The sequence below is a fragment of the Paraburkholderia sp. Cy-641 genome, from assembly GCF_011752945.1.
Taxonomy (GTDB): domain Bacteria; phylum Pseudomonadota; class Gammaproteobacteria; order Burkholderiales; family Burkholderiaceae; genus Paraburkholderia.
Genome location: NZ_VWWM01000013.1, coordinates 1 through 115343, shown reverse-complemented (window position 1 = coordinate 115343; position 115343 = coordinate 1). Strand labels below are relative to the sequence as shown.

Annotated in this window: 98 protein-coding genes and 2 pseudogenes; 63 read left to right on the top strand and 37 right to left on the bottom strand. The window is 63.5% G+C overall.

What is annotated here, in order from left to right:
• Nucleotides 1-85: 85 nt before the first annotated feature.
• Nucleotides 86-1048 (top strand): response regulator, encoded by a 963-nt coding sequence (locus F3J20_RS08885; RefSeq protein ID WP_167043659.1) that lies wholly within the window; start codon nt 86-88, stop codon nt 1046-1048.
• 106 nt (nt 1049-1154) lie between these two features.
• On the opposite strand, the gene F3J20_RS08880 is transcribed toward F3J20_RS08885, so the two are convergent.
• A complete protein-coding gene (locus F3J20_RS08880; protein WP_167283174.1) occupies nt 1155-1661 on the bottom strand; it encodes a thioesterase family protein in 507 nt (168 codons plus the stop codon).
• Between the two features lie 255 nt (nt 1662-1916).
• Here F3J20_RS08880 and F3J20_RS08875 point away from each other — a divergent pair, with 255 nt between their 5' ends.
• Complete coding sequence (locus tag F3J20_RS08875; protein WP_167043663.1) at nt 1917-2261, top strand: DUF4148 domain-containing protein; 345 nt, start codon at nt 1917-1919, stop codon at nt 2259-2261.
• Between the two features lie 68 nt (nt 2262-2329).
• On the opposite strand, the gene phnE is transcribed toward F3J20_RS08875, so the two are convergent.
• The 3 genes from phnE to phnC all read right to left on the bottom strand — a co-directional run bounded on the left by phnE (nt 2330) and on the right by phnC (nt 5108).
• Nucleotides 2330-3178 (bottom strand): phosphonate ABC transporter, permease protein PhnE, encoded by an 849-nt coding sequence (gene phnE, locus F3J20_RS08870; protein WP_167043665.1) that lies wholly within the window; start codon nt 3176-3178, stop codon nt 2330-2332.
• On the bottom strand, nt 3175-4149 hold the full coding sequence (gene phnD, locus F3J20_RS08865; protein WP_167043667.1) for a phosphonate ABC transporter substrate-binding protein: 975 nt from the start codon (nt 4147-4149) through the stop codon (nt 3175-3177). The genes phnE and phnD overlap by 4 nt, the downstream gene beginning before the upstream one ends.
• Before the next feature lie 71 nt (nt 4150-4220).
• Nucleotides 4221-5108 carry a phosphonate ABC transporter ATP-binding protein gene (gene phnC, locus F3J20_RS08860; RefSeq protein WP_167283173.1) on the bottom strand — a complete coding sequence of 296 codons (888 nt, stop codon included), beginning with the start codon at nt 5106-5108 and terminating at the stop codon, nt 4221-4223.
• A gap of 328 nt (nt 5109-5436) precedes the next feature.
• Here phnC and F3J20_RS08855 point away from each other — a divergent pair, with 328 nt between their 5' ends.
• The 4 genes from F3J20_RS08855 (at nt 5437) to F3J20_RS08840 (ending at nt 13500) form a co-directional block, all read left to right on the top strand.
• Nucleotides 5437-6474 (top strand): M14 family zinc carboxypeptidase, encoded by a 1038-nt coding sequence (locus F3J20_RS08855; protein ID WP_167043670.1) that lies wholly within the window; start codon nt 5437-5439, stop codon nt 6472-6474.
• A complete protein-coding gene (locus tag F3J20_RS08850; RefSeq protein ID WP_167283171.1) occupies nt 6471-7286 on the top strand; it encodes an alpha/beta hydrolase in 816 nt (271 codons plus the stop codon). Before F3J20_RS08855 ends, F3J20_RS08850 begins: the two co-directional genes overlap by 4 nt.
• Nucleotides 7287-7530: 244 nt before the next feature.
• Entirely contained in the window at nt 7531-12372 is a 4842-nt protein-coding gene (locus F3J20_RS08845) for an NAD-glutamate dehydrogenase (protein ID WP_167283169.1), read from the top strand.
• Nucleotides 12373-12591: 219 nt separating this feature from the next.
• Nucleotides 12592-13500 (top strand): cation diffusion facilitator family transporter, encoded by a 909-nt coding sequence (locus tag F3J20_RS08840; RefSeq protein ID WP_167043676.1) that lies wholly within the window; start codon nt 12592-12594, stop codon nt 13498-13500.
• A 215-nt stretch (nt 13501-13715) separates the two neighbouring features.
• Here the strand turns inward: F3J20_RS08840 and F3J20_RS08835 are convergent, their stop codons facing one another.
• Both F3J20_RS08835 and F3J20_RS08830 read right to left on the bottom strand, forming a co-directional pair.
• A complete protein-coding gene (locus F3J20_RS08835; RefSeq protein ID WP_167043678.1) occupies nt 13716-14021 on the bottom strand; it encodes a DUF4148 domain-containing protein in 306 nt (101 codons plus the stop codon).
• A 288-nt stretch (nt 14022-14309) separates the two neighbouring features.
• Nucleotides 14310-15314 (bottom strand): LysR family transcriptional regulator, encoded by a 1005-nt coding sequence (locus F3J20_RS08830; RefSeq protein ID WP_167283168.1) that lies wholly within the window; start codon nt 15312-15314, stop codon nt 14310-14312.
• A gap of 171 nt (nt 15315-15485) precedes the next feature.
• Here F3J20_RS08830 and F3J20_RS08825 point away from each other — a divergent pair, with 171 nt between their 5' ends.
• The 6 genes from F3J20_RS08825 to F3J20_RS08800 all read left to right on the top strand — a co-directional run bounded on the left by F3J20_RS08825 (nt 15486) and on the right by F3J20_RS08800 (nt 25340).
• On the top strand, nt 15486-16340 hold the full coding sequence (locus F3J20_RS08825) for an alpha/beta hydrolase (RefSeq protein WP_167283166.1): 855 nt from the start codon (nt 15486-15488) through the stop codon (nt 16338-16340).
• A 33-nt stretch (nt 16341-16373) separates the two neighbouring features.
• Nucleotides 16374-17612: an efflux RND transporter periplasmic adaptor subunit gene (locus F3J20_RS08820; protein WP_167283164.1), complete on the top strand. Its 1239-nt coding sequence runs from the start codon at nt 16374-16376 to the stop codon at nt 17610-17612.
• Nucleotides 17613-17655: 43 nt separating this feature from the next.
• Nucleotides 17656-20841 carry an efflux RND transporter permease subunit gene (locus F3J20_RS08815; RefSeq protein ID WP_167283162.1) on the top strand — a complete coding sequence of 1062 codons (3186 nt, stop codon included), beginning with the start codon at nt 17656-17658 and terminating at the stop codon, nt 20839-20841.
• Nucleotides 20842-20854: 13 nt separating this feature from the next.
• Nucleotides 20855-22543, top strand: coding sequence for an efflux transporter outer membrane subunit (locus F3J20_RS08810; RefSeq protein WP_167283160.1), 1689 nt, complete (start codon nt 20855-20857; stop codon nt 22541-22543).
• A 230-nt stretch (nt 22544-22773) separates the two neighbouring features.
• Nucleotides 22774-23952 carry an acyl-CoA dehydrogenase family protein gene (locus F3J20_RS08805; protein WP_345889853.1) on the top strand — a complete coding sequence of 393 codons (1179 nt, stop codon included), beginning with the start codon at nt 22774-22776 and terminating at the stop codon, nt 23950-23952.
• 59 nt (nt 23953-24011) lie between these two features.
• Entirely contained in the window at nt 24012-25340 is a 1329-nt protein-coding gene (locus F3J20_RS08800) for an Nramp family divalent metal transporter (RefSeq protein WP_167043692.1), read from the top strand.
• A gap of 169 nt (nt 25341-25509) precedes the next feature.
• Here the strand turns inward: F3J20_RS08800 and flhC are convergent, their stop codons facing one another.
• The 6 genes from flhC to F3J20_RS08770 form a co-directional block, all read right to left on the bottom strand.
• Nucleotides 25510-26079, bottom strand: coding sequence for a flagellar transcriptional regulator FlhC (gene flhC / locus F3J20_RS08795; protein WP_167043694.1), 570 nt, complete (start codon nt 26077-26079; stop codon nt 25510-25512).
• Nucleotides 26080-26093: 14 nt separating this feature from the next.
• On the bottom strand, nt 26094-26414 hold the full coding sequence (gene flhD / locus F3J20_RS08790; RefSeq protein WP_167043696.1) for a flagellar transcriptional regulator FlhD: 321 nt from the start codon (nt 26412-26414) through the stop codon (nt 26094-26096).
• Between the two features lie 595 nt (nt 26415-27009).
• On the bottom strand, nt 27010-27150 hold the full coding sequence (locus tag F3J20_RS08785; protein WP_167283156.1) for a hypothetical protein: 141 nt from the start codon (nt 27148-27150) through the stop codon (nt 27010-27012).
• Nucleotides 27151-27158: 8 nt separating this feature from the next.
• Complete coding sequence (locus F3J20_RS08780; protein ID WP_167043700.1) at nt 27159-28034, bottom strand: helix-turn-helix transcriptional regulator; 876 nt, start codon at nt 28032-28034, stop codon at nt 27159-27161.
• A gap of 190 nt (nt 28035-28224) precedes the next feature.
• Nucleotides 28225-28527: an addiction module antidote protein gene (locus F3J20_RS08775; RefSeq protein ID WP_167043701.1), complete on the bottom strand. Its 303-nt coding sequence runs from the start codon at nt 28525-28527 to the stop codon at nt 28225-28227.
• Nucleotides 28524-28895, bottom strand: coding sequence for a type II toxin-antitoxin system RelE/ParE family toxin (locus F3J20_RS08770; protein ID WP_167043703.1), 372 nt, complete (start codon nt 28893-28895; stop codon nt 28524-28526). The genes F3J20_RS08775 and F3J20_RS08770 overlap by 4 nt, the downstream gene beginning before the upstream one ends.
• A gap of 290 nt (nt 28896-29185) precedes the next feature.
• Between F3J20_RS08770 and F3J20_RS08765 the strand changes: the two genes are divergently transcribed.
• From F3J20_RS08765 to F3J20_RS08745, 5 genes are all read left to right on the top strand, one after another.
• Nucleotides 29186-29554, top strand: coding sequence for a nuclear transport factor 2 family protein (locus tag F3J20_RS08765; RefSeq protein WP_167283154.1), 369 nt, complete (start codon nt 29186-29188; stop codon nt 29552-29554).
• 48 nt (nt 29555-29602) lie between these two features.
• Nucleotides 29603-29896 carry a hypothetical protein gene (locus F3J20_RS08760; RefSeq protein WP_167283152.1) on the top strand — a complete coding sequence of 98 codons (294 nt, stop codon included), beginning with the start codon at nt 29603-29605 and terminating at the stop codon, nt 29894-29896.
• A gap of 172 nt (nt 29897-30068) precedes the next feature.
• Complete coding sequence (locus tag F3J20_RS08755; RefSeq protein WP_167043709.1) at nt 30069-30530, top strand: RbsD/FucU domain-containing protein; 462 nt, start codon at nt 30069-30071, stop codon at nt 30528-30530.
• Nucleotides 30531-30713: 183 nt separating this feature from the next.
• On the top strand, nt 30714-31148 hold the full coding sequence (locus F3J20_RS08750) for a DoxX family protein (RefSeq protein WP_167043711.1): 435 nt from the start codon (nt 30714-30716) through the stop codon (nt 31146-31148).
• 92 nt (nt 31149-31240) lie between these two features.
• Complete coding sequence (locus tag F3J20_RS08745; RefSeq protein WP_167043713.1) at nt 31241-31513, top strand: hypothetical protein; 273 nt, start codon at nt 31241-31243, stop codon at nt 31511-31513.
• A 159-nt stretch (nt 31514-31672) separates the two neighbouring features.
• On the opposite strand, the gene F3J20_RS08740 is transcribed toward F3J20_RS08745, so the two are convergent.
• Nucleotides 31673-33160: an MFS transporter gene (locus F3J20_RS08740; RefSeq protein ID WP_167283151.1), complete on the bottom strand. Its 1488-nt coding sequence runs from the start codon at nt 33158-33160 to the stop codon at nt 31673-31675.
• A 297-nt stretch (nt 33161-33457) separates the two neighbouring features.
• Here F3J20_RS08740 and F3J20_RS08735 point away from each other — a divergent pair, with 297 nt between their 5' ends.
• The 3 genes from F3J20_RS08735 to F3J20_RS08725 all read left to right on the top strand — a co-directional run bounded on the left by F3J20_RS08735 (nt 33458) and on the right by F3J20_RS08725 (nt 35688).
• Entirely contained in the window at nt 33458-34225 is a 768-nt protein-coding gene (locus F3J20_RS08735; protein WP_167283149.1) for a response regulator transcription factor, read from the top strand.
• Nucleotides 34226-34574: 349 nt separating this feature from the next.
• Nucleotides 34575-35342, top strand: coding sequence for an AraC family transcriptional regulator (locus F3J20_RS08730; protein ID WP_167043962.1), 768 nt, complete (start codon nt 34575-34577; stop codon nt 35340-35342).
• 16 nt (nt 35343-35358) lie between these two features.
• Complete coding sequence (locus F3J20_RS08725) at nt 35359-35688, top strand: hypothetical protein (RefSeq protein ID WP_167043719.1); 330 nt, start codon at nt 35359-35361, stop codon at nt 35686-35688.
• A gap of 79 nt (nt 35689-35767) precedes the next feature.
• Here F3J20_RS08725 and F3J20_RS08720 read toward each other — a convergent pair whose 3' ends face one another.
• The 3 genes from F3J20_RS08720 to F3J20_RS08710 all read right to left on the bottom strand — a co-directional run bounded on the left by F3J20_RS08720 (nt 35768) and on the right by F3J20_RS08710 (nt 38776).
• A complete protein-coding gene (locus F3J20_RS08720) occupies nt 35768-36022 on the bottom strand; it encodes a hypothetical protein (RefSeq protein ID WP_167043721.1) in 255 nt (84 codons plus the stop codon).
• A gap of 165 nt (nt 36023-36187) precedes the next feature.
• Complete coding sequence (locus F3J20_RS08715) at nt 36188-36520, bottom strand: hypothetical protein (RefSeq protein ID WP_167283147.1); 333 nt, start codon at nt 36518-36520, stop codon at nt 36188-36190.
• A 366-nt stretch (nt 36521-36886) separates the two neighbouring features.
• Nucleotides 36887-38776 carry a sugar phosphate isomerase/epimerase and 4-hydroxyphenylpyruvate domain-containing protein gene (locus F3J20_RS08710; RefSeq protein ID WP_167283145.1) on the bottom strand — a complete coding sequence of 630 codons (1890 nt, stop codon included), beginning with the start codon at nt 38774-38776 and terminating at the stop codon, nt 36887-36889.
• 271 nt (nt 38777-39047) lie between these two features.
• Between F3J20_RS08710 and F3J20_RS08705 the strand changes: the two are divergent.
• From F3J20_RS08705 to F3J20_RS08695, 3 genes and pseudogenes are all read left to right on the top strand, one after another.
• Nucleotides 39048-39167, top strand: a pseudogene (locus F3J20_RS08705) (3-dehydroquinate dehydratase); the annotation flags it as partial.
• Nucleotides 39164-40093: a shikimate dehydrogenase gene (locus F3J20_RS08700; RefSeq protein ID WP_167043727.1), complete on the top strand. Its 930-nt coding sequence runs from the start codon at nt 39164-39166 to the stop codon at nt 40091-40093. The pseudogene F3J20_RS08705 and the gene F3J20_RS08700, both read left to right, overlap by 4 nt.
• Before the next feature lie 81 nt (nt 40094-40174).
• The gene (locus tag F3J20_RS08695) at nt 40175-41527 is read left to right on the top strand and encodes an MFS transporter (protein WP_167283143.1); all 1353 of its coding nucleotides are present in this window, start codon (nt 40175-40177) and stop codon (nt 41525-41527) included.
• A 123-nt stretch (nt 41528-41650) separates the two neighbouring features.
• Here F3J20_RS08695 and F3J20_RS08690 read toward each other — a convergent pair whose 3' ends face one another.
• Nucleotides 41651-42346 (bottom strand): TetR family transcriptional regulator, encoded by a 696-nt coding sequence (locus tag F3J20_RS08690; RefSeq protein WP_167283141.1) that lies wholly within the window; start codon nt 42344-42346, stop codon nt 41651-41653.
• 383 nt (nt 42347-42729) lie between these two features.
• On the opposite strand from F3J20_RS08690, the gene F3J20_RS08685 reads away from it, so the two are divergent.
• Nucleotides 42730-45804 (top strand): transglycosylase domain-containing protein, encoded by a 3075-nt coding sequence (locus F3J20_RS08685; protein ID WP_167283139.1) that lies wholly within the window; start codon nt 42730-42732, stop codon nt 45802-45804.
• Between the two features lie 16 nt (nt 45805-45820).
• Here F3J20_RS08685 and F3J20_RS08680 read toward each other — a convergent pair whose 3' ends face one another.
• A complete protein-coding gene (locus F3J20_RS08680; protein ID WP_167283137.1) occupies nt 45821-46621 on the bottom strand; it encodes a flagellar brake protein in 801 nt (266 codons plus the stop codon).
• A gap of 330 nt (nt 46622-46951) precedes the next feature.
• Nucleotides 46952-47995 carry a LacI family DNA-binding transcriptional regulator gene (locus F3J20_RS08675; protein ID WP_167283135.1) on the bottom strand — a complete coding sequence of 348 codons (1044 nt, stop codon included), beginning with the start codon at nt 47993-47995 and terminating at the stop codon, nt 46952-46954.
• Between the two features lie 193 nt (nt 47996-48188).
• Here F3J20_RS08675 and ugpC point away from each other — a divergent pair, with 193 nt between their 5' ends.
• The 5 genes from ugpC (at nt 48189) to F3J20_RS08650 (ending at nt 54666) form a co-directional block, all read left to right on the top strand.
• The gene (gene ugpC / locus F3J20_RS08670; RefSeq protein ID WP_167283133.1) at nt 48189-49385 is read left to right on the top strand and encodes a sn-glycerol-3-phosphate ABC transporter ATP-binding protein UgpC; all 1197 of its coding nucleotides are present in this window, start codon (nt 48189-48191) and stop codon (nt 49383-49385) included.
• A gap of 19 nt (nt 49386-49404) precedes the next feature.
• A complete protein-coding gene (locus tag F3J20_RS08665; RefSeq protein ID WP_167283132.1) occupies nt 49405-51387 on the top strand; it encodes a beta-galactosidase in 1983 nt (660 codons plus the stop codon).
• A 118-nt stretch (nt 51388-51505) separates the two neighbouring features.
• Entirely contained in the window at nt 51506-52759 is a 1254-nt protein-coding gene (locus tag F3J20_RS08660; RefSeq protein WP_167283130.1) for an extracellular solute-binding protein, read from the top strand.
• 67 nt (nt 52760-52826) lie between these two features.
• Nucleotides 52827-53804: a sugar ABC transporter permease gene (locus F3J20_RS08655; protein WP_205988541.1), complete on the top strand. Its 978-nt coding sequence runs from the start codon at nt 52827-52829 to the stop codon at nt 53802-53804.
• Nucleotides 53805-53814: 10 nt separating this feature from the next.
• Nucleotides 53815-54666: a carbohydrate ABC transporter permease gene (locus F3J20_RS08650; protein WP_167043747.1), complete on the top strand. Its 852-nt coding sequence runs from the start codon at nt 53815-53817 to the stop codon at nt 54664-54666.
• A 102-nt stretch (nt 54667-54768) separates the two neighbouring features.
• Here the strand turns inward: F3J20_RS08650 and F3J20_RS08645 are convergent, their stop codons facing one another.
• Both F3J20_RS08645 and F3J20_RS08640 read right to left on the bottom strand, forming a co-directional pair.
• Nucleotides 54769-55446, bottom strand: a complete 678-nt coding sequence (locus F3J20_RS08645) for an arylsulfatase (protein WP_167043964.1) — start codon at nt 55444-55446, stop codon at nt 54769-54771.
• 217 nt (nt 55447-55663) lie between these two features.
• Entirely contained in the window at nt 55664-57859 is a 2196-nt protein-coding gene (locus tag F3J20_RS08640; RefSeq protein WP_167043749.1) for a hypothetical protein, read from the bottom strand.
• Between the two features lie 801 nt (nt 57860-58660).
• Here F3J20_RS08640 and F3J20_RS08635 point away from each other — a divergent pair.
• The 6 genes from F3J20_RS08635 (at nt 58661) to F3J20_RS08610 (ending at nt 63086) form a co-directional block, all read left to right on the top strand.
• Nucleotides 58661-58993, top strand: coding sequence for a DUF2322 family protein (locus F3J20_RS08635; RefSeq protein WP_167043751.1), 333 nt, complete (start codon nt 58661-58663; stop codon nt 58991-58993).
• Between the two features lie 264 nt (nt 58994-59257).
• Nucleotides 59258-59548, top strand: a complete 291-nt coding sequence (locus F3J20_RS08630) for a hypothetical protein (RefSeq protein ID WP_167043752.1) — start codon at nt 59258-59260, stop codon at nt 59546-59548.
• 61 nt (nt 59549-59609) lie between these two features.
• Complete coding sequence (locus F3J20_RS08625) at nt 59610-59753, top strand: hypothetical protein (protein WP_167043754.1); 144 nt, start codon at nt 59610-59612, stop codon at nt 59751-59753.
• Between the two features lie 111 nt (nt 59754-59864).
• On the top strand, nt 59865-60092 hold the full coding sequence (locus tag F3J20_RS08620) for a hypothetical protein (protein WP_167043756.1): 228 nt from the start codon (nt 59865-59867) through the stop codon (nt 60090-60092).
• A gap of 376 nt (nt 60093-60468) precedes the next feature.
• On the top strand, nt 60469-61407 hold the full coding sequence (locus tag F3J20_RS08615) for a M23 family metallopeptidase (RefSeq protein WP_240162735.1): 939 nt from the start codon (nt 60469-60471) through the stop codon (nt 61405-61407).
• A gap of 812 nt (nt 61408-62219) precedes the next feature.
• Nucleotides 62220-63086 (top strand): sterol desaturase family protein, encoded by an 867-nt coding sequence (locus tag F3J20_RS08610; RefSeq protein ID WP_167043760.1) that lies wholly within the window; start codon nt 62220-62222, stop codon nt 63084-63086.
• A 94-nt stretch (nt 63087-63180) separates the two neighbouring features.
• Here the strand turns inward: F3J20_RS08610 and F3J20_RS08605 are convergent, their stop codons facing one another.
• The 5 genes from F3J20_RS08605 to F3J20_RS08585 form a co-directional block, all read right to left on the bottom strand.
• Complete coding sequence (locus tag F3J20_RS08605; RefSeq protein WP_167283127.1) at nt 63181-64350, bottom strand: MFS transporter; 1170 nt, start codon at nt 64348-64350, stop codon at nt 63181-63183.
• Entirely contained in the window at nt 64347-65141 is a 795-nt protein-coding gene (locus F3J20_RS08600; RefSeq protein ID WP_167283126.1) for a DeoR/GlpR family DNA-binding transcription regulator, read from the bottom strand. Before F3J20_RS08600 ends, F3J20_RS08605 begins: the two co-directional genes overlap by 4 nt.
• Before the next feature lie 91 nt (nt 65142-65232).
• Nucleotides 65233-66774, bottom strand: a complete 1542-nt coding sequence (locus F3J20_RS08595; protein ID WP_167283124.1) for a PepSY domain-containing protein — start codon at nt 66772-66774, stop codon at nt 65233-65235.
• A 44-nt stretch (nt 66775-66818) separates the two neighbouring features.
• Nucleotides 66819-69278, bottom strand: a complete 2460-nt coding sequence (locus tag F3J20_RS08590; RefSeq protein ID WP_167283122.1) for a TonB-dependent receptor — start codon at nt 69276-69278, stop codon at nt 66819-66821.
• Nucleotides 69279-69360: 82 nt separating this feature from the next.
• Nucleotides 69361-69768, bottom strand: a complete 408-nt coding sequence (locus F3J20_RS08585; protein ID WP_167043768.1) for a DUF2946 domain-containing protein — start codon at nt 69766-69768, stop codon at nt 69361-69363.
• On the opposite strand from F3J20_RS08585, the gene F3J20_RS08580 reads away from it, so the two are divergent.
• Together F3J20_RS08580 and F3J20_RS08575 are read left to right on the top strand one after the other, a co-directional pair.
• Entirely contained in the window at nt 69767-69967 is a 201-nt protein-coding gene (locus F3J20_RS08580; protein ID WP_167283121.1) for a hypothetical protein, read from the top strand. The genes F3J20_RS08585 and F3J20_RS08580 overlap by 2 nt on opposite strands.
• On the top strand, nt 69964-72114 hold the full coding sequence (locus F3J20_RS08575; RefSeq protein ID WP_167283119.1) for a tetratricopeptide repeat protein: 2151 nt from the start codon (nt 69964-69966) through the stop codon (nt 72112-72114). Before F3J20_RS08580 ends, F3J20_RS08575 begins: the two co-directional genes overlap by 4 nt.
• Nucleotides 72115-72143: 29 nt before the next feature.
• Here the strand turns inward: F3J20_RS08575 and F3J20_RS08570 are convergent, their stop codons facing one another.
• The gene (locus tag F3J20_RS08570) at nt 72144-72740 is read right to left on the bottom strand and encodes a molybdopterin-dependent oxidoreductase (RefSeq protein ID WP_167283117.1); all 597 of its coding nucleotides are present in this window, start codon (nt 72738-72740) and stop codon (nt 72144-72146) included.
• Nucleotides 72741-72948: 208 nt separating this feature from the next.
• Here F3J20_RS08570 and F3J20_RS08565 point away from each other — a divergent pair, with 208 nt between their 5' ends.
• Nucleotides 72949-73086 (top strand): hypothetical protein, encoded by a 138-nt coding sequence (locus F3J20_RS08565; protein WP_167043596.1) that lies wholly within the window; start codon nt 72949-72951, stop codon nt 73084-73086.
• Nucleotides 73087-73097: 11 nt separating this feature from the next.
• Here F3J20_RS08565 and F3J20_RS08560 read toward each other — a convergent pair whose 3' ends face one another.
• Complete coding sequence (locus F3J20_RS08560) at nt 73098-74405, bottom strand: LysR family transcriptional regulator (RefSeq protein ID WP_167283116.1); 1308 nt, start codon at nt 74403-74405, stop codon at nt 73098-73100.
• 16 nt (nt 74406-74421) lie between these two features.
• Nucleotides 74422-74571 (bottom strand): annotated as a pseudogene (locus tag F3J20_RS08555) (GntR family transcriptional regulator); the annotation flags it as partial.
• A 404-nt stretch (nt 74572-74975) separates the two neighbouring features.
• Here F3J20_RS08555 and F3J20_RS08550 point away from each other — a divergent pair.
• Together F3J20_RS08550 and F3J20_RS08545 are read left to right on the top strand one after the other, a co-directional pair.
• Nucleotides 74976-75821 (top strand): gallate dioxygenase, encoded by an 846-nt coding sequence (locus F3J20_RS08550; RefSeq protein ID WP_167283112.1) that lies wholly within the window; start codon nt 74976-74978, stop codon nt 75819-75821.
• Nucleotides 75818-76177 carry a protocatechuate 3,4-dioxygenase gene (locus F3J20_RS08545; RefSeq protein WP_167043779.1) on the top strand — a complete coding sequence of 120 codons (360 nt, stop codon included), beginning with the start codon at nt 75818-75820 and terminating at the stop codon, nt 76175-76177. Before F3J20_RS08550 ends, F3J20_RS08545 begins: the two co-directional genes overlap by 4 nt.
• A 24-nt stretch (nt 76178-76201) precedes the next feature.
• Here F3J20_RS08545 and F3J20_RS08540 read toward each other — a convergent pair whose 3' ends face one another.
• Nucleotides 76202-76993 (bottom strand): MHYT domain-containing protein, encoded by a 792-nt coding sequence (locus tag F3J20_RS08540; protein WP_167283111.1) that lies wholly within the window; start codon nt 76991-76993, stop codon nt 76202-76204.
• Between the two features lie 766 nt (nt 76994-77759).
• On the opposite strand from F3J20_RS08540, the gene F3J20_RS08535 reads away from it, so the two are divergent.
• Nucleotides 77760-78080: a pyrimidine/purine nucleoside phosphorylase gene (locus F3J20_RS08535; RefSeq protein WP_167283109.1), complete on the top strand. Its 321-nt coding sequence runs from the start codon at nt 77760-77762 to the stop codon at nt 78078-78080.
• A gap of 77 nt (nt 78081-78157) precedes the next feature.
• Here the strand turns inward: F3J20_RS08535 and F3J20_RS08530 are convergent, their stop codons facing one another.
• Nucleotides 78158-78883 carry a winged helix-turn-helix domain-containing protein gene (locus F3J20_RS08530; RefSeq protein ID WP_167283108.1) on the bottom strand — a complete coding sequence of 242 codons (726 nt, stop codon included), beginning with the start codon at nt 78881-78883 and terminating at the stop codon, nt 78158-78160.
• A 136-nt stretch (nt 78884-79019) separates the two neighbouring features.
• Between F3J20_RS08530 and F3J20_RS08525 the strand changes: the two genes are divergently transcribed.
• A complete protein-coding gene (locus F3J20_RS08525; protein ID WP_167283106.1) occupies nt 79020-80465 on the top strand; it encodes an MFS transporter in 1446 nt (481 codons plus the stop codon).
• Here the strand turns inward: F3J20_RS08525 and F3J20_RS08520 are convergent.
• Nucleotides 80368-81024: a DsbA family oxidoreductase gene (locus F3J20_RS08520; protein WP_167043788.1), complete on the bottom strand. Its 657-nt coding sequence runs from the start codon at nt 81022-81024 to the stop codon at nt 80368-80370. The two genes, F3J20_RS08525 and F3J20_RS08520, sit on opposite strands and share 98 nt — an antisense overlap.
• A gap of 180 nt (nt 81025-81204) precedes the next feature.
• Here F3J20_RS08520 and F3J20_RS08515 point away from each other — a divergent pair, with 180 nt between their 5' ends.
• The 5 genes from F3J20_RS08515 (at nt 81205) to F3J20_RS08495 (ending at nt 88285) form a co-directional block, all read left to right on the top strand.
• On the top strand, nt 81205-81957 hold the full coding sequence (locus tag F3J20_RS08515) for a 2OG-Fe(II) oxygenase (RefSeq protein ID WP_167283105.1): 753 nt from the start codon (nt 81205-81207) through the stop codon (nt 81955-81957).
• Between the two features lie 89 nt (nt 81958-82046).
• Nucleotides 82047-83009, top strand: coding sequence for a LysR family transcriptional regulator (locus tag F3J20_RS08510; RefSeq protein WP_240162734.1), 963 nt, complete (start codon nt 82047-82049; stop codon nt 83007-83009).
• 195 nt (nt 83010-83204) lie between these two features.
• Nucleotides 83205-84572 carry a DUF308 domain-containing protein gene (locus tag F3J20_RS08505; RefSeq protein WP_167043793.1) on the top strand — a complete coding sequence of 456 codons (1368 nt, stop codon included), beginning with the start codon at nt 83205-83207 and terminating at the stop codon, nt 84570-84572.
• Between the two features lie 106 nt (nt 84573-84678).
• Nucleotides 84679-86670 (top strand): aconitase family protein, encoded by a 1992-nt coding sequence (locus F3J20_RS08500; protein WP_167283103.1) that lies wholly within the window; start codon nt 84679-84681, stop codon nt 86668-86670.
• 160 nt (nt 86671-86830) lie between these two features.
• The gene (locus F3J20_RS08495; RefSeq protein WP_167283101.1) at nt 86831-88285 is read left to right on the top strand and encodes a right-handed parallel beta-helix repeat-containing protein; all 1455 of its coding nucleotides are present in this window, start codon (nt 86831-86833) and stop codon (nt 88283-88285) included.
• Nucleotides 88286-88389: 104 nt separating this feature from the next.
• Here the strand turns inward: F3J20_RS08495 and F3J20_RS08490 are convergent, their stop codons facing one another.
• Nucleotides 88390-89943, bottom strand: coding sequence for a DUF2142 domain-containing protein (locus tag F3J20_RS08490; RefSeq protein WP_167283099.1), 1554 nt, complete (start codon nt 89941-89943; stop codon nt 88390-88392).
• A 194-nt stretch (nt 89944-90137) separates the two neighbouring features.
• On the opposite strand from F3J20_RS08490, the gene F3J20_RS08485 reads away from it, so the two are divergent.
• The 5 genes from F3J20_RS08485 to F3J20_RS08465 all read left to right on the top strand — a co-directional run bounded on the left by F3J20_RS08485 (nt 90138) and on the right by F3J20_RS08465 (nt 97297).
• The gene (locus F3J20_RS08485) at nt 90138-91625 is read left to right on the top strand and encodes an MFS transporter (protein WP_167283097.1); all 1488 of its coding nucleotides are present in this window, start codon (nt 90138-90140) and stop codon (nt 91623-91625) included.
• A 195-nt stretch (nt 91626-91820) separates the two neighbouring features.
• Nucleotides 91821-92231: a BON domain-containing protein gene (locus F3J20_RS08480; RefSeq protein WP_167283096.1), complete on the top strand. Its 411-nt coding sequence runs from the start codon at nt 91821-91823 to the stop codon at nt 92229-92231.
• A 576-nt stretch (nt 92232-92807) separates the two neighbouring features.
• Complete coding sequence (locus F3J20_RS08475; protein WP_167043974.1) at nt 92808-93845, top strand: substrate-binding domain-containing protein; 1038 nt, start codon at nt 92808-92810, stop codon at nt 93843-93845.
• A gap of 498 nt (nt 93846-94343) precedes the next feature.
• Nucleotides 94344-96035 carry a SulP family inorganic anion transporter gene (locus F3J20_RS08470; protein WP_167283094.1) on the top strand — a complete coding sequence of 564 codons (1692 nt, stop codon included), beginning with the start codon at nt 94344-94346 and terminating at the stop codon, nt 96033-96035.
• Between the two features lie 224 nt (nt 96036-96259).
• Entirely contained in the window at nt 96260-97297 is a 1038-nt protein-coding gene (locus tag F3J20_RS08465; RefSeq protein WP_167283092.1) for an aminotransferase class I/II-fold pyridoxal phosphate-dependent enzyme, read from the top strand.
• A 35-nt stretch (nt 97298-97332) separates the two neighbouring features.
• Here the strand turns inward: F3J20_RS08465 and F3J20_RS08460 are convergent, their stop codons facing one another.
• From F3J20_RS08460 to F3J20_RS08450, 3 genes are all read right to left on the bottom strand, one after another.
• The gene (locus tag F3J20_RS08460) at nt 97333-97737 is read right to left on the bottom strand and encodes a hypothetical protein (protein ID WP_240162733.1); all 405 of its coding nucleotides are present in this window, start codon (nt 97735-97737) and stop codon (nt 97333-97335) included.
• A gap of 98 nt (nt 97738-97835) precedes the next feature.
• Nucleotides 97836-98474 (bottom strand): LysE family translocator, encoded by a 639-nt coding sequence (locus F3J20_RS08455; protein WP_167043807.1) that lies wholly within the window; start codon nt 98472-98474, stop codon nt 97836-97838.
• A 195-nt stretch (nt 98475-98669) separates the two neighbouring features.
• Entirely contained in the window at nt 98670-99569 is a 900-nt protein-coding gene (locus F3J20_RS08450; RefSeq protein ID WP_167283090.1) for a LysR family transcriptional regulator, read from the bottom strand.
• Nucleotides 99570-99722: 153 nt separating this feature from the next.
• Between F3J20_RS08450 and F3J20_RS08445 the strand changes: the two genes are divergently transcribed.
• Nucleotides 99723-100157, top strand: coding sequence for a VOC family protein (locus F3J20_RS08445; protein ID WP_167043815.1), 435 nt, complete (start codon nt 99723-99725; stop codon nt 100155-100157).
• Nucleotides 100158-101098: 941 nt separating this feature from the next.
• Nucleotides 101099-101674, top strand: a complete 576-nt coding sequence (locus tag F3J20_RS08440; RefSeq protein ID WP_167043818.1) for a recombinase family protein — start codon at nt 101099-101101, stop codon at nt 101672-101674.
• 105 nt (nt 101675-101779) lie between these two features.
• Here the strand turns inward: F3J20_RS08440 and F3J20_RS08435 are convergent, their stop codons facing one another.
• Nucleotides 101780-102352 carry a recombinase family protein gene (locus F3J20_RS08435; protein WP_167283089.1) on the bottom strand — a complete coding sequence of 191 codons (573 nt, stop codon included), beginning with the start codon at nt 102350-102352 and terminating at the stop codon, nt 101780-101782.
• Between the two features lie 263 nt (nt 102353-102615).
• On the opposite strand from F3J20_RS08435, the gene F3J20_RS08430 reads away from it, so the two are divergent.
• The 9 genes from F3J20_RS08430 to F3J20_RS08390 form a co-directional block, all read left to right on the top strand.
• Nucleotides 102616-103854 (top strand): EAL domain-containing protein, encoded by a 1239-nt coding sequence (locus F3J20_RS08430; RefSeq protein WP_167283087.1) that lies wholly within the window; start codon nt 102616-102618, stop codon nt 103852-103854.
• A gap of 172 nt (nt 103855-104026) precedes the next feature.
• Nucleotides 104027-105289 carry a nucleotide sugar dehydrogenase gene (locus F3J20_RS08425; RefSeq protein WP_167043983.1) on the top strand — a complete coding sequence of 421 codons (1263 nt, stop codon included), beginning with the start codon at nt 104027-104029 and terminating at the stop codon, nt 105287-105289.
• A 32-nt stretch (nt 105290-105321) separates the two neighbouring features.
• Nucleotides 105322-107805, top strand: coding sequence for a tetratricopeptide repeat protein (locus tag F3J20_RS08420; protein WP_167283086.1), 2484 nt, complete (start codon nt 105322-105324; stop codon nt 107803-107805).
• A gap of 104 nt (nt 107806-107909) precedes the next feature.
• On the top strand, nt 107910-110579 hold the full coding sequence (locus F3J20_RS08415) for a glycosyltransferase (RefSeq protein ID WP_167283084.1): 2670 nt from the start codon (nt 107910-107912) through the stop codon (nt 110577-110579).
• A gap of 80 nt (nt 110580-110659) precedes the next feature.
• A complete protein-coding gene (locus F3J20_RS08410; RefSeq protein ID WP_167283083.1) occupies nt 110660-111715 on the top strand; it encodes a polysaccharide biosynthesis/export family protein in 1056 nt (351 codons plus the stop codon).
• A gap of 9 nt (nt 111716-111724) precedes the next feature.
• A complete protein-coding gene (locus F3J20_RS08405; protein ID WP_167283081.1) occupies nt 111725-113137 on the top strand; it encodes a sugar ABC transporter permease in 1413 nt (470 codons plus the stop codon).
• A gap of 7 nt (nt 113138-113144) precedes the next feature.
• Nucleotides 113145-113861 carry an ATPase gene (locus F3J20_RS08400; RefSeq protein WP_167043836.1) on the top strand — a complete coding sequence of 239 codons (717 nt, stop codon included), beginning with the start codon at nt 113145-113147 and terminating at the stop codon, nt 113859-113861.
• Nucleotides 113815-115011, top strand: coding sequence for a sugar ABC transporter (locus F3J20_RS08395; protein ID WP_240159045.1), 1197 nt, complete (start codon nt 113815-113817; stop codon nt 115009-115011). Before F3J20_RS08400 ends, F3J20_RS08395 begins: the two co-directional genes overlap by 47 nt.
• The coding region (locus F3J20_RS08390; protein WP_167283079.1) for a hypothetical protein at nt 115004-115343 on the top strand (340 nt) is incomplete at its 3' end. The genes F3J20_RS08395 and F3J20_RS08390, both read left to right, overlap by 8 nt.

Here is a 115343-nt window from a genome sequence, read left to right as displayed (position 1 = left end):
GCCACGGTTCGGCTATCGTCGTCAGGGCAGGCCGTTGTGCCTGCGGGAGCGCTTCCAGCGGCGGCGTGATGAACCACGTGAAAACATGAACAACTTTATTCGACCCCCCGTTTTTTATCCGTCCACGGTTGTGTTTGTCGACGACAACGACAGCTACCTCGATGCGCTGCGCCGTTTTTTCCCAGACACCCACACCAATCTGTTTTTCACGCGGCCGCAAACCGCGCTCAACTATATCCGCCAGCATGCGCGCGAGAATTCGCTCGAATTCGCGTCGTCGTCGGCGTGCCTGAGCGAGCCGGGTGTCGAGCGTTTCGTCGAGACCTCGGCGGAGCGCGATATCGTCGCGCGGCCCTCGCGCTTCGAGGAAGTGGCGGCGGTTGTCGTCGACTACGATATGCCGAGCATCGGCGGGGTCGAATTTCTCGCGTCGATCTCGCATCTGCGCTGCGCGAAGGTGCTGCTCACCGGTGTCGCCGATGAAACCGTCGCGGTCAAGGCGTTCAACGCCGGCATCGTCGACCTGTACCTGCGCAAGACCGATCCCGATTCGGCCAACCGTCTCCTGCATTTCCTCAAGGACGCGAAGAGCCGCCATTGCGCGGAATCGGGCTGGCTCGCGCTCGGCGAGAACGGCATGACCTACTGCGATCCGCGCACGCGCAAGGTGATCGACGAAGTGGTGGCCGCGCAGGGCATCGTCGAGTACTACTGGCGGCCCGAGCAGAACGTGATCCTGATGTTCGACAGCGCGGGCAATCCGAGCGTGTTCGTCGCGTGGGCCGAGAACGACTGGATCTCGCAGGGCGAGATCGTCGCCGACGAGGGCGGGCCGTCCGACCTGCTGCGGCAACTCGCGGTGCGCGAGGTTATGCCGCTGTTCTGGCCGGACCTCGCCTATCGCTCCGGCATGAAGTTCAGGACGCTGACGCCGCGCGGCATTCCGGAGTGGGACGACGCGTTCTATGGCTGGACGCGTATCGAGCCGGCCGAAGTCGGTATCGACCTCGTAACGTTTTCGCAATGGCGCGCCCAGCGTAATCGCTGAACTGCGTCGATACGCCGCCCGCCGGTCGGGGGCGGCGCTCTTTCCGTGCGAGCAATCGCTCGCCTGCTCGCCCGTTTGTTCACCCGCCCGTTTGCCGGGTCTCCCGCTATGTCGCGTGGCGCCGTGTGACGGCCGGCAGGCCGATCACGTGTCCTGCGAAGCGCGCGGGCGGCAACGCGGCGTGGGCTTCCGCGAGTTCGCGCACGCGCGCTGCGACGTCGGGATCGAACGCGATGCTGCGCGGCCCGCTCGTATCGACGTGCAACAGCATCTGCTCGCTCGCGGCGACGGGTTCGGCGCGCTGGCCGTCGAGCGCGAACATTTCAAGGTACAGGTGGATTCGTTTCACGTCGTGCGCGAGGAGGCGCATGTCGATGCGCACCTGCGCGCCTTCCTTGATCTCGTGCAGATAGTTGAGATGGGCTTCGAGCGTGTAGATCGAACGCCGCCGTTCCTTGCGCACGCTGTCGGGCAGGCCGATCAGATCGATCAGCTCATCGCCGGCGAGACTGAAAAGCAGCATATAGAAAGCGTCGCGCATGTGGCCGTTGTAATCGACCCATTCGGCGCGCACGGTTGCGCGATAGGAAGGCAGGGCAACGGCTGGCGGCATGGGCGCGGGTCTCCTCGATCGGATGCGATGGCGTGGGCGCTTCGTTGTGCGTCATCAGTGTAATGCATGACGATTTGACCGCACGGCCGATATGCCGGCCACGCATTGTGGTGGCTAGCGCAACAGTGAATTCATGGTTCAGGGGCTTCTGTGCGATACAGCCGGCTTCTAAACTGGCTTCACCGCTGCGGACAACCGGTCGTTGCACAAGGCGCCGCGGCAACCGAACGAAGCAATCTCTGGAGATTGGACATCATGAAGACCATCAAGTCGCTGATCGAAGCTACCGTTATCGCCGCTCTCATTGCCGCGCCGCTCGCGGCCTCGGCCCAGTCGAATCAGGCTAACGAACCGGTCACGCGCGCGCAGGTGCGTGCCGAATTGGTCCAGCTCGAAAAGGTCGGTTACGATCCGGCCACCGAGAACGTCGTCGATTATCCGGCCAATATTCAGGCGGCCGAAGCGAAGGTCTCGGCCCAGAATCAGGCGGTGGGGAATAGCGGCTACGGCGCGCCGGCGCACGGTTCGTCGCAGCGCGGCGGCCGTGCCGATTTCGTCCCGAGTTCGTACTCGGTGCCGGTGGTGAATTACGCGCGCTGATGAATCGAGGAAGCGGCGGTGCGAGGAGCGGTTTCGCTCCCCGCGCATTGAATCAGATCACCCTGGAATCAGATCACCCGGTCGCGCAGCCATGCCGAGCTGAGATCGATCACGGTCACGACGACGATCACCATGATCATCAGCGCGGACGTCTGCGCATAGTCGAACGAGCGGATCGCCTCGTACAGCACGACGCCGATGCCGCCCGCGCCGACCATGCCGACCACCATCGCCGAACGCACGTTCGATTCGAAGCGATACAGCGCATACGAAATCCACAGCGGCAGCACTTGCGGCAGCACCGCGTAGACGATTTCGTCGAGAGGCGTCGCGCCGGTCGCGCGCACGCCTTCGGCCGGACGCGGATCGATCGCCTCGACCGCTTCGGCGAACAGCTTCGCGAGCACGCCGGTCGTGTGCACCCACAGCGCGAGCACGCCCGCGAACGGCCCGAGGCCGACCGCGACGATGAACAGCATCGCGAAGACCATTTCGTTGATCGCGCGGCACGCATCCATGAGGCGGCGCACCGGCTGCACGACCCACATCGGCGCGATGTTGTGCGCCGACATCAGGCCGAACGGCACCGCGCACACGAGCGAGAGGGCCGTGCCCCAGATCGCGACCGAGAGCGTCACGAACATTTCATGCACGTAGGTGCGCCACTCGGTGAAGTCGGGCGGGAAGAAGTCCTTCGCGAACTGCCCCATGTTCCCGGCGTCGCTGATGAGATCGAACGGACGCATGTCGGCGCTATGCCATGTGCCGCCGAGAACCGCCAGCACCACGATCCAGCCGAGCAGCGAGCGCCAGCTGAGCTTGCCGGCGGCCTTCGCCCGCGCCTCGCGCGCCGCCGCCCGTGCTGCGGACGGGTCGTCCGCGGGCGCGGGCGAGGTGACCAGATCGGCCGGGTTCATGGCTTCTGCTGTGCGCTAAGCGCGCTCAGCTTCGCATCGAGTTCGGCGAGCTGGGTCTTGCGCTCGCTGTCGGACAGATGCGTATCGGCCTCGACCTTCTGCTTCTGCTGGAACAGCGCGATCTCGCGAATCGGCTGCAACTGTTGATCGGATGAAGCCTCGAAGCCGCTGTATTCGGTAATGCCGGCCATCACCGCCTTTTCATGCGGATCGGTCTTCGCATAGTTCAGGAAGAACTTGCGGATCTTGTCCTTGGTCGCTTGCGGCAGATCCTTGCGCCACACGAGCGGGTCCGACGGAATCAGCGGCGAGGTCCACAGCACGCGCACCTGCGCGAACTTGTCCGGATGCTCGCGCTTGAGCGTAGCCATCGCCATGCTGTTGTTGGTCGCGATGTCCACCTTGTTGTTCACGACGGCGAGCAGGTTCGCCTCGTGGCTCGACGGCAACACGCTCTTGAACGACGTATTGACCGGCGTGTTGTGCTTCGCGAACAGGTAGTAAGCCGGCACCAGCGTACCCGATGTCGAGTTCGGATCGCCGTAACCGAGCGTCACGTCCTTGGTGTTCTTGAAGACGTCGTCGAGCGTCTTGAAGCGGCTGTTCACGTTGGTGATGAGCAGCGAGTAGTAGCCGCTGTCGCCGTTCGCGTGCTGTGCCTTGGCGAATATTTCGCCGTTCGAACGATCCACGGCTTCCAGCGCCGAGGCGTTGCCGAAATAGCCGATCTGCACTTTGTTGAAGCGCATGCCTTCGATAATGCCGGCGTAATCGGTCGCGAAGAATGCCTTCACGTCGAGGCCGGTCTGCTTCTTCATGTCGTCGATCAGCGGTTCCCAACGTTGCTTGAGCACCGCCGACGAATCGGTCGAGATGATGCCGAGGTTGATTTCTTCGGCATGAGCCGCGGCGACGCAGGCGAAAGCGGCTGCGCCGGCAGCCAGCGTAATCAGTGAGCGCAGGAGTTTCATGGGTGAAGTTCTGGTTGAGTGAGCGGAATGGGGTGGATGGGCGATGCGGCGTGTTGCAGCCCGATGCGAATTTAGTTCGCGGGCGCGGCAGCGAGTGTGAACGGGTAGTGCGCGGCGGCGCGATTCGTGTCGTTGTGCTGCGCGGGGGCGTCGGCAAGGGACTCGTGCGCCGTGTCGTCGAGCAGTTCGTGCGCGTCGTCGCCATAGAGCTTCTTGAGCAGTGCCGGCGTGAGCGTACCGGAAGGGCCGTCGTAGACGACCTTGCCACGCCGCAGCGCAATCGTGCGCGCGCAGTATTGCATTGCGATGTCGACCTGATGCAGCGACACGAGCACCGTGATGCCATGCTCGACGTTCAGCGCGCGCAGCATGTCCATCACGCGGCGCGACGATTCGGGGTCGAGCGAGGCGATCGGTTCGTCGGCGAGCACGATGCGCGCGCGCTGCACGAGCGCACGCGCGAGTGCCGCGCGCTGTTGCTGACCGCCCGACAGATTCGCGGCGCGTTCGCGCGCATGTTCGCCGATGCCGACTTCGTCGAGCGCGGCGAGCGACAGCGCGCGCTCGGCCTGCGGAAAGAGGCCGGTCAGACGGCGCCACCACGGCAGCCGCGCGAGCGCGCCGATCAGCACGTTGGTTTCGACGGAAAGCCGGTTGACCAGATTGAATTGCTGGAACACGAAGCCGATGTCGCGGCGAATGCTGCGCACTTCCCCGACGATGCGGCCGTTCCGCTGGATCGGCCGGCCGAGAATCTCGATCTGCGAGGGCTGGGCGTCGGAGGCCGTGAAGCCCGCGATGTGCCGCAGCAAGGTCGACTTGCCCGAACCCGATGCGCCGATCAGCGCGACCATTTCGCCGGGCGCGACTCGCAGATCGATTTCGTCGAGCGCTTTGCGTCCATTGCCGAACGTCTTGCTCAAACGTTCGATTCGAATGGCTTCACGGATCGTTTCCATCTGTTTCTCCTCGTTGCAGCCGGCCGCTGCCGGTATGCGTGGGGGACATTCTAGGAAGCGTCTGTGACGGTTCAGTGAAGGCATCGCAACGTCTAGACGACTATATATTTCATGCCTTCCTGTATGTCGTCAGGATGGCAAAACAAAGTCAGCCGGAAGTCAGCCGAAGCGGCGAAGCGGGGCGGCACCGATCGCGATGCGCCGAAGAATGAAAAATGACATACGGATGACACGATTCGTGCGCTACCGTGCCGCGCGCGCGTGCCGACACGCGGCCAGGCTATATTGCGTTATCCAGGGACCGTCCCCAATCATCCTTCACGCCGTCATGCCGACCCCTTTGAGCTTTCTTCCCGACAGCTTTGCGGAATACGAAGATCTCAAGTCGATTCTCGACCACGGCAGTGCGAGCTTCGAAATCTGCGCCGTGTGCGAAACCGCGGTGCATGGCCGGCATTTTTCGGTCTATACCGCGAGCATCGGTTCGTCCGATCCGTCCGCGCCGGCCATCGGCTTTTTCGGCGGCATTCACGGCCTCGAGCGGATCGGCTCGCAACTGGTGCTCGACTACATGCGCGCGCTGCTCGCGCGGCTCGAGTGGGACGAATTGCTGGTGCGGCAATTGCAGTCGGTTCGCCTGATCTTTCTGCCGATTGCCAATCCGGGCGGCATGTGGGCGGCGACGCGCGCGAATCCGCGCGGTGTCGATCTGATGCGCAACGCGCCGCAGGATGCCGATGCGCGCGTGCCGCTGCTCGCGGGCGGCCAGCGCGTCGGCGCGTGGCTGCCGTGGTATCGCGGCCGTGCGGGTGAGCCGATGGAGCCGGAGGCGGCCGCGCTGCTGCAGGTCGTCGAAACGCAACTGGCCACGCGCCCGCTCAGCATCGCGCTCGATTGCCACTCCGGTTACGGCTGGAGCGACAGCATCTGGTTTCCCTATGCGCGTACGCGCAAGCGAATGCCGCATCTGCCGGAAATGTACGTGCTCAAGAGCATGTTCGAGCATGCGCATCCGCACCACGGCTATAAGTTCGAGCCGCAGAGCCACCAGTATCTCGTGCACGGCGATCTATGGGACTACGCTTACGATCGCGTGCCGGCGCCGAACATCTTCCTGCCGATGACGCTCGAACTCGGCTCGTGGCTGTGGATCAAGAAGAACCCGCGCCAGCTGTTTTCGCGGCAGGGCATGTTCAATCCGGTCAAGGCGCATCGCACGGCGCGCGTGCTGCGGCGCCATGCGAACCTGCTCGACTTCCTCGCGCGCGCGGCGTTTTCGTCGCAACGCTGGCTGCCGCAAGGCAAGCGCCGCGAGCAGATGCTGGAAAGCGCGATCGATCTCTGGTACAGGCCGGACGCCGTATGAGCACCTGGATACTGCTGCGCGGACTTACGCGCGAAACCCGGCACTGGGGGCATCTGCCGGATGCGTTGCGCGAGCATTTGAGCCAGACCGCGAGCCACTCATCGGGCGAGGCCTTGCGCGATGCCGCGTGCCCGCGCCTGCTGCTGCTCGATCTGCCAGGTAACGGCGAGTTCGCGGATCGGCGCGCTCCGGCGACGGTCGCGGGCATGGTGGCGTTCGTGCGGCAAGCGGCTCTGCAAACGGGGGCGCCGGGGCCGTACAGCGTGCTGGCGATGTCGCTCGGCGGCATGGTGGCGACCGACTGGGCGCAGCGCTATCCCGAGGACATCGAGCGGCTCGTGCTGATCAACACGAGCATGCGGCCGTTCAGCCGTCCGCATGAACGGCTGCGGCCGTCGGCGTGGCCGGGTCTGCTCGGCATCGCCATGCATTGGAGCGATGCTGTCGAGGCCGAGCGCGGCATTCATCGGCTCACGTGCAATAACGTCGAAACATTGGGCACCGATATTGATACGTGGACGCGGATTCGCCGCGCCGCGCCCGTGAGCCGCGCGAATGCGCTGCGGCAGCTATGGGCCGCGGCGCGTTTCACGGCGGCGCGCGCCGCGCCGCGTTGTCCCTTGCTGATCCTCTCCGCGCGGGCGGATCGGCTCGTCAACCCGGCCTGTTCGACGAAGCTCGCGGCGGCTTGGCGGACCGGGCATCGCGTGCACCCGTGGGCCGGGCACGATCTGCCGCACGACGATCCGGCGTGGATGGCGGCGCAGATTCGCGCATGGCTGGAGCAGCGGGACGGGCCGGCCACGGCGTAGATGCCAGCAAGCGCGGCGGCCAGACCCGCGCCGTAAGCGGGCCGCGCCGCCAGCCGCTCGCCGTCAGCCGGCGCGGACTGCCGCAGTGCAGCGCGATGCGCGGCGGCGCCGCGAAAAAACGCAGCGGGTATTACCTGAGCGCGCCGATCGATCTGATTGCGCGCGACGGGCGCATAATCCATTGTCAGACGTTGCCTGCGAATCACACGATACTCACCATTGCCGCCAGCCAGGGGAGTCGATCATGCAAGCAAAGAACGAAGAAGCCGTCACGCACCTGCTGAACGATGTCGTCGAATTTGCGCGTGGACGGCTGCCCGAGCCGACCTTCAACATCGTCGAACCTTTCCTGCGGCATTACTACGATTTCGTCGACAGCGGCGATCTGCAAAGCCGCTCGATCGCCGATCTCTACGGCGCGGCGCTCGCGCACTGGCAAACCGCGCAGCGCTTCGCGCCGGGCCAGCAGCGGTTGCGCGTCTATAACCCGATCCTCGAACAGCACGGTTGGCACTCCGATCATACGGTGATCGAGATCGTCAACGACGACATGCCGTTTCTCGTCGATTCGGTGTCGATGGCGGTCAACCGCGAGGGGCTCGCGCTGCATTCGGTCGTGCATCCGGTGTTTCGCATCTGGCGCGCGACCGACGGCAGCATCGAGCGCGTGAGCCAGGGTGCCGAGGAAGCCGGCGATACGCGTTCGCACCTGACCTCGTGCATTCACTTCGAAGTGGACCGTTGCGGCGATGCCGCAAAACTCGACGCACTGCGCGACGACATCGCGCGCGTGCTCGGCGACGTGCGCGCGGCCGTGGAAGACTGGCCGAAGCTGATCGAGTGCGCGAAGGCGACGATCCAGGACCTCAAGGTTCGCGAGACGGGCGCGGAAGGCGTCGAAGCGCGCGCGTTCCTCGAATGGATGGTCGCCGATCACTTCACGTTTCTCGGCCAGCGCGACTACGAACTCGTGCAGCAGGACAGCGGCTATGGTTTGCGCGCCGTGCCGGGCTCGGGCCTCGGCATTCTGCGCGATGCGCTGCGGCCCGCCGGCGCCGCGGAAATCACGCCGCTGCCGCCGGCTGCGACGGAGATCATTGCCGGCACGTCGCCGATCTTTCTGACCAAGGCCAATTCGCGTGCCACCGTGCACCGGCCCGGCTATCTCGACTATGTCGGCATCAAGCTGACCGGCGCGGACGGCAAGGTGAGCGGCGAGCGGCGCTTCATCGGCCTTTACACGTCCACCGCGTATTTCGTTTCGGCTGCGGAAATTCCGATCGTGCGGCGCAAATGCGCCAATATCGTGCGCCGCGCCGCTTTCCTGCCGAAGGGACATCTGGCGAAATCGCTCGTGACGGTGCTCGAAACTTACCCGCGCGACGAACTGTTCCAGGCCGACGAAGATCAGCTCTACGACACCGCGCTCGGCGTGCTGCGTTTGCAGGAGCATCAGCGCACGCGTCTGTTCGTGCGGCGTGATCGCTTCGACCGCTTCGTGTCGTGCCTCGTGTTCGTGTCGCGCGACAAGTACAACACCGATTTGCGGCAGCGTATCGCCAACCTGCTCGCCGATGCGTTCAACGGCGAGAACGTCGAATTCACGCCGCTGCTCTCGGAGTCGACGCTTGCGCGGATTCATTTCGTCGTCCATGCGAAACCGGGCGGCATGCCGGACGTCGATACGCGCGAGCTCGAAGCGCGGCTCGTACAGGTTGCGCGCCGCTGGCAGGACGATCTCGCCGACGCGCTGCTCGACGTGTATGGCGAAGAGCACGGCAACCGTCTGCTGCAGCATTACGGCGACTCATTTCCCGCCGGCTATCGCGACGACTATCCGGCGCGCACGGCGGTGCGCGATATCGAGCTGATCGAGCGCGTGCAGGGCAGCGAAAGGCTTGCGATGAACCTGTACCGCCCGATCGAATCGGGACCGCGCGCGTTCCGCTTCAAGGTGTATCGCGCGGGCCAGCCGATCGCGTTGTCGCGCAGCTTGCCGATGCTCGAACATCTCGGCGTGCGGGTCGACGAAGAGCGGCCTTATCTGATCGAGGCACTGGGCGCGACGCCGGCATGGATTCACGACTTCGGCCTCGAACTCGCGGACGATGCCGAGTTCGACATCGAGCGCGTGAAGGACCTGTTCGAGGAAGCGTTCGAGCAGGTCTGGACCGGCGCGATCGAAAGCGACGACTTCAATCGCCTCGTCTTGCGCGCGCAACTGAATGCGCGCGAGGTGACGATTCTGCGGGCGTACGCGAAGTATCTGCGCCAGGTGGGCTCGACGTTCAGCGACGCGTATATCGAGCGCGCGGTGACCGGCAATCCGGCGATCGCGCGCATGCTCGTCGAACTGTTTATCGCGCGCTTCGATCCGGCGCTCGGCGCGGTGCGCGAGGCGCGCGTCGAAAGCCGTTTCGCGGCGATAGAGAGCGCGCTCGACCAGGTGCCGAATCTCGACGAGGACCGCATATTGCGGCAGTTCCTCGGCGTCATCAAGGCGACCAAACGCACCAACTACTATCGCTACGACGCCGAAGGGCGGCCGAAGTCGTACCTGTCGTTCAAGTTCGACCCGGCGCAGGTGCCGGGCTTGCCCGAGCCGAAACCGATGTTCGAGATCTGGGTCTATTCGCCGCGTGTCGAAGGCGTGCATTTGCGTGGCGGGCGCGTCGCGCGCGGCGGTTTGCGCTGGTCCGACCGGCGTGAAGACTTCCGCACGGAAGTGCTCGGCCTCATGAAAGCGCAGATGGTGAAGAACGTCGTGATCGTGCCGGTCGGCTCGAAGGGCGGCTTCGTCGTGAAGAATCCGCCGCCGCAAAGCGAGCGCGATGCGTGGATGCGCGAAGGCGTCGCGTGCTATCAGACCTTCCTGCGCGGCTTGCTCGACGTGACCGACAATCTCGCGGGCACCGACGTCGTGCCGCCGCCCGACGTGGTGCGCCACGATCCCGACGACCCGTATCTGGTCGTCGCCGCCGACAAAGGCACGGCCACCTTCTCCGACTACGCGAACGCGATCTCGCAGGAATACGGCTTCTGGCTCGACGATGCGTTCGCGTCGGGCGGCTCGGTCGGCTACGACCACAAGAAGATGGCCATTACCGCGCGCGGCGCATGGGAGTCGGTCAAACGGCACTTCCGCGAGATGGGCGTCGACACGCAGAGCATGAACTTCACGGTGGTCGGTGTCGGCGATATGTCGGGCGACGTGTTCGGCAACGGCATGCTGTTGTCGCCGCATATCCGGCTCGTTGCCGCATTCGATCACCGGCACATCTTTCTCGATCCCGATCCCGACCCGGCCGCGAGTCTCGCCGAGCGCGAGCGGCTGTTCATGCTCGACCGTTCGAGCTGGGCGGACTACGATCCGTCGCTGATCTCGGCGGGCGGCGGCGTGTTCCCGCGCAGCGCGAAGACGATTCCGTTGTCGGTGGCGGTGCAGTCCGCGCTCGGCATCAACGCGGCGGCACTCGCGCCGGCCGAACTGATGCGCGCGATTTTGCAGGCACCGGTCGATCTGCTTTATAACGGCGGCATCGGCACCTATGTGAAGGCGAGCCGCGAAACGCATCAGCAGGTCGGCGATCGCGCGAACGACGCGATTCGCGTGAGCGGCGCCGATCTGCGCTGCAAGGTCGTGGCCGAGGGCGGCAATCTCGGCCTGACGCAATTGGGGCGCATCGAATTCGCGCAGCGCGGCGGCCGCATCAATACCGATGCGATCGACAATTCCGCAGGCGTCGATTGTTCGGATCACGAAGTCAACATCAAGATTCTGCTTGGGCTTGTCGTCGCCGACGGCGAGATGACCGAGAAGCAGCGCAATGCCCTGCTCGCCGAAATGACCGACGAAGTGGGCCTGCTCGTGCTGCGGGACAACTACTATCAGACCCAGGCGTTGTCGATCGCGGGCCGCTTCGGCGTCGAACTGCTCGATGCCGAAGCGCGCCTGATGCGCTATCTGGAACGTGCGGGGCGGCTCAATCGCGTGATCGAGTTTCTGCCCACCGACGAGGAAATCGCCGAACGCGCGGCCGCGAAGCAGGGCCTGACGACACCCGAGCGCGCCGTGCTGCTCGCCTACAGCAAGATGTGGCTATATGACGCACTGCTGGATTCGTCGATGCCGGAAGACCCGCTCGTCGGCGACATGCTGATCGAGTACTTCCCGAAACCACTGCGGCAGCGTTTCCGCGAACCGATGCAGCGCCATCCGCTGCGCCGTGAAATTCTCGCGACGCATCTGACCAATGCACTGGTGAATCGCGTGGGCTGCGAGTTCGTGCATCGGCTGATGGAAGAAACCGACGCGCAGCCCGGCGATATCGTGCGTGCCTGCATCATGGCGCGCGACGTGTTCGATCTCGACCGGATCTGGAGTGATATCGACGCGCTCGACAACCGCGTTCCCGATGACGTGCAGGCGCGCATGTTCGCCGAAGTCGCGCGGCTCGTCGAACGTTCGGCGCTGTGGTTCTTGCGGCATCTGCAATCGGGCGCGGCCGGCGACGACGTGGCTGGTTTGCTCGCGCGCTGCCGCGATGCGGCGCAGCGCCTCGCGCCGCAATGGCCCGCGTTGCTGCCGCGCGCGGATCTCGAAGCGCTTTCCGAGCGGCAGCGCGGCTTCGTCGATGCCGGTGTCGATAGCGACCTCGCGGTGCGTATCGCGAGCGGCGAGGTATCGGCGGCGCTGCTCGATATCGCCGAAGTTGCATCGACGTGCGGGCGCAGTCTCGAACAGGTGGCAGGCGTCTACTTCGCGCTCGGCACGCTATTGAACTATGGCTGGATCAGCGAGCGCGCGGCTTCGCTGCCGGCACCGACGCACTGGGACATGCTGGCGCGCGCCTCGGCATTGGCCGAACTCGCGCGACTCAAGCGCGCGCTGACCACGAGCGTGCTGGCGGACGCGAACGAGGCATCGACGCCGGACTCGCTCGTGCAGGCGTGGCACGAAAAGCGTGCCGCGCAGATCGAGCGTTATACGCGTTTGCTGGCCGACTTGCGCGCCACCGGCGGCGCGAGTCTTTCCGTTCTGCTCGTGGTCGTGCGCGAGATGGCGGCACTGGAAAGGGCACAGTGAGCGTCCGAGGGGGAGCGTGGCGACAGGAGAGACGGCGCGCATGGAAGGGCTCGACTACCGACCGCGTACATCGGCAGCTCGTGGAGCGAGGTAGCATAAGATGACGCGGCTCAGCGCGGCGAGTTGGATGTGTCCAACTCGCCGTGTTCATAATACGGGAGTTGCCTGTCGGCAACTTCCGATAAAACTCAGATAAAACTCACGGATGCCTTCCCGAAGATGAAAGAAGAATCGCCGAAAGCCATTTTTTATGCACTCGCCGCCAATCTCGGTATCGCTGTCTGCAAGTTCGCGGCGGCGGCGTTTACGGGTTCCGGCGCGATGTTTGCCGAAGCGATTCACTCTACCGCCGACTGCGGCAATCAACTGCTTCTGCTATTCGGCCTGAGCGAAGCGCGCAAGCCGGTCAGTCCCTTGCATCCCATGGGCAGCGGCCGCGAAATCAATTTCTATTCGCTGCTCGTTGCGTTGCTGCTGTTTTTTGTCGGCGGCGCGTTCTCGGTGTATGAAGGCGTACATCGTGTGATGGCGCGCGAGCCGTTGCAGTTTGCGTTTGTCGCGCTGGCGGTGCTCGGGATTTCGGTGGTGCTCGAATCGCTGTCGCTATGGGGCGCCGTCAAGGAGATTCGCAAGACGCATCCGGATAAAAGCCTGTGGCGCTGGTTTCGCGAGACGCGCGAAGCCGAGCTGCTCGTCGTGGCCGGTGAGGATATTGCCGCGCTGGCGGGTCTCGCGATCGCGTTTATCGCAGTGCTACTGACGATGGTGACCGGCAATCCTGTCTATGATGCGCTCGGTTCGATCGGCGTGGGTTTCCTGCTCATGGTGATTGCGTGGCTTGTTGCGCGTGAAGTGAAATCGATGATCGTCGGCGAGTCGGCGAGCCCGGAAGTGCGCCGCGCGATCGAGGCGCATCTGCATGCGCGCGAGGAGATTCGCAGCATCATCAATATGATTACGCTGCAATGGGGGCGTCATGTCGTCGTCGCGGTGCAGGCGGAAATGATCGATTATGCGAGCGGCCGCGCGATGGTCGATGCGATCAACGTGATCGAAGCCGATTTGCAGGCCACCTTTCCGCAAGTGCGTTGGGTGTTCTTCGAGCCCGACGTGCCGCGCGAAGCATAAAGCCGCGTCACAGCCGGTGCCGCGAGCAACAACCCACACTCAATCTCAATGGTGCGACGGACGATACGGTATCCACACGGGCGTATCGCTATTCCAGTTGTCCAGTTCCGACGGTGTCATGGTGAGCTCCTTGATGAAGAGTGCGCGGGCGACGAATCGGCGGCCACTTCCGATGGAAAATCGATCGTCGCGCCGAGCGCGCTTTGGCTGATGCGTTACTGACCTGCCGCTACACGAGTCACGTTGCCGCTCGTGCCTTCCTGTAGCGCGATACGGGCCGTTTGCGTTTGGCCGATCAGACCTTTGTCCGGATACGCGTTGCGATTGAGCGAGGGCAGCGAACCGTCGCGATACGCGGCGACCAGTTCGGCCTTGACTTCGGCACGTGTTTTCGTGCTCGCGGCCGCCGCCGGTTGCGTGTCGTAAGTGCCCGCGCGGCCAATGCCGCCACCGCCTTGCGCAAATACCGGAGCGCTGACGAGCAGCGAAAGAGCGAGACCTGCCAGCAGATTGCGTTTCATGATTCACTCCTGTCGATTCCTTGGCAGCGCGGATGGCGCTGCGACAGGGTGAACTGTAGAGGTCGGTGCGGTACGGGTAAATCCCGCTTTCGCGAAATGAATTGTCGCGATTTCAGAACAATCGCGCGAGAGGCCTGGCCATCGCCGCGACTGCGCAGGCTGCGACGAGGCTTTAAAAAAACCGCGGCATTGGAGCCGCGGCTGTAATTCACTGTTTCAGTTTGCGTACTTTTGAGTACTTCAATGTGGGCAGAGCCACGCAGCGCGTCGGGGACGCTGATGAGGTTCTCATGCGACCCACTCGGTCATCATCGGCGTATCGCGTACCGGGGCCGACTCGCGTTCTTCCAAAGTGCGCTTCGTGCAGGTGGCGTCGAGACTGTAGCGTCCGCTCAGCAGCGGGCAACGCTCGAACACTTCCGCGATCCAGTCCACGAACACGCGGACTTTCGGCGACAGATGGCGGCTGTGCGGATAGACGGCGGAAATCGGCATCGGCAGAGGCTTCAACTCCGGCAGCGCTTCGACGAGCTGGCCCGAACGCAGATGCGGCAGCACCATGAAGAGCGCCGGCTGAATCAGGCCGAAGCCTTCGAGTCCGCAAGTCACGTAGGCATCCGCGTCGTTGACCGACACGATGCTCTTCATCTTCACTTCCACTTCGTTGCCGTTCACGAGGAACGCCCAGTCGAGCGTGCGGCCCGTGCGGCTCGAGAAGTAATTGACGGCCTTATGGTTGTCGAGATCTTCGAGCGACGCGGGCATGCCCGCGCGCTCGATGTAGTCCGGCGACGCGCAGGTCACGCCCTCGAACAGGCCGATGCGGCGCGCGACCAGTGACGAATCCTGCAGCGCGCCGACCCGCAGCACGCAATCCACGCCTTCCTGCAGCAGGTCTACCGGCCGGTCGGTCAAACCGAGCTGCAGGTCGATGTCCGGATAGCGCGTGTGGAATTCGCACAGCGAGGGAATCACGATCAGGCGGCCGAGCGACCCCGGCATGTCGATGCGCAGCTTGCCGTGCGGCTTCTTGTTGCCGCTCTGAAAACTGGCTTCGGTTTCCTCGACGTCCGCGAGGATGCGCACGCAGCGCTCGTAATACGCGGCGCCGTCCGGCGTCAGCGACAGACGCCGCGTGGTCCGGTGCATCAGGCGCGTGCCGAGAAACGCTTCGAGGTTCTGAATAATCGTGGTGACCGACGCGCGCGGCAAATCGAGCGTTTCCGCCGCGCGGGTAAAGCTGTTGGTGTCGACGACACGGGTGAACACTTGCATGGCCTGAAGCCGGTCCATCGCAAACCTCCATGAAGACGGGCGCAGTGGCGGAGTGGAATCCGCGGAGCAATCGCGGTGGATTGTTCAGAGGCACCGAATTGTGTTGCCGGATTATAGGCATTTATTTACAAGTCTGCCGAATCCACAATTCGCACCATTGAAGTTTTGTGCGCATTTGCGCGGCTCGACATGGATGCATTCAAATCGCCGTATTCCTTTGTTCCCGTGGACGACAGCGCCGCGGAAGCCAATGAGGCGGCACTCGAAATCACCGACGTACAGATCGATGGACACGCACAGGAAATCACCCTGCGTTTGTACCGGCTTGCGAAAAAGACCGCACTGCCGGTACTGCTTTATTTCCACGGCGGCGGCTTTACCCGGGGTTCGATCGAGCAGGCCGACTTTGCCGCGCGCTATTTCGCGGAACACTTGCCGGCGCTCGTCGTGTCGGTCGGCTATTCGCTTGCGCCGCAGTTTCCGTTTCCGGCTGCGCCCGAAGACGCGCATCGCGCGGCGCTATGGGTGCAGACGCGGGCGCGTGCTTTCGGCGGCAATAGCAGAAAGATCGGCGTGGCCGGTCACGATGCGGGCGGCCAGCTGGCGAACTGTCTCGCCTTTATCGCGCGCGACCGCGGCGACGTGCCGATCGCCGCGCAGGCGCTGTTCGGACCGATGCTCGATCCGAGCCTGACGCGTCTTGGCGACGAGCGGCGCCTCGGTTCCGACATCACCGCGAGCGAGTGCGCCGCGTGTTATCGCGCGTATCTGCCGAAAGCCTCGCAGCGCATGCATCCGTACGCGGCGCCGCTCGAATCGGCGCGGCTCGCGGGTTTGCCGGCCACGCTGATCGCGACCGCGCAGAACGACGTGCTGCATGTCGAGGCCGAGAAGTATGCAAGCAATCTGATCGACGCGGGCGTGCAGACCCAGGTGGCCCGCTATCCGAGCGTTTCGCACGCGGCGCTCGCCGATCATCCGCCCGCATTGCAGGAAGCGGTGCGCTTTTTTCAGTGGCGCTTCGACACGCGCGCGCATCGATAAACAGAATTTCAATCAACGATACCGGAGCTACATATGACCATCCTTCCACTTTCCCGCCGCCGCGTGGCGTTTGCCGCGCTAGCCGTGCTCGTTCTCGCCGGGCTCGGCACGTTCGGCGCGATTCGCGTCGATGCGAGTTCGCCGGCCGCGCCGACCATCGTGCCCGAGGTCGACGTCGCGACCGTCGTGCAAAAGACGATCACCGACTGGCAGAGTTATTCGGGCCGTCTCGAAGCCGTCGAGAAAGTCGACGTGCGTTCGCAGGTGCCGGGCACGATCGTCTCGGTCAACTTCAAGGACGGCGCGCTCGTGAAGAAAGGCGACACGCTGTTCGTGATCGATCCGCGTCCGTATGCGGCCGAAGTCGATCGCGCCGAAGCCCAGCTCGCGGCCGCGCAGGCGCGCACGGGCTACACGCAAAGCGACTGGGAGCGCGCGCAGCGACTGATCGCCGACAACGCCATTGCCAAGCGCGACTACGACGAGAAGCAGAACGCCGCGCGCGAGGCGAGCGCGAACCTGAAGGCCGCGCAAGCCGCGCTCGAAACCGCGCGCATCAATCTCGGCTACACGAAGATCACGGCGCCGGTGTCGGGCCGCGTGTCGCGCGCGGAGATCACGGTCGGCAACGTCGTGTCGGCGGGCGCGAGTGCCGCGCCGTTGACCACGCTCGTGTCGGTTTCGCCGATCTACGCATCGTTCGACGCGGACGAACAGACCTACCTGCAATACCTGAGCCGCGCGAAGGACGGCAGCAAGGTGCCGGTCGAACTCGGTCTCGCCGATGAAACCGGCTACTCGCGCAGCGGCACGATCGAGTCGGTCGACAACCGGCTCGATACGTCGTCGGGCACCATCCGTGTGCGCGCGAAGTTCGACAACGCGGACGGCGCGCTGATTCCGGGCCTTTACGCGCGCGTGAAAGTGGGCGGCAGCGCGCCGCATCCGGCGCTGTTGATCGACGATGCCGCGGTCGGCACCGACCAGGACAAGAAGTTCGTGCTCGTGGTCGATCAGGGCAACCACGTCGTCTATCGCGAGATCTCGACGGGCGCGATGCAGGGCGATCTGCGCGTCGTCAAGGACGGTTTGAAGCCGGGCGACCGCATCGTCGTGAACGGCATTCAGCGCGTGCGTCCCGGCGATGCGGTTCGCGCACACATGGTGCCGATGACGGCCGACCAGGACCCGAACAGCGCACCGCTCGCGCAAACGCGCGCGAAGGCGGACACCGGCGCGGACAGCACGAAGAGCACAAAGGGCAATTCGTGAGCCGCACGCGCCAGCGCGCATGTTTCAACGTTAAGAGCTTCCCATGAACATATCCAAATTCTTCATCGATCGCCCGATCTTTGCAGGCGTGCTATCGGTATTGATCCTGCTCGGGGGCATCATCTCGCTGTTCAAGCTGCCTATTTCCGAGTATCCGGAAGTGGTGCCGCCGTCGGTGGTGGTGCATGCGCAGTATCCGGGTGCGAATCCGAAAGTGATTGCCGAGGCGGTCGCCGCGCCGCTCGAAGAGCAGATCAACGGCGTCGAAAACATGCTGTATATGCAGTCGCAGGCGAATAGCGACGGCAATCTCACGCTCACCGTGACGTTCAAGCTCGGCACCAATCCCGACCTCGCGACGCAACTGGTGCAGAACCGCGTCAACCAGGCGCTGCCGCGTCTGCCCGAAGACGTGCAGCGGCTCGGCGTGACGACGATCAAAAGCTCGCCGACGCTGACGATGGTCGTGCATCTGATCTCGCCGAACGACCGCTACGACATGACGTATCTGCGCAATTACGCGCTGCTCAACGTGAAGGATCGGCTCGCGCGGATTCAGGGCGTCGGCGAAGTGCAGTTGTGGGGTTCGGGCGACTACGCGATGCGTATCTGGCTCGATCCGCAGAAAGTCGCGCAGCGCGGGCTGACCGCGACCGAAGTCGTCAATGCGATTCGCGAGCAGAACATTCAGGTGGCGGCCGGCGTGATCGGCGCATCGCCGTCGGTGCCGGGCACGCAGTTGCAGTTGTCGGTGAATGCGCGCGGCCGTTTGAAGACCGAGAGCGAATTCGGCGACATCATCGTGAAGACCGCGCCCGATGGCGGCGTGACGTATCTGCGCGATATCGCGCGTATCGAACTTGCGGCGTCGGAATACGGCCTGCGTTCGTTGCTCGACAACAAGCCCGCCGTTGCACTGGCCATCAACCAGGCGCCCGGTGCGAACTCGCTTGCGATTTCCGAACAGGTGCGCGCGGCGATGAAGGAACTCTCCGCAGACATGCCGGCCGGCGTCGAATACCGGATCGTCTACGACCCGACGCAATTCGTGCGTTCGAGTATCGAGGCGGTGATCCACACGCTGCTCGAAGCAATTGCACTCGTTGTGATTGTCGTGATCGTGTTTCTGCAAACGTGGCGTGCGTCGATCATTCCGTTGATCGCGGTGCCGGTGTCGATCGTCGGTACGTTCTCGCTGCTGCTGGCATTCGGCTTTTCGATCAACGCGCTCTCGCTGTTCGGCATGGTGCTCGCGATCGGTATCGTGGTCGACGACGCGATCGTGGTGGTGGAGAACGTCGAGCGCAACATCGAAAACGGGCTCAGTGCGCGCGATGCGACCTACAAGGCGATGCGCGAAGTGAGCGGGCCGATCATCGCAATTGCGCTGACACTTGTTGCCGTGTTCGTGCCGCTCGCGTTCATGACGGGTCTCACGGGCCAGTTCTACAAGCAGTTCGCCATGACTATCGCGATCTCGACGGTGATCTCGGCGTTCAATTCGCTGACCTTGTCGCCGGCCCTGTCCGCGTTGCTGTTGCGCGGCCACGGCGCGAAGGAAGACTGGCTGACGCGCGTGATGAACCGTGTACTCGGCGGCTTCTTCAGGCGCTTCAACAAGGTCTTTCATCGCGGCTCGGAAGCCTATGGCCGTGGCGTGACCGGGGTGTTGCGACGCAAGGGCGCGATGCTCGTGGTGTACGCGATCCTGCTCGGCGCGACCGTCTTGATGGCGCGCGTGGTGCCGGGCGGCTTCGTGCCCGCGCAGGACAAGGAGTATCTGATCGCGTTTGCGCAGTTGCCGAACGGTGCATCGCTCGATCGCACCGAGAAGGTGATTCGCGACATGAGCGCGATCGCGCTGAAGCAGCCGGGCGTGGAAAGTTCGGTGGCGTTCCCCGGTTTGTCGGTGAATGGCTTCACGAATAGTTCGAGCGCGGGCATCGTGTTCGTCACGCTGAAGCCGTTCAAGCAGCGTGGCAGCAGGAAGCTCTCGGCCGGTGCGATTGCCGGCGCGCTGAACCAGCAGTATGGCGCGATCAAGGACTCGTTCGTCGCGGTGTTCCCGCCGCCGCCGGTGCTCGGCCTCGGCACGCTCGGCGGCTTCAAGATGCAGCTCGAAGATCATGGAGCGGTCGGTTACGCCGAACTCAACAAGGCGGCGGAAGCATTCGTGAAGCGCGCGGCGCAGACGCCTGAGCTCGGCCCGACGTTCTCGAGCTATCAGATCAACGTGCCGCAACTGAACGTCGATCTCGATCGCGTGAAGGCCAAGCAGCTCGGCGTGCCGGTCACCGACGTGTTCGACACGATGCAGATCTATCTGGGCTCGCTCTACGTGAACGACTTCAACCGCTTCGGCCGCGTGTATCAGGTGCGGGTGCAGGCGGATGCGCCGTTCCGTCAACGTGCCGACGACATCCTGCAACTGAAGACGCGCAATGCTTCGGGTGAGATGGTGCCGCTCTCGTCGCTGGTCACGGTGACGCCGACATACGGCCCGGAGATGGTGGTGCGCTACAACGGCTATACCGCGGCCGACATCAACGGCGGCCCGGCGCCCGGCTATTCGTCGGGGCAGGCCCAGGCCGCGGCCGAACGCGTGGCGGCCGAAGTGCTGCCGCGCGGCGTGAAGCTCGAATGGACCGACCTCACGTATCAGCAGATTCTCGCCGGCAATGCGGGCATGTGGGTGTTCCCGATCAGCGTGCTGCTCGTGTTCCTCGTGCTTGCGGCGCTGTACGAAAGCCTGACGCTGCCGCTCGCGGTGATCCTGATCGTGCCGATGAGCGTGCTGTCCGCGCTGACCGGCGTGTGGCTCACCGGCGGCGACAACAACATCTTCACGCAGATCGGCTTGATGGTGCTGGTGGGTCTGTCGGCGAAGAACGCGATCCTGATCGTCGAATTCGCGCGCGAACTCGAACATGATGGACGCACGCCGCTCGCGGCGGCGATCGAGGCAAGCCGCTTGCGGTTGCGGCCGATTCTGATGACGTCGATCGCCTTCATCATGGGCGTGGTGCCGCTGGTGCTGTCGAGCGGCGCGGGCTCGGAGATGCGTCACGCGATGGGTATCGCGGTGTTCTTCGGCATGCTCGGCGTCACGCTGTTCGGCCTGATGCTGACGCCGGTGTTTTATGTGGTGCTGCGTTCGCTCGCGGGCGGGACGATCCACGTCGCGCAGAAGGACTCGCCGCGCTATGGCACGGCTGTCACGGATGCCTGAGGAGAAAACAATAATGAAACGCTTTGAATCTCGCTTTGCCTCTTTGAGCGGCTGGGGCCGCGCGGCGGCAAGCGGTTTGCTGGTCGCGCTGCTGGCGGCGTGCTCGCTGGAGCCCGTGTACAAGCGGCCGGATGTCGATGCGCCGGCCGCGTTCAAGGAAGCGCCGGCGGTAACGGCCGCGCCGGCAGAGGCGGCCTCGGGCGCCACCGATGCATCGGCACAGAACGCCGGCACATGGAAGCCCGCCCAGCCGTCCGATGACGCATTGCGCGGCGAATGGTGGAAGGTGTTCGGCGACTCGCAACTCGACGCGCTCGAAGCGCAGGCCGCCACCGCGAATCAGGATCTGAAGGCCGCGGCGGCGCGCGTGCAGCAGGCGCGCGCGGTCACGCAGGCGGCGAAGTCCGACTGGTTTCCGAAGTTCGACGCGGGCTTCGGCCCGACGCGCGAGCGGGCGTCGGCGGCGTCGCAATTCCAGCCGGACAGCGTGGGCGGCACGACCGGCACGATCTGGCGCGCGCAGATGGGCGCGTCGTACGAGGTGGATCTGTTCGGGCGGGTCGGCTCGAACGTGAACGCGTCGCGCGCCGACGAGCAGCAAAGCGAAGCGCTGTTCCGTTCGGTGCAGTTGTCGTTGCAGGCCGACGTCGCGCAGAACTACTTCCTGTTGCGCGAACTCGATACGGACCAGGACCTGTATCGCCGCACCGTCGCATTGCGCGAGGACGCGCTGAAGCTCGTCGAGCGGCGCTTCAAGGAAGGCGACATCAGCGAACTCGACCTTGCGCGCGCCCGCAACGAACTGGCGAGCGCGCGTGCCGATGCGGTGGGCGTCGCGCGTCAGCGGGCGGCCTCGGAGCATAGCCTTGCGATTCTGCTCGGCAAGCCGCCCGCCGATTTTTCGTTTGCCGAAGCACCGCTCGTGCCGGTAACGGTGCGCGTGCCGGCCGGTTTGCCGTCGGCGCTGCTCGAACGGCGCCCCGATATCGCGGCGGCCGAACGTGCGATGCAGGCCGCGAACGCGCGCGTCGGGCTTGCGAAGTCGGCGTTCTTCCCGAAGCTCGATATCACCGGCGCGTTCGGTTTCGAATCGGCGACGCTCGGCGATCTGTTCATGTGGTCGAGCCGCGCGTTCATTCTCGGGCCGTTCGCGGGCACCGCGTTGGCGCTGCCGATCTTCGACGGCGGGCGCCGCAAGGCCAACCTCGCGCAGGCGCGCTCGAAGTATGACGAGGACGTCGCGCAGTATCGTCAGCAGGTGCTCGTGGCGTTCCGCGAGGTCGAGGACAATCTCGCCGATCTGCGCCTGCTCGACGATCAGATGCGCGAGCAGAACAATGCGGTCGATGCCTCGCAACGGGCCGCGCATCTGTCGCGTACGCAGTACACCGAAGGTGCGGTCAGCTATCTCGACGTGATCGACGGCGAGCGCCAGGTGCTGCTGTCGCAATTGCAGGCGAGCCATCTGGCGGGCACGCAGGCGGTGGCGACGGTGAATCTGATTCGTGCGTTGGGCGGCGGCTGGGGCGATGTGAAAGCGGACGATACCGCGGTGGGGGCGGCTCCGGTGCCAGCGGATGCGGTTCCTGCCGGGGCTTCTGGCGCTGCGGCGGCTTCGCTTGCTGCTTTGAGCTCTGCTTCGTCGAACTCCGCGTCTGAGGCCGTTTCCGTTCCGGCGCAGCAGCAGGTGGCGAAGCGCTAACCGGTTGTTCGACCGGTTGAGGCTCAACGCCGTCAACGGTCGCATCACCAAAGGCATTACCAACGCCGGGCCGCGCAAAAGCGCCGCCCGGCGTTTTTGCGTCCAAATCGTTTTTCGCGCTTTCCTTCTGCCAATCGCTTCGTAGACCTCGCATGCACGGCTCTCTATGATCGTCCGGATGCAACCATCGACTACTCCAGGGCAAGCCAGTGACTTTCGTGCGTGACGGCATCGAGCAGATTCGCGAACCTCAACAGGCGCAGCCCGCGCGCGACCTCACGGCGTTGCTCCAGGCGCTGCGTGCCAGCGCCGCGCAGCGCGATCGCGAAGGCGGCCATGCCGCGCGGGAAAAACAGTGGATCGCCGATGCGGGACTGCTCACGCTCGCCGTGCCGCGCGAATTCGGCGGCGCGGGCGCAGGCTGGTCCGACATCTACGATGTGATTCGCCAACTCGCGCGCGTCGACAGCGCGCTCGCGCATCTGCTCGGCTTCACCTGCCTGCAAATCGTGAGCCTCGACGTGTGGGGTAATCCGCAGCAACGCGCGCACTATCTGCGAGGCAGCGTCGAACATCGCTGGTGGTGGGGCAATGCGGTCAATCCGCTCGATACGCGGCTCGTTGCAACGGCAACCGGGGACGGCGGCTATCTGCTCGACGGCCAGAAAGGCTTTTGCTCCGGCACGCGCGGCTCGCAGATGATGACCGTGTCCGCGCACGATCCCGTCACCGGCAAGCCGGTGTTCGCCGTGGTGCCGACCGAGCGCGCGGGCATTGCCGTGCACGACGACTGGAATCCGATCGGCCAGCGTCAGACCGACAGCGGCAGCGTGTCGTTCGTGCGGGTCCGCGTCGCGCCCGACGAAGTGCTGGTGCGGCCCGACACGCCGTATGCGAGTTTGCGCACGCTGATCTCGCAACAGGTGCTGACCAATCTGTTTGTCGGCCTCGCGCAGGGCGCGCTCGACGCGGCGCGCGCGTACGTGCATGAGCATGGCCGGCCGTGGATCGCGTCCGGCGTGAGCCAGGCCACCGACGATCCGTATCTGATCCAGCGTTTCGGCGAAATGCATATCCAGGCGGTCAGTGCGGAAGCGCTGGCCGTGCGTGCCGCGAACGCGCTCGACGAGGCGTGGCGGCAGGGCGCGTCGCTCGAAGCCGGCACGCGCGCGCGGGTGGCGCTCGTGACGTCGGAAGCGAAGGTCGTGGCGCACCGCGCGGCGCTCGACGTCGGCGAAAAGCTGTTCGACGCCTGCGGTGCCCGCGCGACGCATGCGTCGCTTGCGCTCGACCGCTTCTGGCGCAACGCGCGCGTGCATACGCTGCACGATCCGCTCGACTATCGCGTGCGCGACGTCGGCCGCTACGCGCTAAACGGCACGCTGCCCGAGGTTTCTTTGTACACTTGAGGCCGTTTGCGACCGCCCGCGTGGGGCGTCGCGTCGATTCCCCTCAAGAGATTCCCGGCTTGTTCTTCAAATTACCGACTACCGCCACCGCGCCGTTCTGCCCGTCCGAGGTGCAGGGCTCAGTGGCCGTTCCGGCGCAAGCGCCGTTCTGGAAAAAGATCCTGCAATTCGCGGGGCCCGGTCTGCTGGTTTCGATCGGCTATATGGACCCGGGCAACTGGGCCACGGCGATCGAAGCCGGCTCGCGCTACGGCTACAGCCTGCTGTTCGTCGTGCTGCTGTCGAGCCTCGCGGCAATGGCGCTGCAATGTCTGAGCATGCGGCTCGGCATCGCCACCGGACGCGACCTCGCGCAACTGTCGAGCGCGCGCTACTCGCCGCGCGTCGCGCGCGTGCAATGGCTGCTCGCGGAACTGTCGATCATCGCCTGCGATCTCGCCGAGGTGCTCGGCGGCGCGCTCGCGTTCCATCTGCTGTTTAATTGCTCGCTGACCACCGGCGTGTTGCTGACCGCGTTCGATACGCTGATCGTGCTCGGCCTCAAGGGCAAGAATTTTCGCGACCTCGAAGCGATCATGCTCGGGCTGATCGCGACGATCGGTGTCGGCTACATCATCGAGCTGGCGCTCGTCGGGCCGCATTGGCCGTCGGTCGCGCATGGGCTGATTCCGTCGTGGCAGGCGCTCAGTTCGCGCGAGCCGATGTATCTCGCGATCGGCATCCTCGGCGCGACGGTGATGCCGCATAACCTGTATCTGCATTCGTCGATCGTACAAACGCGCGCGGTGAAGCGCGACTCGGCCGGCATCCGTTCGGCGATCAGTCTGTCGCGCATCGATACGATCGTGTCGCTCGTGCTCGCGGCGCTCATTAACATGGCGATCCTGATACTGGCCGCCGCGGCGTTTCACGCGACCGGCCACCAGGCCGTCACGCAGATCGAGGATGCCTACCGGCTGCTCGCGCCGATCGTCGGCACCGGCTTCGCGGCGCTGCTGTTCGCGATCACGCTGCTCGCATCGGGACAGAGCTCGACCTTTACCGGCACGGTGGCGGGGCAGGTCATCATGGAAGGCTTCCTGAAGATGAAGATTCCGTGCTGGCAGCGGCGCTTCATCACGCGCGCGCTCGCGCTGATTCCCGCGCTGATCGGCGTGCGGATGCTCGGCAACGGTGCGGTCGGCCAACTGCTCGTCGCGAGCCAGGTCGTGCTGAGCCTGCAATTGCCGTTCGCGCTCTATCCGCTGATTCGCATGACGAACGATCGCTCGCTGATGGGCGAATTCGCCAACAGACTGCCGACGCGGCTGCTCGCGTGGACGCTGTTCGTGGCGATCAGCGCGGCGAATCTGTGGCTCGTTGTGCAGACGGTCGGGCTTGCCGGCTGATCGCGGCAGTCTTGAACGGCAGGGCCGTTGGCGTTGCCGTTGTCATTGATGACGGTGACGGTGACGGCGAAAAAAATCCGCATAGCCGGTTCGACTCTGCGGACTCTTCTTTCTTATAGGCTTCGATTCGAATCGACTGGCCCCGTCTCCTCGGATCGATTCAATGTATTCAGGCGGCCTGAGCGACCTGCGCTGCTTCGAGCGCTTCCTGGCGGGCTGCTGCTGCTTTCTTGGTCTTGCCGGCCCGCGACGGCGGCTGGCACGCACCGCATACGACGTTATGCTGCAGGTCGTGCTTATGCGCGACAAACTTGCCCGAGCAACGGCAGCATGGGGTCAGCTGCAGAATGTCGGCGTCGAAGAAACGCACGAGCGTCCATGCGCGCGTCAGGTCCAGCACCGGTTCGGTCTCGCTGTGCTGGCAGTGTTCGAGATACAGCCGATACCCCTTGGTCAGTGCGTCCAGATGCGAGCAGCGCGCTTCGTTCTTGAGGAACAGGTAGGTGTTGTAGAACAGCGATGCATGAATGTTCGCGAGCCACGTCATGTACCAGTCCGCCGAAAACGGCAGCATGCCCTTGGGCGGCGACACGCCCTTGACCTCGCGGTACAGGCGGATCATGCGGTCGCGCGAGAGCGTCAGCTCGCTTTCGAGCACCTGCATGCGCGCGCCGAGTTCGATCAGCGCGATCGCGCGGAATACTTCCTGCGCGTCTTCAGTGAGGCTTCGCTTGAGCATTGCAGTTACCTCGATCAAGCAAACTGCTCGGCGGGCTGGCCTGCGAGCAGGATAGCCGCATGGGTCGGCGCGACGGCTGCGTGCTTCGTCGTTTGCGTCAACGCTGACAGCATCGAGTGGTCGTTGAAGCGGAAGAAGCACAACAGCTGCTCGGAAGAGGCCAGCTTGACGATCTGCGCGAGCGACAGCCCGGCCAGCAAATCAGCCAATTCCGACGACAACCCCAGCCGGAACATGCCGACCGGTTTGTCCTCACGCAACATACGCTGCGCAAGCATGATGTAAGACAAGTTGATCTCGCGGATAGAATCCAGCGTCTCGCTGCTACGGTCCATTTTCTCTGTTTCCGAAGCCCCGAATTACTATGTCGGCTTTTAGCCGTTATGTCTTTTCTGCCTCGCCGGCGATTCCCCCCGGCTACATGTCACTGCCTGATACAGACTGCGAATTTTTGATACATCGCGTTACATTTCGTAACAGCTTGGGACGAATTGTATGAAGTGTAAAACCAGAAAGCAATCCCTTCCTGAAAAAATATCTCAAAAAAAGAATCGATTTCCGGTAACTCTTTCACGCTACTGTAATGAACGATGCACGGCGAATCTTCGACTATCCGAAATCCGAGGAAAATCGGTGGAAACCTTGCAGGGAGGGCCTCTGGCTTAATTGACCTGGCAAATGATTACGATCGGCCGCGAACGGCGAATTGGATTTGGTTTGGAAAGGCAATAGAAAGAATAACTAATGGGCGGTAATAAATACGGCTTTTGTATGTTGAATAGGGTTCGATCAAATGTGTAACAGGATGATGTGGCCTCAGTTACAAACACGGCGCTGCCGGGCCACATTTGTAACGTTGAGGCGACAGTTTTGCGGGAGGGGCTACCTGCGGGGATGTCGGACGGGGTTGGTGTCGGGGCCGAAGAGACGCTATGGACGTGTGCCGGGAACGTAGCCGGCGAAGGCTGCGGTGAGGCGGAGCGCGCTGTGGAAGCCGTCTGACGCGACGGTGCTCCAATAGGTGCCGATATTGCCGCCATGGGCGAGGCGGACGCCGTAGTAGCCGAGCATCGGGTTACCTACCCGGCGTTTATCCCTCGGCCTTCGTGCGCCGGCCGGGTTGATGCAAATTCGCGCAATGCCAGCGTAGTTTGCTGATCCGCGGGAAAGAACGCCTCGATGGCGAGTTCCGACAGCGTGACATCCACTGGCGTACCGAATACCGTGGTCGTGCTGAGAAACGACAGCACGCCGATCGAAGTGCGCAGCCTCAACGGCACCGCTATCTGATTGAGGGCGGTGTCGTCTGGGGCTGCCGCGTCCGCATCCGGTGGTGCGGGATAGGCGGCCAACTCGTCGCGTAGCGCGCCCAGCGCATCGTCGCCGCTGACGTCGATTTGCCGTTGCAGGCGGGCCAGTATGTGCTCGCGCCACGCATGCCAATTGACGATAGACGATGCAATGCCCTGCGGATGCAGGCTCAAGCGCAGCGCGTTGACCGGCGGCTTCAGCAACTCGGGACTGGCACCGCTCAATAGTGGCGCAAGTGCGTTGTTGGCCGCGACGATGGTCCAGTGCCGGTCGATTGCGAGCGCGGGGTAGGGCTCGTGTCCCTTGAGTACCAGTTCGACGGCTTCGCGTGCGGCGGCGAGTTGCGGATCGGAAAGCGGGCGCTCACGAAATAACGGTGCGTAGCCCGCTGCGACGAGCAGCGCATTGCGTGCCCGCAACGGTACGTCGAGCCGTTCGGCCAGGTGCATGACCATTTCGCGGCTCGGCAGCGCGCGGCCCGATTCGACGAAGCTCAGATGCCGGGTTGAAATTTCGGCTTCGGTGGCAAGCAGCAACTGGCTCATGCGTCGCCGCTGACGCCATTCGCGCAGCAGATTGCCAACGGTGCGGCTGGGTAGCGACGCGGGTGAAGCAGCCGTTTGTGCAAGAGAGAGCGTGTTCATGTCTCCGATCATAGTCAAAGCGCGCGAGCAAACCATGACCTGAGAGGTAACGTGCGGCCAGTTTCAATGATCGATACTCGCAGTCCTGCCGGCTTCCGACCGATCTCCTCGAGCGTGCATGGCAATGCGGCAGACCCGGCGTGCCGATATGGCAGTGCGGGGGCACAACGCAAAAAACGCGGAACCCCGATCACGCAGCCACCGCATTCGCGGGCTCAGCGCTAAGCCGGATGTTGAGTGCGCGCAGCAGTTTGAGCACCGTGTCCATGCGCGGTTTGGAGCCGGGCGCAAGTGTCTTGTAGAGGCTTTCGCGACCGAGCCCCGCGTCCGCCGCGATTCGGGTGATGCCGCGCGATTTGGCGACATCGGCGATGGCGGCGAGCAGCGCGTCGGCATTGCTTTCGGCAAGCGCGGCGTTCAGATATGCAGCGACCATTGCGTCGCTGTCGAGGTAGCGCGAGGCATCGAATCGTGCCGTTTTGATCTTGCTCATGATCGTTCCCTTCTGATGGCTTCCCACATTGTTCGGGCATGTTTGATGTCTGCCTTCTGCGTGGATTTGTTGCCGCCGCACAGCAGCAGATACACCGTGCGCCCTTCGCGCGCGTAGTAGACCCGATACCCCGGGCCGCAGTCGATGCGCATCTCGAACACCCCTTCTTCCAGAAACTTGACGTCGCCGAAATACCCGCGTTCCGCGCGCCGGATACGCACGAGAATTTTTGCCTTGGCTCGCAGGTCTGTGAGTCCGTCGAGCCAATGGTCGAATTCTTCGGTGCAGTTGACCGTGTACGTGGGTGGTGTTGCGATCTGGTATAGATCGTATCCTTTGGGATACTTATTTGCAAGCGTGGAAAACATATCAATAAAACGGTTCGTGCCGTGCCCCTGTTCGTTACTCCCACACCGCGCGCAAGTGCCGCGCGGCCTCCATTCGTCCCACGAGGTTAGCGGTCCTTACGCGTTCTGACGACTCGGCCAAATGGCTAATGCGACGAAAAAATCGCTGCACGGGATGACGTTGCAGACGTCTGCTTACCTGTGACGTAATCGACGCTGCTCACGCGCTCGTTCAATCTTCAAACCGAGCCCGCCGCATACGACGCGTGTGGCGAGCGGAGTGCTCAGTCCTGCCAATCAAGGAGCTTGGGATGAATGCGCATACCGATCTGATCGACCGTTATTTCGATACCTGGAACGAGACCGATGGCACACGCCGCCGCGGACTGATCGCCGCGACGTGGAGCGCCGATGCCGACTATCGCGACCCGCTGCTCGCCGGCGCCGGGCACGACGGTATCGACGCGATGATCCGCGCGGTGCACGAGCGTTTTCCGCATCACACGTTTCGCCGCACGACCGACGTCGACGGCTTCGCGAACCGGCTGCGTTTCTCGTGGGCGCTGACGACGCCGGCGGGCGAAGCGATCGTCAAGGGTTCCGACTTCGGCGTGGTGGATGCGCACGGTCGCCTGCTGGCGGTCACGGGCTTCCTCGACGAAGCTCCGGGCGCCGCCTGACGCTGCCGATAGATAGTCCAACCAGCCGCATTTTTCACGGAGACGATCATGCGCGAGTCCGTAGCCGCCATGTCTGTCACGGTCGACCACGCGTTCGCGCGCGTGTCGGGTGCCGCTGACGCGCTATCAGGCGCGATCGCCGGCTTTGCGCTGCTCGCCGGCGCGCGGGCGTTCACGTTCATCGCATTGCTCGGCTGGCGCGAACCGGTGCTGGGTGGAGCGGGGCTCGTGCTGCTGGCGATGGTCGGGTGGCTGCGTTGGCAGTGCGGCGCAAGCGCGGCTGTGCGTACTACGCAAGGCGGCGGTTGGATGAGGCCGGATGAGCGACAAGCATGCCGGTGACGGCGTACCCGATGCGCGCACTCGCGGGCGGCCACACCGCACGGGAGTGGCCGGCATGGCTTGCTACAATCGATCGTCGCCGCGCGGGGAAAGCCCGTGCGGAAAACATCGCGCGCCAGCCCGAACCGCAAGCCATCAACCGCTGCCATCAACCGCACCACAAGGAGATACCGTGCTGAAGAATCTGGACCCGCTGCTGAACGCCGACATACTGCATGCGCTGCGCTCGATGGGCCACGGCGACGAGCTCGTCATTTGCGACGCGAACTTTCCGGCCGGGTCGGTCGCGTGCGATACCGTGCTCGGCAGGCCATTGCGTCTCGACGGCGTGAGTTCGCCGCGCGCGATTCGCGCGGTGTTGTCGGTGCTGCCGCTCGACACCTTTGTCGATCATCCCGCGTCGCGCATGGAAGTCGTCGGCGAGCCGCACACGATCCCCGCGGTGCAGCGCGAAGCGCAGGCCGAGGTCAACACGGCGGAAGGGCGCGAGGTGCCGTTCGCGTCGATCGAACGGTTTGCGTTTTACGAGCGGGCGCGCGAGGCCTATTGCGTGATCGCAACCGGCGAGGCGCGCGGCTATGGCTGCTTCGTGTTCACGAAGGGCGTGCTGCTCGCGCCGGACGCGGCGGGATGAAGCCGGCGGATTGCCTGGGTCCGGATGGCCATCGGGTCGAGATCGTCACCTATTCGTGAAGGCGAGCGCGCGGCCCCATCGGGCACTTGGAAAAGGCGGTCGTTGCACATATGCTCAGGGGCGAGGCCGGGAACTGCGGCAGCCCATTCGGGTCTGCTGCTTATTCAATTACAGGAGCCCCCTATGTCGCGTCCCGTCGATTACGGCATCATCTTCATCGCCCGTCTTGCCCTTTCCGTGCTGTTCCTGTGGAGCGGGGCGATGAAGCTGCTGGGCTATGCGGGCTTTGTCGGCTACCTGCATTCGAAAGGCGTGCCGTTCGTGCAGATCGCCGCGCCCATTGCGACGGCGGTCGAAGTGCTCGGCGGCCTGCTGCTCGTCGTTGGTTTCAAGATCCGGCCGCTCGCGCTGTTCATGGCCGCGTACACGATCGTCACCGCGGTGCTCGGCCACGATTTCTGGAACGTCACCGATCCGGCAGTGCAACACGACATGGTGATCCACTTCTGGAAGAACATCGGTATCGCGGGCGGCTTCCTGCTGCTGTTCGTGACCGGCGCGGGGCGGATGAGCATCGATGGGGCGCGCGCTCCACGCGGCGGGCTCGGCGGGCTTTGAGGCAGCGCCATCGGCAACCGGCGCGGCACGTTTCGACACGGCACGCATTCCGTAGCACGCGCCTCATTCCGCGGCTATCAAGGGAGCACATCATGATTCAGAACTTCGAGCAGATGATTGGCGGCAAGCTCACGCAATTGTGCGCGAGCCTGGGCGAAGGGCCGACGCCGCATCGCGTGATCATCAGCTTCGCCGATTCGGCGAAGACGCTGGTGGTTCTGGATGCATCGGGATTCATCGGCACGCTGAAGGCGGGAATCGCCGAGCCGGAAAAGCTGATTGCCGATGCGATCGCCAAGGCGCGCAACGAAGGCTTGATCGAACGCGCGGTCGACACCGGCACGATTCAGGAGGGGGCGCTTTAGGCGATGCTGGCGGCGCGCGTTGCTCAGGTGGTTGCTCACGTATCGGTTCAGGCGGTCACGCCTGCATGTCAAAAAACCCCCGCGCTGCGTTGTGCAGCGCGGGGGTTTGTTTTTCATCAACGCGATTCGTTCGCTTTGTCCGATTCGTTCACCTTTTGCTTACCCTTCGCTCATCCGTCGCGTGCGAGCTTCGCGCACGGTCTGTGCCGCCACATGCGGCTCCGGATGCACGAGGCATGCGAGTATCCCGCCCAGCGCCAGCAGCGCTACCGAGAGGGCAGTCGCCATCTGCATCCCGAGGACGATCTGGGTCGCGGCCGCGCCGCCCGCGAGCGCACCGAAGGCGGCCACGCCCACCGCGCCGCCGGCCTGCCGCGCCGTGTTCAGGACCGCCGACGCCGTGCCCGCGCGTTTCGCTTCGGTCGATGCGAGCACGGCGGTGGTCATCGCCGGCACCGCGAGTCCCATGCCCGACGGAATCAGCAGGAACGGCACCAGCAGGCCGGCGAGCGGCGTGGCGGCATCGACGAAATGAAGCAGGCCGTAGCCGAGGCCGGCCGTAATCGCGCCGAGAATCATCGGCACGCGCACGCCGAAGCGCCCGACCACCCAGCCGCTCGCCACGTTCGAAATCAGGAAGCCCCCCGTCAGCGGCAGGAACGCGAGTCCCGCCTGCAACGGCGTGTAAGCGCGCACGCGTTGCAGATAAAGGCTCAGCACGAACACCATCCCGTAGTACGTGAAGTTTACGCAGATGCCGAACAGCACCGCCGCGCTGAACGTGCGCTTGCCGAATAGCGACAGCGGCAGCATCGGGTTCGCGACGCGCCGCTCGACGAACACGAAGACGCCCGCCGCGACGAGTGCGAGAACGAAGCCGCCGGCCACGATCGGGTGAGCGAGGCCGAGCGGCCGCCATTCGATCACGGCGGCGACGAACGCGGTCAGCGCGACGATCGCGAGACACTGGCCGCCGAGGTCGATACCGCGCGGCGCGGCGTTGGTGTTAGCGCTGCCGCCGACCGCGGTCCGCGCTTCAGGTGGCGTGGCGGCACGCGTGGCTTGCGGACGCGGTATCCAGCGCAGCGTCGCGAGCAGGCCCGCCGCGCAGATCGGCAGATTGACGAGGAAAATGCTGCGCCAGCCGAACGCGGCGATCAGCAAACCGCCCGCAACCGGCCCCGCCGCAATCGAAATCGCGCCGGACGCGGTCCACAGGCCGACCGCGCGTGCTCGCAGCCTGGGGTCGTGTCCGTACGACTGATTGAGCAACGCGAGGGAATTCGGCAGCATCGCGGCGGCGCCGATGCCTTGCAGGGCGCGCGCGCCGACCAGCATGGTTGCGTCGAGCGCAAGCCCGCAGGCGAGCGATGCGAGCGCGAACAGCACGATTCCGGCCGCGTACATGCGTCGCGCGCCGAAGCGGTCGCCGAGCGCGCCCGCCGACAGCATCAGCACCGCGAACGCGAGCGTATAGGCATCGACGACCCATTGCAGGCCCGCGACATTCGCCTGCAGGTCCGCACCGATGCGCGGCAGCGCGATATTGACGATGGTCACGTCGAGCTGCGTGACGACGAAGCCGACGCTGACCGTCGCGAGAACGCGGCCAGGAGCGGGCGAGAGGGGGCGGGTACTTGAGTTCATGGCTGCATCGTAAGCCAGATGTGGCGCGCCATGCTTCGGCGCGGCGTGAAGTATGGATGCGGTGGTTGCCGTGGGCGCTTAGGCGACTGAAACCGGTGCGGCTTTGCGCGATGAAAGCTGGCCTTCTCCGGACGCGTTTAATCAGACTGACCGGCTCGATTGAAAGCCGCCGCAACGGCTTTTTCATGGAGATCGACGCAACCGTGCCGCGGCAGACGCAAATTAGGAGTGCTCCTATGGGAGCGAAGGCGGCCACGTCCGAGAATGGTTCGAGTTCGCTTCTCGGGAGTCCATTTCATGCGCGTCGCCGTTTTTCAGCACGACCCGGTCGTGCGCGAGTTGATCGAGCGGGTTCTCGCAAGCTCCGGTTACTTCTGCACGGTATATCGCGACAACCTTGGTATCTCGAAGGTGCTCACCCGTTCCACGGTGGATCTGCTGGTGCTCGACTGGCAGGGCACACGGCCTTTCGGCGCGGAGCTGCTGCACTCGGTGCGCAAAGCCGCCGGCGAGCGCGTGCCGATCATGTTCGTGTCGCGCGACGCATCGGAGCAAAGCATGGTGCGCGCGCTTGTCGACGGCGCGGACGACTACGTCACGTTGCCGTTACGTCCTGAGGAGTTTCGCGCGCGCGTCGCGGCGCTGGTGCGGCGCGTTTATCCCGAGCGCCGTCGTGCGGCGGCGAGCTTCGAGCGCGGTCCTTACCGCTTCGACACCGTCGGCAAGCAGGTCATGCTGCGTGGCAAGCGGGTGCCGCTGTCACCCACGCAGTTCGACCTCGCCGCACTGTTCTTTTCCAACGTCGGCTGGGTGATGTCGCGCGACCATATCTACGCAATAGTCTGGGGCCGCGAACTGAACGATCTGACTCGCACGATAGATAGCCACGTGTCGCGGTTGCGTCAGTTGCTCGAGATCGAGCGGCGCAATGGTTTTAGCTTGCAGCCCGTGTATCGCAGCGGTTATCGGCTGATGGGTGTGCGCGAGGAGGTGGCCAGCGTCGAAGTAGCGGGCGAGGTCGCGCGCACGGCGGCATTCGCGCTGGCGCTGGTCGAAGCGGTTTGAGGGTTTGGCTTCAAATGGCGGCTCGTATGCGGCGGGGTAGTTCGTGCTGAAATTCGCGTCTGACCTTGCCGTGGCTTCTGCGAAAGCGATGGTCCGGCTTGGCCAAGCCTAGCCTGAGCCGTGCGTCGACGCGACGCGTCGATCGCGCGGGAGGTCACCGGTGCCCACGGCGCCTTGATCGACCTATCGCCGTGACGAACGACTCGCTGCTGGGCTTCGCGAGTTTGCCGGGCGGCGCGCGGTTCTATAATCGGCCGAATATGCAAACTGCTTCGGTCGTGCCGGCGCAGCGACTCGCGAACGCGTCCTGAACGCATTCAACGAGGTACGGACCAACGGAACCCGCATGATCGACACGCTGGCTTATTCGCTCGAACCGGACGACACGATCTTGTCCGGCATGCTGTCGCACTTCAGATTGCTCGAGCCGGTGTTCGATGCGATGCCGGACGTCGTTTTCTTCGTGAAGGACGCCGCGGCGCGTTACACGCTCGTCAACCGCACGCTTGCCTCGCGCTGCGGCTTCAAGGAGAAGGCCGCGCTGCTCGGCAAGACTGCCGAGGACGTATTCCCGCGCCGCTTCGGGCGCGTCTATACCGCGCAGGACAAGGCGATTATCGACGTTGGCGCCCAGATGCTCGACCAGCTCGAATTGCCTCTGTACCCGGGGCGGACGCCGGGCTGGTGCCTGACCTGCAAGCAGCCGCTGCGCGACGCCACCGGCAAGGTTGTCGGGCTCGCCGGCATTTCGCGCGATCTGAAGACCGGCGAAAGCAGCCATCCGGCCTACAGCCGCCTTGCCGCGGTCGTGCAGTCGATCCAGGAAAACTACGTACAGCCGCTGAATCTGAAGCAACTGGCGGCGCTGGCCAATATGTCGGTCGCGCAACTGGAGCGCTATTTTCACAAGGTGTTTCATCTGACGCCACGCCAGGTGTTGCTGAAGACGCGGCTCGACGCGGCGACCGCGCTGCTGGTGTCGCACGACAAGGTTACGGACGTCGCCGCGCGTTGCGGCTACACCGATCACAGCGCGTTCACGCGGCAATTCAAGGCGACGGTCGGCGTCACGCCGACCGAATACCGGATGCTGCTGCACGGCACGCTGCGCGGCTGAACCGCGCCTCACGCCCATGGCCCGTCGCGGACACCACTATTACGTGTACGTCGTCGCGCTCGACGACACCGTCTGGAACGAGGCGCGCTTTCGCCGCGCGAATCCCGATTACCGGTTTGACAAGCCGTGCGTCTATGTCGGCATGACGGGGCTCGACCCCGATCTGCGTTTCGATCGCCACAAGGCCGGCATTCAGGCCAATCGCTACGTGCGCGATTACGGGCTGCGTCTGCTGCCCGAGTTGTACGAGGTGTTCAATCCGATGCCTTATCGCGGCGCGCAGGATATGGAGGTGGAACTGGCGATCGGGCTGCGCGAAGCGGGGTATGGGGTGTGGCAGGCTTGAGGGGCAAAATGGAAAAGGCCGCGTCGACGATAAACATTGACGCGGCCTCAAATGGATTGCGACGCCTCGCGCGCTGTTGTTACTTGACCCCGAGCCCTCGCAAAACCGCATTGCCCTCGGGCGTTAGGCGGATGTGTGCGGCGCCGGCGTCGTTCGCAATCGTTTCGACGAGACCGGCTTCGTAAAGCTGCGGAATTTCGGGTTTCGCGGATGCGTCGATCGGTGCGTGCAACAGCAGCAGCAACGTTGCCAGTTCATGATGACTCAGCAGACGGCGCAGGATGGTAGGCCGTTTGGCCGGTGTTTCGTTGATGTTCGGTTCGGGCTGGTTCATGGAGCGCACCTCGTGCTGGATCATGTCCGGGGGATCATGATGACGAAGTCTTAAACGATTCTTAAGACACCATTGTCCTGTAACACCGTGACATGAACGTTGCAATAAAGCGAATTCCGGCGCCCGGAACTTCCCGTGCGCACCGCGCAAACCGCCCGTCAACCCTTATGGGGCGCAGGTCTTGCCCGCCGCTTCGAGCCACAGATTGTTGACGTGACGCTTGCCCGCATAGAAACGGTAAGTCGTCGCGCCGTTGTCGCTGCGTACCTTGATGATGTTCGAGTCGCCGAAATCGAGCATCTGACCTTGCGGGATCTCCGTCGACTTGAATGCGGCGTTGTGATGGTTGGCGATCTGCGTCAGGCAGGAGACGACGTCGTCGACGGAGCGCTGTGTCGTGGTGTCCGTGACGGGCTCGCCGGCATCCGGATTTTTCTGGAAATACGCGCAAGCGCTGACGAGCAGCGGAAGGGACAGGGCGACGGCGAACTTCTTCATATCTCTCCAGGCGTTGATTCAGCGTTTCGGCTGGCGCTCCGGCCGCCGCGCTGCGCGGAATGCACGGCGCACGGGCCAGATCACAAAACAGGCGCCATTATATCGAGGCGGCGAATGGGCTTCGGTTGGAGCCGCACGCGGCGTGCCAGAGAACGGAGAGCTTGTCCGACAGAAGAGAAAAGAGAGAGGGGGTACAGCCAGCCGCCATCGCCGTGCGGGTGGAGGCGGCCCGAAAGCATCCATTTCGCAACGGATGCTTTCGGGCGGCTAACCGTTCAATCAGTCACCTTCTTCGACCGAAGCACGCGCTTGCGGCGGCGCGGCAACCCGCGAGAACCACAGGCCCGCACCGCGCTTTCACCTGGCTTACTTCCGCCGCTGCGCCTGCGCGGCGAGCCGCACCGCCGCATTGGCCGCGCCATAGCCGTCATAACCGCCGCGCCGCTCGACGATTTCGAGGAAAAAGCGCTGGTCGAGCTGTTCCGTGTATGCATGGAAAAACTCGCCGCCGCGCTCGTCGCGGTCGTAGAGGATATTGTTCGCGCGCATCGCTTCGAGCAGCGTGTCGGACAGCGCGTAGCGGGCTTCGAGATCGTCGTAGTAGTTGCGCGGGATGCGCAGCACCGGCACGCCGTTGGCGACGAACTCGGGAATCGCGCTGAAGATGTCGCCGGTGCTGAACGCGACGTGGTTCAGACCGGAGCCGTGGTACGTGTGCAGCGCCTCGGCCACCGCCGTATGACGGTCCACCGACGCATTGAGTGCGATCCGCACCGAGCCGTCGCGGCTGCGCAGCGCGCGGCTGCGCACGAGTCCGTACGGATCGGGCACGAGCACGCCGGGCTCGGCCTGAAAGCCGAACGCGGTGCGCAGGAACAACACCCACGTATCGAGCGAGTTGGCCGGCACCGACAGGCACACGTGATCGATGCGCGTGAGCGGACCCACCTCGGTCGGGCCGTTGATGTCGGTCAGGATGAAGTCGGCTTCGAACAGCGTGGGTTGATCCGGCGTTTCGTCGACGAAATAGTTGAGGCTGCTGTCCGGCCCCTGCACCGCGGGCAACACGCGCTCGTTCGGGCCGATCTGGCCGGAGAACGGCGCGTAGCCGAAGCCGGCCGCGCGCTCGAACGCCTGTTTCGCGTTGTCGACGCGAAACGCCGACGCGCACAGCGACAGACCGTGCTGCTGGAAGAACGCGTTGGCGAACGAGTCGGGCTCGGCGTTCAGCACGATCGACGCCGCGCCGTGCTGGTACAGCGTCACGTCTTTCGAGCGATGCTGGCCGGCCTGACGGAAGCGCAGCTTGCCGAGCCAGTCGGCGAGCTGCGTGCGCGTGGTGTGGTCGACCGCGAATTCGAGGAACTGATAGCCGACGTGCGCGGGGGCGGCCGGCGACTGGTACAGATCGCCGGTCTTGCCCGACGCCTGCTGTTCTTCCAGCAGCGCGCGGGTCTGCTCTTCGAGGAACAGCAGCGAGCGGTGGCCGTCGGCGGCCGTGATCGTGGTGGGGGCGGCGCGGAAACCGTCGTTGAAAATCTCGAGCGACAGCGGGCCCTGGTAGCCGGACTTGACGACCTGCGCGGTGAAGTTCGCGACATCGAGGTCGCCCTGGCCGGGGAAGCAGCGGTAGTGGCGGCTCCATTCGATCACGTCCATCGCGAGCTTCGGCGCGTCGGCGATCTGCACGAACGCGATGCGCTCGCCCGGAATGTCGGCGATCGCATCGACCGTGTCGTTCAGCGACAGCGTATGGAAGCTGTCGAGCACGAGCCCGAGGTTCGGATGATTGACCGCGTCGACGAGCTTCCACGCGTGACGGTACGTGCTCACGTGCTTGCCCCACGCGAGCGCCTCGTAGCCGGCGATCACCCCGGCCTCCTCGGCCGCGCGGGCGAGCGCGCCGAGCTGGTCGATCATCAGCGCGTCGTCGCAGATCGTTTCCGGCGACACGTTGCTGCATACGAGAATGCGGTCCGTGCCGAGTTCGTGCATGACCTCGAACTTGCGTTTCGCGCGTTCGAGATTGCGCGCGAGCCTCTCGGGGCTGACGCCGTCGAAGTCGCGAAACGGCTGGAACAGCATGATCTTCAGGCCGAGGTCCGCGGCGATGCGGCGCACGTCGGCGGGCGAGCCGTCGAAATACAGCAGGTCATTCTCGAAGATTTCCACGCCTTCGAAACCGGCCGCGCGGATCGCGCTCAGCTTCTCGACGAGGGTGCCGCTAATCGACACGGTGGCAATCGAACGTTGCATGAACGGCTCCGGCAAAAACGGACAAACGATGGGGAAGGATGAGCGGCGAAACAGTACGGGACGCGTCTTCCGGCCGCTATGTTGCGGCGCGCAAAACGAGTCGGTTCATTATGCACGCCGGCAGGACACAGGCAAGAATACGCCACACTAACCGCGAGTTTCGACAGTCTATCCGAACTAACTAGATGGTACAAATTCGTAGAAACCCCGAATGACGGCGACGGCCGATGCGCGCACACTTCGCTACGCGTCGAAAAGGCGCTTCGGGCGCCGCCATCATTCGTCGGTGCCGGCGATGGCGGACGCGCTCATCGCCGGTTGCGGCACTCAGGGCTATGTGCTCGCTCCCGAGCGGATGGCGACGATTCTTAAGGATAGGGCGACAACATGAACACTCAAGAGAACACTCGTACGGCCGCGCAGATCGCTGCGATGGCGAACTCGCAGGCGAGCTTGCGCGCAACCGGCCACTCGTACCTGGTCGGCCTGATCGGCGCGGGCATCAGCGGTTCGCTCACGCCCGCGATGCACGAGGAAGAGGGCAGCAAGCTCGGCCTGCACTATGTGTATCGCCGTATCGATCTCGAAGCGCTGAAGCTCGACGCCGCCGCGCTGCCTGAATTGCTGACGGCCGCCGAACGCATGGGTTACAACGGCCTGAACATTACGTATCCGTGCAAGCAGGCTGTCATCCCGCTGCTCGACGAACTCTCCGACGACGCGCGCGCGCTCGGCGCGGTCAACACCGTGCTGTTCAAGGACGGCAAGCGCATCGGCCACAACACCGACTGGTCCGGTTTCGCGCGCGCGTTCCAGCGCGGCCTGCCGGACGTGTCGCTCGAACGCGTCGTGCAACTCGGCGCGGGCGGGGCGGGCGCGGCGGTCGCGCATGCGGCGCTCAACATGGGCACGCAAGCGCTGACGCTGTTCGACGTCGACGCAAGCCGCGCGCAGTCGCTCGCCGACGAATTGCAGAAGCGCTTCCCCGCGGCGAAGGTCAGCGCGGGCGCCTCGCTCGCGGAGTCTCTGGCTGCCGCGCAAGGGCTGATTCACGCCACGCCGACCGGCATGGCCAAGATGCCGGGCCTGCCGCTGCCGGCCGAATTGCTGCACCGCGACCTGTGGGTCGCCGACATCGTCTATTTCCCGATTCGCACCGCGCTTCTGCAGGCGGCCGAAGCGCTCGGCTGCCGCACGCTGAGCGGCGGCGGCATGGCGGTCTACCAGGCCGTCGACGCGATGCGCATTTTCACGGGGCTCGAGCCCGACGCCGAGCGCGTCTACACGCACTTCCAGTCGTTGCTCGGGCGTCCCTGAGCGTTCCTGAGTCCGCCCGCCGAGGGCCGCCGACCGGCAGCGTATGACCGGGCACACTCTGCTTGAGGAGAGCAGCACGATATGTCGCAACCGATTCAATCCAGTTCAACCAGTACGCCGCTTCAGAACGGCGTGACGGGCACCGCGCGCCGCTCGAAGGCCCGCTACAAGATCCTCGCGCTGCTCGCCGTCGGCACGATGATCAATTATCTCGACCGCACGGTGCTCGGCATCGCGGCGCCGCAGCTGACGAAGGAACTCGGCATCAACGCCGCGCTGATGGGGCTGCTGTTTTCCGTGTTCTCGTGGAGCTACGTGGCCGCGCAGATTCCGGGCGGTCTGTTTCTCGACCGCTTCGGCAGCAAGATCACTTACTTTCTGTCGATGACGTTCTGGTCGCTCTGCACGCTCGCGCAGGGCCTCGTGCATGGCATCGGCGCGCTGTTCGCGTTCCGTCTCGGCCTTGGCGTGTCGGAATCGCCGTGCTTTCCGACCAATAGCCGAGTGGTCGCCACATGGTTCCCGCAGAGCGAACGCGCGATGGCGACCGGCACCTACACGGTCGGCGAATATATCGGCCTCGCGTTTTTCAGCCCGTTCCTGTTCATGCTGATGGGCGCGTTCGGCTGGCGCTCGCTCTTCCTCGTGGTCGGCGGCGTCGGTATCGTGTTCGGCGTGGTGTGGTGGCTGCTGTACCGCGAGCCGCACGATCATCCGTCGGTGAATCAGGCCGAGCTGGACTATATCGAGGCGGGCGGCGGCCTGACGAAACTCGATGGCGATGCCGGGGCGGCCGCGCCGAAGCGTAGTTTCGAATGGCGCACGATCGGGCAGTTGCTCAAGCATCGGCAATTGACCGGCATCTGTCTCGGCCAGTTCGCCGGCAATTCGACGCTCGTGTTCTTCCTTACCTGGTTCCCGACCTACCTCGCTACCGAGCGTCATATGGCGTGGCTGAAGATCGGCTTCTTCGCGATCATGCCGTTTATCGCGGCGTCGATCGGCGTGATGTTCGGCGGCGTGTTCTCCGACTGGCTGCTGCGCCGCGGCAAGTCGCCGAACGTCGCGCGCAAGCTGCCGATCATCGCCGGCCTGCTGCTCGCCTCGACGATCATTCTCGCGAACTATGTCGAGAGCAACGTCGTGGTGATCGCAATTCTGTCGGTGGCGTTTTTCGCGCAGGGAATGGCGGCGCTCGGCTGGACGCTCGTCTCGGACATCGCGCCCGAAGGGCTGCTTGGCGTGACCGGCGGCATCTTCAATTTTGCCGCTAACCTTGCGGGTATCGTGACGCCGCTCGTGGTCGGGCTCATCGTTGCCGCGACCGGTTCGTTCGTCGGCGCGCTTGTGTTTATCGGCGTGATCGCGCTGGTGGGAGCGCTGTCGTATATCTTCGTGGTCGGCGATATCAGGCGGATCGTGCTGGCGGATTAAGCACCCACCAGGGTCGAGCCGCCGTGAGAGATAACGGCGGTGGCTTGACCTTACCCCCTTGCCACCTTCGAATCCCCGGTTGTCGCCGCATTGCGGCGGTAACCGGGGATTTGGCGTTTCTGCTCAATCTTCCTTGCGCACGAACCTCAAGATCGCATCGACGATCATTGCCCGATGCCTTGCCCGCAATCTCGGATGCGACGGGTCCCGGCCAAAGGCGGTTCCGAACGTATGCCGGTTTCCCACGCGATGAAAGCATAACGAGCTGATCATCAGATGCAGATCGATCGGATCGATGTCGCTGCGGAACTGCCTGGCCGCGATGCCGCGCGCCAGCAGGTCTTCGATCGTGTGAATCACGGTAACGTTGCGGCCTTTGAACGTCTTGACCTGCTCGACGTACTTCGCGCCGTGAATGTTCTCGATCGTGACGAGGCGCACGAAGTCGCGCTGGCGGTCGTGGTAGTCGAACGTGAATTCGACCAGCGCGCGCATGCCCTCGACCGGATCGAGTTCGCTGATGTGCAGGTCCTGTTCGAGCGCGCGAATGTCTCCATACACCTTCTCCAGCACCGCCTGGTACAACCCTTCCTTGCTGCCGAAGTAGTAGTACAGCATGCGCTTGGTGGTGTTCGTGCGTTCCGCGATCGCATCGACGCGCGCGCCCGTCAGTCCCATCGCGGAGAACTCCTGGGTCGCGACGTCGAGGATGTTGCGCTTCGTCTGCTCGGGGTCGTACTTGCGCCGGGCGTCGGCGCGCGGCGAGCTGGACGTGATGCCGTTGGTATCAGGCTCGATGGCCTTGTTTCCCTTTTTCATTGTGGATTCGAGCGGCAGTGACGAGGCATTTTAGCATGGCGAAACCCGCCTCTGGCGCGGGTTTCGGCGTGCCGCCGCGCGGCGCGTTGCCGATCATGGATGGAATCTGGATTGCATCGGATACCGTACGATAGAACGCGCGAATGCAGACGAAAGTACCGGCGAAAAATGAAAAAACCACCTGAAAAGGCGGTTTTTTCCGATCTGAAAGACTTTCAATATCTCACGGCGATTCCCGTTTTGTCATCTGCCGCCGGCGGGTGTTGTAGCCGCGACACTGTTGGCTCAATCCGGGCCAGGAGCGATTTCCGGTTCCGCGCTACACTGATTCGAATGACGCGAGCCAGGTTCGGCAGCCTGGTCATCGCTCGGGGAGAACTGCCATGAATCGGCCACCGCTTCGGTTTCCGCTTCGCGCGACCGGCACCGTGCCGGTGCGGACCTGGCTCAAATGGGGGCTGGCCGTGGCGTTCCTCGTCGCGGTCGCGCTGCTTGCCCGGCTTGTGCAGATCGAAATAGAAACCTCGCGCCTGCAGGCACGCTACCTTTCCGAATTGACTCGCGACGTCGGCTTTTCCGTCGCCGCCGGCCCTAGCCCATCGATCCGTTTTCCGCAGGCCGATAAAGGCCCCTACGACACGCGCCTCGGCTACGCGCTGCTGCCTTCCATCGAGCAGCGGCTGCAGCAACGCGGCTTCGAAATCAGCTCGCAGGCGCGCGATTCCGAGCGGATGGTGTCGCTTGCCGATCACGGCCTTTTCCTGCCCTACGAAGAAAAAGACACCGCCGGTCTGCAACTGTTCGACGGCATCGGCGCGCCGCTTTTCAGCGCGCGTTTTCCGGGCCGCACCTACGAGAACTTCGAGGCGATTCCGCCGCTCGTCGTGAATTCGCTGCTGTTTATCGAAGACCGCTATCTGCTCGATCCGAATCAGCCGAACCGCAATCCGGCGATCGACTGGGGGCGCTTCAGCCGCGCGCTCGCCGACCAGGGCGTGCGCGTTTTCAATCGCCATCAGCAGACGCCGGGCGGCAGCACGCTCGCCACGCAGATCGAGAAATTCCGTCACTCGGCCGGCGGCCGCACCGCGACGCCGCCCGAAAAGCTGCGGCAGATCGCGTCCGCGTCGGTGCGCGCCTATCTGAACGGTCCGCAGACGCTGCCCGCGCGTCAGCAGATCGTGGTGCATTATCTGAACTCGGTGCCGCTCTCGGCGCAGCCGGGCATCGGCGAAATCAATGGTATTGGCGACGGACTCGCCGCATGGTACGGGCGCGATTTCCGCGAGACCAATCGTGTGCTGAAAGCGCCGTCGACACAGGCGAATCTCGGCGAGCAGGGCGCCGCGTTTCGCGAGGTGCTCTCGCTGATGATCGCGCAACGCGCGCCGTCGTTTTTCCTGCAACGCGGCTACCCCGATCTCGAACGGCTGACCGACAGCTATCTGCGTCTGCTCGCGAGCGGCGGCGTGATATCGGCCCCGTTGCGCGATGCCGCGCTCGCCGCGCACGTCGACCTGCATCGCGCGACGAAGGTCGCCGCGAACGACGATTCGTTCGTTTCGCGCAAGGCCGTGACGTCGATGCGTTCGCATCTGCTCGCGGCACTCGGCGTGCGCAGCTTCTACGAACTCGACCGCCTCGACGTCGAGGCGCGCGGCACGCTCAACAACGCCGTGCAGCAGGCCGTCAGCGAACGGCTCGCGGCCGCCGCGACGCGCGACGGCGCGAAGGCCGCGGGCCTCGTCGGCTTCGAAATGCTGCGCGGCTCCGACGATCCTTCGCATATCGCCTACAGCTTCACGCTGTTCGAACGCAAGGGCGGCGCGAACCTCGTGCGCGTGCAGACCGACAGCGTGAACCAGCCGTTCGACATCAACTCGGGCGCGCGTCTGAATCTCGGTTCGACCGCGAAACTGCGCACCGTCGTCACGTATTTGCAGATCGTCACCGAACTGCACACACGCTATGCATCGCTAAGCAATGCGGAGTTGAAGGCCGTCAAGCCCGATCCTAACGATCAATTGACGCGCTGGGCAATCGACTATCTGCTGCATACCAGCGACCATTCGCTGCAACCGATGCTCGATGCGGCCGTCGAGCGCAAATACTCGGCGAGCCCCGGCGAAACGTTCTACACGGGCGGCGGCGCGCAAACCTTCACGAACTTCGAGTCCGACGACAATAGCCGCATCCTGACCGTGCATCGTGCGTTCCAGCATTCGGTGAATCTCGTGTTCGTACGGCTGATGCGCGACATCGTCCACTACGAGATGGTGCAGACAACCGGGCCGTCGGCGCAATGGCTCGACGATCCCGCGACCCGCAAGATGTACCTCACGCGTTTCGCCGATCAGGAAAGCCGCGTGTACATGAAGCGCTTCTACACGAAGTATCACGACAAGGCACCCGATCAGGCGCTCACGTTGCTGCTGCTCGGCGTGCGCAAATCGCCGCCGAAAGTGGCGACCGTATTGCGCAGCGTCGCGCCGAACGAATCGAACGCGTGGTTCGACCGGATGATGCGCGCGGCGCTGAAGAATACGCCGGCCGCTTCGGTACTCGACGACGAAGACCTCGCGAATCTATACGACAAATACGGTATCGACCGCTTCAATCTGAACGACCGCGGCTATATCTCGGGCGTGCATCCGCTCGAACTGTGGACGCTCAACTATCTGCGCTCGCATCCCGACGCGACGCTCGCGCAGGTCGATAGCGCGAGTCGGGACGTGAGGCTGTCCACCTATTCCTGGCTCTTCAAGACGCGCTATCACGCGACGCAGGATCGCCGCATCAAGCGCATGGTCGAACTGCGCGCGTATGACGCGATCGGCAAGTCGTGGCAGGCGCTCGGTTATCCGTTCGCGTCGATCACGCCTTCGTATGCGGCCGCGATCGGCGCATCGGGCGACCGGCCCGCAGCGCTCGCGCAATTGATCGGCGTGATCGCGAACGACGGCAATAAGGTGCCGACCGAAACGCTTACGCAGATCGACTTCGCCAAAGACACGCCGTACGAGACGCATTTCAAACGTGCATCGGTCGCGCCGCAACAAGAGGTGTCGCCGGAAATTGCGGGCGTGGTGCGGATGCTGCTGCGCGACGTCGTGACGGGCGGCACCGCGAGGCGTCTTGCGCAAGGCATGACGTTCCCCGATGGCGAAACGCTCGACGTCTACGGCAAGACCGGCACGGGCGATCAGCGCCTGAATGTGTATGCGAAGGGTGCGCGGCTCATCGAGTCGCGCAAGGTGAATCGCAGCGCGACCTTCGTGTTCGCGCTCGGCGACCGTTTCTATGGTTCGCTGACCGCGTGGGCGCACGAGCCGTATGCGGCGCGCTACGACTTTACGAGCGCCCTGGCCGTGCAATTGCTGAAGTCGATGGCGCCGGCGTTGCAGCCCCTGCTCGATAGTCCCGATGAGAAGACCGTCGCGGAGCAGGGGACGCAATGACGTGCGCAGAGTCGGCTTACCGCCTCGGCGCGAGCGTCTGCCGTTTCGTTTCGAGTTGCGTGACGACGCGTTGCAGCGTGCGCTCCGCGGGCCCGAGCGCGCACGCGAATTTGCAGCCGATCACATAACGCCGGTCGCCCTTCGGCGTCGTCAATGCGCGCGGCGCGACGATTTGCAGATCCAGTTGCAACGTACCGAAACTGCCGAGCTGCAAGGTCACGTCGTGCAGCACGGTGCCGGCTTCGAGCGAACCGAAGCGCTCGTCGGCAGTCTTCAACGCGATGCCGCCGAGCGACAGGTCCTGCAATTCGAGGCGGAACGAACCGCCGTTCGCGTACGGGCCGATCGCGAGATACGGATCGAGCAACGGCGTTTGTACGCGGAAGAACTCGCGGCGCTGCACGTAGTAGAGCAGCGGCGGGAACGGCGCTTCGAACGCGGCGCGTCCTTCGAATCTGGTGGGCGTGGCGCCGCCCGTCGTGAATTCGGTGCGGATGCCGCCGGGCAGACTGCGAAACGTCAACTGAGGCGCGGCGGGCAACGCGCGATTGTCGTCCGCGACGCTGCCCATGTCGAACACGAAGCGCGCATTGCGCGAATCGACGTCGAGCACCTGCGTGACAATCTGCCTGCCGTCGAACTCCACTGTCACGAAGTCCTGCCCGTTCAGCAGATTGCGCAGGCAGACGGCGATTTGCAGCGGATGGCGCTGCGCGAAGTTTTCGTCGGCGTTGTGGGGCGATGCCGTGAGGTCGGCTTGAGTCGGTTGCACTGGCGGCTGCGTTGGCGGTTGAGCGAGCAGTTGAGCGGCGGTCATTCGAATATCCCTGCATGTTGCGGCCCTGGCCTGGCCGGTTGGGAGCGCGGGCGGCATGGCGAAGATGCTGGCGCTCGGCTTTGTCCCGGAGTGATTGCAGGGATCGTGCCAACTGCATGTCAGGCGCTTGCGATGCGGCGCGCTCGCCGCTATGCCGCGTGCGGCGGGCGTTTGCGCGTGGTCCCGGTGAGCCGGCTGCTCGATGAAACGCGTGCTTGAAACGTTCGCTACGTAACGCGCATGCGGTTGTTACGGCCACATTCGCGCTGTATTGGTGACCGCTTTGGCAGTGGCCTCGGTGACACCCCCGCGATCACACCGATGGCCGCATCACCGCTCGCGCGGCGCCGCGGTCGAGGCGCGCACGACCAGCTTCGGTGCCGACGAAACCCGCATCGGCGCAGGCCCCGGCGCTTTATTCGCAGCGCGTCCCGCCGGCCCATACGACGACTCGATCAGCTCGCGCAACAGCTCGACCGCCAGCCCGGCGACCTCGACCGTCGGCACGGCCACCGTGGTCAGCGCGGGACGCGATTCGCGCGCGAGCTGGATGTCGGTGATGCCGACCACCGACAGATCGTGCGGCACCCGCAGGCAGAGATCGGCGGCCGCGTGCATCGCGCCGAGCGCGGGCAGGTCGTTGGTCGCGAAGATCGCGGTGAGTTGGGGATCGGCTTCGAGCAGCGCACGCGCCGCGAGGTAGCCGCCGTGGATCGTATCGGCCGCGTGCCTGACGCGGTTCTTCGCGACGCCGCCCGCGCGCAGCGCGTCGACGAAACCTTCGTAGCGTGCCGCGTGAATACCCTGGGCCTTGCTGCCGACGATCGCGCCGAAGCGCCGATGTCCGAGCGCGAGCAGATGCGTGCCGGCCAGTTCTCCCGCGAGCCGGAAGTCGACCGCGACGCACGGCAACCCTGGCGGCTCGTTGGGCCGCTCCCACATGCACAGCACGACCGGCGTGCCGCGCGCCTCGGTCGCATGCAGGTCCACGAAATCGAGGTTCGCATTGGTCACGAGCACGCCCTCGGAGAGTGTGCCGGCAATCTGGTCGAGATACGCGCGGCCGGTCAGCGGATTTTCATTCGTATTGCAGATGATGACGAAGTGGCCGCTCGTGCGTGCCGCGCGTTCGACCGCGAGCGCGAACTCCGGATAGAACGGATTGGCGATGCTCGACACCATCAGCGCGAGCGTCGGCGCGCGGCCTTCGGCGAGCGCGCGCGCGGCGAGGTGCGGGCGGTAGCCGAGCGCCTTGACCGCGTCGAGCACGCGCTGGCGGGTCGTTTCGCCGACGCGGCCGCGCTTGCGCAGCACGTTGGAGACGGTGGCCGGCGTGACACCGGCATGACGCGCGACTTCGCTGAGTGTAGTCATGGTGCTTTCAATATCTGGGACGTCTGCCCGGCATTTGCGTCGCGGCGCAAGGCGCGGCAACATCTGTCGTCGAACAGGCAGACAAACGATATCGGAGACAGCCCCAACGATCGCAGGCGATCGATTTTTTCGGTCCTGCTGATTAAGCGCTTAATCTCCGACTTCGCGCCGATTAAATCACGGAGTCGATGCAATGGCGAGCATTTCCTTACGAGGCGTGCAGAAGGCGTATGGCGACGGCGCGCCGGTGATCCGCAACGTCGATCTGGAGATCGGGGAGAACGAGTTCTGCGTGTTCCTCGGGCCGTCGGGTTGCGGCAAGTCCACGCTGCTGCGCATGATCGCCGGGCTTGAGGACGTGACGGACGGCGACCTCGCGATCGGCGGGAAGATCGTCAACGACGTGCCCGCCGCGCAGCGCGGCGTCGCGATGGTGTTCCAGAGCTACGCGCTGTTTCCGCACATGACCGTGTTCGAGAACATGGCCTTCGGCCTGAAGCTCGCCAAAACGCCGAAGGACGAAATCGAGCGCAAGGTACGCGAAGCCGCGCGCATTCTGCAACTCGAAGCGCTGCTCGAACGGCGGCCCAAGGCACTCTCGGGCGGACAGAGGCAACGCGTTGCGATCGGCCGCGCGATCGTGCGCGAGCCCGGCGTGTTTCTGTTCGACGAGCCGCTCTCGAATCTCGATGCAACGCTGCGCGGGCAAACGCGCGTCGAGATCGCGCGCCTGCACAGGCAGTTCGCGAAGGCGAGCGTGGTCTATGTCACGCACGATCAGATCGAAGCGATGACGCTTGCCGACAAGATCGTGCTGCTGCATGCGGGCAAGGACACCGAGCGCTACGGCAGCATCGCGCAGATCGGCGCGCCGCTCGAATTGTATCGGCATCCGAAGAGTCGTTTCGTGGCCGGCTTTATCGGCTCGCCGCGCATGAATTTTCTGCCAGGCAAAGTCGCGTCGATCGACGCGCAAGGCGTGCTTGTCACGCTCGATCACAGCGCCGAAAACATCCACGCGCCGGTGAGCGGCACGGGTCTGCAAATCGCGCAGCCGGTCACGCTCGGCGTGCGGCCCGAACATCTCGAGTTCGTCGATGCATTCGCCGACGTATCAGCATCGGTATCGGTATCGGTATCAGCATCGGCAACGACTCCGGCCGATGGCGTGCTCACGCGCAGCGTCGCGCTCGTCGAACAGCTCGGCGAACACAGCTACGTCCACCTCGATCAACCCGGCGGCGCCGTGCTGATTGCCAAGGCGCCGGGCGAAACGCGTCTCGCGCCAGGCGATCGCGCGAGCCTGCGCGTGCCGCGCGCGGCCTGCCATCTGTTTACCGAAGACGGCTTCGCGGCAGCGTCGCTCGAATCCGTCGAACACTACGCTTGAATAACATGGGGGACCTGGGATGCGCCTTGGAGTCTGTTACTACCCGGAACACTGGCCCGAATCGATGTGGGACGACGACGCGCGGCGGATGAAAGCACTCGGCATCGAGCAGGTGCGGATTGCCGAATTTGCGTGGAGCCGCATGGAGCCGACGCCGGGCGAATACGACTGGGGCTGGCTCGATCGCGCGATCGACGTGCTTGGCGCGGCGGGTCTTAAGGTCGTCATGTGCACGCCGACCGCGACGCCGCCGAAATGGCTGATCGATCGTCATCCCGACATCCTGCCGGTCGGCGCCGATGGACGTCCGCGCGCGTTCGGTTCACGGCGCCATTACGACTTCTCGTCGCCCGCGTATTTCGAAGCATCGCAGCGCATCTGCACGGCGGTGGCTGAGCGTTACGGCAAACATCCGGCGGTCGCGTACTGGCAGACCGATAACGAATTCGGCTGCCACCAGACGGTGGTCAGCTATTCGCCGGCGGCCGTCGCGCGCTTTCGCGAGTGGCTCAAGGCGCGTTATCGCACGATCAAGGCGTTGAACGATGCATGGGGCACCGTGTTCTGGAGCATGGAGTACTGCAGCTTCGACGAAATCGACGCGCCTGTCGCGACCGTGACCGAAGCGCATCCCTCGCATCGCCTTGATTACCGGCGTTTCGCCTCCGATGAAGTGGCGCGCTACAACCGCATGCAGGTCGAGATTATCCGCGCGCATTCGCCGGGGCGGCCCGTCGCGCACAACTTCATGCAACTCTTTACCGAGTTCGATCACTACAAGGTCGCGGCCGATCTCGACGTTGCGACGTGGGACAGCTATCCGCTCGGCGCGCTCGAAGAGCAGTGGTTCGCACCGGACATCAAGGCGCGCTGGCTGCGCAGCGGTCATCCGGATTTCGCGTCGTTCAATCACGACGTGTATCGCGGCATGTCGAAGCTGCCGTTCTGGGTCATGGAGCAGCAGCCGGGGCCGGTGAACTGGGCGCACTGGAATCCCGCGCCATTGCCGGGCATGGTGCGGCTGTGGAGTTGGGAAGCGTTCGCGCACGGCGCGGGCTGCGTGTCGTATTTCCGCTGGCGTCAGGCGCCGTTCGCGCAGGAGCAGATGCATGCGGGTCTCAATACGCCCGATAACCGGCTCGACATCGGCGGTAGCGAAGCATCGCAAGTCGCTGGCGAGATTCGCACGGTGCTTGCCGAGCATGCCGACGCGAATGCGGCGGTCCGCTCGAAAGTCGCGCTCGTCTACGACTACGAAGCGAAGTGGCTGTTCGAGATTCATCCGCAGGGCGCGGACTTTCACTATCCGCGTTTCGCATTCGAGTACTACTCGGCATTGCGCGCACTCGGGCTCGACGTCGATGTCGTGCCGGCCGATGCTTCTTTCGACGGCTATAGCCTGATTGTCGTGCCGCCGCTGCCGGTCGTGTCCGGCGATTTTGCCGAACGGCTCGCACGCTCGGGGGCTCAGGTGATACTCGGTCCGCGTACCGGTTCGAAAACGCCTGATTTACAGATCCCCGCCAATTTGCCGCCCGGCGTGTTGACCGGGGTATTGCCGCTGCGCGTATGGCGTGTCGAATCGATGCGGCCGAACGTGACGGAAGCGGTACTGCTCGAAGAGCCGGGCGCAAACGCGGAGGCCGCTGGCTTCGCGCGCCACTGGCGCGATTTCGTCGATAGCGATGCCACGCTTGCGCTCGATGTGCGCGCGCGTTTTGCGGACGGTCATCCCGCGTACGTGCGAAACGGCGCATGCCACTATTTCGCGAGCCTGTTCGACGACGCGCTCACGCAGCGTCTGTTCGCGCGGATCGCCCAGGAAGCCGGCATCGAAACGATGCCACTCGGCGATGCCGTACGCGTGAGCCGGCGCGGTGCGCTGACCTATGTATTCAACTATGGCGCCGAAGTGCATACGCTCGATAACGTTGCCGATCACGCTTTCGTGATCGGCTCGCGCGCGGTGGCTCCGCAGGGCGTGGCGATTTACCATTCGTGACAGGAATCCGGTAAGGCTGCGGCAGTGCCATGCAGCAGTGCGATGCAGTAGTGCTATATCCCAGCTCCACACAGCAACGACACCGACGTAAAACCACGAAATACAGGAGACAGGCAGCATGAAACTGAAACCACGCAAGATTCTATTGACGCTCGCGCTGGCCGCCGTGGCGGCAGGCACGTCCGTCGTCGGCACGGCGCAGGCCAGCACGCTCGCGCTGAACATCGCATACAAGGGCGCGAGCCAGCGCGCGGTCTGGCAGCAGGTGGTCGACGAGTTCAAGAAAGCCCATCCCGGCATCGACGTGAAAGTGTCGTTTATCGACGAAGAAGCGTACAAGGTTCAACTGCCCGGTTGGCTCTCGACTGTCGCGCCCGATGTCGTCAACTGGCACGACGGCGAACGCATGGCGTATTACGCGCAGCGCGGCCTGTTCGAAGACCTGAGCGGCGACTGGCAGAAGAACGGCTGGAACGGGATGTATGCGTCGACGAAAGAAGCTTCCTCGTATAAGGGCAAGCAGTATGCCGCGCCGACCGTGTACTACTCGTGGGGGATGTTCTATCGCAAGGATCTGTTCGAGAAGGCCGGCATCAAGGGCGAGCCGAAAACGTGGGACGAGTTTCTCGACGCCGCGAAGAAGCTGAAGGCAGCGGGCATTACGCCGATTGCGGTAGCGGGCCGCGATGCGTGGACGCTCGCGGGCTGGTTCGATTATCTCGACCTGCGTCTGAACGGCAACGCGTTTCACCAGAAGCTGATGGCCGGTGAGATTCCCTACACCGATCCGCGCGTCAAGAAGGTTTATACGACGTGGAAGCAATTGATCGACGACGGCTACTTCATCGACAATTCGCTTTCCTACGATCTCGATGCGGTGCAGCCGTTCCTGTTCCAGGGCAAGGCCGGCATGATGCTGATGGGCACGTTTATCGCCGCGGGTTTTCCGCCGAACGTGAAACCGCAAATGGGCTACTTCCAGTTCCCGATCATCGATTCGAAGGTGCCGACCGCCGAAGACGGTCCGGTCGAATCGTTGCATATTCCGTCGAAAGCGAAGAACAAGGCCGATGCGCACACGTTCCTCGCATTCGTCGAAACGCCCGAGATCGGCGCGCAACTCGCTACAGGTCTCGGCTCCTTGTCGGCGAACAGCAAATCTCCCGAACCCGAAGATCCGATTTCGAAGATCGGCTTCCAGATTCTGTCGAATACGAAGGGCGGTATTGCGCAGTTCTATGATCGCGATATGACGAAGGAAATGGCCGACGAAGGGATGAAGGGGATGCAGCAGTTCATCTCCGATCCGACCAAGCTCGACGACATCCTCGCGCAACTCGAGCAGACCCGTCAGCGTATCTACAAGAAGTAAGCGGTGGCGGCCACGAGGCCGCCGTTTGCCGTTGGGGATTGGAACAGATCGGATCGGGAGAGTGATCGTGTCGCATTCCGTGAGCCGTCATAGCGTCGACGGTCCTGTTGAACCTGACGGGCCGGGCTCGCCCGTGCCCGGCGGCATGGTGGGCGGCGGCGCGCGGGTCGCATCGCGCCGCCGTGGTCCGACGCCGACCGCGCGGCGCCAGCGGCGCGCTGCGTTCCTGTTTCTCGCGCCGGCCTGCATCATGGTCGCCGTGTACGTGGTGTGGCCGATCCTCTCGACGATCCGCCTGAGCTTTTTCAACTGGGACGGTATGACCGAACCGTCGTTCATCGGTCTCGCGAACTACGTCGAACTGTTCCATACGCCGACGTTCTACACGGCACTCAGAAACAATCTCATCTGGCTCGTGCTGTTTCTGCTCGCTCCGCCGATGGGGCTCGCCGTTGCGCTGTATCTGAATCAGGCGGTGGCCGGCATTCGCATCGTGAAGTCGCTGTTCTTCGCACCGTTCGTGCTGTCGGGTGTCGTGGTCGGTCTGATCTTTTCGTGGTTCTACGATCCGACCTTCGGCCTGCTCGCGATGATTCTCGGTCATGGCGTGCCGGTACTCGGCGACCCGCGTTACGCGACGTTCGGCATCGTATTCGCGGCGCTGTGGCCACAAACCGCGTATTGCATGATTCTTTATCTGACCGGCCTCACCGCATTGAACGGCGAGCAGATCGAAGCCGCCCGCATGGAAGGCGCGCATGGCTGGTCGATGCTGTGGCACGTAATCCTGCCGCAATTGCGGCCGACCACGTTCATGGCGATCGTCGTGACGATCATCGGCGCGCTGCGCAGCTTCGATCTGATTTCGGTGATGACGGGCGGCGGCCCGTTCGAAAGCTCGACCGTGCTCGCGTACTTCATGTACGACCAGGCTATCAAGTACTACCGCATCGGCTATTCGGCGGCGATTGCGGTCGTGCTGTTCGGCATCATGCTCGTGTACATCGTCTATCATCTGCGGCGGATGCTGCGCGCCGAGCAATAAGGAGCGGCTCATGTTTCCGATGCCTATCGACAAATGGAAGCCGGCCACGCGCCGCGCGTACAAACTGACCTTGCCGGTCGCGCTGCTGATCTGGCTGCTGCCGATGATCGCGGTACTCGTTACGTCCGTGCGTTCGACCGAGGAATTGAGCGAGGGCAACTATTGGGGATGGCCGAAGCACTTCGCGATGTTCGATAACTATCGCGAGGCGTTGACCACCTCGCCGATGCTGCATTACTTCTGGAATAGCGTGCTGATTACGGTGCCGTCCGTTGTCGGTTCGATCGCGCTCGCCGCGATGGCGGGCTTTGCGCTCGCGATCTATCGCTTTCGCGGCAACTCGACGCTGTTCGCGACGTTCGTCGCGGGCAATTTTGTCCCGATTCAGGTGCTGATGATTCCGGTGCGCGATCTGTCGTTGCAACTCGGTCTATTCAATACCGTAAGCGCGCTGATTCTGTTTCACGTCTCGTTTCAGACCGGTTTTTGCGCGCTGTTTCTGCGTAACTTCATCAAGCAGTTGCCGTTCGAACTTGTCGAAGCCGCACGTATTGAAGGCGCGAACGAATGGACGGTGTTCTTCCGCATCGTATTGCCGTTGATTCGTCCCGCGCTTGCTGCATTGGCGATTCTCGTGTTTACGTTCGTGTGGAACGACTATTTCTGGGCATTGTGTCTGACGCAGGGCGATGATGCCGCACCGATCACGGTCGGCGTCGCCGCGCTGAAAGGGCAGTGGACGACCGCATGGAATCTCGTTTCGGCGGGTTCGATTCTGGCTGCGCTGCCCTCGGTTGCGATGTTCTTCGCCATGCAGAAGCATTTCGTCGCGGGGCTGACGTTCGGGGCGACGAAAGGATGAACCCGAGGCGTGTTGCGCGTTGAGAGGTTGAGTGGAGAAGGGTTGCCCGCGTAAGCGGGCTTTTTTGTCACTCTTCCTTGGACCGGGTTCTTTCGGTCTGCTTTATCTGGCCTCGCCGACGCGTCGCAGTGCGGCATTCAACGCGGCACGCGCACTGTCGAGCGGCCGCTTGCCGTTGCTCGCCTCGCTCGCGAGATAAGCGGCCGGCGCCATCCACGGATGAGCAAATGCGACGACCGTTGCGCCCGCCGCATACGCGTCAGCGGCAGCCGATGAGATAGCCGCAAAGCAGCCGTTCATATTGCCGCTTTTGAACAGCGTCCAAACCAGCGGGGTATGTACGATTTCCACCGCGATTTCCGTCGACGCGGCGCTTTCGCTCGCATACTGCGTGAAAAGCTTGCGATTGGATTCGAGCGCGGCTTCGGCCGCGCATAACACGGCGATCTTGCCATTTGGCCCGGCCGATTCGGCGGCCCATGCAGCCAGTGCGGCATCTGTTCTGACGACAGGCACTGGCGCATTGCCGATTTCGGCAACCGCGGGCCCCAGCGTCGCGCAAGTCAGAATCACGGCATCGGCATTGGCCGCGAGGTCGAGAAGCGTACGGCACGTTTGCGCTTTTACATCGGCAGAGAATGTGCCGGCCCGCTCGACTGCTTCGCGAAGATCCGCGCGTACGAGATGCTGAAGATCGTCCGGCCGTAAACCGAGTTCCGTGGCTGCCTGTTCGAATACCTGTCTATTACTGTCTATCGTGTGCAGAAAGGAAATGCGCATGGCTTTGAGCTCCGGTGATGTGCCCGAGTCGAATGGCGCGTCGGGTTTATTGCATTCGTACACATTGTTCCGATGCCGCATTTCCTTAGCAAGGCAACATCGCCTACTGGTATGACTGCTACCCCCTTCGTCCGCAAACCGGCGGAAAACGGCCGGCGAGCCTGCAAAATAACAAGGCCTGCCTTCTCGCGAAGGCAGGCCTTCTCACCTAAGCCGCTCAGGCCGGATCAGCGTACTTCAGTGTCCACGTGAACGTGCGGTTGGCGCCGCCCGTCAGCGCGAACGGCTGGGTCTTACACACGAAATTGGAATGTAGCTGTCCAATCGGCGTGGTCGACAACGGGTTGGTCGTCCCGTTCACGGTGTCGAATTGCGACAGCGCGCAATTGTCGAAACCGGTGGTGGCGTAATTGGTGGCGGGGCTATTCGTGTAGTTGACCGAGAAGCCGTCGCCGCCCGCGGTAGTGTTCTGGAAGTCCGCGAAAGACGAGAAGTCCGTTTCCACCGACAGGTTGCCCGTCAACGTGCCCGAATTCAGCGTATCGCTGCGCGTGATCGTGCCGTGGCTGAAGGTCACGATCGTATGCACCTGCAGATCCAGATCTGTCGTGTACAGCGCGTTTTTCGCGGCTTGCCTGAATTTCGCCGTGTCGAACGTGACGACGACTTCGCCGTTATTTTCCTGCACGTTCAGGTTCTTGTAGTACGTGACGGGAATATAGGTTTTGCCGTTATACGACACCTGCGGAATCAGCAACGCGTAGGCGAGGTCGGTTGTGCCGTACGCGAGTTGATCCGAAGACGGCACCGGATAGTACGGTGTGTACGAGTTGTAGTCGGGCGCCTGGCTCAGGTTGAAGTTGATGACGCGCTTGCCGTCGCGAACCGTGATGAGCGCCGCGCTATACGGATGCGCGGTATCGGTCGGCTGGTTGTACCAGGTCAGCGTGTAATGCGGCTTCGTGTTGAGATAGGTTTGCATGTCGGTATCGGGAAGCGGTGCCTTGCCGTTGAAGCCGAGTTTGTCCCACCATGCGTTGACGTACATGAACTGATGCAGCAGGCTGAAGTTTTCGCCCATCACGCGCGGCTTGCCGCGATACGAGTCGGTGCCCCGGCCCTTGACCCACATGTTCACCGACGGCGTCGGCAAGGTCGGGTCGTACCAGAAGTTGCTGTAGCGATAAGCCGCCTTGTAGATGTACGAGTAGGCCACCTGCATTTCCTGCGGCGTGAGGACGCCCACATTGGCCGCCGCGGTCAGCACTTCCATGAATGCCGTATCGCCGTACGGGCCGATCGAGCGGCCGTAGTTGAAGCCCTGGCCGTTCGTATTGAGCTGCGGAAGAATGAGGTCGACCGAGTTGCGCAGATACTGCTTCAGCTCCGGCGTCAGATTGGCCTCGTTACCCATTTCCAGCGTGCGCTCGGTCACTTCGCCGATCAGCAGCGTGCTATAGCGGTCGTAGCGCGCCTGGTCGTAATAAGTCGTGTGCGTGTTCGAGGCTTCGTCGGAGAAGCCGCCCGTCGAGTCGTTGCGGATATGTTTCGTGAGCGTGTAGAGCAGTGCGTCGCGCGCGCCCATTGTGGCGACGGTCGGGTCGGTCGTTGAAGAAAACGTCGGATTGCTCCAGCCGAGTTTCTGGCGCAGCCCCGCGATACCGTACGACACCGCGTAGTAGTTCTGCGCGGTATTGAGCGAGGCGACGTCAATCGGGGTGCCGGCGGCCGGGCAGGTATTCTTTTGCCCGCTCGCGTCGGGGCCGAACATGTCGCAGAAGGTCAGGCGGTTTTGCAGCGTGGTCAGCATCGCGTCGCTGAACACTTCGTGCAGCATGCCATGCGCGTTGAAATTGTTGAGCGCGACGAGATAGTAGTACTCGCCCCAGGACGTATTCGCATACGTGTAATTGGCGCCCGTCATTTGCGTCATCATCGCGGTCGTGATCTTCTGATACGTCGCCAGATAATCCGCATAGGCCGGATCACCCTTCGTCTTCATATCGATCAGAATCCACGACAGGCCGAGCGCGAGCTTGCCGGGCAGGAATTTGTCGCCGGTGTTCGTATCGAGTACGTGAACTGGGTTGCCGTCGCCGAGATCCATGACCACTTGCGTGAAATCGGGCGATTTCCGGATCAGATCGAATAGCGCGCGCATCTGGCCCATCATCGTGATCGGAATGCCGGCGCCATCCGGCACGCTGGTGTCGGCCTGACCGTAGACGATGCCGTGCAGCGAAATCGCGCCGTTTTGGGACGGATCGGGCGTGGGCGTCGTGGTGGACGGCGAACTCGGGGAGCTGGGCGCAGCGGGCGAACTGTCGTTCGTGCTGCCGCCACAGGCGGTGATCAACAGGGCGGTGGCGGCACTGAGAGTAAGCGCAAGCGTGGTTTTCTTCGGTGAAAGCATGTCGTCTCCAGATTTTGATTTGATGGTGCGGATTCAATTGCTGGTTTTTAATGGTTTTTTATTTTCATCCCCTGGTCGGATTAATGAATTAAGTGATTTTTAAAATCTCGCCGGTACGGGTTTTAAAAAATACTAAACATCAGTCGTCATATAACTAAAATCAATAGGCAAAAAGATGCCCGTGCAGCGGGGCGAGTAATGCTCCCGTTGCGTGGCATTTTTACCAGTCTTCTTTCCTTGCCTGGTGGGCGTCTCCTGGATGGATCGCTGCTGTGCGCAGCATGAAGATTACGGTAACGCGTGTTTTCTTGTTACAGAAACATTCGTAAGTCATAGGAGATCATATCTCAAAGAAGATTGCAAGCAGTCGAAATGACGCTGAAGGCATAACTGGGCGCGCCTGAATCCGCGATGAATGGCCGTTTGCTGCTTCTAAATGGGTCTTTTGAATGCCGTTTTTAGTGGGCTTTCGTCGTCGATTATCAAAGGCGATTTATTGTGCTTGATATCGTTAGTCTTCCGAATCTTTGTGTCCTGTGCTCTGATGTCGCGTTGCTTTCGTGCGGATGTTGTTTTGCTTCGAAAATGATTACAGGGTAGGTGTTCTTGCTCGCATCGAGGATCTGAAGTTAAACGTTTTCCTTGTCTCTGTGGCCTGAAAATCGACACCGAAAATTATCTGGGATTACTGAATATCTGTGGCGTCCGGCGCGCTGTTCTGAGCGATTGCCGGCGGCTTGAGCCACCCATCGGCTAAGATACGGCCCGCCTCGCATTTTTTAGAAAAAAGGAGTGGTTTCGATGTTCCAACCAAGCAACGTATTCAAGGAAAATCTTGCGCAGATGCCTGCGATCGACGGCATCGCGCGCATCGATCTGGTCGACGGCAAGGGCACCGTGGTCGCCAGCATCGAGAACAAGCCGGGCAAGCAGGGCTCGCTCGCGGTCTACAACTATCTGCATGCCACGTTCGGTGCGCTGGACTCCAAGGCAGCCGAATACGGCCTCGCGCTCTTCGCCGAACATACGGCCGACGCACGCAACCGTCCGGGCGCGCACCCGAGCGTCGATCATCTGCTCGCCATCGCGGCTGGCGCCGAGGCCCTGCGTATCGACGTTGTCGCGGCGGCCTGAGGCTGCCTGAAGTTCTCTGAAAGCGTACGGCAGGTTAGACGTTTTCCTGCCGTTGCCGTGAGTTTTCCGCAAGTTTCCCGCAAGCTCCGATGCGCCCGCGAACGGGATTCGCGGCCTGTCGGGCCCTTATTTAAGTAAAAACCCTGATTTTTTCGATCGCAGTGGATTGGCTTCACAATCGGCTTCTATTCGACGAATTGAAAAGCCGGCGGCCGGCGCACACTGAGTTCGTGCCAATCTCGTTCACTGCGCCAGGAGCGTCAGATGTCTTCCCGCCACGATAAAAGCCGTCAATTCGAAGCCGGCCTGCCGGAATTTGCCACCCCGGAGCGGGGCAGCCCGTTGTCCGGTCCCGATGCGGAGATCATGCGCGAGTTGCAGCACCGCTCCGAAGCCGTATTGCGCCTGGCGACCGAAACCCACGCCGCCGTTGCGCGCAGCGACGCGGCCGGCGCCGAGTTCGCGCGCCGATCGCTTGCAACGCAGTTGACGCTGACGACCGGCCTGATCGACGAACTGCTGTTCGGCGAGTCAGGCGAGTCCGTGCTGCATTGACGGCTTCAGCACATCCGGTACTTCGGTATTAACCCGCACTCCCCATTCTCCGGAGACTGACATGAGCGCTCTGACGGTAGTTCTTTGCATCTGGGCGATGCTGGCTTTTTGCGCGATCCTGTTCATTCGCGGCGCAAGTCCGCGTATCGAGCCCGTGGCGAAAGAGCCGGGCCGCCGTCCCTCGCGCTATTCGATTGCCGAGTAATTTCACCCGGTCAATCACAGCCGGTCAACGGCGTCGAACCAACGGGGTAACATGAAGTGCGGAGCGCTTGTGCTGAACGGCGCTGCCGATGTTGCCACCGGAGGTTCTCGCATGGACACACATTCGATTCTCGGCATGATGCATGCCGAAGAGGCTTTGCTGGTCTCCATCGTGCGCTCGCTGCCAGCGGACATCCGGCGCAAGATCGCCAATGACTTTCACGAGCAGGCGCAACTCGCCGAAACCTCGCATCTGAATCCGACGACGAACCGCGAAGCGGGCGACGCGTTCAAGGCGCATGTCCGTCGTCTGTCGAACATGCTTGCTTCGTTATCTTGACTAAATGCGCCGAATGCAATGAATGAGGCGAAGGCGCGCATGCGCGCCGGCCTCGTTCGCGTGAATGGCTTTCGGTGCAATGGTCTGCAAGGCCCGGGCGATGCCGTCCCAGGTGGCGCTTTGCGCACCTGCTTATTGGGGGCAGCTTAAGCCTGACTTAAGAAAGCATCCATAGGCTTCCAGCAGCCTCATGCAGCGTCTCGCGCAGTACCCGGAGATGCTGTTCCAACGAAACCGCCGTGCATGCCTCTCGCGCCTGCGACGGTCGACCGCTTAGCCTTAGTCAATGCCTCTATCCGTAGCCCGCATCCTGCCGGGGCGCGCCAGCAAAATCATTGTTGTATGTGCAATGAGCTCGGTGTGCGCGGCGTACCTGATGACTCACGACCATGCCGCGCGCAACGACGAACCCGACGTCTCGCTGGTGAGCAAGGATTCGACGACCGCCGCCGCGCGTTTACCGGCGACGACTGCACCGATTCCGCAACTGCCCGCGTTCACCGTTAAAAAGGCGCCGATCGAACGCAACTTCGCGGCGGCCACGCAAAGCCTCGGCGTCGATGCCGGTACCACGGCGATTCTGGTCCGTGCGTTCCATAACGAACTCGACCTGACGCGCGACCCGCAACCGGGCGACCAGGTGAGCGCGGTGTTCGACAACAACGGCGGTGGCGACAAAGCCGCCGCCACGCAGGGCAACGGCGGGAGTGCTTCCATCGTGTCCGCGCGCGAACCGCTCGCGGTTCGCATCGTGCGCGGATCGGCCACGCACGACGTGTTTCTGTACAAGGACCTGCACGGCCAGCCGCTCTATTACACGAAAGACGGCGCGAGCACGAAGCCCGCCTTCGATCGATATCCGCTGGCTTTCACGCGCGTGTCATCCGGTTTTTCGTTGCGCCGCTTCGATCCGGTCGCACATCGTTGGCAAAGTCATAACGGTGTCGATCTCGCCGCGCCTCCCGGCACGCCCGTGCATGCGACGGCGCGAGGCGTGATCCGCTTTATCGGCCGTCAGACCGGTTACGGCAAAGTCGTCGTTATCGAGAATCCCGCACCGTATTCGACGACGTTCGCGCATTTGTCGCGTTTTGCGAAAGGGCTGCGGCGCGGCAGTCATGTCGCGCGTAATCAGGTGATCGGCTATGTCGGCGAGACCGGTTGGGCGACCGGGCCGCATCTGCATTACGAGGTGCACGTCGACAATGTGCCGCAAGACCCGTTGACGGTCGGACTGCCGGAGAAAACGCCGCTGCGCGCCGGGGAGTTGCAGCAATTCGAGGCCCGCGTTGCGCAATTGACGGCGCTGCTATGAAACGGGAATGGCCGCTGTCCGGGTTCGGTCTCAGCTTTGCGACACGCCGGTCCGCGCCAGGTAATCGCTACTCCGTCTCGTAACGCGCAGGCAATTCTGACCGGAGTACCCGGCAAACCTTTGCCGCTCAACATCGATACGGGTTTTCCCGCGCGCCTCGAATCAATGCAGGCCGACGCGCGCGACGGCATCGCTGCACCATGGTGGTGTCTCAATTCCGACTCATCGCGTGCGATCGGGCCCACACGATACGCGCTGCGAAAGCTCAGATCATTTGCCGGCAAGGTTTGCAGCATCATGGCACGGCCGTTGCAATAAGAGCGGCACAAGAACCAGATACGCTGCAACCGGCAAGCACGTAGTGAATAACAGCCGACAGCAGCACATGTCTTCGTGATTCGCGTTCGGGGAGATTGACGCGTCTTGCGAGGGGCGGCGGGGCCAACTCAGGGCGGATGTCAATAAACAACGACGCGAGTGAGCGATGCGAAAGCATCGGTCACTCGCGATCGTGACAACGTGAAGCGATGACCTCGCCACTTTTTACGTCCTCGTGGACGGCGTCGAATTTACCGTAAGTTCACGGTAAAGCATCGGCGCGATGCCGCCGATTCGTGGGGCTGGCGCTTGCGTGCCGGCCGGCAGGCTGCGAAGATCACGCTAACGCTCCTGCCGTTCCCGACTCTCCGGTGTGCGTGCTTCCTGTTTGCGATGGTTCGAACTGCTCATGTTGAGCCGTAGCAAGCCGTTCACGCGAATGCGCGCGCAGGAGCCGTCAATACACGGTATGCATCGTCCGCCCGGGGAATTCCATGTTCGCGTCGATCCCGTTTCCTGAATTGCTGCACCACGCGAGCCTCTGGCTGAAAGCCTATGCACTCGCGCTGCTGACGATGGGCATCGGTGCATGGCTCGAGCGCCGCTGGCCGGCCGCGTTGCTGCAATCGCGCGCGGGGCAACGGTTGAACATGGCGTACGCGGGAGTGTATCTGGCGCTTGTCGAGGCCGCGAAGCCGCTCGCGGCAGCGGCCAGCGTCGCGATCGTGAATGCGTTCGGCGGCGGCATGGTGGTGCTCGTGTCGCAAGGGTGGGGCGCGCTGGCGTCGTTCGTGATCGTGCTGCTGACGATCGATCTGCTCGAATACGCGTTTCATCGCCTGCAGCACACGTGGCCCGTGTTGTGGAAGCTGCATTCGCTGCACCATAGCGCGGTGGATTTCAACGTGACGATCACGCTGCGGCATCACTGGCTCGAAGTACTGATTAAGGGCTGCCTGCTTTATCCGATCGTCGGCGTGCTGTTCAGGGTCGAACCGTGGATCGTCGGCGCGACTTCGGTCGTGTTCCTCTTTGGCAACTACTTCTCGCATCTGAATCTGCGCGTGGACCTCGGCCGCTACGTCACGTGGGTCAGCAATCCGCAGTATCACCGTTTGCATCACTCGATCCGCGCGGAGCATCTCAATCACAACTTCGCGCAATTGCTGCCGATGTGGGACCACGTATTCGGCACGCGGTGGGTGCCCGCGAAACATGAATGGCCGGTTACGGGTCTCGACGACGGCACGCAGCCGCGCTCGCTGCTTGGCGCGTTGAGCTGGCCGTTAGGTGTCCATGCCAGGCGCGAGGCGGTGCCTGTTCGCAAGCCGCTCGCGTTGCTGGACAAGGAAACGGAATGACATTGGCGGCCTGGGAAGCCGCGCGGTGAAGCAACGGTGCAGCGGCTATGTGAATCGGCTATGAAGCGGCGCGGTTGCAAAGCCGGTTCGCGCGCTATGCGGCAGGCTGCGCGTTGCGCACGGCTTTGCCGCCCAATAGCGAAACGATCAACGTAGCCATCACGAGCAGGCACAGCGCGACGCGCAAGCCGAGCCAGCCTGCGCCGAGGCCGATTAGCGGCGGTCCGACCAGAAAGCCCGCGTAACCGGCCGTGGCCGCCATCGAGACGCCGATCGCGGGCGTCGCGGTCGAGCGGCCGGCCGCGCTGAAAATTACCGGCACGATATTCGCGAGACCGATGCCGATCATCGCGAAGCCGACGCACGCGGTCAGCACTGTCGGCAGGCTCAATACCAGCGCGAGCCCGGCCAGCGCGATCAGGCCGCCGAGCGCGACGACCCTGCTCGAACCGAAGCGGCGCACCGAGGCATCGCCGGCGATCCGGCAGGCCGCCATCGAAAACGCAAACGCGGAGTAGCCGATAGCGGCGACGCTCGCTTCCTGATTCAGGGCCGAGCGCAGATACACCGCGCTCCAGTCGGCCACCGCGCCTTCCACGAGCATGCAGAGAAACGCGAGCATCGCCAGTTTCATCACGCCGCTGTCGGGCCATGCGAAGCCGCTCGACGTGGCGGCCGCGCGCGCGCCGACATCGCGCAATGCCAGCGACGCGGAAAAAACGATCAGGATTGCGATGCATAGGTCGGGCGCCAGCAGTCCGCCGATCACCCCGATGCCGTTCTTCTGCAACATGGCGCCGGTTGCGGCGCCGAGCAGACCGCCGGCGCTCCATGCCGCATGAAACGACGACATGATCGGCGCGCGCCACTGTGTTTCGATGGCACTCGCGTGTCCGTTCATCGACACGTCGAGCGCGCCATTCGACGCCCCCAGCACGAACAGCACGGCACACAGCGCCGCCATGCCGGGCGCGAGCGCGGGCAATGGCAAAGCGATGGCGAAGGCCACGCCGAGCAGCGCGGTCGCGCGGCCGCTGCCGAAGCGTGGCGCGAGTTGTCCCGCGAGCGGCATGGCGACGATCGCGCCGAGCGCGAAGCAGAACAGCGCGATGCCGAGCGCCGCGTCGCCAAGCGCGAGGCTTTCCTTGATGCGCGGCACTTCGACCGCCCATGCGCCGATGCCGAAACCGTTGGCGAGAAAGATGCCGATCGTCGCGATGCGTTCCTTGACCGGCTTGCCGCGCGAGTTGTCGGGCGTCGTCATGAACGTGCCACCGTCACGTTGTCGCAGACGGCTTCGAGGCGCTTGAGCCGCGCGCGCGGCACGTCGGCCTCGACGAACAGATAGTCGATCGCCGATGCGGGCGCGACCGCGAACGGTGCTGCCGTCATGAGTTTTTCCGACGTCAGCGCGATGGCGATCCGGCCGCTGGACTTGACCATCGCGCGTTTCAATTCGGCATCCTCTGCGTCGAATGCAGCGACGCCTTCCTCGGGATCGAGCGCACAGGCGCCGAGAAAGCAGAGGTCGGCGCGAATCTGCTGGACTTGCAGCAGTGCGGTTGCGCCGAGCGAGCCGGCCGCGCCGCGAGCAATACGCCCGCCGACGAGTATCACGTCGAAACCGGTCCGGTTCAGCAAACGCGTGCCGGCTTCGGGCGAATTCGTCACGACGGTGAGATCGGCGTTCTCGGGAAGGGCTTCTGCAATCGCGACGTTTGTCGAGCCGGCGTCGAGCAGAATGATCTGCTTCGGCCGCACAATCGATGCAGCTGCCGTGGCGAGGCGCGCCTTGCGATCGACGGCTTCGTGCATGCGGAGCGCGGCTGGTTTGTCGGCGGGCGAGATCAGCAGGGCGCCGCCGTATACGCGCTTGCAGTGCCCCTGGTCGGCGAGATCGCGCAGATGGCGGCGCACCGTGTGCTCCGAGGTCTGTAACTCGGCGGCGAGTTCCGCCGCCAGCACGCGACCGTGCGTGCGCAGGCGTTCGAGAATCAGCGCTTCGCGCTGCCCGGGCAGGAGTCCGTTGATGGCTTCCTCTCGCGTTCGCTGCATGGCGTCTCCTTGCTCGATGGGCTTGAATCGATCATAAACGAGCAAAATTTATCGTAAACGTGCAGTCGATGCAAGCGGAGCCGTCGCGGGCTCAGGCGATGCGTTGCTGGCCGCGCGCACTGCGGCCGAAGAATAGCCAGTCGAGCAGCCATACCGCGACGAGCGTCGCGCCCATCAGCGGAAAGACGACGCCGAGCAGAATGAGGCCGGCTTTCCAGCCGCGCATCGGCGGCGCGGCGCGTTCGCGCGACGGCGCGCCGAGCGTGCCGGACACACGCAGCGGCCGCCGTTTCCACCACATCACGCAGCCTGTCACCGCGAGCGCGGCGAGGCCGAGCGAAATGGCCGCGCAGAGCAACTGGTTTGCCACGCCGAAATAGCGGCCCATATGCAACGACGTACCGTACGACACGGCCTTCGCGATGGCGCCATAGTCGCCGTAGCGGATGTCTTTCAGCACCGCGCCACTATATTGGTCGATATATAGCGTGCGTTCGTCTTTCGGATTCCCTGGGAAATAGGAAATGGTATAGACGCCGGTGGCGGAATTCGGCAGCACGATGCTGTAGCCGTCGGTGATGCCGAGAGAGGTGGCGAACGCGGCGATATGGCCGAGCGAAAGGGGCTGTGGCGCTTCGGCGCTTGCATCGGTTGCTGCATCGCGGGACGAGGGCACGCGTGCATTGCCGGCGGCCCACGGTTTGAGCGGCAGCGGCAGGTCGTCCATGACCATACCGGGCATCGAGTCCATGCGGGCGTGGGCTTCATGGGCGCCGTGCGCATCCTTTGCCTCTGCGTGGTCTGCGTGCGTACCCGGCAATGCGGAGCGCAGCGCCAGACCTTTCCATGCGCCCGGCGGCGCGCCGAGCTGCGCGGCAGTCGCGAGCGCCTTGAACTGCTTGCCCCACGAGCCGGTCCACGGCAGGCCCGTCAGCACGAAGGCGAGCGCGCCGAGCGCGAGCCAGATGCCGAGTGTCGCGTGGATGCTTTTCCAGAGCGGGCGCCCTGACAGCGACAGGCGCGGTGCCAGTGCGGCGCGCACGGTGGTTCCGGCGCGCGGCCACCAGAGCGCGACGCCGGTGCCGATCATCACGAGCGTCCAGCATGCGACCAGTTCCATCAGCAATTCGCCGGGTTTGCCGAGTAGCAGCTTGCGATGCAGCATGCGATCGACCTGCATGAAACGGCGCTCGACGCTCAGTGTGCCCAATGCCTCGCCGTTATACGGATTCAGATAGACGCTCTGTTGCGTGCGGTCCGCGAGACGGAAAACGAATTCGGCGCTGCGTTGCGCGTCGCTTGTGATAACCGAGGTCGTCGCGACGGCATCGGCCGGCATGGCCGCGCGCGCTTTCGCCAACAGTACGTTGGGGGGCAGCCTCGGCACCGCTTGCGGTGCGACGATCAGGCGGTGCCGATACAGCAGCGGCTCGATCTGCGGCTGGAAGCAATACAGCGTGCCGGTGACGGCCAGCACGAGCAGAAAGGGCATCACGAAGAGGCCGGCGTAAAAGTGCCAGCGCCATAGCGTTCGGTACCCCGAATACGTGGAACCGGTGTTCGCACCGGCGCTCGGGTCCGCGGTCGAATCGCGGGCAACGCGCTCGTGTTCAGCGGCATGAGTTGTGGACATGAAATCCTCGTCGGATAAGTTGGATCGATCGGTTCGCGGGCTGCCTACAGGCGCAGCTTCGCTTCCACATAGAACGTGCGGCCCGGATACGGGTGATAGACGAAGTAGCGCGCATCGAAGATGTTGTCGACGCCCACACCGATTTCGCTGAGCCGGGTCGGCTTGAAGGTGAACTTCGCATCCGCGACTGTGTACGTGCTGGTGCCGCCGAATACGTCGGGATTCGTGTCGGTATTCGTGAGCGTGTTGTACTGGCGTCCCGAATAGCGCGCGGCGAGCGTAAGCGCCGCGCGGGCATCGAAGTGATAGGTCGCGGCAATATCCGCGCGCCATAACGGAATGCGATAAAAGTACTTGCCGACGGTAGCCGGGTTCTGCGCATTGGCGATGATCTTCGACTGCGTATAGGCGACGCTGGCGAGCAGATCGAGGCCGTGCACCAGCACGTCCTCGCCGGAATAGTTCGTTTCGACGCCGCGCGAGCGCACCTTGCCGATGTTCTGGAAGTTCGTCACGTTGGGAATCACGGTGGTGTCGGTCTGACTGAAGATCGTGTTCTTCACGTCGTCCTGAAACAGCGAGAAGCGGAATAGGCCATTCCAGTGCGCCCATTCGGCACTCAGTTCTTTGGAAAGATCGTCCTCGGGCTGGAGATTCGGATTGTTGTTGACGATCGCGAAGCCGTTGATTTGCCCCTGGAACAGTTCGCTGACCGTCGGGAAACGGTACGCGCGGCCAATCGAGGCGCGCAAGGTCAGATCGTCGCTGAGGTCGAACGACAGCGACGCTTTCGGCGAGAAGTGGCGCTGGCTCGCCTCGCCGTACGAAACGGTCTGGCCCGGCAGCGATTGCGTGCCATCGTAGGCTTGCCAGTCTTCATAGCGCACGCCGTAGACGAGCTTCCAGCACGGCAGAAAACGCCATGCGTCCTGCGCGTAGAGCGCCTGCGTCTGCGTTTTGCCCGTGAAGGCATTGGCGAATGACGCCGCGTTGCCGTCGCGCCAGTTCAGCGTGTTGTAGCTCTGGTTGTCGAGAAAGTAGTTGTCGTAGTGATAGCCGAAACTCAGCGCGTGATTGCCGAGTCCCGCCTCGTTCGTGAACGGTGTGTACGTGCCGCGCAGATCGAGTGTTTTCCAGCCCGTGCCGTCGCCGAACAGTACCGTGCCGGGACCATTGCCGGGGCCGCCGGCATTCGCCGTGCGCGCCACGCTATTGCCGATGTCGTAATACGAGGCGATTGCTTCGCCATTCCAGCCGGCTGCGTTGCGGGTTTTCAGCGACAGACCGTATAGCCAGTTTTCGCTGTGACCGAGACTCGGTGCAAAGGCGGCCGCGGGAATCGTGTAGTGATAGCCGTTGATCGACACGTTGCCGCTGTACACAGGATTACCGTTCGCGTCGCGCAGGAAGGTCGAGGTCTGGCTGTCGTAGGTCTGATGCCAGTAGCCGAGCGTGAAGCCGCCTTGCAGCGTCGGCGTGAAGTCGTACTGCATCTTCAGCTTGAACTGGTCCTGCACCGTGTGCTCGATGCCCTCGCCGTTGACGCCGAGTACGGCCGTCGGCGTATTGGTCTGGTTGTTGTAGAAGTACGCGCCGGTGACGGGCGTATCGCCCGCTTTCGCGGGTGTGCCCGATTGCGCGAGCGTCGCGAATTGCAGCGGCTGGCTCGTGTTCTCGAGATGATTCACGCCGAGCAGATACGAGAACTTGCCGATGCGGTCGCCGATCGACGCGCTCGCTTCCGTGCCGTTGAAATTCTGGTTGACGCCGTACAGGCTGAAGTGCTGCGTAAACGCCTTGACGTCCGCATCGGCCTCGAACTGCTTCGGCATGCGCGTGCTGATGAGCACGGTCGCGCCCAGCGAATTGCCCGGATAGAGCGCGGAAAACGGCCCGTAGATCACGTCGACCTGCTGGATCTCGTCGGGAAACACCATCGACCAGCGCGGCGGAAACGAATAGCTATTGCCGAGCAGATTGCTCAGCATCAAACCGTCTGCATAGACGAGGCCGCGCGCACTTTGCGTATTGCTCGTGCCGCGCACCGCGATGATCGAATTCAGGTCGCCGATAAAGCGCTTGCGCACGGCCAGATTCGGCATGTACTTGAGCACGTCTTCGGTATTGGCGACGTTCCAGTTGGCGAACTGATTGCGCGTGACGGTTTCGACGGAAGCGGGCAGATTGGGATCGACGGCGCGCGGTGCGGCGCTCGTACTGGCGCTGACGCTGACCGTGGGCAGCGTCGCGTCCGGTTTGGCGTCGTCCGCTTGCGCGGGCGAGGCGACGAGGGCCGGCACGAGTGCCGAAGCGAGGAGCGGCCAATAAGCGGACCGACAAGTGGACCAACAAGCGGACGAATAAGCAGGCCAACAAGCTGGCCCATGACTCGCCCCGCGAGCGGACCGGCAAGCGGCGCGATGAACCGCGCGATAAGCGGAAGAAGCAAAGCCCGCGTCGCGGCGGACGCAAAGGGGCAGCCTTCGCAGGGCGAAGTCGAACATGAACGTTTCCTCGATGCATTGAACAGGCGAGCGCGGGCGTCGTCGGCGTAGGCGACGAACGCGCGATCAGAACCGGCAGCGATCAGGAAACGACAGGCGGGGCTCGTGGGCGTCCCGACGGGAACGCGCCAAGCGGTATGAAGCGGATGGACAGCGTGGGCGGCGCGGTGCCGGCAAGCGGCAGGGCGGCCGGAAGTTCGGCGACGGCAACCGTCGGCATCGCCACGTGATGTTCGAGCAGATGACAGTAGCCGCAGGCGCCGAATGCATCGTCGTGGCTCAAATGCACGGGCGCGGGACTCGTTTGAGCCACGAGCGCATTGCCCGCATCGCTCGCGCCGGACGGATGCAGCGCGGAACAGAGCGCGGCAACAGGCTCGTCCGCGCGGCCCGATGCGACCAATTGACTCACGAGCGGCGCGAACACGACAAGCCACATGGCGACGAGGCCAAGCCATGCGGTCATGCGGTGACGGGAGCGTGAAGTCATGATGATCGGGAAAAAGACCGCGCCGATTCTATCATCGCCGCGCGATCTTTTCTTTCGTGATGACAGGTATAGCAGCGGATTAGACGGCAAAAGGCCATTCATTTCGACGCGCTGGAACAGTGGCGAATCACTTAATCTGTCGGATCGCATTGCCGACATCCCGCGGAAACAGCACAATATTTATCGCCACGACTCATGACGTCCATGCCGACGCTTGCCCCTTCCCTCGCCGACATCATCCAGCGCGCCGCTTCGTCGTGCTCGGCCGGACAGTACGCCGACGCCTCGCGGCTCGTCTTGCCGCTGCTCGACGATGCGAGCTTGCCGAACGATCGGCGTGCCGATGTGCTGAACATTGCCGGCGCGTGTTCGTTCATGTCGGGCCAGGTCGCGGACGCGGAGAACTACTGGCGCCAATGTTTGCATCTGAAGCCCGATTACGTCGCCGTGTATGCGAGTCTCGGCGCGCTGCTCCGATCGCTCGGCCGCCTCTCCGCCGCGAAAGCGATGTATCTGCAACTAGTGGCGCGGTGTCCGCTCGACGCGGATGCGCATTGTCAACTGGGCAGCGTGCTGCACGGGCTCGGCTACAGGGACGAAGCGCAGGCGTCGTATCGCAAGGCATTGACGATTCGCCCCGATCACGCCGAAGCACATTACGGCCTCGGTATCGTGCTGAGCGAACTGCGCCGCCCGCATGAAGCCGAAGTGGCTTATCGGCATGCGCTGTGCGGACTGCGCGGTCATGCGGAATTGCACAACAACCTCGGCAACGTGCTGCTGGAACTCGGGCGTCTCGCGGAGGCGGACGCGGCGTATCGCGAGGCGCTGACGCTCAGGCCGCAGTATCCGGAAGCGCTCAACAACTTGGGGGGCGTGCTGAAGGCAACGCAACGGCTCGCGGAGGCCGAGCTGGCTTGCCGGCTTGCACTCGCTATCCGGCCCGATTACGCGGAGGCGCATCTGAATCTCGGCTCGGTACTGGTCGACCTCGAGCGAGTACCTGCAGCGGAAGAGGCTTATCGCGCAGCGATTGCTCATCGCGAGAACTATGCGGAGGCGCATTACAACCTCGGCATTGCGCTGTTCAGGCAGGAGCGTTTCGGGCAGGCCGAACAGGCCTATCGTGACGCGATTCGCTGGCAACCGGACCTCGTGCATGCGCATAACAACCTCGGTTGCGTGCTGCGCGTGCGGGAACGTTTCGCCGAGGCAATCGAGGTATTCCGGCGCGCGCTCGCTCTATCTCCGCAACTGGCGCCGGCGCATGCGAATCTCGCGGCTGCACTCGCGCAGCTGAGACGGTTCTCCGAGGCCGAGAGCGAGTATCGCGCGGCGCTGGCCTTGCAGGCCTGTTATAGCGAAGCGCGTTTCGGTCTTGCCGTGGTGCTGCTCGGCATGGGCCGCTTCGACGAAGCCTGGCCACTCTACGAGGACCGTTATGAGCAGCCCGGTTTCATTCACCGCAAGACGCGCGAGATGCTCAGGTGTCCGCAATGGACGGGCGACACGCTGGCGGGCAAGTCGGTGCTGGTTTGGCAGGAGGACGGTCTTGGCGACGTGCTGCAATTCAGCCGCTATTTTTCGTTGCTGAAAGCGCAAGGGGCCGCGCATATCGCGTTTGCGTGCGTGCCGGCGCTGCATCGGCTGATGGCGGATGTCGATGGTATCGATGCCGTGTTCGATCACAGCAGCGCACTCGCGCAAATATCGGGCTACGACTGCTGGACCAGTCTTCTGAGCGCGCCGCTGCATTTCCGCACGACTGTCGAGACGATTCCCGCGCCGCTACGATTCAGGACCGATCCAGCGCTCGTCGAGTCATGGCGTTCCGCATTGGACGCACTGCCGCCGGGGCCCAGGATCGGTCTCGTCTGGAAAGGCAACGCGAAGCATCATAATGACGCGAATCGCTCGATTCCGTCGCTCGCCACGCTCGCGCCGCTCTGGAGCGTACCGGGCCTGCGTTTCGTGAGTCTGCAGAAAGGGCAGGGAGAAGACGAAGCGCGCCATCCACCCGCGGCTCAACCGCTGCTCGACTTTGGCGCTGACGTGAAGGATTTCGCGGACAGCGCGGCGATCGTCGCGCAGCTCGATCTCGTGATTTGCGTCGATACGTCGATCGCGCATCTGGCCGCCTCGCTCGGCAAGCCGTGCTGGGTGATGCTGCCGGAACGCGATGTCGACTGGCGCTGGATGCACGAGCGCGACGATTCGCCGTGGTATCCCCAATCGTTGCGTCTGTTTCGCCGGGCGCCCGGAGAGGATTGGGCGGTATCGGTCGAGCGCGTGCGGCAGGCGTGTGTCGAACGATTCGGTGCCGCGCTTCGCGAGGAAGCACGCTGATTTCCGTCAGGCGGCACCGTAAGCCGTCTTTATGCCTGCGTCACCTGGATGTGATAAAGCCCCCACGGCGACAACTCGAAGCGGTCCTTGAGCGGTTTGGTGGCCAGTTCGGGAAGATGGTCCGCGTCGAAGATCGCCCATAGCGGTCCCAGGCCACCGAGCGGCAGCGGCTTGCCGTCCATCTGCGTCGCGAGAATGAAGCGATACGCACGCACCGTGTCGAGTGTCGTCATCACGGCGTAACCGTCGACCGCGTGCATCACGATTTGCGTGCTGCCGGCATCGGGCGCGCCGACGTGAGCGAGTACCTCGGTGAGCAATGGGCCGCTAAACGTATGCTGATGCGAATCGTATTCGATGGTGGGGCGAATCGTCACTTGCTTCATGCTAGCGAGCAAAGGCAGATCGATGCCATAGGCTTCCGAAAACCTGATCTGATGCTTGGCCAGCAACTGATCGAATGACGGGTCGAGTGCGCCGCGATTGCTGCGTTTGATCGAACCGGATATCGTCAGGATAACTGGCGAGGGGGCGCAGCGAGCGCTGTATTCGCGCTGTGCGCCGAATGCGGGCGTGGCTGCCGCGCCTAGTACTGCTGTGCGGGTCAGGAATTCGCGTTTATTCATTGTATTTTCTCCGGGCGTCGTTGAGGCCTGGCCAGGCGAGGCCGGCGTGCCCTATATTGTCGGGGAATTGCCGCCTTGCGTGATGCGGTTGTGCTTTATTTTTACTGAGTTTGCCATTTGCTTTTTACTTCCACAATGATTTCTGGCTTACAAAAACATTGAGAGAACTTCGCGTGGCCTGGAAAGCAATCTGGGAGACAAGGGGGCAATGAACGAACTCAAGTACGTTGCATTCATCGGCTTCGGAGAAGCGGATGGTATCGAATACGGAACGTTGCCGACTCCGTTCGATTGGCGCGCGTTTTTCGATAGCCTGCCGGACAGGGGGCGAGAGTCCAGGGGCTGAAAATCGCACCGCTAGTTCGCACCGATACTGACCGTGCGCGTCACGTCGACCACCGACAGGCGGATTGCATCGATCAACGCACGCGCGGCCGGCGAGGGCGTACCCGCCGCGCGCAGCGTCAGGCCGATATTGCGCCGCGTGTTGTACAGCGGCACGTCGAGTGCCACGAGTTGTCCTGATTGAATCTCGTGATGCAGTTGCTGCGCCGAGAGTGCCGCGGCCATGTCGGTGCCGAGCAGTAGCCCGCGAATTACCGCAAAGTCGGCGGTCTCGACTGTCGGTAGCGGCGGCTTGACTTTCAGGCGCTTGAATTGCGTTTCGAACAATGCGCGCGCGGGTGCGTTGCTGCGCGGCAGAATCCACTGCGCGTCGCGCAAGTCCATGATGGTCAGGTTGCGCGCCTGGGTGAGCGGATGATCTCGCCGCACCAGTATCACCATGTCGTCCGACATCAACCGCTCGTTTTTCAGGCCGCTCGTCGCATCGTTGTCGCGCAGCGCGCCGAGAATAAAGTCGATGTCGCCCGCGCGCAGACCGGCCACCAATGTCTCGTACGAGCTTTCGTCGGTCACGACGCGCACGCCCGGATTTTCCGAGGACATGCGCGCAATCGCCTTGGGAAGAATCAGCGTGCGTCCGAGCGGCAACGCACCGACCGTCACCGCACCCTGAATCTTGCCGTGCAACGCGGCGATATCGTCGGGCACGTGGCGCAATTCGTTCAGTGCGCGCCGCACGTGCAGCAGAAACGTTTCGCCTTCGGTCGTGAGCAGAATGCCGCGCGGGCTGCGATGAAAAAGACTCAGACCCGAACCGCTTTCGAGCACGCGAATCGCAGTGCTTACCGCGGGTTGACTGATGCCGAACGTTTTCGCGGCACTCGGCATATGCCGGTGCCGCGCGAGCGCCACCAGCAGTTGCAGGCGCCGCGTGTTGAGCAGATAAGCGGGCAGCGCGCCTTCCGCAACGGGCCGGCGGCGCGTCTGACGCGCGGCACACCATTGCGCGAGTTCTTCCAGTTCGGCGAAGATGCGCTCGCAGCGATGCAGCACCGCGCGGCCGACCGGCGTCGGCAGCATGCCCGATGGGCCGCGATCGAAAAGCGGTTCGCCGAGTGCCGATTCGAGTTCCTGCACGGAACGCGTGACCGCGGACTGAGCGCGAAACAACGCGGCCGCCGCGCGCGTTGCGCTGCCCATTTCGGCGACGAGTCTGAAGGCGCGCAACTGCGCGAGATTGAGCAGGTCTTTGCCGCCCGCCGGCAACGGCGCTTTGGCCGAAGCGGGGCCGTGTTCCGTCGATGCGTTGTCGTTCGTCATGCCGCGCCCGTCATCAGATCGTCCGCACATGATGCAGCGGCGTGCGCGATATACCGAGCCGCTGCGCGAGCCGTGCTTCCGCGAGACGCCGACCCGGCGATGCTTCGCCCGGGAATATCTTCCCGCGTAACGTCTGGACAATCGCTGGCTGGGTCGTCTCGTTCATGGGTGTCTGACTCGTCGGAAGCTCCGAAGTATAGCCACGCGTATCACACCGCACCAAGCTTTAAAAAGTGCTTTGCGAGTTCTTTTCCCGAGCATCTGTTTTATTTATCGCATGCGGCGCCATGAGGGAGAAATACGAAGTTCTCAGCGTGGCCTTGGAATACCGGCGAAGCCATGCGCGGCGCGGCTTGCGGCGATGTCCGCCGGTTTGCCCGGCACGCATTTGCACGGTTTCGGGCCATGATTCCGGCGCAGAATGAGGTTTACCCGTACTTCCTGTCTCGCGGCACAATTCCTATCTTTGTATCCCAAGACGGTCGCGTTGGGTATTGCGGTGCAGACGGGCGATACAGACGGCGACCTATCCGATCGACACGCGGCACGAAGTGACGGAAGAGAGCGAATATGGCAAGGATCATTGGTGGCATCGGCACGTCGCACGTGCCGACAATCGGCCTGGCGTACGACAAGGGCAAGCAGAACGACCCGGCGTGGGCGCCGCTTTTCAAAGGTTATGAGCCGGTGGCGCAATGGCTCGACGAGCGCAAGCCCGACGTGATGGTGATGTTCTACAACGATCACGCCAACAGCTTCTTCTTCGACTGCTATCCGACTTTCGCACTGGGCGTGTCGGCCAATCACGAATTCGCGGATGAAGGCGCGGGCAAGCGTCCCTTGCCGGATATCGCGGGCCATCCCGATCTCGCGATTCATATCGCCGAGCAGATGGTCAACGACGAATTCGATCTGACGATCTTCCAGGACCGCCCGCTCGATCATGGCTGCAATTCGCCGCTCTCGCTGATGTTGCCGCATCAAGGCGGCTGGCCGCTCTCGCTGGTGCCGTTCGAAGTGAACGTGCTGCAATATCCGTTGCCGACCGCGAATCGTTGCTACCGGCTCGGCCAGGCGCTGCGTCGCGCGATCGAATCGTTCAAGCAGGACCTCAAGGTCGTGGTGGTCGGCACGGGCGGCCTGTCTCACCAGGTACACGGCGAGCGCAGCGGCTTTAACAACACCGAATGGGACATGGAATTTCTCGACCTGATCGTCAGCGATCCCGAGCGTCTTGCCGCGATGAAGCACGTCGACTACGTGCGTCTTGGCGGCGCGGAAAGCGTCGAGACGATCATGTGGCTCGCGATGCGCGGCGCGCTCGGTTCGAAGGTCCGCGAACTGCATCGCAACTACTATCTTGCCACCAGTACCGCAATGGCCGTGACGATTTATGAAGAAGAGGTGGGGCAATGAATCCGCAACTGATCGGTGTCGAAGCATTGACCGGCACGTATCCGTTCGACATTCGCCAGAGCATGAAGGCGATGCGTCTGAACCGTTTCTTCTGGCAGATGCGCGAGGCGCCCGCGCGTGCGCTGTGGCTCGAAAACCGTGCGGCCGCTTACGATGCGGCGGCTCTGACGCCGCAAGAGCGCGCGCTCGTCGACAACACGGACTGGATCGGCCTGATTCGCTATGGTGTGTGCTTCTTCGTGCTGGAGAAGTTCGCGCGTGTCGTGAAGATCACGAACCTCGGCATGTACGCGAGCATGCGCGGCGAAACACTCGAAGCATTCCTGAAAACGCGCCGGGTGCCGGAAGCGGTTTAAACGCTGCATGGCGGCAACCGCTCATTAGCGCGTCGTGCCTCGAATGCGTTCGACGTGATCGTCGAGTTGCGCAACCGAATCGTCGAGAAACTTGGCGCGCGCGTCGAGGTGAAAAACTATCAGCGTGACGGCGAGGATCACGATTGCCGCCAGTGTGACCGCGGTTACGAGCCATTCGGGCCTGACGCCGCCCGCCGCGCCGCAGATCGAGCCGGCGGCGAAATCCGCCGCGGCCATGCCGGTGTAGTGCATGCCGGCAATCGCCACGCCCATGACCAGTGCCGTGCCGATGCGTTTGGCCGTTACGTGCCGCCGCTCCGCGGTGCGCAGCGTATAGGCGCTCCAGAGCGCTACTGTGGACGCGGCAATCGCAATCGCGATCGACGCGATGAAAAGAACGGGGTGGTAGTGAATCGCGGGAGACATCAACATCGCGGCCATGCCGACGTAATGCATGCTGGCGATGCCTAAACCCATGAGCACACCGCCCGCGAACAGGCGGAATATGCCGAGGCGTTTGCGCGTGACGGTCTGCAATGCGAACCACGACACCAGTACCGCGATGGCGAACGAGTAGATCGTTATTCTGAAATCGTAGCCAATCGGAATGCTGAGCGAGAAAGAAAGCATGCCGATGAAATGCATCGACCAGATTCCGGCACCCATTGCCAACGCGCCGCCGGCGAGCCATATCTGGCGTCTTCTCGCATAGGCGAGCAGCGAAATGCGATCGGCGAGATCGAGTGCGGTGTAAGAGGCGAGCGTCGCAATGAGTAAGGAAATGGCGACGAGCCACAGGTTATAGGTGCTTTGCATAAGTCGATGGCTTTTGTGATAGCGCGTATAGCGATTATTGGCAACCTCGCTGGGATTTTTCACCCATGAAAAATCCGACCCTGCAAACCGCATTGGCCTGTGCGGTTATGTTCTTTCCACGCTTCTTTCCGGCTATACCCCGATACAAGCCGCACTATGGAAAAAAAGTCCGGTCGAGTGTAATACAGATTTGAGAAATTTTAATTAAGGATTGGATACGCAGACAGGATTTTCTTCAATCAATACCGAGTGAATTGTTAAATTCTCATGCGTGCATAATAAGCTGTGTCGCCGTGGGAAAGAGCGGATCGGGAGAAACCCCGGGCATGCTTTTCGCGTCCTGCTACGGTATAACGCCAGCAGGGGATCAATGTTCTTTCTGCCTGCCGGGGCACGCAACGAGACAAGACAGGACGTGCGATATAGTCGCGAGCGGCGCGCGCATTTCGCTGATGACCTATGCGGACACCCCTACTCCGCCATGTCCGCGCAGTCCGGCAATCTCGACTTCCGAATAGCGCGCCGGACATTCGACCTCGAAGATCGCAGCCTTTCTTGCGGCAATGTCGTTTGACGACACTTGTCCGGTTGCCAGGTACACCGGCGATTACCGCCGCCGAACGCTGCCAATCGCCGTGAATAGCCATGTATGATGGCGGACTCGCGCCCGCATTCGAACGCCGCGCGAGCGGCCTGCACGGATGCCGCGCGCGCTGGCCGCCCGGGGGCCGCGCATCCATTCACGATGATCCAGAGGAAGACCGCCATGACGGCTGCAACACAATTCGATCAGGTTTCCGTTGTCAAACGAGCCAACGTCTATTTCGACGGCAAGTGCGTTTCGCACACGGTTCTGTTTGCCGACGGCACGCGCAAGACGCTCGGCGTGATCCTGCCCTGCACGCTGAACTTCGGCACCGACGCGCCGGAACTCATGGAAGTGCAAGCAGGCAAATGCCGTATTCGCCTCGACGGCAGCGACGAATGGAAGGCCTATGGCGAGGGCGAATCGTTTTCGGTGCCGGGCAAGAGCCGTTTCGATATCGAGGTGATCGAAACGCTCGACTACGTTTGCAGCTATCTGTAAGAGCGGGTAGGGCGCATGCGGTGGGGGATGCCGCATGCACCTCGCGCCGGCAGCCCGCAGCCGCATGCCACGCAAACTTACTTCCTCTGATCGTCCGTATCTTCGCCCAGGTCATCCACTGTTACGCCCAATTTCTCATACAGCGCCGTCCGGCCCAGCGGTGTAACCTGCACCGCCCGCGATGAAGACGCGCGCCGCAACCAGCCGTTCTCGCACAGCATCGACATGAACCTGACGCCGAGCGGGCCGGCGAGATGGTGTTGCCGCTCGGTCCAGTCGAGGCATTGGCGTGCGATGCCGTGCTTGCCCGGTCGCAGTGCTGCGACGTCGATACCGAGTTCACCGAACCACCGCGCGCCGGCTTGCGTAACTTCCAAACGCTTGTCTTCGCCGGGCGCGAGAAGATCGCGCTGCATCAACTGCTGCGTGATCGCCACGCCGACCTGACCGGCAAGATGGTCGTAACAGCATCGCGCGAAACGCAATTGCCGCGCATCGCGGCCACGCGGTTTGCGGCGCGCCGGTGCTGTGGCGCCGATTGCCGCGAGGTTTTCGAGTAGCGACGCCACCTGCGTATCCGCGAGTCGATAGTAGCGGTGGCGTCCCTCTTTTTCGACCGTGATGAGGCCACCGTCCAGCAGCTTGGCGAGGTGGCTGCTCGCGGTTTGCGCCGTGACGCCGGCCGCGTAGGCCAGCTCGCCGGCCGGCAGCGCGCGGCCATCGGCCAGTGTCATCAGCATGGCCGCGCGGGCCGCATCGGCGATCAGGAACGCCGTCGCCGCGATTTTCGGTTGAACGTCCATCTTCGTCTCCTGAGCATTGACCGATAGCGTAGCCCAAACTCGTGCCCGGATACTTCGACGCGCATCGAAGCATCGCGGCCCCTCGATCCCCGATACTGAAGCGATACCAGCCATGTTTTCAAGGGGGACTCGCCCGATGAACGCTCGAATACGGCAACGGACCGTGCTGCTTGCAACGAGCCTCAGCTATGTCGTCGTGATCCTCGATACGTCGATCGTGAACGTCGCATTGGCGCCGATATCGGCGAGTCTTGCGACCGGCATGAGCGGGCTGCAATGGGTCGTCAATGCTTATACGCTGACCTTCGCGAGTCTGCTGTTGTCGGGCGGCACGCTCGGCGACCGGCTCGGCGAGCGCGATGTGTATATTGCCGGTCTCGCGATTTTTACCGTGGCTTCGGCGTTGTGCGGCGCGGCGTCCGGCCTTGCAATGCTGATCGGCGCGCGCATTGTGCAAGGTGTCGGGGCAGCACTGCTGGTGCCCGCTTCGCTTGCACTCATCAATCGCGCGTGCCCGCATCCTCGCGAGCGCGCGGCCGCATTCGGCGTATGGGCCGGACTCGGGGGCCTCGCGATGGCGGCAGGGCCGCTGATCGGCGGTGTGGTGATCGGACTGGTCGGCTGGCGCAGCATTTTTTTGCTGAACGTTCCCGTGTGCCTTGCCGGCATCGCGTTGGCGTTCAGGGTGTCGATGCCGGCGAGAGAGCCGGGCGGTGCCGCGCATCGTTTCGATATCGCCGGGCAGATCGCCGCAATCGCGACGCTCGCGCTGCTCAACATCACGGTCATCCGTTTGCCCGCAGAGGGATGGTCCGCGCCGCCCATTGTCGTGGGCATCGCGGCAACACTGCTCGCGGGCTGCATGTTCGTCGCAATTGAAATGAAGAGTGCGCAGCCGGTTTTGCCTTTTGGCCTGTTTCGCCATGCGGGCTTTTCCTGCGCGATTTTCGTTTCCGTGGTTTCGGCTTTTACGTTCTATGGCCTGATATTCGACCTCAGCCTGTACTTCCAGCATCAGCTCGACTACTCGCCGATGCGGACGGGGCTGGCCTTCCTGCCGCTCACGATCGTCGTGCCGATCGGCAGCCTCGTGTCGAAACGCGCCGTGGCCTGGCTGGGACCGAGGCGTCTCGTGGCCGGTGCGTGCATGCTCGCGGCGCTCGGCTTTACCGGTTTGTGGGCGATCGTCTCCTGCTTTTCCGATGCGCCATTCGCGTTCGCCTTGCCCGCGATCGGTCTTGCCGCGAGCCTGATTACCCCCGCCACCACGGCGACCCTCATGGCATCGGTCGAGATCGATCGCTCCGGTATCGCGGCGGCGGTGCTCAATGCCGCGCGTCAAACGGGCGCGGTGCTCGGCGTCGCCATTTCGGGGAGCATGCTCGCGCTACAGCATTCGATTGCCGACGGCATGCGCGGCGGCCTGTTGCTGTCGGCTGCGTTGTCGATGGCAGCCGGGATCGTCTGGTTTTCAGCGTATGCCGTCAGCTCAATGACGCCTCGCCCTTCGCGACGATCTCCTCGATCACCTGCACGAACTGCTCCACCGGCTGCCCGCCCGTCACCAGATAGCGACCGTTGAAGATGATCGACGGTACCGATTGAATGCCCATCTGCTGATTATTCTTCTCTTCTTCGCGCACCTCGTCGGCATACGCGCCGCTCGTCAGAACTTCGCGCGCTTCTTCGGCATCGAGTCCCACCGACCGCGCCGCTTCGATCAGCACGTCATGATTGCCGGGGTTCTTGCCGTCGGCATGATAGGCGCGCAGCAGCGCGAGCTTGAGCGGCAACTGCTCGCCCCGGATGCCGGCCCAATGCAGCAGACGGTGCGCATCGAACGTGTTGTAAGTGCGTGTGCGCGGACCGAAATCGAAGCCGACGCTCGCGCCGCGTTCGCGGATCATCGCCTGCGTTTCGGCGATCTGCGCGGGCGTGCGCCCATATTTTTTGCCGAGATATTCGACGATGTCTTCGCCGTCAGGTCCCATCTGCGGATTCAGTTCGAACGGATGCACGGCGATTCGCGCGTCGACGCGATCGTGCAGACGCGCGAGCGCAAGCTGCAGCGACGACAGGCCGATCGCGCACCACGGGCAGGCGATATCGGAGACGAAATCGATGGTGAGCTGCTGTTTCATTGCGGTCCTTGAAGGGAAGAAGTGCCGTGAAGTTCGCGGAATGCGGGCGCGGCGAATTCCGACAGCGTAGCGTGAATCGTCGGCGCGTGCAGGGCCGCCGAATATGAGCGCAAGACCCGGAGTGTTTTCGCACCGTCGTACTCGTACACTGACGTTATCGATTCCCTTCACGCCACCTCGATGACGACTTCACACCCCACGGCGCTTCTCGCCACCGCATCCGCGCCCACCATCGACCGGCGCGTCGACACACTCGACTGGCGCCGGATCGAGCTGGACCTCGATCAATACGGCTGCGCGGCCGTGCCGCAACTCGTCACGGCGTACGAGTGCGATGCGCTCGCGGCGCTTTATTCGCGCGACGGTCTTTATCGTAGCCGTATCGTGATGGGCCGTCATGGTTTTGGCCGCGGCGAATACAAGTACTTCGCCTATCCGCTGCCGCACATCATCGGTGAATTGCGCGGCGCGATCTATCCGCATCTCGTGCCGGTCGCGAACCGCTGGAACCAGGCGATGGGTATCGACGTGCGTTATCCGCCGCAGCACGCCGATTTCATTCGACGTTGCCATTACGCGGGCCAGGTGCGTCCGACGCCGCTGATCCTGCAATACGGCGAGGGCGATTACAACTGCCTGCATCAGGACCTATACGGCGAACACGTGTTTCCGCTGCAGGTTGCGATCCTCTTGTCGGAACCGGGGCGCGACTTTACCGGCGGGGAGTTCGTGATGACGGAGCAGCGGCCGCGCATGCAGTCGCGTGCCGAAGTCGTGCCGCTCGCCCAGGGCGATGCAGTGGTGTTCACCGTCAACAGCCGGCCCGTGCAAGGCGCGCGCGGCCCGTATCGCGTGAATTTGCGTCATGGTGTGAGCCGTCTGCGTTCGGGACACCGGCACACGGTAGGCATCATCTTTCACGACGCGCTATGACGGCCATGGCGCGACGACGCACTCCATGAGACGATAAGGGCCACGATTCCAGCGTTTCTTCGCGGCACTCGAAAGCCGCGCCACGTCCCATGGAAAACCTGCTCAAGAAACTCGACCTCACTTCGCTGCGCCTGTTCGTCGCCGTCTGCCAGGAGCGCAACATCGCGCGCGCGGCAGAGCGCGAGTTCATTGCGTCGTCGGCGGTGAGCCGGCGCATTGCGGAGATCGAGGCCGTGATCGGTCTGCCGGTCATTCAACGGCAATCGCGCGGCATTACCGTGACGCCGGTCGGCGAGACCGTGCTGCGCTACGCGCTGGCGATCATCGGCAATATCGAACAGATGAGCGCCGAGTTGTCGCGCTTTTCATCGGGGGCGAAAGGGCGCGTGCGCGTGGTGGCGAATCTTTCGTCGATCGTGCAGTTTTTGCCCGAAGACGTTGCCGCATTCGGCCGCGCGTTTCCCGACGTGTCGATCGAACTCGAAGAGGAAAACAGCGCGGACGTCCTGCGTATTGTCGACGAACACGGCGCGGACTTCGGCATCTGTAATCCGGTCGCGGGCAGCGAAGCGTTCGAGCAGGCACCGTATCGGCAGGATCGGCTCGCGGTGCTGGTGCCCGGCGCTCATCGGCTTGCGAGCGCGTCGCGCGTGGCGTTCGACGATCTGCTGCACGACAGCTTCGTCGGCCTGCGCAGCGAAAGCGCGTTGACACGTCTGCTGACGCAGCAGGCGGCGAATGCGAACCGGCAACTCGACGTGCGGATTCGCGTGAGCAGTCTCGACGCGCTGTGCCGGATGGTCCACGCGGGTCTCGGCATTGCGGTCGTGCCGGAGCCGGTCGGCCTGCTCTACGTGAATACGCTCGACGTGCGGCTGCTGGCATTGAGCAATGCGTGGGCCGAGCGCCATCTCATCATGATCTTCAGGGCACGCGAGCAATTGAGTGCGAGCGCGGCGGCATTGGTCGCGTTTCTCGGCGATCAGGCCTGGTCAGGCGGCCGTCGGCGCAGTGGTGGCACAGGGGAGACCTCGTCGGAATCGGCGCTATGAAAATGATGGGTTTTGACGTGCGATTCGCATATGGCGATCCACTGACAGACCGATAGCCATGTCTATTCATTTTGGAATATTGAGTGAATATTTCGAAAGTCGTATTCCTTTATGTTCACTACAATAGTGTCGGCCAACGTGACTGCGCTATACGCTTGCGTTGAACCTTGTATCGAAAAGGAACACGGAATAGCTATGGTGAGGCTGGTACTACTCCTTCTTGGTGTGGCGTATCTGCGCAGACGTGCCCGCATGATTTTCCTGATCGGGTTGATCTGGATCATTGCGGGCCTGGCCATCTTTATCGACGTGATTCTCGGTGTGCACCAGTTTCCGATTATCTTTTTCGCGTGGCTGTTTCTGGCGGAAGGGCTCGCAACGCTCGCGGTCGCCTGGACCGGCGTGGGCGGACAGCGAGCGCTACGGTACGTCAAGGGCTTTGCCGTCGTAGGAGCGGCCGGACTGATCTTTGCCGGGCATCATCACGGAAATTTCATTCTGTCGATGATCTTCGGCACGCTCTTTCTCGTCGATGGACTTCTGCAATGCATAGCGGGCTGGGTTGTCCGCTATCGCCGCTGGAAGATCGCATTTTCGTGGGGCGTGGTTGAAATTCTCATTGCCGTTTTCTTCTACCAGCCCTATCCGACTCATTACGTTGGCACTTTGCCGTATGCCTTGAGCCTGTTCCTGTTCTTCGGCGGATTGAACATGATCTCGCTGGCATTCCGTGTGCGGCGCCTTGCCAGCAATCCCGCACTGCGTCGTTCGCAGCGCTCCGCGCTACTGCCCGATGTCGATGCGAACGCGGACAGCCGCGTTTTCGATCGCACCGAGTGGGATGGGCCGCCCGAGGATGAGGAGCGCGCCCTGACGGTTCATGTTTGGACCCCCTCAGGATCATCGCGGGCGCCGGCGCAGCGTCATCCGGTGATTGACCGCTATATCGCCGCGGTCGACGCCAATGGCGTGATCTCGACCGGCCACGCGGCACTCGAATCGCCCGAAGGTATCTACATCAGTCTCTACCCCGGTGTCGAAATCGATCGTTCACCTGACGAGTTCGGCCGTATCCTGCGGGCCAGCGCTGAGAACGACGTCCCCGGCCTGTTTCAGCCCGACTATGCGACCGAATCGAAGGCATGGTGTCCTTCGACCGTTCGCGTGCGGATTCGAAATTACGATGCGGCTAAACTTCAAACGTTTTGGGAAAGCTACCGGCGCGATACCAATTACAACCTGACCCACCGGAATTGTTCGAGCAGCGTTTCGTATGCGCTCGAAGCGGCACTGGACGGGGCAGTGGGCCGGTTGCGCGGCGATCGCACGGGCTGGGGTGCGTTCCTTCGCGTACTCGTCACGCCGGAACTCTGGGTGGCGGCGCAGATCCGCAAACGTGCGGTCACGATGGCCTGGACGCCAGGTCTGACGCTCGATTACGCCCGGGCGCTGAGCATGCTCGCCGACCCGCGTCCGTTTGCGTGGTGGAAGGCTACCCGGATCGCGGTCGGCAAGCTATTCGATCAGAAAAGGGCATGGCGCGAGCAGGATACGTCCCGCTGAGGCGGCACGCCGCCGAGCCCTCGCGAAACGAGACGGCAGCGTTGCTACACCGGCACTTCGGCATCGACCTTGCGCGCCGTATAGTGAGCGCAAGGAGAATGCATTCATGAACGATACGATTCGTCTGGACGGCCGCGTGTTGTACCTGTCGCAAGATCCGTCGGTGATCGATGCGCAGCTTGCCGGCCGGAATTTCACGCGCGCGAGCGCCGGCCCGTTGCGCGACAACGTCTCCACCGACGAGATCACGCCCGTCACCGTCATGCTCACGTACGACGAGCGCCTCGGCCAATACCCCTACGTCGGCTTCAAGGCGGGCGAGCGTCTGCCGATCGGCCGCAACGCGGTGAAGGACGGCGGCTTCCAGGTCACGGTGGCGGGCAAGCGCTACGGCAAGGGGTCGTCGCGCGAATCGAGTCCGCTCGCGGAGTTGTCGGCGGGTATCCGGCTTATCGTCGCGGAGAGCTTCGAGCGCATCTATCAGCAGAATTGCGACAACATCGGCATTCTGACCACGACCGATTTCTCGGTGCTCGACCGGCTGCTCGCGGGCGAGTCGATTGCGATCGACGAATTTCTCAAGGGACGCGACGCGCTCACGCAGCAGATCATTCGCAGCGGCGGCCTGCTCGCATACAGCAGATTCGCGGACTGGCCCGCGCCGGGCCAGCGCGACGGCAGCGCCGCGAGCGGGGCGGCAAACGATGAGGCAAGCGAAGAGACAAGCGCCGAACCGAAGACGCTGGCCGAGAAAATCATCGACCGTCATCTGCATCCGGGCACGGCCAGCGCCCGGCGCGGCGACGGCGTATTCATCGCGGCCGACTGGCGCTTCAGCCACGACTACTTCACCGGCATGTGCGCGCATCTGATGCATCGTGCGTTCGGTAAGCCCGCGCCGCTCCACGCGCCCGATCACATCATCGCGTTCCAGGATCACCTCGTGCTCGCGCCGCAAAGCATTCCGCACGTGCGCGATGGCCTGTTGCCTGGCGTCGCGAATCTGATGGCAGGGCACACCTCGTTCTCGCGAGACTATCCGGTGCGCTCGCACGGCTCGCTTGATGACAGGTTCGATGGCGCGCCCGGCTCCGAGGGCATCTGTCATGCGCTGATGGCCGAGCAATACGCGTTGCCGGGGCAGGTCGCGTGCGGTACCGATTCGCACACGCCGCATTCGGGCGCGCTCGGTTGCCTCGCGTTCGGCGCGGGGGCGACGGAAATCGCCAATAGCTGGGTGACGGGCTACGTGCGCTGCAAGGTGCCGGAAACGCTGCGCATCGAGATCGACGGCCATTTGCGCGATGGCGTGACCGCCAAGGACGTCGTGCTGCATCTGCTGCATAGGGACGCGATCCGCTCGGGCGGCGCGATCGGCCTCGTGTTCGAATACGGCGGCGCGGCCGTGCGCGCGATGTCGATCGACGAACGCGCGACGCTGACCAATATGGTCGCGGAACTGGGCGGCTTTACCGGCATCGTCGAGCCGGACGAGCGCACGGTCGCGTTCCTGAAGGAACGCCGCGGCATCGATTTCGTACTGGAAAGCTGGATGAAAAGCGACGCGGGCGCGACCTATCGCGACACGATCCGCATCGACGCGAGCCGCATCGAGCCGATGCTCGCGCGTCCCGGCGACCCCGGCAATGGCGTGCCCGCGCGGCAACTGGGCGAAGACGTCGCAATCGATATCGCGTACGGCGGTTCGTGTACCGCGGGCAAGCGCGAGGACTTCGATTTCTATCACGACGTGCTACGTTGGGGTGTGCAGCACGGCATGCGCGTGCCTGAGGGCACGCGGCTCTATCTGCAATTCGGCACGATGGCGGTACGCGCGTATTGCGAGGAACAGGGCTATCTGCCGGTGTTCGAACGCGCGGGCGTGACGCTCGTAATGCCCGGTTGCGGCTCGTGCGCGAACTGCGGGCCGGGACAATCGGCGCATGCGGGCGACGTGACGATCAGCGCGATCAACCGCAATTTCCCGGGCCGTTCGGGGCCGGGCGAGGTGTGGCTGGCGAGCCCCTACACGGTTGCGGCCAGCGCGCTGGCCGGAAAAATCACGAGCTTCGAACAATTGAAGCGCGCGCACGGCTAGAATGCAGGCCGGACTCCGGCCAGGCCGTATCGAGGTGCGTGCGACGCGCGACAGAATGCAGGGCCGGCAGCGAAGCGGTTCCAACGCGGTCTAGGCGAGCCCCGTTGTCTTGCCGGACAGGCGGCCGTCATGACAGTCGCAACACCTGGAGACATACAACATGACATCCCCCGATCAACTCGCATTTCTGCAGGCTGGCCCGACTACCAAGCGTGCGGTTCCAACGACCGTCGAGCAGCCATACTTCGATACGATGCTCGCGCAACCTGCCTTTACTCCCGGTACGTGCGCAAATATTCTGGCGTTCGGCGGCGTCGCCGATGGTGTGACAGACAATCTCACTGCCTTCAACGCAGCAGTGCAGGCATCACAGACCGCATGCCAGTTCACGGGCTCGATTTCCGGTACGACGCTCACGGTGACGGATGTGATCATTGGTAATCTCGTCGTAGGCCACACGCTTTTCGGTACGGGAGTCACGGCTGCAACGACGATCACCGCGCTTGTGACTGGCACTGGGGGTATCGGTACCTATACGGTTAGCACATCGCAAACAGTTGCTAGTGAATCGATGGGCTCAGGGTTCGCTGGCCGCATTTGCGTCTACTTCCCGCCCGGGAAGTACTTTTTCTCCGGCACCGCCGTAGTGACGATTCCGACATCACCGGGCGCTGTGACGATTCAGGGCGCCGGCTCGGAAGTAACCGAATTGACCTTCGGAAACACGGCCGCCCCCGGCATCCAGATCAATTACCACGATCATTTCAGTTGTGCCCACATTCGTGGAATGACGTTCACTGCGCGCGCGGCGCTCGCCGGCTATGGCATCCATGTCGTTCAGACTGCATCATCGACGGCTGGCTCCGGCGGCTATCCGCTGACGGATATTACCGACTGCGTGTTCCGTGGCGCTGACGGCTGGAACGAAATTTACTGCTGGTCGTCAGGGGTTCACGTCAACGGCGTCTCGAACATTAACTTCGAGAACTGCACCTTTTACGGGCCGACTGGCACACCAAGCGGCATCGGCATCTATCTCGATTTCGCGCCCGACACGACGATTATTCCTGTCGTCTACAACATTATCGGGTGCAGTTTCACGCACCTGAATGTTGGCTTGCAGTACGGTGGGAACTGTCAGGGTGTGACTGTCAATTACAGCAATTTCACCGCCAATTTCTACGGCATTCAGATTCCTGCATCTGCTTCCAATGTCGACCAGCTTTCGGTGTCGACGTGCCAGATGAACAACATCGGCTACTCGATCGAGACGCTTGAACCGTGTCAGTCGGTGACGATCGTCAACAACCTCTTCCTCGTCGAGAACAACTCCGCTGCGATCAACCTGTTCGGGGCCGCTCAATTCTCTATCACCGGAAACATCTTTGCGCCGTCTACAGAACCGCCGACGAATCAGACCGGTATCGTGATCGGTGCCTACAACCAAGGCTCTGGCGTGATCACCGGGAATCAATTCGACGTTCTGAATCTCGGCATCAATCTTCAGGCCGGATCAGGGCGCGTAAACGTTCAATCGAATTCGTATTCACCGACTATCGGTGGGACAGTTCTCAACAACGGGATCGGCAATACGATCGGCGGCGGTTCTCAATAACGGGGTAATCGTGAATAACCACCACACAGCCGTGGTGGCGGAAGTTCATGTTTTTCCATCGTGGATATCTTTCGTGGCGGGATATTCATCGAGTCGCCAGTCAATCACATGCCAAGATAGTAGCGCCAAAGCAGTGTGGAAGCGGTCATAAATACGCTTGCGGCCGTGAATATGCCGCAGGCGATAGTTCCGGCCACGATACGCCTGTCATCCTGAGCGCGGCTACCGATTGCATAGGCAATCAGGAAAGCAGGGCCGATAAAGTACCGGCCCTGCACACCTTCGATGTAGCGGGCGGGTTGCTCCGTCCATGTGATGAGCATGGCGACAAATGCAAGACCAATCGCCAGAACGGCGCATAGAATTGGCAACCAGCGCGCTAACCGGTTCACTCCAGCCGAAAAGGAAATTGCTGCAGTCACAATAAGCGCAGCGGCCGAAAGTGCATAAATAGTATGAGGCATCGGCGTGTCAAGCCAGCCCAGCATGCCGACGAATGACTTCCAATAGAAGTCCAAATGGTTCATGTCAGTGAGCGTTCGGACGAACACCGCAGCCAGTTGTATCGGATGATGCGCATACATCGACACAACCTGACCGGTCGTCATTGTACGAACATGTGCCATGTTCACTACGCCAAGCGCTTGCAGAATCCAGGCAAGTGCTCCTAGAGAGGCTATCCCCGTCACAATCAGTGCGCGCCTGTTCTTTCTGATCCAGAAGACAGAAGCCGGGAGAATCACCATCGGGAAAAACTGAGGTCGGCTCGACACCACGAAGAACGTCGAGATAATCAGTGCCGCGCCCATCCAGACCGGAAACTCTTTTTCCCTCTCAAGGCCGCGCCGGAACAGGCTACCTGCCAGAATCAGCCATGCTATCGACAATCCATCTTGCGTTGCGCTAGCTGCCTGAAACATGGTCATCGGCAGGGCAAGCAGGCATATCACGAGCGCATTCGGCGGAAATATCTGGAAGGCCAAAGCCAGTAACGCAGCAATGGTAATGAGCGTGACGGCCCGGGAGAGCCGGTAAGAGGCGCCGATATTAAGATTGAGTGTTTTCCCGATACGTAGCCCCACGGCCTGAGGGATATAGGCGAGTGGGAAATAGGGCGCGGCGTTGGGAATGACCTGAAAGGTTTCTGTACGCGACCACCTGATTTCGCTGGCGTTGTGTACCGTCTCTGGTGAGAGCGTCTTGTGCGGCTGGTTTGCGACCGCGTTAAGGTACGTCGCCATGAATGTATTTAGACCATCATCAATCTCACCGCCTGTCGATTGACCGGGAGGGGTATGTACGCTCAGTCCTCTGGACAGCAGGTAGGCACGTTTCAGATGGTCTGCCTCATCGGGCGATTGCATTGGAGGGATGATTGCAGACAGGATGCTGCCGATAACCACGATCGCAAAAAAGACCATCAAGCTTTGTTTTAAGTTATGCATGGCCGGGAAATTATTCGTGTTGGAATGGTTGGCAAGGTACAAGGCATGATAACTCATGGCATAGTTGGGACATTGGCGCCCGACGCCTGTGAAGCGATGGATGGCGATAGCCGCCACAATAACAAAATGCAGTCCGGCACGATGACGGTGCGCGCGTATTGCGAGGAGCAGGGCTATCTGCCGGTGTTCGAGCGCGCTGGCCGGAAAAATCACGAGCTTCGAACAATTGAAGCGCGCGCACGGCTAGAATGCAGGCCGGACTCCGGCCAGGCCGTATCGAGGTGCGTGCGACGCGCGACAGAACGCAGGGCCGGCAGCGAAGCGGTCCCAACGCGGTCTAGGCAAGCCCCGTTGTCTTGCCGGACAGGCGGCCGTCATGACAGTCGCAACACCTGGAGACATACAACATGACATCCCCCGATCAAGCGGGGTCCGTCGCGCGCAGCGACGGCAACGCGGCGCATGCCGGCAGCGCCGCCGAGCGCATCGCGCCTCAGGCGGACGACGCAAACCATGCCGCGCCGCTCGACGCCGGCAGCATTTCCGCGCGCCTCGACCGGCTGCCCGCCACGCGCTCGATCTGGAAGCTCGTGGTGCTGCTGAGCCTCGGCTTCTTCTTCGAGCTTTACGATCTGCTGTATTCCGGCTATGTCGCGCCGGGTCTCGTCAAAAGTGGAATCCTGAGCGCGACCACGCATGGCCTGTTCGGCTCGACCGGCGTCGCGAGCTTTATCGCGGCGCTGTTCAGCGGGCTGTTTATCGGCACGATCGCATGCGGTTTTCTCGCGGATCGCTTCGGGCGCCGCGCCGTGTTCACGTATTCGCTGCTGTGGTACACGGTGGCCAATGTCGTGATGGCGTTCCAGGACACCGCGACGGGCCTCAATTTCTGGCGCTTCGTGGCCGGTGTGGGCATCGGCGTTGAACTCGTGACGATCGGCACATACATCTCCGAACTCGTACCCAAGCAGATTCGCGGCCGCGCATTCGCCTGCGAGCAGGCGGTCGGCTTCACGGCCGTGCCGGTGGTCGCGTTTCTCTCGTTCCTGCTGGTGCCGCGCACGCTGTTCGGTCTCGACGGCTGGCGCTGGGTCGCGCTGATCGGTGCGCACGGCGCGCTGTTCGTCTGGTGGATTCGCCGCGCCTTGCCGGAAAGTCCGCGCTGGCTCGCGCAGCAGGGACGCCTCGCCGAGGCGGAGCGCGTGATGAGCGCGCTCGAAGCGGCCGTGCGCCGCGAATACGGCCGCGAGTTGCCGCCGCCCGCGCCGCCGGTGCCGGTCGCGCCGCGCGGCAGCTTCCGCGATATGTGGGTGCCGCCGTATCGCAGCCGCACGCTGATGATGACGATCTTCAACATCTTCCAGACGGTCGGCTTCTACGGCTTCGCAAACTGGGTGCCGACCTTGCTGATCAAGCAGGGCATCACGATTACGACGAGTCTCATGTATTCGAGCGTGATCGCGCTGGCGGCGCCGCTCGGGCCCGTGATCGGCCTCTTTATCGGCGACCGTTTCGAGCGCAAGACCGTGATCGTCGTGATGGCCGGCGTGAACATCGTGTGCGGCTTGTGGTTCAGCCAGGCATCGGGCGCGGTGCTGCTCGTGAGCCTCGGCGTGTGCCTGACGCTTGCGGGCAACATCATTTCGTACAGCTATCATGCGTATCAGTCGGAGCTGTTTCCGACCAGCATCCGGGCGCGCGCGGTGGGCTTCGTATATTCGTGGAGCCGTTTTTCCGCGATTTTCACGGCCTTTCTGATCGCGGCGGTGTTGCGCTACTTCGGCACGACGGGCGTGTTCGTGTTCATCGCCGGGGCGATGCTGATCGTGATGCTCGCGATCGGTTTGATGGGACCGCGTACGAATGGGCTCGAACTGGAGAAGATCTCGAAGTAGCGTCGGCCGAACCCGGCCATTCCACGCGGTTTTTTCCGCTTGCTTCAGCGCTGCCGCCGGTCACGGTTGTTCACCAAAACGTGTATTTGCACATCGACGAAGTTGCGTAAGATGTGCGAAGCACTTTGAAACAACATGCCGGCGCGATGCGTGTGTTTTTGCGCCGCCAACCTGAAAACACCCGAGAGAAGCCGCATGAACACGAACGGGACGAGCAGTATGATCGGCGCGGCGCTGGTCGCGCTCATCGCAAGTTGCGCGAGCTATGCGAATGCCGGTGAGGTCATGAGCGCACCGGCCGGCGAGGCCGCGCACATGATGACGGTCTCGGCCTCGCCGCCCGGACGCAGGTCGGACGACGCGATCATTCTCGACGTGCGCCGCGCCCTCAGGCGCGTACCGGATCTCGACGATTCGGGGATTCGCATCAGGGCGCGTCGCGGTGTCGTCACGCTCACGGGGACCGTGCCCGAAAGCTGGCAGATCTCGCGCGCGGGCAACGCGGCACGCTCGGTGCGCGGAGTCACCGGCGTGTCGAACCGGTTGACGGAGCGCAAGAAGAATATGGCGGCCATCGGGCAAGGTCACGCGTCATTGGCTGGATAGGTTCGTCGCGGGTTGTGGATGTCGTGTTGCGGTAGTGCGTTCTGCCGCAACACGACGCGTACTGTTCTTTCGGGCAGCGGCGTCCGGCCACGGCAATACGAAATACGCTCACTGCCAACGGCGCGGAATGCGCCGTTACCTGGCACACAGGCGGTGTCTTCGCGCATCGCTCATCTTTTTGCTACCCATGTCTCGCGTGTCTTCCCGACGCGCGCCAGTCAAACTCCCGACAAACCCCGATTGCGGCCGATGCCGCTGGCCATCGTGTTCGTGCGTACGATGGTCTCGAGCGCGCCTGTGCCGCTCGGCGATCCCTATGCGCTATATCCGGCCATGAGCACCGAGCGCACAAAAATTTCACCAATGGAGCCGCGGAGCAATCATCGCGTCATTCTGCCCGCCTATCATGGCGAGCAGATCGCGTCGATCGATCAGACCAGAACGCCGCTAGCGGTAGTCGATACCGTGGCGTTTTCGTTCGACGCCGCGCCTGTCCCGCTGTTCGACGAAGCGGGCGGCGCGCCTCTCTCACGCCGCATCGCGAACGCGCATGGCGGCTCGTCGAAACAAGGCTTGATGGAGAACCGCGTGGCTACACTCAAGGACGTCGCGGAACTGGCCGGCGTGGGCATGTCGACCGCCTCACGAGCCATTTCCGGCAAAGGACCGGTTTCAGCCGAAGCCGCCGCGCGCGTGAAAGCGGCCATCGAGACGCTGAACTTCCGCCCGTCGTCGATCGGCCGGGCGATGGCGACGCGGCAGCTCGGCATCATCGGTATTTTCGTGCCGACGTTTTTCGGTTCCTACTACGGCACGATCCTGAAGCAGACCGATACCGAACTGCGCGCGGTGCATCGCCACGTAGTGGTCGCGACTGGTTGCGGCGAGGGATCGCCGCGCGAGCAGGCGATCGAGGCGGTGCGCTTTCTGATCGGCCGCGATTGCGACGGCGTGGTCGTGATCAGCCACGACCTGCATGACGAAGACCTCATCATGCTGCATCGGATGCACCCGAAGATGGTGTTCCTCAATCGCGCGTTCGAGCAGTTGCCGGATGCGTCGTTCTGCGCGGACCACCGGCGCGGCGGCGAACTCGCGGCGCGCACGCTGCTCGATTTCGGCCATCGCGAGATCGGCGTGATTGCCGGGCCGGCTAGCGCGTCGGACAACGTGATGCGGATCGACGGCTTTTTCGCCGAACTCGCGCGCGCCGGCATTGCGCGCGAGGACGTCACGCTGATCGAATCGGACTTCTCGCCCGAAGGCGGTTATGCGGCCGCGCAGAAGCTGCTCGATACGAAGCGGCGCGTGACGGGCCTGTTCTGCGCAAACGACACGATGGCGGTGAGCGTGCTCGCGCGTTTTTACGAGGCGGGCATTTCGGTGCCGAACGATATCTCCGTGATCGGCTACGACGACGATTACTCGGCCCCTTATGCGGCGCCGGGGCTTACGTCGGTGCATATTCCGACCGCCGAGTTGACGCGCAACGCGGTGCGCTGGCTCATCAACGCGTGCTATCGCACCACCTGGGAGATTTTCCGCGAGTTTCCGGTCAGCGTGACGATGCGTGCGTCGGTGGGGCCCGCGCCGGATTCGAGGAAGACCTCGTGACGAGACTCCGTGTTTTCAGCGGGTCTCACGACCGGCCTCTTTAAGACAGTTGTAATACCGCGCAACAGTGCTTTGCGGTTTTCCCTCATTTAATTCGCGGACAAAACCCTTAAACTCTCCGGTAACAAGTTGTTACGGGGTGACCGTGATGTTGGCCGTCTTTCTGATCGCCTGTCCTTTCTGCATCGCTGCGTTGTTCGGTTTTGCACGCCATGTGGACCCGCAGACAGGGCAATTCAAACGTTAAATCTTCGGGCCGGTTCGGTTCGCGCGCGAGCCGTGAAGAACCGTGAAGCGCTTCGTTCCTGGTTAGGTTGTCGTCAGCTTCGCTAGCGGCGGAAGCTGGCTTTCTTTCGTTCTGCTTTCCTGTTTCCGGCTTCCCGGCCACCTGCCCGATCATTCGTCAGGTCTTGTCTTTGCGTGCCGGTTCAGGGCACGATGCGCGATAAGCTTTGTTTAGGGGCAGTATCGCGTATGCAAGAATTTCTGCAAAAAATAATGACGGTGCGCGTGAGCGTACTGAAGGGCGTTCTTCCGTTGAGCCGCGCCGCGGCGGCGCGCGATGCGCTGGCCGGCGTGCAGCTTGCGTCGATGGATATTCCGCAGGTGCTCGGCTATGCGCGCATCGCCGGCATGCCGGCCGTCGCCGGGCTTTACACCGCTTTCCTGCCGCTCCTCGCATTTGCGTTTTTCGGCGCCTCGCGGCATCTCGTCGTTGCCGCCGACTCCGCCACCGCGACCATTTTCGCGAGCCGCCTCTCGACCATGGCGCCCGCTTCGAGCGCCGAATACGCGGCACTCGCGGCGATGGTCGCCTTGCTGACCGCGGCGCTGCTGCTCATCGCGCGCATCTTCAAGCTCGGCTTTCTCGCCGATTTCCTCTCGCGTACCGTGCTGGTCGGCTTTCTCGCCGGGGTCGGCGTGCAGGTCGGCATTGCGATGCTCGGCGACATGCTCGGCGTGCCGGGACATGCCGCGAGCAGCGTCGACCAGTTGCTGCTGGTCGTGCGCGAAGCCGCGCAGATTCATCCCGCGACGCTGGCGATTTCGCTGCTGGTGGCCGCCACGATCCTGTTCTGCAAACGCTTCTGGCCGCGTCTGCCGGTGCCGCTGATCGCGGTCGTGGCGGGCATTGCCGCGAGCGACGTATTCGGTTTCGCGGCGCACGGCATCTCGATTCTCGGACCCGTGGCGGGCGGCTTGCCGCCGCTGCGCGTGCCGTCGGTGACGTGGCAGCAGATGCTCGATCTGCTGCCGGTGGCGGCGTCCTGCTTCGTGATGATCGTCGCGCAGAGCGCCGCCGCGAGCCGCGTGTTCGCCGAGCGTTATCACGAAACCGTCGACACCAACGCCGACCTGCTCGGCATCGCGGCCGCCAATGCGGTGGCGGCGTTCTCGGGCGCGTTCGTCGTCAACGGCAGTCCGACGCAGACCGCGATGGCCGATCGCGCGGGCACGCGCAGCCAGTTCGCGCAGCTCGTGTTCGCGGCCGTGGTCGTGGTGGTGCTGCTGTTTTTCAGCCGCTATCTGCAATATCTGCCGCACTGCATTCTCGCGAGCATCGTGTTTACGATCGCGGTCGGGCTCGTCAATCTGCCGGCGCTGTCCGCGATTCGCCGCGAGAGTCCCGGCGAATTCGCGCTCGCGGTGTTCACGGCGGCGGCCGTCGTGCTGATCGGCGTCGAGCACGGCATTCTGGTCGCGGTCGCCTTGTCGCTGCTGCGTCACGTGCGCCATAGCTACCGTCCGCACACGATGATGCTCGCGCCCAACGGCGACGGGCTGTGGGTGCCGGTGCCGGCCGTGCCCGGCACCGAGACCGCGCCGGGCCTGATCGTCTATCGCTTCGGCGCCGATCTGTTCTACGCGAACGACCACTTTTTCGTCGAGGACGTCAGCGGCCTGATCGGGCACGCGCCGAGCGCGGTGCGCTGGTTCGTCGTCGATGCGAGCGCGATCACCGATCTCGACTATTCGGCGGCGCGTTCGGTGGGCGAGTTGTGCGCGTCGCTCAAGCGCAGCGGCATCGACGTGATCTTCGCGCGCGTGAACCGCTATCTGCGTGCCGACATGGACCGGCACGGGATCACGCCGATCGTCGAGGAGCGCTGCATTTTCGGCACCTTGCACGAGGCGCTGCTGATGGCCGGCGTGGTAAATCCGCATGAGCAGATAAAGGGCGCGCCTTGACGGATGCCTGGGGCTCGTTCATGAAGCGCAATGAAGCGGATGTCGTGCCACGGACCTCGCCGGGCGCATGGGCGCGAAGCCGTGCCTGAAGACGAAGCTGCGATAATGGCCGCCTCACCGCGCCACCGGCGGCCAAGCCTTCATACCGCCGGCGGCGCACCCGGTAAGCCCATTCCGGCCGCGTACCCATTGCGGGCGGCCTCTACTCAATGCAGACGCACCGAATGACTACTTTCAGTTTTCTCGACGACTACAGCGAAGGCGCGCATCCCGACATACTGCGCGCGCTGAGCGAATCGAACTACGTCCAGCAGGCCGCATACGGAGAGGATGCGTACTGTGCCGAAGCCACCGCACGCATCAAGGCTCGCCTCGGCGACGGCTTCGACGGCGCGATCCACTACGTCGCGAGCGGCACGCTGGCGAACCTCGTGTCGATTGCCGCCTGCCTGCGTCCGCACGAAGCCGTCATCGCGGCGAACTCGGGACATATCGTCGGGCGGGAGGCCGGCGCGATCGAGGCGACGGGCCACAAGCTCATCACGATTCCCGGCGTTGACGGGAAGCTCACGCCGGAGCATATCGAGGCCGCGCTCGCCGGCAATGCGCATTTCCCGCACATGGCGAAGCCGCGCATGATCTATCTGTCGAACGCGACCGAAACGGGCACGCTCTACACGCTGGCGGAATTGCGGGCAATCTCGGCCCTCGCGAAACAGCGCGGCCTCCTGCTGTTTCTCGATGGCGCGCGCCTCGCGGCGGCGCTGGCCTCGGACCGCAACGACGCGACGCTGGCCGATATCGCCGCGCTCGCCGACATCTTCTGGATCGGCGGGACCAAGGTCGGCGCGCTGCTTGGCGAAGCGATCGTCGTATGCAATCCGGCCTTGAAAGAAGACTTCGCGTTCCACGTCAAGCAGCGGGGCGCCATGCTCGCGAAGGGCCGGGTCTTGGGCATCCAGTTTCAGGAACTGTTCGGCAACCACGATCTGTTCTTCGCCAACGCGCGGCACGCGAATGCGATGGCGAAGAAACTCGCCTCGGGGATCGTGGCGAACGGTCACGCGCTCCAGGCGGAAACGGTGACGAACCAGATATTCGCGATCCTGCCCGATCCGGTCATTGCCGCCTTGAAGCGCGACTTCGCGTTCTACGTGTGGGGCGCGGCGCATGACGGTCATTCGGTGGTGCGGATCGTCACGTCGTGGGCTACCGAAGAGCGTCAGGTCGATGCCTTCCTGAGCCGGCTGGCGTTGGGCTGAGCGCTGATCCTTGGATGCCGGGCGCGGCGCGGCATCTACCGCGGTGGTGCGCCGGCGTCGTCCGCGAAAAAATAGCCGATGAAAAAGCATAGGCCCGCGAGCGCGATGCCGAGCCCCGCGACCGTATAGGCGAGCCTCGCGCCGTGCCACAGGCTGTCGAACCATTGATGCAACTGCGCCATCAGCACCGCCGCATTGCCGCCGATCTGCTGCAATTCGATCTGGTAACGCGGATCGACGGCGCTGTACATCGCGACCGCGCTATCGGGCGGCGGCGCGCTCGCATGAATGAACGCTGCCGCGATCAGGCCGGCGAGCAGGATCGCCGCGCCGCTCGCATAGAGCCGCTTTTGCAGCGGCGAGCGTGCGGTCGCGGGGCTGGTTTCGTTGCCGCCGCCGCTGCCTTTGCCTTTACCACTGTCTTTGTGGTTGCCGTTCATCGTGCCTGTCCGCGTGCCTTGTCGTGGGCCATGCTGCGTGCCCTTCGTATCGCAATGGCGCCAGTATCGCAGAGCGGCGGCGCACGCCGAAGCGCGGGCTAGTTTTTCGACGTCAGCAGCTTGAGCCCCGCGATGCCGAACATGATCGCGAGCGAGCCGTCGAGCCAGCGCCGGATCGCCAGGTAGATGCGCCGTGCCGACGCCGTGGAAAACAGCACCGCGTAGCTCGCGAACACCGTCGTGCCGATCGCCATGCAGCCGAGCACGACCGGCAGCACGTGCGCCGCGCCGTGTACCGGCGACATCGCGAGCGAGACGATCGAGAGCCACACGAGCACCGCTTTCGGATTCGTGAGATGCAGCAGCAGACCGCGCAGATAGAGTCGCCCGAGCGGCTCGTCGGCCCGCGCGCCGCCCGCGAGCGGTTTGCCCGCGCCGAGCGCCGAGCGCGCCGATTTGAAGCCGAGCCACAGCAGATACAGTCCGCCCGCGATCCGGATCGCGACGAGGCATTGCGAGTAAGCGGCCAGCACCGCCGACAAGCCGAGTGATGCGAGCAACGCCCACGAGAACGAGCCCGATATCACACCGAGCGCGAACGTCAGCGCGGCGCGGCGGCCCGTGCTCATGGCGAGCGACATGATCGCGAGATTGCTCGGCCCGGGGCTCGCGGTGCCGACGAAATAGGCGCTGTAGGCGATCAGGACATCGGCGGTGAGCAGGGGGCTGGCGATCATGGCGGCGGGAGACGAGGGCGGATGGGGTACTTCACCTGATTCGGTGTCGGCAACGATTCTGCGCGCCGCTGCACGAAACTCACAGATACAGTTGCCCGCTCGCATGGCAGGACAATCGGCGCGCCGCGTGCGCGATGCACGGCGGCCGTGCTGGCCGTGCGTATTGGTGCGTATTGTGCACTATCGTGCGGCCGCTCAGCCACGCGTCCCGGCCGCTCCCGCCGCCCCCGCCGCTTCGGCAATACACTCCGCCAGCGCATCCGCCACCGCTTGCCGGCTATGCCGCGGACGCTGCACGAGACCGATCTCGCGCTGGAACGTCTGATCGCCGAGTTCGAGCGCGACGACGCTCGCGGGCCATTTGCCGAGCCCGGCCGTATCGGGAATCAGCGCGACGCCCATGCCGCGCGCGACCAGTTGCACGATCGCCTGCAATTCGTCGAGTTCGATCGCGTCGCGCACGGTCAGACGCGCGCGACGCAGAAAACGGTCGACGAGCCGCCCGCCGAACGAGGCGCGGTCGTAGCGGATAAACGGCTCGCTGCGTAGCAGCTCGCGCCACGAGCGTGCGCCGCGCGCGAGCTTTTTCGGCACGAGCAGCACGAACCGCTCGGCGACGAGCGTGCGCCATTCGAGTTCCGAGGGCAGCGCGAACGGCGGCTTGATGATGACGGCCAGATCGAGTTCGCCGGAATCCACCTGGCCGAGCAGGCCGAGCGATACGCCGGGCACCACGCGAATGCGCCAGCCGGGGCGGTCGTCGCGAAAGCGCGCGAGCGCGTCGGCGAGCAGCGACACCTGCACGGACGCGATCGCGCCGACCCGCAGCATGCCGCTTTCCGCCGCGCCCGCGCCGCGTTCGGCGAGCCGCGCGTAGAGCGTCATGATGTCTCCGGCGAGCGCGAGCGTTTCGCGGCCGGCCTCGTTGAGCGTCGCGGACCGGCCGGTGCGGTCGAACAGCGGGAAGCCCAGTTCCTGTTCGAGCCGCTGCATCTGCGCGCTCACGGCCGATTGCGTGAGGCCGATGCGCGCGCCCGCGCCGGAAAACGTGCCGTACTGGCTCACGGCGATGAAGGTCTTCAGTTCGCTCAGCATGTCGATTGATCGATTTTCGTGTTGGTCAGGTCAAATATATATCGTTTCTCAGCATTTTTATTCATGGTTAAACTTGGCCTCACGTGACGGGCTCGCGCGGGACGCGAGCCGTACCTCAACCCCACTTCACTTCAAGCCAGCGAGTTTTCCATCATGAGCGTTGCCGAAACCGTCTTGCCGCCGTTCCATCTGGCGTTTCCTGTGCATAGCCTCGCCGCCGCGCGCGAGTTTTACGGCGAACTGCTCGGTTGTCCGGAAGGACGCAGTTCGGACGCATGGGTCGATTTCAATTTCTACGGCCACCAGATCGTCGCCCACCTCGCGCCGGACGAAATCGGCCATCGCCACACGAGCGCGGTCGACGGCGACGCGGTGCCGGTGCGGCATTTCGGCGCGGTGCTGTCGATGGAGCAGTGGCAGGCCGCCGCGGACAAGCTGCAGAAGGCCGGCATCGAATTCATCATCGAGCCGCACGTGCGCTTCAAGGGCGAGGTCGGCGAGCAGGCCACGATGTTCTTCCTCGACCCGTCGGGCAATGCACTCGAATTCAAGGCGTTCGCCGACATGTCGTCGCTGTTCGCGCGGTAGGCGCCGGGTAACCGGTTGCGTTGACGCAGGAACGCCGGCCTTCGGGCCGGCGTTTTCGTTTGTGGCGGAGGGCTTTTCGCGCGACGTTTCGTACTGTTTCGCGACGTTTCGTGCAGGCGAGAACGAACGGGAAGAGCCTCACGCGGCGGTGCTGCCGCATATCGTGCGGTGGCGTCGGTTTGCGGCGGAATGTGCGCAATCCGAATGGATTTTGGAATTACGCACTCGATAAGCCTGAGGCGTAATTGTATCCAAGCGTAACTTCCCTATTGCCTGTACGGAAACGCCACAAGACGTTATTTTTCCGCCAGATTAACCAGATAGGGGGAATTGCTACGTAGAGGAAATAATGAGAAAGTAATATTTCGTTACACTAATAAAGCTATTTTAAAGAATTGAAAATATTAATTAATGGTATGTTAAGTATATATTTAAATTTTGAGATAAAACGGACCTAATCTTCATTCTGAATTCCGGAAATGAATGATCTGTCCGATTGCGTGGATGACGTGAAATGGCGCTAATGGATGTATTCGTTCCAGGCGATGATTTGCGTATTTGAGTCGAATCGCAAAAAATATCGCCATTATTGCGTGCAGGGAAGTAATCGAGTAAATCGCTTTCCTCTATTTCGATTTTTGCGGCTCAAGCCGACGAGCTGGCATTTCGGGTAAAACAGACGTGCCGGCCATCCTTTTCGCCGGCACCGTACGCCACGCGCAGCGTGGCCGCACCTCGCGTCCCCAGGCGAAGCTCCGGGTTTCCTTGTGCCTGATTCCGGGCGAGGTCCGGCTGTGTCCAAGGTTCGTTCGAAAAAATGACCGATCGTCTCGATATGTGGGATGAACCGGCGCGCATGTCCTTTGAATGGTGATGAATAGATCTGAATAAGCCGTCCGTGGAGACGTCGGATTTGCTGGATAAGTAGATAAGTAGAGAGAATGAAAATCGGCTACGCGAGGGTTTCTACTGATGACCAAAATCTCGATTTGCAACTCGAGGCGCTGCGGGCGGTGGGATGCGTAAAAGTATTCACCGATCATGGCGTGTCCGGCAGCACCTTTTCCCGGCCCGGGCTCGACGAGGTGCTGGATGTGCTCAAGGCGGGCGATACCCTCGTGGTCTGGAGGCTGGACCGGCTCGGCCGTTCGATCAAGAAGCTGATCGAGCTTGTCGAAACCTTGGGGAAGAGGAAGATCCAGTTCGTGTCGATCACGGAGTGCATCGATACGACGTCCGCCGGCGGCACCTTGCTGTTTCATATCATGGCGGCGCTCGCCCAGTTCGAGCGCTCGCTGATCGGCGAGCGCACGCGCGCCGGCATGCGCGCGGCCAAGGCGCGCGGCCAGCATGTCGGCAGGCGTCACGCGATGACCGAGGCCGAGTGTGTCCAGGCGCATCAACTGCTGTCCGAGCACTCAACCCTGTTCGTTGCCCAGAAGTTCGAGATTCATCCCAAGACGTTGCTGCGCAGCCTGCGCCGCCACGGACTCAGTGTCGAGAAGACCGTTTGCTGACCCGGGCAGCCCGGCGCCGGGTCCGTGGCGAGGCGCGCCCCCCCCGCGCGGGCCTCGTTTGCGCATATCTCGTTCCGATACCGGGCAGTTCTAGCCTGCCAGGTTCTACTTCAGGAGGCGCGCGGTTTGCTCCGACTGCTGCCGCGCGCGGCGGATCGTGCGCGGATGAACGTTGAATTTCGCCGCGACGTCGCTGATGGAGCAACTCTCGAGCAGCTCAATCGCCTCGGTCTTCTGCTCCGGCGTCAGAACCGGACGCCGGCCCAGCCGGGAGCCCCGGTCGCGCGCCGCGCGCATGCCGGCGCGCGTGCGCTCGCCGATCAGCGAGCGCTCGAACTGGGCGAGCGCGGCGAGCATGTGAAAGATCAGCATGCCGCTGCACGACGTCGTGTCGATGGCTTCCGTGAGTGACTGAAACTGTATTCCCCTGGCACTGAGGCTTTCGATCAGTTCCAGGAGCCGCCGCAGCGACCGGCCGAGCCTGTCCAGTCTCCATACGACGAGAATATCTCCCGCACGCAATTGTTCCAGCATCGAACTGAGTCCGGGGCGCAAAAAGCTGGCGCCCGAAACACCCTGATCTTCAAAAAGCATTTGGCAACCCGCCGCCTTCAAAGCACGAGTCTGTAGATCCAGATTCTGCTCATCCGTCGATACGCGTGCATACCCGATTTTCATGACACTTTACTCCGAGATTTAGTTTGTTTTTTACTTGTGAATACGAATTACCTGATCAGCATTTTCTGCTGACTAATGACGACAAAGGCTGGACATAACGGGTCCCTTTCGTCCTGGCAAATTCCTCGTAAATTCACGCAGCAAGTTCATGATTAACCCGATGGTTTTTTAGCGGCGATCGACTATGCTGGATCGTGACACAAAGGACCCCTTTTGTCCTTTTCTCCCCGTTATGGCGTCGCCTGTAATAAAGGCGCGGCGGCATGATGTCCGGGCAGCCTTTGTTCCCGCAGCCGGTTCGGCCACTGGCCGATTTGCCTGAGCAGTCCGGCCGGGCGGGAACGCTGTGCATTGCCGCGTCGCTGACGAACCTGCGCGAGATCGAGCGCGCATGGGGTTCGCGGCCCGCACTTGCGGTACGGCATGTCGTTCTCGAGCGGGCACGCGAGCTGTGCCGTTCGGTATCGGGCATTGCGGTGCTGAGCGGTGACGTGATCCTGTTCGTCTTCGATTCGCCGCTTGGCGGTCTGCCGCCGGCTGCGTCGGACCTGGCGCAGATCGGCTTGCTGCTCGACCGCATTCTTTGCGATCTCGCCGACCAACCGGTCAAGATCGCCGGCGACGCGGTATTCGTCACGCTATCCCTGTCGGTCGTCGAGCAGGCGGAAGGCGCATTCGATGCCGCGGCTCCCGGCGCCGATGCGCATGTCGCGCGGCCGGGCCGCGAGGAAGAGCACTGGCGCGAGCGTTTTCTCGTCGACATGAAGGCGGCCGAGAACCTGTTTTCGGCGAAGCATCTCGACCGTCTGGTCTTCGATGCGGAATCGGTCCGCCATCTGGGCAGCGCGGGGATCGTGCGGTACTACAAGGTGGTGCCTTTCTGGACGTGCCACGGCGTTCGCCAGCAGGTTGCCGGGATGGTGGCGCCGCTCGCGCGGCTCGGCCTCGTGCGCAGGCTGGATCGCTGGGCCGTCGAGGCGACCCTGTGCGCGTTGCACGCGAACCCGGGTCTCTCGTTTGGCTGCAACGTGACGTCGCACAGCGCTTCGCTCGATGCCTGGTGGACGCTCATCATTGCGCAACTGGGCGAGCAGCGAGCCGTCGCGCAGAGGCTCGTCATCGAGCTGTCGGATGTGCCGCCGGCGACCGATCTCGTGACCGTCGGCGCATTTGTGCGCAGGCTTCAGGCGCTGGGCTGCCAGGTCGCGCTCGATAACGTGGGCGGCGGCAGGAGCAGTGTCGAGGCATTGGCGTCGCTCGGCGCCGACATCGTCAAGATCGGCGCGGGCTGCCTGCGCGAGGCGCGGGTGAGCGACCGGGCCGCCGACTTTCTGCGCAACCTCGTTGCCTTGGCGCGCGGCACCGGCGCCGACGTCGTGATTACCGGCGCCGAGGATGCAGCGGACGTGGAGATTGCGGAGTTCGTCGGGGCGACGCATATCCAAGGGCCGTGTTTCAAGGATCAGGTTCCTGAAATTTTGAATATCAATTGTCCTAACTAAACCGAAGTTCCGGTTTGGCCGGGAATCGTTCATCCCGGGTCCGGCCTTGCGGCTGGTCCCCGGGCTCATTTTGTCTGGGTCGAAGCGTTCGTGTCCGCGAACCGTATAGGGGTTCGCGGGCCGGCGATACGCGACGTTTAATAAGGGGAATTGTGTGACGACGAAGATTGCGGTGTGTGGCTTGGGCTATGTCGGTCTGCCCGTGGCAGTGGCGCTCGCACGCCACTTTGAAGTGACCGGATTCGATGTCGACGCGCGGCGGGTCGAAAACCTGCGCGACGGCGAGGACTGGACCGGCGAAATCGAGCCGCACGTGCTGCGCGACTCGACGATGCGCTTTACCGACAAGGTCGAGGACCTGGCGGGGACCAACTTCTTCGTGGTCGCGGTGCCGACGCCCGTCGACGAAAAATGCAGCCCCGACTTTTCGCTGCTGGAAAGCGCGTGCCGGCTGATCGGTCCGGTTCTGCAACCGGGCAGCATCGTGGTGTTCGAATCGACCGTCCATCCGGGCGCGACCGAGGACATCTGCGGGCCGGCACTCGAAAAGAGTTCGGGCCTGCGCTGCGGCATCGACTTCAAGCTCGGCTACAGCCCCGAGCGGATCAACCCGGGCGACCGCGAGCATCCGCTCGAAAAGATCGTCAAGATCGTCTCGGGCCAGGACCAGCAGGCGCTCGACGAGATCGCCGCCGTCTACGAAAAAATCATCGATGCGGGCGTGTTCCGCGCGTCGTCGATCAAGGTGGCCGAAGCGGCCAAGGTCATCGAGAACACGCAGCGCGACATCAATATCGCGCTCATGAACGAAGTCTCGAAGATCTGCGATCTGGTCGGCATCCGTTCGTCCGAGGTGCTGGAAGCCGCGGGCACCAAGTGGAACTTCCTGCGCTTTACGCCGGGCCTCGTCGGCGGTCATTGCATCGGCGTCGATCCGTACTATCTGACCTCGAAGGCGCAGGAACTCGGCTACCACCCCGAAGTGATCCTGGCGGGGCGCCGCATCAACGACGGCATGGCCGACTACGTCGCCGGCCGTCTCGTTCAGGTGATCGCGAGCCGCCATCGTCTCAAGGCGTCGACCCGCGTCGGCATTCTCGGCATCACGTTCAAGGAGAACGTGCCCGACATCCGCAATTCGAAGGTCGTCGATCTTTACGAAGCGCTCACGCGCTACGGCATGTCGCCGATCGTCTACGACCCGATGGCCGATGCGGAGCAGGTGCACGAAGAGTACGGCATCAAGCTCTCGTCGCGCGAGGAACTCAACGCGCTGGACGTGCTCGTGTTCGCCGTGCCGCACCGCGAGATCGTCGACACGATCGAGAGCGATCTGCCCGGAATGATTGCCGACGGCGGGATCGTCTGCGATCTGAAGTCGTCTCTCGACGGCGAGCGGATCATGAAAAACAAGCTGACCTACTGGGCGCTTTGAGCGGCAGTACAGACGATATCTGAACGATCATCATGACTCTTTTCAACATAGCGCCTGTTGGTACCTGCCGTATTCACACGCCGCTGCGCCGGGGCGCGGGCCGTTATCCGATCCGTCCGGTGCTGGCCCGCAACTACGGATTCGTCCATACGAGTTCCGAAGCGCTTCAGCAATTGCAGTTCATGTTCGGCCAGAAGGACATTCCGGCCGACGTGCGCACGCTGACGTTTCGGCCCGGTTCGTCCGGGAGCTTCGAAGGGAAGCCGTCGCCCGGCGCCGATCTTTATCTGGTCGAGATTTCTTCGCGCAAGCTGCTGAGCGTCGACGGCCATCCGATCCAGATGAACTACATGGTGCGGCATTTCGGCGATTTCTTCGCCGACAAGAAACGCACCCGCCAGTTCTGGTCGATGGCCGTGCCGAGCCGGATGGCCGAGCGGCGCGCATGGCTCGACCAGGATTTCGCGTTCCAGCGTCTGTCGGCACAGGATCGCGATCTGCTCGCGCGCATTCAGCGGCACGACCTCAAGGATGCCGAAATTTCGGCGGAAATGGAGCAGATCGCGACGATGGTCGGCAAGGACCATCTGGCCTTCGTCACGCACGTCAACGCCGATACGCCCGACAACATGCCCGTCGAGCAGCGGCGCGAGCTGATTAACACCGTGCGCGCGATCGCGAAACGCATGAACGTGCCGTGCTACGACCCGACTCCGCTGATGCGCAAGCTGGGCCAGGCCAACGCAATGGAAAACGGCGGGCTCGATCTGACGCACTACACCGATCTGTTCTCGGACCAGCTGTGCGAGGCCTGGTACACGGAGTTCGTCGTGCCGCGCGTCGATACGTCCGACGTGCAGGCGCCGCCGAAGACCGATGCGGTCCAGCACGAGGACACCGCGGAAAGTCTCGAAGCCGCCTGGAACGCCGGGCGCGTGCTCGAAGTGTCGCAGCGGCTGCGCGGGATTCTGCGCCATGGCGAAAGCAGCCGTCAGCACCGGCTGTTGTTGGGCCGCGTGCAATACGACCTGGGCGACTTCGAGGGCGCGGCCGCGCAGTTCGAATCGTTCGGCGCGGAGCCGGAATTCGACGAAAAGACCAACCTGCTGCTCACCCAGTGCTACTTCGAGACCGGGCGCTACGAGCAGGCTGCCCGGCTCGCCGCGGCGCTGCTCGCCGACGAGCACGAAGCGCCCGCGATCCTGCGCATCTGCGCGGAATCGGCCGGCAAGCTCGGCGATACGGCCACGGCGCTGGCTAACTGGAAGCGCCTGTTCCGTCTGTCGACCGATAGCGCCGACGCAGCCGCCGCCGCGACGGCCGTGCTGCGTCTGCTCGAAACCTCGGGCGATGCCGAGGGCGTCGTGCAGTGGGCAGGCGAAGTGCGCGACGCGCTGCCGGCTCACGCGCCGAGCTTCGTGGCGCTCTGGGAGCGTGCGCTGACGGCGCCGGATCGCGCGGCGCTGCTGGAGCTGGCGCGCGAGCCCGTGGAGATGGACGAGGCCGAGATCCTGGCCCTCGCGCAACGCACGATCGAGCGTGGCTGCGCGACGCCGGCCGCGCTGCTCGCCGCGACCCAGGGGCTCACGCGCAGCAACCGCAAGGAGACGGCCGAATGGATCGCGCGCGCTGCGGCGGCCTGGCTCGACGAGGGCAACGCGGCGCTCGCCTCGGGCGACATGCTGAAGGCGGCGGACCGGCTTCAGGCGCACGCGCAGCTCAATGCGAACAGCAATGCGCTGATTCGCGCGAGACGGCAGCTCGAACGCCAGATGCGTCAGGACGTGCGCGCGGCGCTGATCGCCCGCGATTACGAACGTGCGGCCGGCGTGCTCGCGATCGCGAGTCAGACGCTCACGACATTCCCCGAGCTGGCGAGCTTCCGCATTCGCGTGGCCGAAGCGCTCGACGACATCGACACCGCGCTGGTCTATCTGCGCGATGCGTCCGGGCTCGACGACATCACCGAGAGCACGTGGATCAAGCTGGCTCGCATGGCGGTGCGCAGCGGCTACTACGGCGAGGCGATCGATGCCTATGCGCGGGTGCTGAACTCGGCGTCGAGCGATCCTGCCGCGCGCATCGAGGCGAAGCGCCAGATTCTCGGCCTGCGCAGCCGCGTTATCCGGCTTGCACGGGAAGCGCATCGCGCGGGCGATTACGAACGCGCCTGGGCACTCCTCGAACGTCTGCAGCAGCTCGATCCGGACAACAAGGAAGTCTCGCAGGAGAAGAAGCGCGTGCTCGCGGGGCTGCACGTGAAGGTGAAGTCGCTCGATGCCGCGCACGATGCCGACCGGCTCACGCTGGGCGAGACGATCCTGCGCCTCGCGCCCGAAGACCCGGTCGGCTTGAAGGCGGCGGCGACGGGCGCCATGCGCACGCATCGTTTCGAGCAGGCGCTCAAGTACTGGCAGGCGTTGCGTTCGCGCTCCGCATCGCCGGAACTGATCGACGGAAATATCCAGAAGTGCCGGATATTCATCGATCGCGCCAAGCGCAAGAAGGCCGCCTGACGGGCCGCTGATGCGCCATGCGCCGGGACGCGGGTTCCGGCGCATGGCGAGCGGCCGCGAATGGGGTTGAGGTATTTCCAGGGATAAATGGCTGGGTTCCGGTAATGGCTAAAGCAGGAAAAACAGCAGCGAACGAGAGCACGCTCGCCGTGCAGGCTCGGCCCAAACGAGGCCGGCCGGCAGGCGACGCGGGCACGGCGCACGAGGCCGGCAGGCAGGCCGCTTCGCCGGCAAAGCCGCGTGCGGCCGCAAGGCCCGCGGCCGAGGCGAAATCCGGCACGGCTGCGAAGCCGAAGGCTGTGGCGAAATCCAGGGCGGTGGCGAAGCCGAAGGCCGTGGTGGAACCGAGCGCGGCAGCAGAGATCAAGAAGGCTTCGGCACAACTGGAGGTAGTAGGGGAGCACACGGCTGAGGTACAACCCGAGGCAGCAGCAGAGCCTCAGGCTACAGCACACGCCGAGGCAGCGGCAAAGCCCAGGGTCGCAGCACAACCCGCGGTGGTGGGAGAGCACACGGCTGCGGCACAACCCGAGGCAGCAGCAGAGCCTCAGGCTACAGCACACGACGAGGCAGCGGCAAAGCCCGAGGTCGCAGCACAACCCAAGGCAGCGAAGCCCAAAGCGGTAGCGCGGCCCAAGGCGGCCACGCCGAACACCCCGGCCACGCCCGACGCCGCCGTACCACCGCCGCAACAGCAACAACCGCAGTCCGAAGCAAACGCAGAAGCAAATGCACAACCGCAGGACCTGCCTTCACTGCACGAAGAACTCACACGCCTGCTCGCGGCCTGCACGACGTTGCAGAACGCGCGCAAGCACCTGGGCGAGGCGGAGCGGCTGGCCGCGCAGGACCCCGACGACCGGACCGTGCGTATCGTGCTGCTGCAGATGCGGGAGCGGACCGGGCTCAGCACCGGCCTGCTCGAACAATGGGCCGATCTGCTGCGCGACTGCCCCGACGATCTGATGGTGGCGCGGCACTACGCGACGCGTCTTCTGAAGGAGCGCCGCTTCGACGAGGCCATGGCGGTCGCGGATCGCCATTTTCCCGAGCAGGCGCAGGACACGCGCAAGGCGCTGGCCCGCGCCGAATTTCTCGCCGACATCAAGGCGCACGATGCGTCGGATGCGATCTTCCGGCGCCTCATCGCGGAACACGACCGGCGCCATCTGCGGGTGGCGTTCGCGAAGCGCCTCGTCAAGCGCAGCATGGTGGCCGACGCGATCGAAGTCATCGAGCCGGTCGCGCACGAACTCTCGCCCGACAGCAAGGGCGGCCAGCTCGTCGCGAAGATCGTCGACGACTACACGTTCTACCGCCGCTTCGAATCCGCCGCCGATCTGGCCGGACAGGACATCAAGATCGTCGCGATGCGTCAGGCCATCCTGCGTTTTCGCCATCGCGACGTAGCGCCGCCGCCGCGCGGAAAGCCCGCCTCGGTCGCGCTCGTCACGGGCAGCCTCGGGCCCGGCGGCGCGGAACGGCAACTGACGCGGCTCGCCGTGCATTTGCGGCGTCTCGTGGCCGAGGCCGCCGGTGCACGCGACAGCGCTGCGGACCACGCCACAGGCCACGACGTCAGCGCGATCGAAGTGCTGGTCAAGCAGCACTCGGACCCGGCGCGCGTCGACCGGCCGCAGCGTCTCGACTTCTTTCTGGGCGTGCTGCGCGAGGCCGATGTCAAGGTCTCCGAAATCAACGCGATGCCGGCCGTGTCGGCTGCGCATCAGGACATTCACGACGCGGACCTGCTGCGCCTGCTCGGCAATCTGCCGCCCCAGGTGCACTACGGCGTCACGCGTCTCGCGCCGTATCTGCGCGAACGCAGGTTCGACGTTGTGAGCCTCTGGCAGGACGGCACCTGTCTGTTCGGCGCGCTGGCCGCGCTGCTGGCCGGCGTGCCGACGATCCACCTCGTGTTTCGCGGACTGCCGCCGAATATCCGCCAGGAACGCAATCGTCCGGAGTACGCAGCGTTCTATCGCGCCATCGCCGAGGTGCCGGGCATTCACTTCGTCAGCAACAGCATGACCGGCGCGCGCGAGTACGCCCAGTGGCTCGGGCTACCGCTCGAACGCTTTCGTATCCTCTATAACGGCGTGCCCGAAATGAACGCGCTCGCCTCGGAGCAGGACGAGCAGAAGTGGACGGCGTTCGTCGAGCGCACGGCGGACGCGAGCGAAACGATCGGCGGCGTGTTCCGCCTCGAACCGGACAAGCGGCCGCTGTTGTGGATCAAGCTCGCGCACCGCTATCTGAAGCGGCGTCCGCTGGCGCGCTTCGTTATCGTCGGCGACGGCCGTTTCAGCGACGAGGCGCAGGCGCTCGCCACCGAGCTCGGCATCGCGGGCCGCCTGCTGCTCGTCGGACTCTCGTCGCACGTGGGGTTCTGGTATTCGAAGATGGACGTCAAGGTGATGCTGTCGCGCCACGAAGGTTTGCCGAACGTGCTGATCGAAGCGCAACTGCTCGGCATCTGCGTGGTGTCGACGCCGGCCGGCGGCGCGGGCGAGTGCTTTATCGACGGCGTGACCGGGCATCTGCTCGGCTGCGCGGAGAACCCCGACCTGAACGATGCGTGCGAGAAGATCGAACACCTCGTGCTCAGCGCGCAGGCGGATGCCACCGTGCGGGAGCGGGCGCGGCAGCGGGCCGCCGAACTCTTTTCGGTGGAGGCGATGCTCGCCACGTTCATGAGCCTGTGCCGGCGCGCCGCGCCGGTGGAGGAAAGCCCCTTGCAGGTGGAACAACTCGACAATCTGGTGATGAATTGATGCGGTACGGGCTTGTTGGTTTTCCTGACCGTCTGGTCATGGCTCTGGCTTTCTGTCTCTGCGGCGTTTTGCAGGGATGCGTGATCCCGCGCAGCGGGCCGCTGCTCAGCGAAGTGCAGGCTTCGCGCGATCACAACGACATCGAACTGGTCGGCGTGACGCCGGCGCTCGCGCTCGCCTCGCGCGCGGCGGGCAGCGCGAGCTTTCCGGACGCGTTCCAGCAGGCGCAGCCGGTCGATTACGAAAAACTCGCGCCAGGCGACGGCGTCGACATTTCGCTGTGGGGGCAGGACGGCGTGGGCGTGTTCGGCAACGGCTCGGGTGGCGCGAGCGGCCTGAGCGGCACCGGCGGCATGACGGACCTCGGCGAGATGGTGATCGACGAAGCCGGCACGATCTACGTTCCGCAAGTGGGCCGTGTGCATGCGCAAGGCCTGACGCCGGCCGGGCTGCGCGACGCGATCGAGCGGCGCCTGAGCCGCGTGACGGTCGGGCTCGATGTCAACGTGCGGCGCACGGAACGGCGCGGGCAGACCGTGGCGATCGAGGGCGACCTCAAGAAGCCCGGCGTGTATCCGATCGGGCCGGGCATGCAGCGCCTGAGCGGACTGTTGAGCAAGGCCGCGCCCGACCAGATGAACCCCGAGCAGCTCGCGGTGACGCTGCGGCGCAATGGCGAGAGCGTGTCCGTGCGGCTGTCCGACGTCTATCGCAACAGCGCGGAAGATATCGCCTTGCGTGCCGGCGACTCCGTGGTCGTGCATGACGTCGTCGAGAATCTGACGGTGCTCGGCGCGGCGGGTGCGCAATCGCGGCTCAAGCTCAGCAAGCGCAATTACACGGTGCTCGACGCGCTCGGCGATTCGCGCGGCCTGAACGATTCGCTCGCCAATCCGAAGGCGGTCTTCCTGCTGCGCATCCGCCCGGACGATGCCGGCACCGCCGACACGCGGCCGGTGGTCTATCAGTTCGATTTCACGAAGCCCGAGCAGATGGTGCTCGCCGGCAAGTTCGCGGTACACGACGGCGACGCGATCTATATCTCGGACGCACCGTTCACCCAGGTTCAGAAGGTTCTCTCCGCCTTCAGCGCGACGCTCGGCACCGCGCGTTCCGTGTCCAGCCTGTCGCAGTGAAGGCCGGACATGAGCAACCAGGATCGCATCAAGAACTGGCGCGAGCGCCGGACGGCGCGGCATGCCGGCGACGAGGCCGGCAATGCGGAGGCGGCGGCGAATACCGTCACCGATGCGGTGACCAGCACGGCGCACAACGCAGCAGACAGCGCAGCGGGCACCGCAGCGACCCACGCGGCGCACGGCTTGCGCGCGGCGGACTCCGCGGGCGGCGTGCTGAGCGGCGTACTCGATGCGCTCGCCAGCGCTCCGCACGAGAGCGTGGCCGGGCGGCGGCGCATCTACGCGGCGCTCGAAAGCGAACTCGAGGCGGAACTCGCGCGCGATGGCGTGCCGCCCGAGCGCGCGGAATTGCGCCGGCGCCAGTTGCGCATGGTCGTGCGTCTGCTGGAAACCGATATTCGCGCGGGCATCGACGTGTTGACGGCAGGCTATGCACCGGCCACGCTCGACGCCGACGACGCGCGTCTGGTCGACGGATTCAACCGGCGCGGGCAGCAGCGCAAACAGCAGGAGACGCGCGAAGCACGCCGTCTTGCGTCGCGCGAGGACGTGGCCTTCGAGATCGCGCTGAAGCCGCACGAGGCGCACGAAGTCGCGCTGCTGCGCGAGCGGATCGCCGGGATTCATGCGCGGCAGCATGGCGCGCAGCCGGGCACGCTGCAATCGCGGCTGGCGAGCATCGGGCCGCTGCTGCGGCTCCAGCTGCATATCCTGCAGAGCGAAAGCCGCATCGCGCTGCTGTGGTCCGTGGTCGGTCCCGCCGTGCTGCTGAGCCTGATCTCGTCGCTGTATTTCCTGATGGGCACGCACTACGTGCTCGGCATGGACGTGCCGACGTTCTCGCTGCTGGGCGCGACGACGTGGATCATGTTCCGACAGGCCGTGTTCCGCACGAGCACGAGCTATGTCGCGGCGCGCGGGCTTATCAACCTGGAGTCGGTGACGCCGCTCGCGGTGGCGCTGGTGCAGGGCGGGCTCTTCATCGGCATCTATCTCGGCGTGTATGCCGTGCTGATCGGCGTCGGCCACAGCCTCGGCCTCATTACGCTGCCCGTGCGCTGGTCGGGTGCGATCGCCTATGTCGTGATGATGGGCGGCGCGGGCGTCTCGATGGGGCTGATCTTCGGCAGCATCGCCATCCGCTGGCACTTCTTCTTGCGCTTTGCGCCCGTGATCGAGCGCGGCCTGGAAGTATTCTCGTCGGTCTTTTTCGTCTCCGAACAGTTGCCGGAGCAATACCGCAAGTACTTCTTATGGTCGCCGTTCGCGCATGGGATGCAACTGCTCAGATCGGCGTACTTCGACAGCTATTCGTCGCATGACGCGAGCTTCGCGTATTTCGTCACCGCGCTGGTTTTTCTCGGCGTGCTCGGCGCGGGCATGGAGCGGCTCGCGCGAACCCATGTTCAACCGATGTGAGCGCGCCATGATCCTGATGAACGGTGTGACGGACGTGCCGCGAATTTTCGGTGCGCGGCAGCCGCTGCTGCAGCAGGTCGATCTGCTGATTCCGCAGGGGCGCTATGCGCTGCTCTCGCGGCGGCCGGAATTCCATCGCGCGATCGTCGACGTGATCGCGGGGCTGCGGCCGCCGCGCGAGGGCTTCGTCGCTCACCAGGGGCTCGTGTCGTGGCCGCTCGGGCGGCAGGGCTTCGTGCGCGGCAAGGCGACCGGCCTGCGCATGATCGAGTTCGTCTGCGCGCTCTATGGGCTTGCGCCCACGCCCTGCGTCGAGCTGGTGTCGGACCTGCTGACGAGCCCCGAGTATCTGGCGCGGCCGATGGAGCATTGGCCGCTCTATGTGCGTCAGGAATTTTCCTTTGCGCTCGCGCTCGCGCCGGACTTCGACGTGTATGTCGTCGAAGGTGCAATTCCGTTCGAGGACTGCCGCTTCACGAACCTGTGGCTCGCGCTGTTCGAAGAACGGCTGGTCGGGCGCACGCTGCTTCTATCAACCTACCGTCATCAGCAAATGATGGATTACTGCACCAAAGGTTTGGTCTATGAGCAATACGGCCTTCGGATCAACGACGACCTCGGAGAATGCATCCGCCGGTTCCCGCCCCGGAGATCCCGCAGCGAGTCAGGCGGAGACAATGTGGTCGACATCGGCGTCGGCGTCGGAGACCAGTTCGGCGTCTAGCGAGGAACTGCCGCTCGCGCAGCGCGCCAGGGTGCGCGAGCAGGCGTTGCGGCAGCGCCGCCGCCAGCGGCTCGTGACACTCGGCCTCGTGCTCGTGCCGGTCGTGCTGACGGCGCTTTACGCGCTCGTCTTCGCCGCGCCGCGCTATCGCGCCGAAGCGCGCTTCTCGGTGCGTTCGAGCGCGTCCCAGCCGGCCGCGCAGGGCACCGCGGGCCTGCTGTCGAGCGGCAGCGGCGGCAGCGTGGTGGGCGGCTTCGTCGACGGCTGGGCCGTGGCCGACTTCATCCGCTCGCGCGACGCCATGCGCCAGCTCGACAACCGGATCGGGCTGCGCCGGTATCTCGTGTACACCGGCCTCGACCCGCTGAACCGGCTGTCGCCCGAGGCCGGCGAGGACGCGCTGTACCGCGCCTATCTCGGCGCGGTCGACGTCTCGTACAACATGATCGAGCAGATCGACGTGCTGCGCGTGAGCGCCTTCTCGCCCGAGGATGCGCGCACGCTGTCGGACGCGCTGATCGGGCTGGCTCAGCAGTTCGTCAACAACATGGACGAAAAGGGCGTGACCGATACGCTCAAGGTCAGCAAGGAGGCCGTGACGCGCGCGGAGAAGGAGGCGATCGGGGCGCGCGGCACGCTGACCGACTGGCGCGTGCGCAACGGCAATATCGACCCCGAGGCGGAAGCCGGCATGTTGCTGAATCTCTCCGCGCAGCTGGAGGCCGAACTCAACACTGCGAAGATCAATCTCGACAAGATCCGCGCGCTGAACAACCCCGAGCATCCGATGCTGAAGCCCGCGCAGATGCAGGTGAGCGCGCTGCGCAAGCAGCTCGACGAGGTGCATGCGCGCATGAGCGGCAAGGGCAACACCGACGCGAGCCGGCTGAAGTCCTATCAGGCGCTGCTGAACGCGCAGACTTTCGCGGACCAGAATCTCGCCTCGGCACGGCAGAACTATCAGCAGGCCTTTACCGACACGCTGCGGCTGCAACGCTACCTCAGCGTGATCGCGCGCCCGTTGCCCGAGGGGCGGCCCGGCAGCCCGAATACCGGCGTGCTGCTGATCGAGGCGCTGGCCGTGGGGTTCGTCTTCGCGTTTGCCGTGCGTGCCGCCGAGGCGCTGTACCGGGAGTTCAGGCATGGCTGAGCCGGTGACCACACGCGCCGGGCATGGCGAACGCGATGAACGCGGCGAGCGTTCCGCACGCGCCGGCACGCTGGCGCCGCTCGAAGCCGCGAAGCGGGCGATCCGCACGGAAGCGTGGGAGCCGGGGCTGGCGCAGCTCGACGAGATCGAGCGCGGCGGCGGCCAGCTCGACGCTCATGCCGGCCTGCTGAAGGCGATCGCGCTGATCCGCTCGCGCGGCTTCGCGGCCGGAATCGGCGGCCTCGACGCGCAGCGGATTCGCGAGGCGCAGGGCCGCGCCGACGTGCGCCGCCTCGTGGTCGCGCCGCTCGTCAAGTCCGGGGCGCTGGCCG

Excerpts from the sequence above, each read along its gene's own strand:
- F3J20_RS08885 (WP_167043659.1), top strand. The coding sequence starts at position 86 with ATGAACAACTTTATTCGACCCCCCGTTTTTTATCCGTCCACGGTTGTG.
- F3J20_RS08880 (WP_167283174.1), bottom strand. The coding sequence starts at position 1,661 with ATGCCGCCAGCCGTTGCCCTGCCTTCCTATCGCGCAACCGTGCGCGCC.
- F3J20_RS08875 (WP_167043663.1), top strand. The coding sequence starts at position 1,917 with ATGAAGACCATCAAGTCGCTGATCGAAGCTACCGTTATCGCCGCTCTC.
- phnE (WP_167043665.1), bottom strand. The coding sequence starts at position 3,178 with ATGAACCCGGCCGATCTGGTCACCTCGCCCGCGCCCGCGGACGACCCG.
- phnD (WP_167043667.1), bottom strand. The coding sequence starts at position 4,149 with ATGAAACTCCTGCGCTCACTGATTACGCTGGCTGCCGGCGCAGCCGCT.
- phnC (WP_167283173.1), bottom strand. The coding sequence starts at position 5,108 with ATGGAAACGATCCGTGAAGCCATTCGAATCGAACGTTTGAGCAAGACG.
- F3J20_RS08855 (WP_167043670.1), top strand. The coding sequence starts at position 5,437 with ATGCCGACCCCTTTGAGCTTTCTTCCCGACAGCTTTGCGGAATACGAA.
- F3J20_RS08850 (WP_167283171.1), top strand. The coding sequence starts at position 6,471 with ATGAGCACCTGGATACTGCTGCGCGGACTTACGCGCGAAACCCGGCAC.
- F3J20_RS08845 (WP_167283169.1), top strand. The coding sequence starts at position 7,531 with ATGCAAGCAAAGAACGAAGAAGCCGTCACGCACCTGCTGAACGATGTC.
- F3J20_RS08840 (WP_167043676.1), top strand. The coding sequence starts at position 12,592 with ATGAAAGAAGAATCGCCGAAAGCCATTTTTTATGCACTCGCCGCCAAT.
- F3J20_RS08835 (WP_167043678.1), bottom strand. The coding sequence starts at position 14,021 with ATGAAACGCAATCTGCTGGCAGGTCTCGCTCTTTCGCTGCTCGTCAGC.
- F3J20_RS08830 (WP_167283168.1), bottom strand. The coding sequence starts at position 15,314 with ATGGACCGGCTTCAGGCCATGCAAGTGTTCACCCGTGTCGTCGACACC.
- F3J20_RS08825 (WP_167283166.1), top strand. The coding sequence starts at position 15,486 with ATGGATGCATTCAAATCGCCGTATTCCTTTGTTCCCGTGGACGACAGC.
- F3J20_RS08820 (WP_167283164.1), top strand. The coding sequence starts at position 16,374 with ATGACCATCCTTCCACTTTCCCGCCGCCGCGTGGCGTTTGCCGCGCTA.
- F3J20_RS08815 (WP_167283162.1), top strand. The coding sequence starts at position 17,656 with ATGAACATATCCAAATTCTTCATCGATCGCCCGATCTTTGCAGGCGTG.
- F3J20_RS08810 (WP_167283160.1), top strand. The coding sequence starts at position 20,855 with ATGAAACGCTTTGAATCTCGCTTTGCCTCTTTGAGCGGCTGGGGCCGC.
- flhC (WP_167043694.1), bottom strand. The coding sequence starts at position 26,079 with ATGCTCAAGCGAAGCCTCACTGAAGACGCGCAGGAAGTATTCCGCGCG.
- flhD (WP_167043696.1), bottom strand. The coding sequence starts at position 26,414 with ATGGACCGTAGCAGCGAGACGCTGGATTCTATCCGCGAGATCAACTTG.
- F3J20_RS08785 (WP_167283156.1), bottom strand. The coding sequence starts at position 27,150 with ATGCTCGGCTACTACGGCGTCCGCCTCGCCCATGGCGGCAATATCGGC.
- F3J20_RS08780 (WP_167043700.1), bottom strand. The coding sequence starts at position 28,034 with ATGAACACGCTCTCTCTTGCACAAACGGCTGCTTCACCCGCGTCGCTA.
- F3J20_RS08775 (WP_167043701.1), bottom strand. The coding sequence starts at position 28,527 with ATGAGCAAGATCAAAACGGCACGATTCGATGCCTCGCGCTACCTCGAC.
- F3J20_RS08770 (WP_167043703.1), bottom strand. The coding sequence starts at position 28,895 with ATGTTTTCCACGCTTGCAAATAAGTATCCCAAAGGATACGATCTATAC.
- F3J20_RS08765 (WP_167283154.1), top strand. The coding sequence starts at position 29,186 with ATGAATGCGCATACCGATCTGATCGACCGTTATTTCGATACCTGGAAC.
- F3J20_RS08760 (WP_167283152.1), top strand. The coding sequence starts at position 29,603 with ATGCGCGAGTCCGTAGCCGCCATGTCTGTCACGGTCGACCACGCGTTC.
- F3J20_RS08750 (WP_167043711.1), top strand. The coding sequence starts at position 30,714 with ATGTCGCGTCCCGTCGATTACGGCATCATCTTCATCGCCCGTCTTGCC.
- F3J20_RS08745 (WP_167043713.1), top strand. The coding sequence starts at position 31,241 with ATGATTCAGAACTTCGAGCAGATGATTGGCGGCAAGCTCACGCAATTG.
- F3J20_RS08740 (WP_167283151.1), bottom strand. The coding sequence starts at position 33,160 with ATGAACTCAAGTACCCGCCCCCTCTCGCCCGCTCCTGGCCGCGTTCTC.
- F3J20_RS08735 (WP_167283149.1), top strand. The coding sequence starts at position 33,458 with ATGCGCGTCGCCGTTTTTCAGCACGACCCGGTCGTGCGCGAGTTGATC.
- F3J20_RS08725 (WP_167043719.1), top strand. The coding sequence starts at position 35,359 with ATGGCCCGTCGCGGACACCACTATTACGTGTACGTCGTCGCGCTCGAC.
- F3J20_RS08720 (WP_167043721.1), bottom strand. The coding sequence starts at position 36,022 with ATGAACCAGCCCGAACCGAACATCAACGAAACACCGGCCAAACGGCCT.
- F3J20_RS08715 (WP_167283147.1), bottom strand. The coding sequence starts at position 36,520 with ATGAAGAAGTTCGCCGTCGCCCTGTCCCTTCCGCTGCTCGTCAGCGCT.
- F3J20_RS08710 (WP_167283145.1), bottom strand. The coding sequence starts at position 38,776 with ATGCAACGTTCGATTGCCACCGTGTCGATTAGCGGCACCCTCGTCGAG.
- F3J20_RS08700 (WP_167043727.1), top strand. The coding sequence starts at position 39,164 with ATGAACACTCAAGAGAACACTCGTACGGCCGCGCAGATCGCTGCGATG.
- F3J20_RS08695 (WP_167283143.1), top strand. The coding sequence starts at position 40,175 with ATGTCGCAACCGATTCAATCCAGTTCAACCAGTACGCCGCTTCAGAAC.
- F3J20_RS08690 (WP_167283141.1), bottom strand. The coding sequence starts at position 42,346 with ATGAAAAAGGGAAACAAGGCCATCGAGCCTGATACCAACGGCATCACG.
- F3J20_RS08685 (WP_167283139.1), top strand. The coding sequence starts at position 42,730 with ATGAATCGGCCACCGCTTCGGTTTCCGCTTCGCGCGACCGGCACCGTG.
- F3J20_RS08680 (WP_167283137.1), bottom strand. The coding sequence starts at position 46,621 with ATGACCGCCGCTCAACTGCTCGCTCAACCGCCAACGCAGCCGCCAGTG.
- F3J20_RS08675 (WP_167283135.1), bottom strand. The coding sequence starts at position 47,995 with ATGACTACACTCAGCGAAGTCGCGCGTCATGCCGGTGTCACGCCGGCC.
- ugpC (WP_167283133.1), top strand. The coding sequence starts at position 48,189 with ATGGCGAGCATTTCCTTACGAGGCGTGCAGAAGGCGTATGGCGACGGC.
- F3J20_RS08665 (WP_167283132.1), top strand. The coding sequence starts at position 49,405 with ATGCGCCTTGGAGTCTGTTACTACCCGGAACACTGGCCCGAATCGATG.
- F3J20_RS08660 (WP_167283130.1), top strand. The coding sequence starts at position 51,506 with ATGAAACTGAAACCACGCAAGATTCTATTGACGCTCGCGCTGGCCGCC.
- F3J20_RS08650 (WP_167043747.1), top strand. The coding sequence starts at position 53,815 with ATGTTTCCGATGCCTATCGACAAATGGAAGCCGGCCACGCGCCGCGCG.
- F3J20_RS08645 (WP_167043964.1), bottom strand. The coding sequence starts at position 55,446 with ATGCGCATTTCCTTTCTGCACACGATAGACAGTAATAGACAGGTATTC.
- F3J20_RS08640 (WP_167043749.1), bottom strand. The coding sequence starts at position 57,859 with ATGCTTTCACCGAAGAAAACCACGCTTGCGCTTACTCTCAGTGCCGCC.
- F3J20_RS08635 (WP_167043751.1), top strand. The coding sequence starts at position 58,661 with ATGTTCCAACCAAGCAACGTATTCAAGGAAAATCTTGCGCAGATGCCT.
- F3J20_RS08630 (WP_167043752.1), top strand. The coding sequence starts at position 59,258 with ATGTCTTCCCGCCACGATAAAAGCCGTCAATTCGAAGCCGGCCTGCCG.
- F3J20_RS08625 (WP_167043754.1), top strand. The coding sequence starts at position 59,610 with ATGAGCGCTCTGACGGTAGTTCTTTGCATCTGGGCGATGCTGGCTTTT.
- F3J20_RS08620 (WP_167043756.1), top strand. The coding sequence starts at position 59,865 with ATGGACACACATTCGATTCTCGGCATGATGCATGCCGAAGAGGCTTTG.
- F3J20_RS08615 (WP_240162735.1), top strand. The coding sequence starts at position 60,469 with ATGACTCACGACCATGCCGCGCGCAACGACGAACCCGACGTCTCGCTG.
- F3J20_RS08610 (WP_167043760.1), top strand. The coding sequence starts at position 62,220 with ATGTTCGCGTCGATCCCGTTTCCTGAATTGCTGCACCACGCGAGCCTC.
- F3J20_RS08605 (WP_167283127.1), bottom strand. The coding sequence starts at position 64,350 with ATGACGACGCCCGACAACTCGCGCGGCAAGCCGGTCAAGGAACGCATC.
- F3J20_RS08600 (WP_167283126.1), bottom strand. The coding sequence starts at position 65,141 with ATGCAGCGAACGCGAGAGGAAGCCATCAACGGACTCCTGCCCGGGCAG.
- F3J20_RS08595 (WP_167283124.1), bottom strand. The coding sequence starts at position 66,774 with ATGTCCACAACTCATGCCGCTGAACACGAGCGCGTTGCCCGCGATTCG.
- F3J20_RS08590 (WP_167283122.1), bottom strand. The coding sequence starts at position 69,278 with ATGTTCGACTTCGCCCTGCGAAGGCTGCCCCTTTGCGTCCGCCGCGAC.
- F3J20_RS08580 (WP_167283121.1), top strand. The coding sequence starts at position 69,767 with ATGATGATCGGGAAAAAGACCGCGCCGATTCTATCATCGCCGCGCGAT.
- F3J20_RS08585 (WP_167043768.1), bottom strand. The coding sequence starts at position 69,768 with ATGACTTCACGCTCCCGTCACCGCATGACCGCATGGCTTGGCCTCGTC.
- F3J20_RS08575 (WP_167283119.1), top strand. The coding sequence starts at position 69,964 with ATGACGTCCATGCCGACGCTTGCCCCTTCCCTCGCCGACATCATCCAG.
- F3J20_RS08570 (WP_167283117.1), bottom strand. The coding sequence starts at position 72,740 with ATGAATAAACGCGAATTCCTGACCCGCACAGCAGTACTAGGCGCGGCA.
- F3J20_RS08565 (WP_167043596.1), top strand. The coding sequence starts at position 72,949 with ATGAACGAACTCAAGTACGTTGCATTCATCGGCTTCGGAGAAGCGGAT.
- F3J20_RS08560 (WP_167283116.1), bottom strand. The coding sequence starts at position 74,405 with ATGACGAACGACAACGCATCGACGGAACACGGCCCCGCTTCGGCCAAA.
- F3J20_RS08550 (WP_167283112.1), top strand. The coding sequence starts at position 74,976 with ATGGCAAGGATCATTGGTGGCATCGGCACGTCGCACGTGCCGACAATC.
- F3J20_RS08545 (WP_167043779.1), top strand. The coding sequence starts at position 75,818 with ATGAATCCGCAACTGATCGGTGTCGAAGCATTGACCGGCACGTATCCG.
- F3J20_RS08540 (WP_167283111.1), bottom strand. The coding sequence starts at position 76,993 with ATGCAAAGCACCTATAACCTGTGGCTCGTCGCCATTTCCTTACTCATT.
- F3J20_RS08535 (WP_167283109.1), top strand. The coding sequence starts at position 77,760 with ATGACGGCTGCAACACAATTCGATCAGGTTTCCGTTGTCAAACGAGCC.
- F3J20_RS08530 (WP_167283108.1), bottom strand. The coding sequence starts at position 78,883 with ATGGACGTTCAACCGAAAATCGCGGCGACGGCGTTCCTGATCGCCGAT.
- F3J20_RS08525 (WP_167283106.1), top strand. The coding sequence starts at position 79,020 with ATGAACGCTCGAATACGGCAACGGACCGTGCTGCTTGCAACGAGCCTC.
- F3J20_RS08520 (WP_167043788.1), bottom strand. The coding sequence starts at position 81,024 with ATGAAACAGCAGCTCACCATCGATTTCGTCTCCGATATCGCCTGCCCG.
- F3J20_RS08515 (WP_167283105.1), top strand. The coding sequence starts at position 81,205 with ATGACGACTTCACACCCCACGGCGCTTCTCGCCACCGCATCCGCGCCC.
- F3J20_RS08510 (WP_240162734.1), top strand. The coding sequence starts at position 82,047 with ATGGAAAACCTGCTCAAGAAACTCGACCTCACTTCGCTGCGCCTGTTC.
- F3J20_RS08505 (WP_167043793.1), top strand. The coding sequence starts at position 83,205 with ATGGTGAGGCTGGTACTACTCCTTCTTGGTGTGGCGTATCTGCGCAGA.
- F3J20_RS08500 (WP_167283103.1), top strand. The coding sequence starts at position 84,679 with ATGAACGATACGATTCGTCTGGACGGCCGCGTGTTGTACCTGTCGCAA.
- F3J20_RS08495 (WP_167283101.1), top strand. The coding sequence starts at position 86,831 with ATGACATCCCCCGATCAACTCGCATTTCTGCAGGCTGGCCCGACTACC.
- F3J20_RS08485 (WP_167283097.1), top strand. The coding sequence starts at position 90,138 with ATGACATCCCCCGATCAAGCGGGGTCCGTCGCGCGCAGCGACGGCAAC.
- F3J20_RS08480 (WP_167283096.1), top strand. The coding sequence starts at position 91,821 with ATGAACACGAACGGGACGAGCAGTATGATCGGCGCGGCGCTGGTCGCG.
- F3J20_RS08475 (WP_167043974.1), top strand. The coding sequence starts at position 92,808 with ATGGAGAACCGCGTGGCTACACTCAAGGACGTCGCGGAACTGGCCGGC.
- F3J20_RS08470 (WP_167283094.1), top strand. The coding sequence starts at position 94,344 with ATGACGGTGCGCGTGAGCGTACTGAAGGGCGTTCTTCCGTTGAGCCGC.
- F3J20_RS08465 (WP_167283092.1), top strand. The coding sequence starts at position 96,260 with ATGACTACTTTCAGTTTTCTCGACGACTACAGCGAAGGCGCGCATCCC.
- F3J20_RS08460 (WP_240162733.1), bottom strand. The coding sequence starts at position 97,737 with ATGAACGGCAACCACAAAGACAGTGGTAAAGGCAAAGGCAGCGGCGGC.
- F3J20_RS08455 (WP_167043807.1), bottom strand. The coding sequence starts at position 98,474 with ATGATCGCCAGCCCCCTGCTCACCGCCGATGTCCTGATCGCCTACAGC.
- F3J20_RS08450 (WP_167283090.1), bottom strand. The coding sequence starts at position 99,569 with ATGCTGAGCGAACTGAAGACCTTCATCGCCGTGAGCCAGTACGGCACG.
- F3J20_RS08445 (WP_167043815.1), top strand. The coding sequence starts at position 99,723 with ATGAGCGTTGCCGAAACCGTCTTGCCGCCGTTCCATCTGGCGTTTCCT.
- F3J20_RS08440 (WP_167043818.1), top strand. The coding sequence starts at position 101,099 with ATGAAAATCGGCTACGCGAGGGTTTCTACTGATGACCAAAATCTCGAT.
- F3J20_RS08435 (WP_167283089.1), bottom strand. The coding sequence starts at position 102,352 with ATGAAAATCGGGTATGCACGCGTATCGACGGATGAGCAGAATCTGGAT.
- F3J20_RS08430 (WP_167283087.1), top strand. The coding sequence starts at position 102,616 with ATGATGTCCGGGCAGCCTTTGTTCCCGCAGCCGGTTCGGCCACTGGCC.
- F3J20_RS08420 (WP_167283086.1), top strand. The coding sequence starts at position 105,322 with ATGACTCTTTTCAACATAGCGCCTGTTGGTACCTGCCGTATTCACACG.
- F3J20_RS08415 (WP_167283084.1), top strand. The coding sequence starts at position 107,910 with ATGGCTAAAGCAGGAAAAACAGCAGCGAACGAGAGCACGCTCGCCGTG.
- F3J20_RS08405 (WP_167283081.1), top strand. The coding sequence starts at position 111,725 with ATGAGCAACCAGGATCGCATCAAGAACTGGCGCGAGCGCCGGACGGCG.
- F3J20_RS08400 (WP_167043836.1), top strand. The coding sequence starts at position 113,145 with ATGATCCTGATGAACGGTGTGACGGACGTGCCGCGAATTTTCGGTGCG.
- F3J20_RS08395 (WP_240159045.1), top strand. The coding sequence starts at position 113,815 with ATGTGGTCGACATCGGCGTCGGCGTCGGAGACCAGTTCGGCGTCTAGC.